Origin of the sequence: Enterobacter sp. R4-368, assembly GCF_000410515.1 — a bacterium.
In the GTDB taxonomy this organism is placed as follows: Bacteria; Pseudomonadota; Gammaproteobacteria; order Enterobacterales; family Enterobacteriaceae; genus Kosakonia.
The window spans coordinates 4,539,082-4,654,424 of sequence record NC_021500.1 but is presented as its reverse complement, the minus strand read 5'-3'; the positions used below and the strand labels follow the sequence as shown (position 1 = coordinate 4,654,424).

Annotated in this window: 105 protein-coding genes, 5 tRNA genes and 1 riboswitch (2 of these 111 only partly in view); of the genes, 56 read left to right on the top strand and 54 right to left on the bottom strand. The window is 55.4% G+C overall.

Features of this window, described 5'->3' with window-relative positions; genetic code table 11:
• Positions 1 to 588: the 3' portion of a hypothetical protein gene (locus H650_RS21705; protein WP_020457160.1), read on the top strand. It extends 273 nt beyond the left edge of the window; 588 of the gene's 861 nt are visible here — the last part of the coding sequence; the start codon falls outside the window, past its left edge; it ends in the stop codon at positions 586 to 588.
• An 87-nt stretch (positions 589 to 675) separates the two neighbouring features.
• Here the strand turns inward: H650_RS21705 and H650_RS21700 are convergent, their stop codons facing one another.
• Positions 676 to 1,635: a bifunctional helix-turn-helix transcriptional regulator/GNAT family N-acetyltransferase gene (locus tag H650_RS21700; RefSeq protein ID WP_020457159.1), complete on the bottom strand. Its 960-nt coding sequence runs from the start codon at positions 1,633 to 1,635 to the stop codon at positions 676 to 678.
• Positions 1,636 to 2,085: 450 nt separating this feature from the next.
• Here H650_RS21700 and rimO point away from each other — a divergent pair, with 450 nt between their 5' ends.
• Positions 2,086 to 3,411: a 30S ribosomal protein S12 methylthiotransferase RimO gene (gene rimO, locus H650_RS21695; protein WP_020457158.1), complete on the top strand. Its 1,326-nt coding sequence runs from the start codon at positions 2,086 to 2,088 to the stop codon at positions 3,409 to 3,411.
• A gap of 37 nt (positions 3,412 to 3,448) precedes the next feature.
• Here the strand turns inward: rimO and gsiD are convergent, their stop codons facing one another.
• From gsiD to iaaA, 5 genes are read right to left on the bottom strand one after another with little or no spacing between them, the layout of a single operon-like run.
• Positions 3,449 to 4,360, bottom strand: a complete 912-nt coding sequence (gene gsiD / locus H650_RS21690; RefSeq protein ID WP_020457157.1) for a glutathione ABC transporter permease GsiD — start codon at positions 4,358 to 4,360, stop codon at positions 3,449 to 3,451.
• A 2-nt stretch (positions 4,361 to 4,362) separates the two neighbouring features.
• Positions 4,363 to 5,283, bottom strand: coding sequence for a glutathione ABC transporter permease GsiC (gene gsiC / locus H650_RS21685; protein WP_020457156.1), 921 nt, complete (start codon positions 5,281 to 5,283; stop codon positions 4,363 to 4,365).
• A 45-nt stretch (positions 5,284 to 5,328) separates the two neighbouring features.
• A complete protein-coding gene (gene gsiB, locus H650_RS21680) occupies positions 5,329 to 6,870 on the bottom strand; it encodes a glutathione ABC transporter substrate-binding protein GsiB (RefSeq protein WP_020457155.1) in 1,542 nt (513 codons plus the stop codon).
• A gap of 33 nt (positions 6,871 to 6,903) precedes the next feature.
• On the bottom strand, positions 6,904 to 8,763 hold the full coding sequence (gsiA, locus tag H650_RS21675) for a glutathione ABC transporter ATP-binding protein GsiA (RefSeq protein WP_170956354.1): 1,860 nt from the start codon (positions 8,761 to 8,763) through the stop codon (positions 6,904 to 6,906).
• Positions 8,764 to 8,782: 19 nt separating this feature from the next.
• Positions 8,783 to 9,724: a beta-aspartyl-peptidase gene (gene iaaA / locus H650_RS21670; protein ID WP_020457153.1), complete on the bottom strand. Its 942-nt coding sequence runs from the start codon at positions 9,722 to 9,724 to the stop codon at positions 8,783 to 8,785.
• Positions 9,725 to 9,887: 163 nt separating this feature from the next.
• Between iaaA and moeA the strand changes: the two genes are divergently transcribed.
• The 6 genes from moeA to H650_RS21640 all read left to right on the top strand — a co-directional run bounded on the left by moeA (position 9,888) and on the right by H650_RS21640 (position 17,841).
• Positions 9,888 to 11,120, top strand: a complete 1,233-nt coding sequence (moeA, locus tag H650_RS21665; protein WP_020457152.1) for a molybdopterin molybdotransferase MoeA — start codon at positions 9,888 to 9,890, stop codon at positions 11,118 to 11,120.
• A gap of 2 nt (positions 11,121 to 11,122) precedes the next feature.
• On the top strand, positions 11,123 to 11,875 hold the full coding sequence (moeB, locus tag H650_RS21660) for a molybdopterin-synthase adenylyltransferase MoeB (protein WP_020457151.1): 753 nt from the start codon (positions 11,123 to 11,125) through the stop codon (positions 11,873 to 11,875).
• A gap of 122 nt (positions 11,876 to 11,997) precedes the next feature.
• Complete coding sequence (locus H650_RS21655) at positions 11,998 to 12,897, top strand: glycyl-radical enzyme activating protein (RefSeq protein WP_020457150.1); 900 nt, start codon at positions 11,998 to 12,000, stop codon at positions 12,895 to 12,897.
• Between the two features lie 4 nt (positions 12,898 to 12,901).
• Positions 12,902 to 15,334, top strand: a complete 2,433-nt coding sequence (locus H650_RS21650; protein WP_020457149.1) for a formate C-acetyltransferase/glycerol dehydratase family glycyl radical enzyme — start codon at positions 12,902 to 12,904, stop codon at positions 15,332 to 15,334.
• Positions 15,335 to 15,612: 278 nt separating this feature from the next.
• Positions 15,613 to 16,428 (top strand): Cof-type HAD-IIB family hydrolase, encoded by an 816-nt coding sequence (locus H650_RS21645; protein ID WP_020457148.1) that lies wholly within the window; start codon positions 15,613 to 15,615, stop codon positions 16,426 to 16,428.
• A gap of 153 nt (positions 16,429 to 16,581) precedes the next feature.
• Positions 16,582 to 17,841, top strand: coding sequence for a DUF1479 domain-containing protein (locus tag H650_RS21640; protein WP_020457147.1), 1,260 nt, complete (start codon positions 16,582 to 16,584; stop codon positions 17,839 to 17,841).
• Here H650_RS21640 and H650_RS21635 read toward each other — a convergent pair.
• A complete protein-coding gene (locus H650_RS21635) occupies positions 17,838 to 18,911 on the bottom strand; it encodes a LacI family DNA-binding transcriptional regulator (protein ID WP_020457146.1) in 1,074 nt (357 codons plus the stop codon). The two genes, H650_RS21640 and H650_RS21635, sit on opposite strands and share 4 nt — an antisense overlap.
• A 298-nt stretch (positions 18,912 to 19,209) precedes the next feature.
• Between H650_RS21635 and H650_RS21630 the strand changes: the two genes are divergently transcribed.
• On the top strand, positions 19,210 to 20,511 hold the full coding sequence (locus H650_RS21630; protein ID WP_020457145.1) for an MFS transporter: 1,302 nt from the start codon (positions 19,210 to 19,212) through the stop codon (positions 20,509 to 20,511).
• A gap of 15 nt (positions 20,512 to 20,526) precedes the next feature.
• A complete protein-coding gene (locus H650_RS21625) occupies positions 20,527 to 22,893 on the top strand; it encodes a glycoside hydrolase family 31 protein (protein ID WP_020457144.1) in 2,367 nt (788 codons plus the stop codon).
• Between the two features lie 287 nt (positions 22,894 to 23,180).
• Here H650_RS21625 and H650_RS21620 read toward each other — a convergent pair whose 3' ends face one another.
• A complete protein-coding gene (locus tag H650_RS21620; RefSeq protein WP_020457143.1) occupies positions 23,181 to 24,773 on the bottom strand; it encodes an ABC-F family ATPase in 1,593 nt (530 codons plus the stop codon).
• Positions 24,774 to 24,981: 208 nt separating this feature from the next.
• Here H650_RS21620 and ldtB point away from each other — a divergent pair, with 208 nt between their 5' ends.
• Entirely contained in the window at positions 24,982 to 25,902 is a 921-nt protein-coding gene (gene ldtB, locus H650_RS21615; RefSeq protein ID WP_017456038.1) for a L,D-transpeptidase, read from the top strand.
• A 46-nt stretch (positions 25,903 to 25,948) separates the two neighbouring features.
• Here ldtB and H650_RS21610 read toward each other — a convergent pair whose 3' ends face one another.
• From H650_RS21610 to mntR, 9 genes are all read right to left on the bottom strand, one after another.
• The gene (locus H650_RS21610) at positions 25,949 to 26,665 is read right to left on the bottom strand and encodes a GntR family transcriptional regulator (protein ID WP_017456037.1); all 717 of its coding nucleotides are present in this window, start codon (positions 26,663 to 26,665) and stop codon (positions 25,949 to 25,951) included.
• A gap of 15 nt (positions 26,666 to 26,680) precedes the next feature.
• On the bottom strand, positions 26,681 to 28,000 hold the full coding sequence (locus tag H650_RS21605; protein WP_020457141.1) for a PTS sugar transporter subunit IIC: 1,320 nt from the start codon (positions 27,998 to 28,000) through the stop codon (positions 26,681 to 26,683).
• A 24-nt stretch (positions 28,001 to 28,024) separates the two neighbouring features.
• Positions 28,025 to 29,401, bottom strand: coding sequence for a glycoside hydrolase family 1 protein (locus tag H650_RS21600; RefSeq protein WP_020457140.1), 1,377 nt, complete (start codon positions 29,399 to 29,401; stop codon positions 28,025 to 28,027).
• Positions 29,402 to 29,554: 153 nt separating this feature from the next.
• Positions 29,555 to 30,601 carry an aldo/keto reductase gene (locus H650_RS21595; RefSeq protein ID WP_020457139.1) on the bottom strand — a complete coding sequence of 349 codons (1,047 nt, stop codon included), beginning with the start codon at positions 30,599 to 30,601 and terminating at the stop codon, positions 29,555 to 29,557.
• Positions 30,602 to 30,702: 101 nt separating this feature from the next.
• Positions 30,703 to 32,226 (bottom strand): efflux transporter outer membrane subunit, encoded by a 1,524-nt coding sequence (locus H650_RS21590; protein WP_020457138.1) that lies wholly within the window; start codon positions 32,224 to 32,226, stop codon positions 30,703 to 30,705.
• 1 nt (position 32,227) lies between these two features.
• Complete coding sequence (locus H650_RS21585; RefSeq protein ID WP_020457137.1) at positions 32,228 to 33,799, bottom strand: DHA2 family efflux MFS transporter permease subunit; 1,572 nt, start codon at positions 33,797 to 33,799, stop codon at positions 32,228 to 32,230.
• Positions 33,796 to 34,893 (bottom strand): HlyD family secretion protein, encoded by a 1,098-nt coding sequence (locus H650_RS21580; RefSeq protein WP_020457136.1) that lies wholly within the window; start codon positions 34,891 to 34,893, stop codon positions 33,796 to 33,798. The genes H650_RS21585 and H650_RS21580 overlap by 4 nt, the downstream gene beginning before the upstream one ends.
• Before the next feature lie 101 nt (positions 34,894 to 34,994).
• Complete coding sequence (locus tag H650_RS21575) at positions 34,995 to 36,104, bottom strand: anion transporter (protein WP_020457135.1); 1,110 nt, start codon at positions 36,102 to 36,104, stop codon at positions 34,995 to 34,997.
• On the bottom strand, positions 36,101 to 36,571 hold the full coding sequence (gene mntR, locus H650_RS21570) for a manganese-binding transcriptional regulator MntR (protein ID WP_020457134.1): 471 nt from the start codon (positions 36,569 to 36,571) through the stop codon (positions 36,101 to 36,103). The genes H650_RS21575 and mntR overlap by 4 nt, the downstream gene beginning before the upstream one ends.
• Positions 36,572 to 36,759: 188 nt before the next feature.
• Between mntR and mntS the strand changes: the two genes are divergently transcribed.
• Together mntS and H650_RS21560 are read left to right on the top strand one after the other, a co-directional pair.
• Positions 36,760 to 36,891 (top strand): manganase accumulation protein MntS, encoded by a 132-nt coding sequence (gene mntS, locus H650_RS21565; protein WP_020457133.1) that lies wholly within the window; start codon positions 36,760 to 36,762, stop codon positions 36,889 to 36,891.
• A gap of 281 nt (positions 36,892 to 37,172) precedes the next feature.
• Positions 37,173 to 38,762: a phosphoethanolamine transferase gene (locus H650_RS21560; RefSeq protein WP_020457132.1), complete on the top strand. Its 1,590-nt coding sequence runs from the start codon at positions 37,173 to 37,175 to the stop codon at positions 38,760 to 38,762.
• A gap of 68 nt (positions 38,763 to 38,830) precedes the next feature.
• On the opposite strand, the gene ompX is transcribed toward H650_RS21560, so the two are convergent.
• Positions 38,831 to 39,343: an outer membrane protein OmpX gene (gene ompX / locus H650_RS21555; RefSeq protein WP_020457131.1), complete on the bottom strand. Its 513-nt coding sequence runs from the start codon at positions 39,341 to 39,343 to the stop codon at positions 38,831 to 38,833.
• A gap of 363 nt (positions 39,344 to 39,706) precedes the next feature.
• Here ompX and rhtA point away from each other — a divergent pair, with 363 nt between their 5' ends.
• The 6 genes from rhtA to ybiO all read left to right on the top strand — a co-directional run bounded on the left by rhtA (position 39,707) and on the right by ybiO (position 46,320).
• A complete protein-coding gene (rhtA, locus tag H650_RS21550) occupies positions 39,707 to 40,594 on the top strand; it encodes a threonine/homoserine exporter RhtA (RefSeq protein WP_020457130.1) in 888 nt (295 codons plus the stop codon).
• Between the two features lie 297 nt (positions 40,595 to 40,891).
• Complete coding sequence (gene dps / locus H650_RS21545) at positions 40,892 to 41,395, top strand: DNA starvation/stationary phase protection protein Dps (protein ID WP_020457129.1); 504 nt, start codon at positions 40,892 to 40,894, stop codon at positions 41,393 to 41,395.
• 361 nt (positions 41,396 to 41,756) lie between these two features.
• The gene (gene glnH, locus H650_RS21540) at positions 41,757 to 42,503 is read left to right on the top strand and encodes a glutamine ABC transporter substrate-binding protein GlnH (protein WP_020457128.1); all 747 of its coding nucleotides are present in this window, start codon (positions 41,757 to 41,759) and stop codon (positions 42,501 to 42,503) included.
• An 85-nt stretch (positions 42,504 to 42,588) separates the two neighbouring features.
• On the top strand, positions 42,589 to 43,248 hold the full coding sequence (glnP, locus tag H650_RS21535; protein WP_017456022.1) for a glutamine ABC transporter permease GlnP: 660 nt from the start codon (positions 42,589 to 42,591) through the stop codon (positions 43,246 to 43,248).
• Entirely contained in the window at positions 43,245 to 43,967 is a 723-nt protein-coding gene (glnQ, locus tag H650_RS21530; RefSeq protein WP_017456021.1) for a glutamine ABC transporter ATP-binding protein GlnQ, read from the top strand. The genes glnP and glnQ overlap by 4 nt, the downstream gene beginning before the upstream one ends.
• Positions 43,968 to 44,082: 115 nt before the next feature.
• Complete coding sequence (gene ybiO, locus H650_RS21525) at positions 44,083 to 46,320, top strand: mechanosensitive channel protein (protein WP_020457127.1); 2,238 nt, start codon at positions 44,083 to 44,085, stop codon at positions 46,318 to 46,320.
• Here ybiO and rlmF read toward each other — a convergent pair.
• The gene (gene rlmF / locus H650_RS21520) at positions 46,310 to 47,245 is read right to left on the bottom strand and encodes a 23S rRNA (adenine(1618)-N(6))-methyltransferase RlmF (protein ID WP_020457126.1); all 936 of its coding nucleotides are present in this window, start codon (positions 47,243 to 47,245) and stop codon (positions 46,310 to 46,312) included. The two genes, ybiO and rlmF, sit on opposite strands and share 11 nt — an antisense overlap.
• Positions 47,246 to 47,343: 98 nt before the next feature.
• Here rlmF and H650_RS21515 point away from each other — a divergent pair, with 98 nt between their 5' ends.
• The 3 genes from H650_RS21515 to ybiJ all read left to right on the top strand — a co-directional run bounded on the left by H650_RS21515 (position 47,344) and on the right by ybiJ (position 48,869).
• Positions 47,344 to 47,958: a flavin reductase family protein gene (locus H650_RS21515; protein WP_020457125.1), complete on the top strand. Its 615-nt coding sequence runs from the start codon at positions 47,344 to 47,346 to the stop codon at positions 47,956 to 47,958.
• A gap of 98 nt (positions 47,959 to 48,056) precedes the next feature.
• Positions 48,057 to 48,323: a DksA/TraR family C4-type zinc finger protein gene (locus H650_RS21510; RefSeq protein WP_020457124.1), complete on the top strand. Its 267-nt coding sequence runs from the start codon at positions 48,057 to 48,059 to the stop codon at positions 48,321 to 48,323.
• Positions 48,324 to 48,608: 285 nt separating this feature from the next.
• A complete protein-coding gene (ybiJ, locus tag H650_RS21505) occupies positions 48,609 to 48,869 on the top strand; it encodes a DUF1471 family protein YbiJ (protein WP_020457123.1) in 261 nt (86 codons plus the stop codon).
• Between the two features lie 113 nt (positions 48,870 to 48,982).
• Here the strand turns inward: ybiJ and ybiB are convergent, their stop codons facing one another.
• Positions 48,983 to 49,945 (bottom strand): DNA-binding protein YbiB, encoded by a 963-nt coding sequence (ybiB, locus tag H650_RS21500; RefSeq protein WP_020457122.1) that lies wholly within the window; start codon positions 49,943 to 49,945, stop codon positions 48,983 to 48,985.
• Between the two features lie 25 nt (positions 49,946 to 49,970).
• Positions 49,971 to 52,124 carry an ATP-dependent DNA helicase DinG gene (dinG, locus tag H650_RS21495; RefSeq protein WP_020457121.1) on the bottom strand — a complete coding sequence of 718 codons (2,154 nt, stop codon included), beginning with the start codon at positions 52,122 to 52,124 and terminating at the stop codon, positions 49,971 to 49,973.
• Between the two features lie 331 nt (positions 52,125 to 52,455).
• Here dinG and licT point away from each other — a divergent pair, with 331 nt between their 5' ends.
• From licT to H650_RS21465, 5 genes are all read left to right on the top strand, one after another.
• Complete coding sequence (licT, locus tag H650_RS21485) at positions 52,456 to 53,295, top strand: BglG family transcription antiterminator LicT (RefSeq protein ID WP_020457119.1); 840 nt, start codon at positions 52,456 to 52,458, stop codon at positions 53,293 to 53,295.
• A gap of 160 nt (positions 53,296 to 53,455) precedes the next feature.
• The gene (locus H650_RS21480; RefSeq protein WP_020457118.1) at positions 53,456 to 55,294 is read left to right on the top strand and encodes a beta-glucoside-specific PTS transporter subunit IIABC; all 1,839 of its coding nucleotides are present in this window, start codon (positions 53,456 to 53,458) and stop codon (positions 55,292 to 55,294) included.
• 11 nt (positions 55,295 to 55,305) lie between these two features.
• The gene (locus H650_RS21475; RefSeq protein WP_020457117.1) at positions 55,306 to 56,778 is read left to right on the top strand and encodes a glycoside hydrolase family 1 protein; all 1,473 of its coding nucleotides are present in this window, start codon (positions 55,306 to 55,308) and stop codon (positions 56,776 to 56,778) included.
• Between the two features lie 9 nt (positions 56,779 to 56,787).
• The gene (locus H650_RS21470) at positions 56,788 to 58,179 is read left to right on the top strand and encodes a glycoside hydrolase family 1 protein (protein ID WP_020457116.1); all 1,392 of its coding nucleotides are present in this window, start codon (positions 56,788 to 56,790) and stop codon (positions 58,177 to 58,179) included.
• Between the two features lie 65 nt (positions 58,180 to 58,244).
• Complete coding sequence (locus tag H650_RS21465) at positions 58,245 to 59,198, top strand: alpha/beta hydrolase (RefSeq protein ID WP_020457115.1); 954 nt, start codon at positions 58,245 to 58,247, stop codon at positions 59,196 to 59,198.
• On the opposite strand, the gene rhlE is transcribed toward H650_RS21465, so the two are convergent.
• Complete coding sequence (gene rhlE / locus H650_RS21460) at positions 59,199 to 60,674, bottom strand: ATP-dependent RNA helicase RhlE (RefSeq protein ID WP_020457114.1); 1,476 nt, start codon at positions 60,672 to 60,674, stop codon at positions 59,199 to 59,201.
• A gap of 235 nt (positions 60,675 to 60,909) precedes the next feature.
• Between rhlE and cecR the strand changes: the two genes are divergently transcribed.
• The 5 genes from cecR to H650_RS21435 are packed head-to-tail and all read left to right on the top strand — an operon-like array spanning position 60,910 to position 66,550.
• On the top strand, positions 60,910 to 61,584 hold the full coding sequence (gene cecR, locus H650_RS21455; RefSeq protein ID WP_020457113.1) for a transcriptional regulator CecR: 675 nt from the start codon (positions 60,910 to 60,912) through the stop codon (positions 61,582 to 61,584).
• Positions 61,584 to 62,579: a secretion protein HlyD gene (gene hlyD, locus H650_RS21450; RefSeq protein ID WP_020457112.1), complete on the top strand. Its 996-nt coding sequence runs from the start codon at positions 61,584 to 61,586 to the stop codon at positions 62,577 to 62,579. The genes cecR and hlyD overlap by 1 nt, the downstream gene beginning before the upstream one ends.
• Complete coding sequence (locus tag H650_RS21445) at positions 62,572 to 64,311, top strand: ATP-binding cassette domain-containing protein (RefSeq protein WP_020457111.1); 1,740 nt, start codon at positions 62,572 to 62,574, stop codon at positions 64,309 to 64,311. Before hlyD ends, H650_RS21445 begins: the two co-directional genes overlap by 8 nt.
• Positions 64,301 to 65,434 (top strand): ABC transporter permease, encoded by a 1,134-nt coding sequence (locus H650_RS21440; protein WP_020457110.1) that lies wholly within the window; start codon positions 64,301 to 64,303, stop codon positions 65,432 to 65,434. The genes H650_RS21445 and H650_RS21440 overlap by 11 nt, the downstream gene beginning before the upstream one ends.
• Before the next feature lie 9 nt (positions 65,435 to 65,443).
• A complete protein-coding gene (locus tag H650_RS21435) occupies positions 65,444 to 66,550 on the top strand; it encodes an ABC transporter permease (protein ID WP_020457109.1) in 1,107 nt (368 codons plus the stop codon).
• A gap of 52 nt (positions 66,551 to 66,602) precedes the next feature.
• Here the strand turns inward: H650_RS21435 and H650_RS21430 are convergent, their stop codons facing one another.
• Positions 66,603 to 67,040 (bottom strand): YbhQ family protein, encoded by a 438-nt coding sequence (locus H650_RS21430; protein ID WP_020457108.1) that lies wholly within the window; start codon positions 67,038 to 67,040, stop codon positions 66,603 to 66,605.
• 132 nt (positions 67,041 to 67,172) lie between these two features.
• Between H650_RS21430 and H650_RS21425 the strand changes: the two genes are divergently transcribed.
• Genes H650_RS21425 through H650_RS21415 form a run of 3 tightly spaced genes read left to right on the top strand, consistent with a single transcriptional unit; the run spans position 67,173 to position 70,140 of the window.
• Positions 67,173 to 67,934 carry an endonuclease/exonuclease/phosphatase family protein gene (locus H650_RS21425; protein ID WP_020457107.1) on the top strand — a complete coding sequence of 254 codons (762 nt, stop codon included), beginning with the start codon at positions 67,173 to 67,175 and terminating at the stop codon, positions 67,932 to 67,934.
• A complete protein-coding gene (clsB, locus tag H650_RS21420) occupies positions 67,931 to 69,175 on the top strand; it encodes a cardiolipin synthase ClsB (RefSeq protein ID WP_020457106.1) in 1,245 nt (414 codons plus the stop codon). Before H650_RS21425 ends, clsB begins: the two co-directional genes overlap by 4 nt.
• A complete protein-coding gene (locus H650_RS21415) occupies positions 69,175 to 70,140 on the top strand; it encodes a lysylphosphatidylglycerol synthase domain-containing protein (protein WP_044489815.1) in 966 nt (321 codons plus the stop codon). The genes clsB and H650_RS21415 overlap by 1 nt, the downstream gene beginning before the upstream one ends.
• Before the next feature lie 4 nt (positions 70,141 to 70,144).
• Here H650_RS21415 and H650_RS21410 read toward each other — a convergent pair whose 3' ends face one another.
• From H650_RS21410 to moaA, 7 genes are all read right to left on the bottom strand, one after another.
• Positions 70,145 to 70,846 (bottom strand): Bax inhibitor-1 family protein, encoded by a 702-nt coding sequence (locus tag H650_RS21410; protein WP_020457104.1) that lies wholly within the window; start codon positions 70,844 to 70,846, stop codon positions 70,145 to 70,147.
• Positions 70,847 to 70,920: 74 nt separating this feature from the next.
• On the bottom strand, positions 70,921 to 71,628 hold the full coding sequence (locus H650_RS21405) for a Bax inhibitor-1/YccA family protein (RefSeq protein ID WP_017455996.1): 708 nt from the start codon (positions 71,626 to 71,628) through the stop codon (positions 70,921 to 70,923).
• A 57-nt stretch (positions 71,629 to 71,685) separates the two neighbouring features.
• Positions 71,686 to 72,138 carry a molybdopterin synthase catalytic subunit MoaE gene (gene moaE / locus H650_RS21400; RefSeq protein WP_020457103.1) on the bottom strand — a complete coding sequence of 151 codons (453 nt, stop codon included), beginning with the start codon at positions 72,136 to 72,138 and terminating at the stop codon, positions 71,686 to 71,688.
• 1 nt (position 72,139) lies between these two features.
• A complete protein-coding gene (gene moaD, locus H650_RS21395; protein WP_020457102.1) occupies positions 72,140 to 72,385 on the bottom strand; it encodes a molybdopterin synthase sulfur carrier subunit in 246 nt (81 codons plus the stop codon).
• Positions 72,378 to 72,863, bottom strand: coding sequence for a cyclic pyranopterin monophosphate synthase MoaC (gene moaC, locus H650_RS21390; RefSeq protein ID WP_017455993.1), 486 nt, complete (start codon positions 72,861 to 72,863; stop codon positions 72,378 to 72,380). Before moaC ends, moaD begins: the two co-directional genes overlap by 8 nt.
• Before the next feature lie 3 nt (positions 72,864 to 72,866).
• Positions 72,867 to 73,379, bottom strand: a complete 513-nt coding sequence (gene moaB, locus H650_RS21385) for a molybdenum cofactor biosynthesis protein B (RefSeq protein WP_020457101.1) — start codon at positions 73,377 to 73,379, stop codon at positions 72,867 to 72,869.
• Between the two features lie 17 nt (positions 73,380 to 73,396).
• Positions 73,397 to 74,386 carry a GTP 3',8-cyclase MoaA gene (moaA, locus tag H650_RS21380; RefSeq protein ID WP_020457100.1) on the bottom strand — a complete coding sequence of 330 codons (990 nt, stop codon included), beginning with the start codon at positions 74,384 to 74,386 and terminating at the stop codon, positions 73,397 to 73,399.
• Positions 74,374 to 74,519: riboswitch (molybdenum cofactor riboswitch) on the bottom strand. (Overlaps the previous gene by 13 nt.)
• A 226-nt stretch (positions 74,520 to 74,745) precedes the next feature.
• Between moaA and yvcK the strand changes: the two genes are divergently transcribed.
• The 4 genes from yvcK (at position 74,746) to pmrB (ending at position 79,164) form a co-directional block, all read left to right on the top strand.
• On the top strand, positions 74,746 to 75,654 hold the full coding sequence (gene yvcK, locus H650_RS21375; protein WP_020457099.1) for a uridine diphosphate-N-acetylglucosamine-binding protein YvcK: 909 nt from the start codon (positions 74,746 to 74,748) through the stop codon (positions 75,652 to 75,654).
• Positions 75,655 to 75,763: 109 nt separating this feature from the next.
• Positions 75,764 to 77,407 carry a phosphoethanolamine transferase EptA gene (eptA, locus tag H650_RS21370; protein WP_020457098.1) on the top strand — a complete coding sequence of 548 codons (1,644 nt, stop codon included), beginning with the start codon at positions 75,764 to 75,766 and terminating at the stop codon, positions 77,405 to 77,407.
• On the top strand, positions 77,404 to 78,075 hold the full coding sequence (gene pmrA, locus H650_RS21365) for a two-component system response regulator PmrA (protein ID WP_020457097.1): 672 nt from the start codon (positions 77,404 to 77,406) through the stop codon (positions 78,073 to 78,075). Before eptA ends, pmrA begins: the two co-directional genes overlap by 4 nt.
• Positions 78,076 to 78,078: 3 nt before the next feature.
• Entirely contained in the window at positions 78,079 to 79,164 is a 1,086-nt protein-coding gene (gene pmrB, locus H650_RS21360; RefSeq protein ID WP_020457096.1) for a two-component system sensor histidine kinase PmrB, read from the top strand.
• Positions 79,165 to 79,377: 213 nt separating this feature from the next.
• Here the strand turns inward: pmrB and uvrB are convergent, their stop codons facing one another.
• Positions 79,378 to 81,399 carry an excinuclease ABC subunit UvrB gene (gene uvrB / locus H650_RS21355; RefSeq protein WP_020457094.1) on the bottom strand — a complete coding sequence of 674 codons (2,022 nt, stop codon included), beginning with the start codon at positions 81,397 to 81,399 and terminating at the stop codon, positions 79,378 to 79,380.
• Between the two features lie 412 nt (positions 81,400 to 81,811).
• On the opposite strand from uvrB, the gene H650_RS25800 reads away from it, so the two are divergent.
• Together H650_RS25800 and H650_RS21350 are read left to right on the top strand one after the other, a co-directional pair.
• Positions 81,812 to 82,189, top strand: coding sequence for a hypothetical protein (locus tag H650_RS25800; protein WP_160270908.1), 378 nt, complete (start codon positions 81,812 to 81,814; stop codon positions 82,187 to 82,189).
• Entirely contained in the window at positions 82,152 to 82,874 is a 723-nt protein-coding gene (locus H650_RS21350; protein WP_044489598.1) for an ABC transporter ATP-binding protein, read from the top strand. The genes H650_RS25800 and H650_RS21350 overlap by 38 nt, the downstream gene beginning before the upstream one ends.
• Here the strand turns inward: H650_RS21350 and bioD are convergent.
• From bioD to bioB, 4 genes are read right to left on the bottom strand one after another with little or no spacing between them, the layout of a single operon-like run.
• Complete coding sequence (gene bioD, locus H650_RS21345; RefSeq protein ID WP_020457092.1) at positions 82,816 to 83,538, bottom strand: dethiobiotin synthase; 723 nt, start codon at positions 83,536 to 83,538, stop codon at positions 82,816 to 82,818. The genes H650_RS21350 and bioD overlap by 59 nt on opposite strands.
• A complete protein-coding gene (bioC, locus tag H650_RS21340) occupies positions 83,531 to 84,280 on the bottom strand; it encodes a malonyl-ACP O-methyltransferase BioC (protein ID WP_020457091.1) in 750 nt (249 codons plus the stop codon). Before bioC ends, bioD begins: the two co-directional genes overlap by 8 nt.
• Positions 84,267 to 85,421: an 8-amino-7-oxononanoate synthase gene (gene bioF / locus H650_RS21335; protein WP_020457090.1), complete on the bottom strand. Its 1,155-nt coding sequence runs from the start codon at positions 85,419 to 85,421 to the stop codon at positions 84,267 to 84,269. Before bioF ends, bioC begins: the two co-directional genes overlap by 14 nt.
• Positions 85,418 to 86,458 carry a biotin synthase BioB gene (gene bioB, locus H650_RS21330; RefSeq protein ID WP_044489597.1) on the bottom strand — a complete coding sequence of 347 codons (1,041 nt, stop codon included), beginning with the start codon at positions 86,456 to 86,458 and terminating at the stop codon, positions 85,418 to 85,420. Before bioB ends, bioF begins: the two co-directional genes overlap by 4 nt.
• Before the next feature lie 86 nt (positions 86,459 to 86,544).
• On the opposite strand from bioB, the gene bioA reads away from it, so the two are divergent.
• The 3 genes from bioA (at position 86,545) to H650_RS21315 (ending at position 89,763) form a co-directional block, all read left to right on the top strand.
• Positions 86,545 to 87,831, top strand: coding sequence for an adenosylmethionine--8-amino-7-oxononanoate transaminase (gene bioA, locus H650_RS21325; protein WP_020457088.1), 1,287 nt, complete (start codon positions 86,545 to 86,547; stop codon positions 87,829 to 87,831).
• Positions 87,832 to 87,889: 58 nt separating this feature from the next.
• Positions 87,890 to 88,366, top strand: coding sequence for a kinase inhibitor (locus tag H650_RS21320; RefSeq protein ID WP_020457087.1), 477 nt, complete (start codon positions 87,890 to 87,892; stop codon positions 88,364 to 88,366).
• A 113-nt stretch (positions 88,367 to 88,479) separates the two neighbouring features.
• Positions 88,480 to 89,763 (top strand): putative acyl-CoA thioester hydrolase, encoded by a 1,284-nt coding sequence (locus H650_RS21315; RefSeq protein ID WP_020457086.1) that lies wholly within the window; start codon positions 88,480 to 88,482, stop codon positions 89,761 to 89,763.
• A gap of 61 nt (positions 89,764 to 89,824) precedes the next feature.
• On the opposite strand, the gene pgl is transcribed toward H650_RS21315, so the two are convergent.
• The gene (gene pgl / locus H650_RS21310) at positions 89,825 to 90,820 is read right to left on the bottom strand and encodes a 6-phosphogluconolactonase (protein ID WP_020457085.1); all 996 of its coding nucleotides are present in this window, start codon (positions 90,818 to 90,820) and stop codon (positions 89,825 to 89,827) included.
• 156 nt (positions 90,821 to 90,976) lie between these two features.
• Here pgl and H650_RS21305 point away from each other — a divergent pair, with 156 nt between their 5' ends.
• Complete coding sequence (locus tag H650_RS21305; protein WP_020457084.1) at positions 90,977 to 91,795, top strand: pyridoxal phosphatase; 819 nt, start codon at positions 90,977 to 90,979, stop codon at positions 91,793 to 91,795.
• Between the two features lie 101 nt (positions 91,796 to 91,896).
• On the opposite strand, the gene modC is transcribed toward H650_RS21305, so the two are convergent.
• The 4 genes from modC to H650_RS24930 all read right to left on the bottom strand — a co-directional run bounded on the left by modC (position 91,897) and on the right by H650_RS24930 (position 94,752).
• A complete protein-coding gene (gene modC, locus H650_RS21300) occupies positions 91,897 to 92,955 on the bottom strand; it encodes a molybdenum ABC transporter ATP-binding protein ModC (protein WP_020457083.1) in 1,059 nt (352 codons plus the stop codon).
• A 3-nt stretch (positions 92,956 to 92,958) separates the two neighbouring features.
• Positions 92,959 to 93,648, bottom strand: coding sequence for a molybdate ABC transporter permease subunit (modB, locus tag H650_RS21295; RefSeq protein WP_020457082.1), 690 nt, complete (start codon positions 93,646 to 93,648; stop codon positions 92,959 to 92,961).
• Positions 93,648 to 94,421: a molybdate ABC transporter substrate-binding protein gene (gene modA, locus H650_RS21290; protein WP_020457081.1), complete on the bottom strand. Its 774-nt coding sequence runs from the start codon at positions 94,419 to 94,421 to the stop codon at positions 93,648 to 93,650. The genes modB and modA overlap by 1 nt, the downstream gene beginning before the upstream one ends.
• Positions 94,422 to 94,602: 181 nt before the next feature.
• Positions 94,603 to 94,752, bottom strand: a complete 150-nt coding sequence (locus tag H650_RS24930; protein ID WP_017455971.1) for an AcrZ family multidrug efflux pump-associated protein — start codon at positions 94,750 to 94,752, stop codon at positions 94,603 to 94,605.
• Positions 94,753 to 94,916: 164 nt separating this feature from the next.
• On the opposite strand from H650_RS24930, the gene modE reads away from it, so the two are divergent.
• The 9 genes from modE to gpmA all read left to right on the top strand — a co-directional run bounded on the left by modE (position 94,917) and on the right by gpmA (position 104,472).
• Positions 94,917 to 95,705: a molybdenum-dependent transcriptional regulator gene (gene modE, locus H650_RS21280; protein ID WP_020457080.1), complete on the top strand. Its 789-nt coding sequence runs from the start codon at positions 94,917 to 94,919 to the stop codon at positions 95,703 to 95,705.
• 67 nt (positions 95,706 to 95,772) lie between these two features.
• Positions 95,773 to 97,242, top strand: coding sequence for a molybdate ABC transporter ATP-binding protein ModF (gene modF / locus H650_RS21275; RefSeq protein WP_020457079.1), 1,470 nt, complete (start codon positions 95,773 to 95,775; stop codon positions 97,240 to 97,242).
• 175 nt (positions 97,243 to 97,417) lie between these two features.
• On the top strand, positions 97,418 to 98,338 hold the full coding sequence (locus H650_RS21270; RefSeq protein ID WP_020457078.1) for a DUF2167 domain-containing protein: 921 nt from the start codon (positions 97,418 to 97,420) through the stop codon (positions 98,336 to 98,338).
• Between the two features lie 3 nt (positions 98,339 to 98,341).
• Positions 98,342 to 99,037 carry a site-2 protease family protein gene (locus H650_RS21265; RefSeq protein ID WP_233500364.1) on the top strand — a complete coding sequence of 232 codons (696 nt, stop codon included), beginning with the start codon at positions 98,342 to 98,344 and terminating at the stop codon, positions 99,035 to 99,037.
• Between the two features lie 217 nt (positions 99,038 to 99,254).
• A complete protein-coding gene (galE, locus tag H650_RS21260; RefSeq protein ID WP_020457076.1) occupies positions 99,255 to 100,271 on the top strand; it encodes a UDP-glucose 4-epimerase GalE in 1,017 nt (338 codons plus the stop codon).
• Positions 100,272 to 100,281: 10 nt separating this feature from the next.
• On the top strand, positions 100,282 to 101,328 hold the full coding sequence (gene galT, locus H650_RS21255; RefSeq protein WP_020457075.1) for a galactose-1-phosphate uridylyltransferase: 1,047 nt from the start codon (positions 100,282 to 100,284) through the stop codon (positions 101,326 to 101,328).
• Positions 101,329 to 101,330: 2 nt separating this feature from the next.
• A complete protein-coding gene (galK, locus tag H650_RS21250; protein ID WP_020457074.1) occupies positions 101,331 to 102,479 on the top strand; it encodes a galactokinase in 1,149 nt (382 codons plus the stop codon).
• Entirely contained in the window at positions 102,473 to 103,513 is a 1,041-nt protein-coding gene (gene galM, locus H650_RS21245) for a galactose-1-epimerase (protein WP_020457073.1), read from the top strand. Before galK ends, galM begins: the two co-directional genes overlap by 7 nt.
• A gap of 206 nt (positions 103,514 to 103,719) precedes the next feature.
• Positions 103,720 to 104,472 carry a 2,3-diphosphoglycerate-dependent phosphoglycerate mutase gene (gene gpmA, locus H650_RS21240; protein ID WP_020457072.1) on the top strand — a complete coding sequence of 251 codons (753 nt, stop codon included), beginning with the start codon at positions 103,720 to 103,722 and terminating at the stop codon, positions 104,470 to 104,472.
• Positions 104,473 to 104,528: 56 nt separating this feature from the next.
• Here gpmA and aroG read toward each other — a convergent pair whose 3' ends face one another.
• Complete coding sequence (gene aroG / locus H650_RS21235; protein WP_020457071.1) at positions 104,529 to 105,581, bottom strand: 3-deoxy-7-phosphoheptulonate synthase AroG; 1,053 nt, start codon at positions 105,579 to 105,581, stop codon at positions 104,529 to 104,531.
• A gap of 318 nt (positions 105,582 to 105,899) precedes the next feature.
• Here aroG and H650_RS21230 point away from each other — a divergent pair, with 318 nt between their 5' ends.
• Both H650_RS21230 and zitB read left to right on the top strand, forming a co-directional pair.
• Complete coding sequence (locus H650_RS21230; RefSeq protein WP_020457070.1) at positions 105,900 to 106,277, top strand: protein YbgS; 378 nt, start codon at positions 105,900 to 105,902, stop codon at positions 106,275 to 106,277.
• Between the two features lie 127 nt (positions 106,278 to 106,404).
• A complete protein-coding gene (gene zitB, locus H650_RS21225) occupies positions 106,405 to 107,337 on the top strand; it encodes a CDF family zinc transporter ZitB (RefSeq protein ID WP_020457069.1) in 933 nt (310 codons plus the stop codon).
• Here the strand turns inward: zitB and pnuC are convergent.
• The 13 genes from pnuC to tolQ all read right to left on the bottom strand — a co-directional run.
• Entirely contained in the window at positions 107,334 to 108,053 is a 720-nt protein-coding gene (pnuC, locus tag H650_RS21220; protein ID WP_020457068.1) for a nicotinamide riboside transporter PnuC, read from the bottom strand. The genes zitB and pnuC overlap by 4 nt on opposite strands.
• A gap of 38 nt (positions 108,054 to 108,091) precedes the next feature.
• Positions 108,092 to 109,135 (bottom strand): quinolinate synthase NadA, encoded by a 1,044-nt coding sequence (gene nadA, locus H650_RS21215; RefSeq protein WP_044489814.1) that lies wholly within the window; start codon positions 109,133 to 109,135, stop codon positions 108,092 to 108,094.
• Positions 109,136 to 109,457: 322 nt separating this feature from the next.
• A tRNA-Lys gene (locus H650_RS21210) sits at positions 109,458 to 109,533 on the bottom strand.
• Positions 109,534 to 109,582: 49 nt separating this feature from the next.
• Positions 109,583 to 109,658, bottom strand: a tRNA-Lys gene (locus H650_RS21205).
• 138 nt (positions 109,659 to 109,796) lie between these two features.
• Positions 109,797 to 109,872: transfer RNA gene (locus H650_RS21200), tRNA-Lys, on the bottom strand.
• Positions 109,873 to 109,875: 3 nt separating this feature from the next.
• Positions 109,876 to 109,951, bottom strand: a tRNA-Val gene (locus H650_RS21195).
• A gap of 26 nt (positions 109,952 to 109,977) precedes the next feature.
• Positions 109,978 to 110,053, bottom strand: a tRNA-Lys gene (locus H650_RS21190).
• Between the two features lie 163 nt (positions 110,054 to 110,216).
• Entirely contained in the window at positions 110,217 to 111,023 is an 807-nt protein-coding gene (cpoB, locus tag H650_RS21185; protein ID WP_020457066.1) for a cell division protein CpoB, read from the bottom strand.
• A 9-nt stretch (positions 111,024 to 111,032) separates the two neighbouring features.
• The gene (gene pal, locus H650_RS21180; protein WP_017455955.1) at positions 111,033 to 111,545 is read right to left on the bottom strand and encodes a peptidoglycan-associated lipoprotein Pal; all 513 of its coding nucleotides are present in this window, start codon (positions 111,543 to 111,545) and stop codon (positions 111,033 to 111,035) included.
• Positions 111,546 to 111,578: 33 nt separating this feature from the next.
• Complete coding sequence (tolB, locus tag H650_RS21175) at positions 111,579 to 112,871, bottom strand: Tol-Pal system beta propeller repeat protein TolB (RefSeq protein ID WP_020457065.1); 1,293 nt, start codon at positions 112,869 to 112,871, stop codon at positions 111,579 to 111,581.
• Positions 112,872 to 113,002: 131 nt separating this feature from the next.
• Complete coding sequence (gene tolA, locus H650_RS21170) at positions 113,003 to 114,265, bottom strand: cell envelope integrity protein TolA (RefSeq protein ID WP_044489596.1); 1,263 nt, start codon at positions 114,263 to 114,265, stop codon at positions 113,003 to 113,005.
• A gap of 39 nt (positions 114,266 to 114,304) precedes the next feature.
• A complete protein-coding gene (gene tolR, locus H650_RS21165; RefSeq protein ID WP_020457063.1) occupies positions 114,305 to 114,733 on the bottom strand; it encodes a colicin uptake protein TolR in 429 nt (142 codons plus the stop codon).
• Positions 114,734 to 114,736: 3 nt separating this feature from the next.
• A protein-coding gene (gene tolQ / locus H650_RS21160) for a Tol-Pal system protein TolQ (RefSeq protein WP_044489595.1) crosses the window boundary here: on the bottom strand, positions 114,737 to 115,343 show its 3' portion. The gene runs 86 nt beyond the window's last position; only the last 607 of its 693 coding nucleotides appear in the window; its start codon lies off the right edge, out of view — the gene reads right to left on this strand; it ends in the stop codon at positions 114,737 to 114,739.

Genomic DNA, 115,343 nt, shown 5'->3' with positions numbered 1-115,343 from the left:
ATGGCGAAGCCCTACCCGTTAAATGCCTATATTTATCCGAGTAGAACCACGCTAATTTCTAACGCGCAATGTTTAACGCTGGTTTATGGTCAGTTCGGCGGCACAGGAAAAAATAATCTGACAACGCCCGGATTACCCTATCAATATTACAATACGCCTCTTCTGGCCGGGCAATTAACCAGCGATCTCGGTTTTGCTATGCAAATTAAAATCCAGCATAGCGAAGAGCGATTATCGTTTGTTCCGTATTCTCTTTTTTACCCCAAACAACTGCGGCCATACGGCATGAATAATCATCACGGATTAACCGTGGCGATAGATTTTGGCGGTAATGATGCCACGATCGAGTTTGATAAAGTATATGTCGGGCGTTATTACAACCAACAAGCAGTGATAACGCACGGCAAAACCATTGAGCTGGCAAAAGTGACGCCGTATACCCTGAAAATTACCGTCACGGAGGGGCCAGACAATGAAACGCTCGCCGGGCTGCTGCAAGCGGTGTCATCAAGTGACGTCGTGGCAGCGCAGCAGCAAATCCTTAAAACGTATATTGATAAAAAAATCGCCGAAAAAACGGCAAAATAAAGCGCGGGTGTAGCGGTTAATAGCCAGCCTTATCGGGACACAAAAGGCTGTAAGCTCTGCTCCAGCCAAGCTCATAGCGCAACGGATCTAACGCTGCGCAATTTCCCCGCAGCGGGTAAATTGCTGCTCCAGCATTGTGCTTCCCCACTGTTCGCCCTGCCACTCTTTGCTCAGGGTGAAACCGAAAGATTCGTAAAGGGCGCGCGCGGCGTTCAGCCCGCTGAATGTCCAGAGCTGCACCGCAGAAAACTGTTGTTCATCGCAAAACTGCATCGCTTTGGCGAGCAGTTGACGTCCCATGCCGGTGCCACGGCATTCATCATCAAGAATAAACCAGCGCAGATGCGCCTCGTTATTGCCTAAATCTTGCCCGTCAATGGCCACCGAGCCGACGATTTTGCCCTTATAAACCGCGAGCCAGATGTTATTACGCGCATTCTCCAGACGTCCGGCGAATTCGGCCAGGCCCGCGGCCAGTTTGCTTTCAAAAAAATAGCCGAAACCATAATGTTGCGAATAGTAGCTGGCGTGCATTTCGCTGATACGGCCAATCATTCCCGGCAGATAACCGGTGACGATTTCTGGCTTTTCACGGCCAGGACGCGGTGCGCCCTGGCGGCAGGCTTCAAGCGCGGTGGCATAGGCCGACAAGCCGCGAGCAACCGCCTCCTGTTCGGCAGCAGTCAGATGTTGCAGCGCCTCGCGCACACGCATCGCACCGTAATTGTTAATGCGCGCGACGCTCGCTTTGCCCTGCGCGGTCAACTGTAGCGTTTTATAGCGCGCATCCGCAGCCGAGGGTACGTCCTGCAATTCACCGGCGGCGATAAGCCGGCTCAGCATACGGCTGACGCTTGATTTCTCCAGCCCCAGGATCTGCACCAGCTGCGCTGCCGTCATCGCCCCCTGTTTTTCCACTTCCAGCAGAGTATGAACGGCGGAAGGAGAATAATCCGTCGCCGCAAGCGTGCTGTTCATAAAGCCCAGCTCACGCACCATCCGCCGTGATGCGGAACGGATATCGTTGATCAGTTGGTCAGCGGCCACGTTGTTACCTCAGAGGGGAGTAGATAGTTGTACAATACAACCATCAACAAACCAGGCTGTCAACATAGCTTTTATAGGGTCAAAAGCGCTATGACCGGACACGCGACACTACGTGTTACTACACGGTTTCAAGAAGGCTAACCCCGACGCCTGATTTTGCAGGCGCAGGGCACATATAAAGCGTAACACTACAAGCGACAAGGGTTTACAGCTAACTTGCTGAATAGATTGATATTACTGGAAGCATGCTCGCAAATCCCGATGCGGTAACACAGGAACCGTTGATGAGGTCTCAGCCCGTATTGCCGCGTCAGCTACACCTTTCCCGCCCAAAAGCCGCATGTTGCTGCTCAGAATTCCCTGCGCTCCCCCTTAATTACCCTATAAATCCAGGCGAGAGCCCTGTACAATCCCTGCCCTAAGATCCTATAACTGATTAATTTTTGAACTATGAGCAATGTGAACCTGCAGCCGAAAATCGGCTTTGTCTCTCTTGGCTGCCCAAAAAACCTGGTGGATTCCGAACGGATTCTCACCGAACTGCGCACCGAAGGTTATGACGTGGTGCCAAGCTATGACAACGCTGACATGGTTATCGTCAATACCTGCGGTTTTATCGACAGCGCGGTGCAAGAGTCGCTGGAAGCCATCGGCGAAGCGCTGAATGAAAACGGCAAAGTCATTGTGACCGGCTGCCTGGGCGCAAAAGAGGATCAGATCCGCGAAGTGCACCCGAAAGTGCTGGAGATCACCGGGCCGCACAGCTATGAGCAGGTACTGGAACATGTTCATCACTATGTGCCGAAACCAAAGCACAATCCGTTCCTGAGCCTCGTGCCGGAACAGGGCGTCAAACTGACGCCGCGCCACTACGCTTACCTGAAAATTTCCGAAGGCTGTAACCACCGCTGCACGTTCTGCATTATTCCGTCGATGCGTGGCGATCTGGTAAGCCGCCCGATTGGCGAGGTGTTAGCCGAAGCCAAACGTCTGGTCGATGCCGGCGTGAAAGAGCTGCTGGTGATCTCGCAGGACACCTCCGCTTACGGCGTGGATGTAAAACACCGCATGGGCTTTCACAACGGCGAGCCAGTGAAAACTAGCATGGTTGGCCTGTGTGAGCAACTGGCGAAACTCGGTGTCTGGACGCGTCTGCACTACGTTTACCCGTATCCGCACGTGGATGATGTCATTCCGCTGATGGCGGAAGGCAAGATCCTGCCGTATCTGGATATCCCGCTGCAGCACGCCAGCCCGCGCATTCTCAAGCTGATGAAGCGCCCCGGCGCGGTCGACAGGCAACTGGCGCGCATTAAGCAGTGGCGTGAAATCTGCCCGGAACTGACGCTGCGTTCCACCTTTATCGTCGGTTTCCCTGGCGAAACTGAAGAAGATTTCCAGATGCTGCTCGATTTCCTCCAGGAAGCGCGTCTGGATCGCGTCGGCTGCTTTAAATACAGCCCGGTAGAAGGAGCAACCGCCAACGAACTGGCCGATCAGGTGCCGGAAGAGGTGAAAGAGGAGCGCTGGAACCGCTTTATGCAACTGCAACAGCAGATCTCCGCCGAGCGCTTGCAGGAAAAAATCGGCCGCGAAATTCTGGTGATCATCGATGAAGTGGACGAAGAAGGCGCGATTGGCCGCAGCATGGCGGACGCTCCGGAAATCGACGGCGCGGTGTACCTGAACGGCGAAACCGGGGTTAAACCGGGCGACGTTGTCCGCGTCAAAGTGGAAAACGCCGACGAATACGATCTGTGGGGCTCCCGCGTTTAAGCCTTCCTTCCCTCTCCTCATACGGAGAGGGAACCTTCTATCCCTTAATCTTCGGGTCCAGCGCGTCGCGCAGGCCATCACCCAGCAGGTTAAACGCCAGCACCGTCAGAAAAATCGCCAGCGAAGGGAACAGCGCCACATGCGGCGCAATCACCATATCCGCACGCGCTTCATTGAGCATCGCGCCCCACTCCGGGGTGGGCGGCTGCGCGCCCAGGCCTAAAAATGACAGGCTGGCGGCTGAGATAATCGACGTGCCGATACGCATGGTGAAATAGACCACAATCGACGATACCGTGCCCGGCAGAATATGGTGAAACAGGATCACCGCATCGCTGGCCCCGATGCTGCGCGCGGATTCGATAAAGGTTTGTTGCTTGAGCACCAGCGTGTTACCGCGCACCAGACGGGCAAACGCCGGCACGGAGAACACCGCCACGGCGATGATCACGTTCGCCATGCCGCTACCCATCACCGCCACCACCGCAATCGCCAGCAGAATGCCGGGAAACGCGAACAGCACATCACAGATGCGCATAATCAGGCGATCCCACCAGCCTTCGTAGTAACCCGCCAGCAATCCCAGCACCGTACCGATGAGCGCGCCAATCAGCACCGCAAAAAGACCGGCGGCAAGCGAAATCTGCGCGCCGACCAGCACGCGGCTTAAAATGTCGCGCCCCAGCGAATCGACGCCGAACCAGTGCACCAGCGACGGCCCTTCATTAAGCCGGTCATAGTCAAAATAGTTTTCCGCATCGAACGGGGCTATCCACGGGGCGACAATCGCCAACAGGATCAGCAGCAGCACAAAAATCCCGGCGGCCATCGCCAGCGGCTGGCGGCAAAAACGCCGCCAGAATTCATGCCACGGCGTGCGCACATGCCCCGGTTTGACTACGGGCATGGCGTTTAGCACCGCCTGTCGACGCCAGTTTAATAATCGCATCCTTACTTGTACCTGATCGTGGGATTAAGGGCGGCGTAGAGCACATCCACCACTAAGTTGATAAGAATAAACTCCAGCGAGAAGAGCAGCACCTCGGCCTGAATCACCGGGTAATCGCGCATCTCCACCGAGTCCACCAGCAAACGGCCCAGCCCAGGCCAGTTGAAGACTTTCTCCACCACAATGGAGCCGCCGAGCAAAAAGCCGAATTGCAGCCCCATCATGGTGACCACCGGGATGAGCGCGTTGCGCAGACCATGTTTGAGAATAACCCAGCGCTCGCTTACGCCTTTGGCACGCGCGGTACGCATGTAGTCCTCGTTGAGCACGTCCACGAACGAGGCGCGGGTAAAACGCGCCATCACCGCCGCCACTGCCGCACCGAGCGTTAATGACGGCAAAATGTAGTGTTGCCAGCTGTCGGCACCCACGGTCGGCAGCCAGCCGAGTTCAACCGAGAAGATCTGCATCAGCAACATACCGAGTGCAAACGCGGGGAATGACATGCCCGTTACCGCCAGCGCCATCCCCAGATGATCCGGCCAGCGGTTGCGCCACACGGCGGCGGCAATTCCCGCGCCGAGCCCAAACAGCATCGCCCAGCACATACTGGTGATAGTCAGCAGCAGCGTCGGCATAAAGCGGCTGGCGATTTCCTCCACCACCGGGCGGCGCGAGGCCATCGAGATACCAAAATCGCCTTGCAGCACATTGCCGATGTAGTGCCAGAACTGCCGCCACAGCGGTTGATCCAGCCCAAGCTGTTGGCGCACCAGCTCAATGACCTGCGCGTCGGCTTCCGGCCCGGCAATCAACCGCGCCGGATCGCCCGGCAGCAAGTGGACAAACAGAAACACCAGCACCGCCACAATCAGTAGCGTCGGGATCAGGCCCAGCAAGCGTTTAATAATATAATTTTGCATTGTGCGTTCCCTCACGCCTCCTTTTGCTCTGCGAGGTGGAGTGAGTTATTTCACCAAATCCGCGTTATCAAAACTGAACCCGGTATCGGGCATAATGTAGAAACCGGTGAGCTTCTTGTTATGTGCTGAAACCAGCTTTTCCACCACCAGCGGCACCCATGGCGACTCCTGCCAGATGAGATCCTGCGCCTGTTTGTACAACTGCTCTTTCTCCGCGGCATCCGTGGTTTTTAACGCCTCGGCCAGGTCTTTATCCACCTGCGGGTTGCTGTAAAACGCGGTGTTGAACTGCGTTGGCGGCCAGTTCCATGAGGCGAACAGCGGCGACAGCGCCCAGTCAGCTTCGCCGGTCGAGGCCGACCAGCCGGTGTAGAACATGCGCACGCCGCTCTGCGCCTGCGCTTTGGCTTCCACTTCCGCTGCGCGCTGCCCGGCGTCCATCGCCGTCACCTGCACTCTAATGCCCACCTGCGCCAGTTGCTGCTGGGTAAACTGTAATACTTTCTGCGCGGTGCTGTGGTTATGCGACGACCACAAAGTGGTGCTGAACCCCTGCGGATAACCGGCTTCTTTTAGCAGTTCGCGGGCTTTTGCCGGATCGTACGGCCAGGGTTGATAGGCCTGGGAATAGGCAATGGTTGGCGGTACAACGCCGGTGGCGGGCGTCGCGAAACCGGCGAACGCCACTTTCACCAGGGCCGGGCGGTTGATAGCGTAGTTGATCGCCTCGCGCACTTTCGGGTTATCGAACGGTTTTTGCGTGACATTCATGCTGATGTAACGCTGCATAATCGACGGGCTGGCGACCAGCTCCAGCTTGCTGTTTCTTTTCAGCACTTCCGCCTGCTCGTAAGGGATGGGGAAGGCAAACTGCGCTTCGCCGGTTTGCAGCATCGCCGCGCGGGTGTTGTTGTCCACCACCGGCCGCCAGGTAATGGAGTCCAGCTTGGGTAAACCTTGCTGCCAGTACCCGGCGAATCTCTTCACTTTCACGTAATCGGTCTGGTTCCACGCTTCCAGTTCATACGGGCCGGTGCCGACCGGGTGAAAACCAATGTCGTTGCCATATTTTTGCAGCGCCGCCGGAGAAATCATGGCCGTTGCCGGGTGGGCGAGGATATTGATAAACGCGGAAAAAGGCTGCTTGAGGGTGATTTTTACCGTGTAGGCATCCACCACATCGGTTCTGGCGATATTTTTATACAGGTTATAGCGCTTCAGGCTGTTGCGCGGATTGCTGGCGCGGTCGAGGTTCGCTTTTACCGCAGCGGCGTCAAAGTCCGTACCATCCTGGAACTTTACCCCGTGGCGCAAGTTGATGGTATAGACCATGCCGTCAGCGGAAACGCTGTAGCTTTCTGCCAGCACGTATTCCAGCTGCATATCTTTATCAAGGCCAAATAGCCCCTGATAGAACGATTTCGCCACCGCCTGCGACAGCGTGTCGTTGGCATCATACGGGTCAAGGGTAGTGAAATTGGATCCCACCGCGACAACCACATCCTTCGCCGCAACGGCCGGGATGGCGGTCAGCGCAAACATCACGCTGGCGAGTCCCCGCCAGTGCCGTGAAATGAATTGTGTCATGTTGCTCTCCTGAAGAACCCTGCCAGTGCTCAGTTAAAAACGGGATTGCGTGCTGCCGGGCGTCGAGCGGGCAACAAAATGCCCCGGCCCCACATTCTGCAACTGCACGCGTTGCATTGACTCGCCGCGTTTGCGGATATTGCTGGGCATGTCATCAGACAACAACACACGCTGCGCGTGATGGTGCGCAGGGTCGGCAACCGGCACCGCCGACATTAACTTACGTGTATACGGATGCTGCGGGTTTTCAAACACCGCCTGCCGTGGGCCGATCTCAACAATTTGCCCAAGGTACATCACCGCGACGCGGTGGCTGATGCGTTCTACCACCGCCATATCATGCGAGATAAACAGAAACGCAATGCCCATCTCACGCTGCAAATCGAGCAGTAAATTGATGATTTGCGCGCGGATCGAAACATCCAGCGCCGAAACGGATTCGTCCGCCACCACCACGCGCGGGTTGAGCGCCAGCGCCCGGGCAATGCAGATGCGCTGACGCTGCCCGCCGGAAAACTCATGCGGGTAGCGCCAGGCATGTTCCGGCTTCAGACCGACGCGCTCCAGCAGCCACTCCACGCGCTGCCGCCCCTCTTCTTCACCCAATAAATTGTGCACCCGCAGCGGTTCGATAATGGAATCGCCAACGGTCTGGCGCGGGTCCAGCGAGGCGTACGGATCCTGAAAAATAAACTGAATATCGCGGCGGATGCGTTTCATTTTGCTATCCGGCAGCGTATCAATGCGCTCGCCGTTAAAGGTGATAGAACCGCTCTGGTGCTCCACCAGGCGCAGCAGCGCGCGCCCGGTGGTGGATTTACCGCTGCCGGATTCGCCCACCAGCGACAGCGTCTCGCCAGGCCAGAGATCAAAACTCACCCCTTCCACAGCGTGCACCTCTTTGGTGACGCGATTAAGAATACCGCTGCGCAGCGGGAAGCGCGCCACCAGATCGCGCACCTGCAAAATCGGCTCGCCCGGCACGACTGTATCCTGTTCAATTTCCGCTTCCTGATGCGCCGGGTTTTTCGGTGAGATCAGCGGAAAACGGCGCGGCAGCGTGCTGCCGTGCATCGCCCCCAGTTTGGGCACCGCCGCCAGCAGCGCTTTGGTATACGGATGCTGCGGATGGTTGAAAATCTGCTCAACGCTGCCGGTTTCTACCGCTTCGCCCTGGTTCATCACCAGTACGCGGTCGGCAACATCAGCGACCACGCCCATATCGTGCGTGATGAAAATCACCCCCATCGACATCTCTTTTTGCAGTACGGCGATGAGTTGCAGGATCTGCGCCTGGATCGTGACATCCAGCGCGGTGGTCGGTTCGTCGGCAATCAGCACCGCCGGGCGACAGGAGAGCGCCATGGCAATCATCACGCGCTGACGCATGCCGCCGGAAAGCTGATGTGGAAAGCTGGATAAAATCGACTGCGATTCCGGGATGCGCACCAGATCGAGCATACGCCGCGCTTCAATCATGGCGTCTTCGCGCCCCAGCTTCTGGTGCAGGCGAATTGACTCGGCGATCTGCTCGCCCACCGGAAACACCGGGTTGAGCGAGGTCATCGGCTCCTGAAAAATCATCGCGATATCCGCGCCGCGCACGCTGCGCATCTGCGATGCGCTCAGCCGGGTAAGCTCCACATTCTGCCGGTTACGCCGGGTCAGACGCATATGATCGCAGCTCACTTCGCCGCCCGCCTGCTCAATCAGGCGCAGCAACGCGAGCGCGGTAACCGATTTACCGGAGCCGGATTCGCCGACAATCGCCAGCGTTTCGCCGCGTTTAAGGGAAAAGGAGAGATGGCGAACCGCCGGGACGAGTTGCTTGTCATGGCTGAAAGCGACGTTCAGATTACTGACATCCAGCACCATGTTCGCGTCGGTTTCCATCCGCGCAACCCCACTCGCATTATTCACGATAAATGCCCACGCTTGGCGCATCGCCCGCGTAACCCCACGCGCGATACATCCCTTCACTGTTGAACGGCAACGCCACGTTACCTTCGCGATCAACCGCAATCAGCCCACCGCTACCGCCCAGCGCCGGCAGTTTTTCCATCACCACGGCATCGCAGGCTTCCTGCAAACTCAAACCGCCGTACTCCATCAGCGCGGCGATGTCGTAAGCCGCCAGCGCGCGGATAAATACTTCGCCGGTGCCGGTGCAGGAGACCGCCACGTTGGCGTTATTGGCATAGCAACCTGCGCCGGGCAGTGGGCTGTCGCCCACGCGACCCGGTAATTTATTGGTCATGCCGCCGGTTGATGTCGCAGCCGCCAGGTTGCCCTGCTTATCCAGCGCCACCGCCCCCACGGTGCCAAATTTTTTGCTCTCATCGAGCGGCGCACCGCCATGATCCAGCACGGTGTTCCCGGCGTCGCGCGCTTCCATCAATTGCGCAAAGCGTTCCGGGGTGGAAAACAGGCTCGGCGATACCGCCTCCATACCGTGGGAAAAGGCAAACTTTTCCGCCCCTTCGCCAATCATGAAAACGTGCGGGCTGTGCTCCATCACCAGACGCGCCGCCAGTACCGGATTGCGCAAGCGGCTGACGCCCGCCACCGCGCCCGCTTGTAGTGTGTTGCCGTCCATCACGCAGGCATCCAGCTCATGGGTTTCATCGCGGGTAAATACCGCGCCGATACCGGCGTTAAATAAGGGACACTCCTCCAGCAGCCGCACCGCTTCCGTTACCACATCCAGCGCGCTTACGCCCGATTCCAGCATGCGCTGTCCGGTTTCGATAATTGACGAAAGTACATGTACGTAACGTTGCTCTTTTTCCGGGCTCATCTGCGCACGGCCGATAGCACCCGCACCGCCGTGTATTGCGATTACCGCTTTAACCATTTGTGCCGCCTGAATTTCTCTGCGCCTGGAGGGATTTCTGAATATAGAAAGTCGTTACAACGATGTAAAGCAATGTCATTACAACGGGGTAGGCGTAAGGCATGTTGAGGCCTTCTCTTTTCTGCCATAATGGCCGCTTCATCGCGTTGACTGGATATTAACTATGGAATCATCAAACGGCCTGATCTCGCTCGATACGGCCCTGTCACAGATGCTGTCACGCATTTCACCGCTGACTGAAAGCGAAACCCTGCCGCTGGTGGCCTGTTTTGGCCGCGTGGTGGCGCAAGATATTATCTCTCCGCTGAACGTACCGGGTTTTGATAACTCGGCGATGGACGGCTACGCCGTGCGGCTGGCGGAGGTACAAAGTGGTAACGCCCTGCCGGTGGCGGGTAAAGCGTTTGCCGGGCAGCCCTTCGACGGCGAGTGGCCTGCCGGCACCTGTATACGCATTATGACCGGTGCGCCGATCCCCGCCGGGTGCGATGCGGTAGTGATGCAGGAACAGACCGAACAGACCGACGCCGGTATTTGTTTTACCGCCGAGGTGCGGGCCAATCAGAATATCCGCCGCGCGGGCGAAGATATTCGACAAGGTGCCAGCGTTTTTACGGCGGGCACAAAACTGACTGCCGCCGAGCTGCCGGTCATTGCCTCGCTGGGCATTGCCGATGTTAGTGTGCTGCGCAAAGTGCGCGTGGCGCTGTTTTCCACCGGCGACGAACTGCAACTGCCAGGCCAGCCGCTGGCTGACGGGCAAATCTACGATACCAACCGCCTATCCGTTCACCTGATGCTGAGCCAGCTCGGTTATGAGGTGATTAACCTTGGCATCGTGCCGGATGACCCGCAGAAGCTGCGCGACACCTTTATTGCTGCCGACAGCCAGGCCGATGTGGTGCTGAGCTCCGGCGGCGTGTCGGTGGGCGAAGCCGATTACACCAAAACTATTCTCGATGAGCTGGGCGAAATCGCATTCTGGAAACTGGCGATCAAGCCGGGTAAACCGTTCGCCTTCGGTAAGCTCAAAAACAGCTGGTTCTGCGGCCTGCCGGGCAACCCGGTTTCCGCGACGCTCACCTTTTATCAGCTGGTACAACCGCTGCTGGCGAAACTTGCCGGTAACACCGCCGATACGCAGCCGCTGCGTTTTCGCGCCCGTGCGGCAGAGCGCCTGAAAAAGTCGCCGGGGCGTCTCGATTTTCAGCGTGGCGTGTTAAGCCGTGGCGACGATGGCACGCTGGAAGTGCGCAGCACCGGGCACCAGGGTTCACATATTTTCAGCTCCTTTAGCCAGGGTAACTGCTTTGTGGTGCTGGAGCGCGAACGTGGCAATGTCGAAGCCGGTGAATGGGTGGATGTCGAGATGTTTAACCATCTCTTCGGAGGCTAAAGATGGCTGAAGCACTCAGCGACACGGAGATGATGCGCTATAACCGGCAGATTATTTTGCGCGGTTTTGATTTCGATGGCCAGGAGCGGTTAAAAGCCGCTCGCGTACTGGTGGTCGGGCTCGGCGGCCTCGGCTGCGCCGCCACACAATATCTGGCCGCGGCAGGCATCGGGCAGATGACGCTGCTCGATTTTGATACCGTGGCGCTCTCCAACCTGCAACGCCAGACGCTGCACAGCGACGCGGATATCGGCGTGGCAAAAGTGGACTCGGCGCGCGAATCGTTACTGCGCATCAACCCCAATGTGCACTACACCGCCATCAACGCCCTGCTTGATGATACGGCGCTGCTCACACAGATTGCCGCACACGACCTGGTGCTGGATTGCACCGATAACGTCGCGATTCGTAACCAGCTCAACGCGGGCTGTTTCCAGCATCGCGTGCCGCTGGTTTCCGGTGCGGCCATTCGCATGGAAGGCCAGATCAGCGTCTTTTCCTGGGGCGAAAACGACCCGTGCTATCGCTGTCTGAGCCGCTTGTTTGGCGATAATGCGCTGACCTGTGTTGAAGCGGGTGTCATGGCGCCGCTGGTCGGGGTGATTGGTTCGTTGCAGGCGATGGAAGCCATCAAAGTGCTGGCGCATTACGGTACGCCGGCGGCGGGAAAAATCGTGATGTACGATGCGATGACCTGCCAGTTCCGTGAAATGAAACTGCTGCGCAATTCTGCCTGCGACGTCTGCGGGCGTTAATCTCCCTTTATTTTCCGGATGGCGCAACGTCATCCGGCATCGCGATAAAAGGTCGACTCTCGTCACGGAAACTTTCATTCGAAAGTAATTTAATCTCCATATGAAATAAATGGAGATAAAAAATGATCTTCAACATCCAGCGCTATTCCACTCATGACGGCCCGGGCATTCGCACTGTCGTGTTCCTGAAAGGCTGCTCGTTAAGCTGCCGCTGGTGCCAGAACCCGGAGAGCCGCAGCCGCACGCGGGATCTGCTCTTTGACAACCGTCTGTGCCTTGCCGGGTGTGATTTATGCCAGCACGCCGCGCCAAAGGTGATCGAACGTGCGGTAAACGGTTTGCTTATCCATCGCGAAAAACTTGATGATAGACAGCTGGATGCGCTCACCGGGTGCTGCCCGACCGAGGCGCTGAGTGTCTGCGGTGAGACGCCAGATGTGGGCGATATTATGGCTACCGTTTTGCGCGATAAACCCTTTTATGACCGCAGCGGCGGCGGCATCACCCTTTCCGGCGGCGAGCCGTTTATGAACCCGCAACTGGCGCAGCAACTGCTCCAGAGCAGCCATCAGCACGGCATTCATACGGCAGTGGAAACCTGCCTGCATGTGCCGTGGCGCTATATCGAACCGTCCCTGCCCTTTGTTGATCTGTTTCTCGCTGATTTAAAACATGTCGATGATGCCACGTTTCGCCAGTGGACCGGCGGCTCGGCAAAACGTGTGCTGGATAACCTGAAACGGCTGGCACAGGCGGGGAAAAAACTCACCATTCGCGTGCCGCTGATCCCCGGTTTTAATGCCGATAAAGACGCCATAAGCGCCATTACCGCCTTCGCCGCCGATGAGCTGAACGTCAGCGACATTCATTTTTTGCCTTACCACACGCTGGGCATGAACAAGTATCACCTGCTCGGCGAACCCTACACCGCCCCAGAGAAGCCGCTCGACGCCCCGCAACTGCTGGCGTTTGCACAGGATTGTGCCCAGCGCAAAGGGCTGACGGCGACATTACGAGGATAGAACCATGACCACGCTGCAACTCAACACCCTGACCGATCGTATAAAAGCCCATAAAACCGCGCTGGTGCATATTGTGAAGCCACCGGTTTGCACCGAGCGCGCCCGACATTACACCCAGGTTTACCAGCAGAACATGGACAAACCGCTGCCGGTACGCCGCGCGCTGGCGCTGGCGCATCACCTGGCCGAACGTACCATCTGGATCAAGCATGACGAGTTGATTATTGGTAACCAGGCAAGCGAAGTGCGCGCTGCGCCGATCTTCCCCGAATACACCGTTTCGTGGATCGAAAAAGAGATCGATGAGCTCGCCGACCGCCCCGGCGCAGGCTTTGCGGTTAGCGAAGAGAACAAACGCGTGCTGCATGAGATCTGCCCGTGGTGGCGCGGTCAGACGGTGCAGGATCGCTGTTACGGTATGTTTACTGACGAACAAAAAGCGCTGCTGGAAACCGGCATTATCAAAGCCGAAGGCAATATGACTTCTGGCGACGCGCACCTGGCGGTGAACTTCCCGCTGCTGCTGGAGCTTGGCCTCGACGGGTTGCGCCACAAAGTGGATGAACGCCGGACGCGCATCAACCTGACTGTGTTCGACGACCTGCATGGCGATCAATTTTTAAAAGCGATTGATATTGTGCTGGAAGCCGTCAGCCTGCATATCGAACGTTTTGCCGGGCTGGCACGCCAGATGGCCGCGGAAGAGACGCGGCAAAACCGCCGCGATGAACTGCTGGCGATAGCGGAAAACTGCCTGATTATCGCCCACGAACCACCGCGCACCTTCTGGCAGGCGTTGCAGCTCTGCTACTTTATCCAGCTGATTTTGCAGATTGAATCCAACGGGCATTCGGTCTCTTTCGGACGCATGGATCAGTATCTGTATCCGTACTATCGCCGCGATGTTGAATTGCAGCAGTCATTGCCGCGCGAACAGGCCATTGAGCTGCTGCACAGTTGCTGGCTGAAACTGCTGGAAGTGAACAAAATTCGCTCCGGCTCGCATTCGAAAGCCTCGGCGGGCAGCCCGCTCTATCAGAACGTCACCATCGGCGGTCAGCAGTGGCATAACGGTGAAGCGCGCGACGCGGTTAACCCGCTCTCTTACGCGATTCTGGAATCCTGCGGACGCCTGCGTTCCACCCAGCCGAACCTGAGCGTGCGTTACCACGCCGGCATGAGCAACGACTTCCTCGACGCCTGCGTGCAGGTTATTCGCTGCGGCTTTGGCATGCCCGCGTTCAATAACGATGAAATTGTCATCCCAGAATTTATCAAACTCGGCGTTGAGACCGCCGACGCCTACGACTATGCGGCCATTGGCTGCATTGAAACCGCCGTTGGCGGCAAATGGGGCTACCGCTGCACCGGCATGAGCTTTATCAACTTCGCCCGCGTGATGCTGGCGGCACTGGAAGGCGGACGCGACGCCACCAGCGGCAAAATCTTTCAGCCGCAGATCCAGGCGCTGTCGGCGGGTAATTTCCACGGCTTCGAGGAGGTGATGCAGGCGTGGGATCGGCAGATCCGTTATTACACCCGTAAATCCATTGAGATTGAGTATGTGGTCGACACCATGCTGGAAGAGAACGTGCCTGATATTCTCTGCTCCGCGCTGGTCGATGACTGCATCGAACGGGCGAAAAGCATTAAACAAGGTGGCGCGAAATATGACTGGGTGTCCGGCTTGCAGGTGGGGATCGCCAACCTGGGTAACAGCCTCGCGGCGGTGAAAAAGCTGGTTTTTGACCAGGGTGTTATCGGGCAACAACAACTGGCGCAGGCACTGGCAGAAGATTTTGACGGCCTGACGCACGAACAGTTGCGCCAGCGGCTGGTCAACAGCGCGCCGAAATACGGCAACGATGATGACAGCGTGGATACGCTGCTGGTACGTGCTTATCAAACCTATATCGATGAGCTGAAGCAGTATCACAACCCGCGTTACGGTCGCGGCCCGATCGGTGGCAATTATTACGCCGGAACCTCGTCCATTTCCGCGAACGTGCCGTTTGGCGCAGCGACGATGGCGACACCGGATGGTCGCAAAGCGCATACGCCGCTGGCGGAGGGCGCAAGCCCGGCGTCCGGCACCGATCATCTGGGGCCGACGGCGGTGATAAGCTCGGTGGGTAAATTGCCGGTGGAGGCGATTCTCGGCGGGGTGTTGCTGAACCAGAAACTGAATCCGTCGACGCTGGAAAACGAGAGCGATAAGCAAAAGCTGATGGTGCTGTTGCGCACCTTCTTTGAGGTGCATAAAGGCTGGCATATTCAGTACAACATCGTGTCGCGCGAAACGCTGCTGGAGGCGAAGAAACACCCGGATCGGTATCGCGATTTGGTGGTGCGCGTCGCCGGTTATTCGGCGTTCTTTACCGCCCTGTCGCCAGATGCGCAGGACGACATTATCGCCCGTACTGAACATACCTTATAAGGTGGCGACCGGATGACCGTTATTCGTTATTAACTAACAGCCGCCTTTTGTCCGTTACTATCTGATGTTTAACCTATGGATTTCGGATTGCAGGAAGGCGGCAAGGCGGTAAGTCCCCGGGAGCTTACACAAGTAAGTGACCGGGGCGCGCCGCCGCAGCCAACACACCTGCAGTTCGAAAGACGACGGTTAAACTTTCGAATGAAATAAAATTTGTGCTTCCCCTCACATTATCTCTAGAATGTTTCTCGTCGCAGTTACATTCAGGAGTTCTATGTATGACCGTCAAAGTTATCGTTACCGATATGGACGGAACCTTCCTTGATGACGCCAAGCAGTACGATCGCACACGATTTATGGCGCAATTCGAGCAGCTTCGTCAGCGGAATATTGAGTTTGTTGTCGCCAGCGGCAACCAGTATTACCAGCTGATCTCCTTCTTCCCGGAGCTGAAAGAGACCATTTCGTTCGTCGCGGAAAACGGCGCGCTGGTGTATGAGCACGGTCAACAGTTGTTCCACGGTGAGCTGACCCGTCACGAAGCGCAGGTGGTGATTGGCGAACTGTTAAAAGACAGCAGCCTCAACTTTGTTGCCTGCGGCCTGGAAAGCGCGTACGTAAGCGAAAACGCTCCGGCAGAGTTCGTCGATCTGATGTCGAAACACTATTACCGCTTAAAGCCGGTACGCGATTTTCAGCACATTGACGATACCCTGTTCAAGTTTTCGTTGAACTTGCCGGACAGCGACATCCCGCAATTGATCGACGCTCTGCATGTCTCGCTTGACGGCATCATGAAGCCGGTCACCAGCGGCTTTGGTTTTGTCGATTTGATAATTCCTGGTCTGCATAAAGCCAACGGCATTACGCGCCTGCTTAAACGCTGGGGCATCTCGCCGCAACAGTGCGTCACCATTGGCGACAGCGGTAACGACGCGGAAATGCTGCGCATGACCGATTTCTCGTTCGCCATGGGCAACGCCAGCGACGCCATCAAAGCCATTGCCCATCATCAGACCGATGACAATAACCACCACGGCGCCCTGAATGTGATTCAGGCCGTGCTTGATAACACCGCGCCATTCAATCGCTGAACCTCTGCCGGAGCGCCCGCTCCGGCCCCTCCTGTGGCTAATTTTCCGCTTTGTGCTCCGCATCAAGTTTTTAAACTTGCATTAACTTCTTTTTAACTTATTTTATCATTTGTAAGTTAAATAACTTTCGAATGAAAGAATGCGAGGTTCAACATGGCTTTTACCAGTGAAACGCTGCCCACCGATCACAAAGCATCGATTCGTCAGATGAAACAGGAACTGCGCGCGCAGATCGGCGATGTACAGCAGGTGTATAACCGCCTGAGCGAACAGATTGCCGCCCGCGTAACCGATATCAATGCCCTTAAAGCACAAGGCAAATCCGTGTGGCCACAAATTGCCTACAGCGACATTGCGCAAGGCAAGGTTAGCGAGGCGCAGCGGGCGCTTATCAAGCAACGCGGTTGTGCGGTCATTAAGGGGCATTTCCCGCGTGAGCAGGCGCTGGGCTGGGATCGCTCAATGCTGGATTACCTCGACCAGAACCATTTTGATGAGGTGTACAAAGGGCCTGGTGACAGCTTCTTTGGCACGCTGGAGGCTTCGCGCCCGGAAATCTACCCTATTTACTGGTCGCAGGCGCAGATGCAGGCGCGCCAGAGCGAGGAAATGGCCGCTGTGCAATCCTTCCTCAACCGCCTGTGGCGCTTCGAAAGTGAAGGCCAGCAATGGTTTGATCCGGATGTGAGCGTCATCTACCCGGATCGCATTCGCCGCCGTCCACCGGGAACCACCTCGAAAGGCCTCGGCGCGCATACGGATTCCGGTGCGCTGGAGCGCTGGCTGCTCCCCGCTTACCAGCGTGTGTTTGCCAGCGTGTTTAGCGGCAAATGTGAGGAATATGACCCGTGGAATGCGGCGCACCGCACCGAGGTGGAAGAGTACACGGTGGATAACACCACCAAATGTTCGGTGTTCCGCACCTTCCAGGGCTGGACAGCGTTGTCGGACATGCTCCCCGGACAAGGGTTGCTGCACGTGGTGCCGATCCCGGAAGCGATGGCGTATATTCTGCTGCGCCCGCTGCTGGATGATGTTCCGGAAGATGAGCTTTGCGGTGTGGCGCCAGGGCGTGTATTACCGGTCTCGGAGAAGTGGCATCCGCTGCTGATGGAAGCCCTGAGCAGCATTCCGGCGCTGGAAGCCGGGGATTCCGTATGGTGGCACTGCGATGTGATCCACTCGGTTGCGCCGGTGGAAAACCAGCAAGGCTGGGGCAATGTGATGTACATTCCCGCCGCGCCGCTGTGTGCGAAAAATCTCGCGTATGCGCGCAAAGTGAAGATCGCGCTGGAACAAGGTGCTTCGCCGGGCGATTTTCCGCGTGAGAACTACGAAAGCGACTGGTCAGGCCGCTTTACGCTGGACGACCTGAATATTCATGGTAAGCGCGCGCTGGGTATGGACGTTTAGACGTCATACAACCCTTCACGCTCCACGGCGGTACGTTGTTGCCCTGGACGTATCCGCCGTACCGATTCGCGCACCGCAAGCGTACCGTTGAGTAACAGCGAACCGGTAGTGGCCTGCGGGCGGATCAACCGCTGTTGCAGCAGGTGTACCGCCTCCACGCCAAGTTCATCACGCGGGACATGCACCGCGGTAAGCGGCACATCCTGAATCGCCGCCAGATTAAAAGCGTCAATGCTCATCACCGAGACATCCTGCGGCACGCGCAGCCCACGCTGCTGGAGCGCATGAACCGTGCCTTCCGCCATAAAATCGCCCCCGACGAGAAAGGCGGTAGGCGGTGATTTATGCGCCGGATCATCAAGCCACTCCCCTACCCGCATCCCCGCTTCTTTGGCACTAAAACTGGGGACGGTGATCAGATCCCGCTTACTTTGGAAACGCAGATTGCGCCGCTGCCAGGCCTCTTTGATGCCCGCCAGGCGCAGATCCATCGTGTAGCGACGCAGGCACATCACATTCACCACCTCGCGGTGGCCCATATCAAACAGATAATTTGCAGCAAACTCGCCGATCGTGCGGTGATCCGGCGCGATGGAAGGCAAACGCATACGCCCGTCACGGCAGTTGATTAACACGCAGGGTTTACCCATATCCGCCGCCAGGTCATGAATATGGGGATCATCAATGCCCAGCAGGATCGCCGCCTGGGTTTCCGCTGCGTTCATGCGCGCGAGAAATTCATTGGCGTCGCTGTCCAGCTCTTCCAGCGCGCAGTAGCGCAGCCGCACTTCATGGGGTGATAACGCTTTGTTAATGCTCTGGATCACACGGTAATAGAAGATATCGGAACGCTCATCAAAGGCCCGCTGCGGTGCGAAAACAATCAGGTTATTCAGCAACAGCCGCCCGGCGGCAATCCCCTCCATCACCCCCAGCTCACGCGCGCAGGCCAACACTGCTGTGCGCGCTTTTTCACTGGTATTGGCTTTGCCTGCCAGCACGCGGGAAACCGTGCTGGTCGACAGATTCGTACGCAGGGCAATTTCGGTGATTTTGAGCTTTTTATCCATTCTGTGATCTTGCTCCGTTTCCGAAATGGGAAAATTTTCATGAATCGAAAAGCCTGATATTCATGGCATCGATACAAGTTTGCCGCATGTCGTCGCTGATTGATGAGAATCCTTGCACAAAATCCACTTTAGCTGCCGATTTTTCTCGCCTAACGTAAACGTGTCATACAACTTCCATACTAGTTGTAGGAACAATAACCAAAAAAATGCAGATAAATCATCATGCAAACCTGTGCGGTATAACAACTCCGCAAGAGTTTGCCCCGACTTCCCTACAAGAAGATATGCGGAGAAAAGAATGAGCCAGGGGATCAACAATGAAATGGCGGCCAGCAAGAGCCGCCGGATAGTCAAAAAATTACGCTGGTGGATGTTGGTGCTGTTCTTATTCGGCGTCACGGTGAACTACATCACCCGAAACTCGCTGGGGATTCTGGCACCGGAATTAAAAACCAGCCTCGGCATCACCACCGAACAATACTCATGGATTGTCGGCGCGTTTCAGCTGGCTTACACCATTTTCCAGCCGCTGTGTGGCTGGCTGATTGACGTGATTGGCCTGAAAGTTGGCTTTATGGTGTGCGCCATCATCTGGGCGCTGGCCTGTATTTTCCACGCTGGCGCAGGCAGTTGGGTACATCTGGCGATTTTGCGTTTCACCATGGGCGCATCGGAAGCGGCGGCTACACCGGCGAACGCCAAAACTATCGGCGAATGGTTCCCGAAATCAGAACGCCCGGTGGCTGCCGGTTGGGCGGGCGTGGGCTTCTCGATTGGTGCCATGCTGGCTCCGCCGATTATCTACTTCGCTCACGCCTCATTTGGCTGGCAGGGCGCGTTTATGTTTACCGGTGTGCTGGCGCTGCTGTGGGTGATTTTGTGGTGGGCGTTTTACCATAACCCGGACAAACACCCGAACCTCAGTAAAGACGAGCTGACCTTTATTCAGCAGGATAATGAACCACCCGCGGTCAAACTGCCCTTCTTTACCGCTCTGAAAACTGTCTCGAAAAACAAACGCTTTTACGGTATCGCCATCCCGGCGTTTATGGCAGAACCGGCCTGGGCGGTGCTGAGCTTCTGGGTGCCGCTCTATCTGGCGAAAGAACACGGTATGGATCTGAAACAGATCGCCATGTTCGCCTGGCTGCCGTTCCTCGCCGCCGATCTCGGTAGCGTCGCCAGCGGTTACCTGACCAAACTCTATACCCGCTGGTTTGGCTGCTCCCGCGTGAACTCGGTGGTTGCCAGCTCGGTGACCGGCGCATTTTTGATGATTTCGCTCGCCATTGTCGCGATTACCCGCGATCCATACATCACCATCGTGCTGATTTCGATTGGCGGTTTTGGCCATCAGATCATCTCCTGCATGTTGAGCGCACTGGTGGTGGAATCCTTCGATAAAGGCCAGATGGCAACAGTAAATGGCATGCGCGGCTCGGCGGCGTGGATCGCCAGCTTCCTCTTCTCACTGCTGATTGGCGTCACCGCCGACAAAATTGGTTTCAACCCGCTGTTTATTGCCATGGGTTTCTTTGACCTGATTGGCGCTTGTTTCCTGGTGGCATTTATTGCTGAACGACGCGCAAAACGCGCCTGATTGTGGATGTCTGATATGAAAACCCTGAAGAACTGGACGTTACAAAACCAGGCCGCTCACCATGTTGAGCTGCTGGTAGACGGGCAACACACCCTGTGTCTGTATGTGCTGGAAGAGAACCTGTTCCGCGTGCTGCTCAAGCGTAAAGGCGAGCTGGCGCTGGACAGAACCTGGAGCATTGCACCGAAAGATGATGTGCCGTGGGAAGGCCGCTCGCGCGACGATCTGTCGGGTTTTAGCCTGCCGCACTGGTCGCTGGCGCAACAGCACGAGACATTAACCATTGAGAGCACAAAACTGCGCGTCACAGTGCACCAGCCGCTGTGGCTGGAGTGGCACTACCGTAACGACGCGGGTGAGTGGCAATGGCTGGCGAGCGATCGCCCGACCAGCGCGTATCTGGTTAACGCCCATGGCGACGGCGTGGCGCACTATCTCAGCCGTAAAAAAGAGGAGCGTTTCTACGGCCTCGGCGAAAAAGCGGGCAACCTGCAACGCAATGGTCAACGCTATGAGATGCGCAACCTTGATGCGATGGGCTATAACGCTGCCAGCACCGACCCGCTGTACAAGCATATTCCGTTTACTCTCACCCGCCGCGACGATATCAGCTACGGACTGTTTTATGACAACCTCAGCAGTTGCTGGCTGGATCTGGGTAACGAGATCGATAACTATCACACCACCTATCGCCGCTGGCAGGCGGAAGCGGGCGATATTGATTACTACATTTTTACCGGCGCGCGTGCGCTGGATGTTACCAAAGCGTTTGTGTGCCTCACCGGGAAAACGCTGTTCGGCCCGAAATGGAGCCTCGGTTATAGCGGCTCAACCATGCATTACACCGATGCGCCGGATGCGCAAAACCAGCTGATGAATTTTATTCGTCTGTGCGAAGAACACGCGATTCCGTGCGATTCGTTCCAGCTCTCATCCGGCTACACCTCGATTAACGGCAAGCGCTATGTCTTTAACTGGAACTACGACAAAGTGCCGCAGCCGAAGGTGATGAGCCAGGCGTTCCACGATGCGGGACTGAAACTGGCGGCGAATATCAAACCCTGTCTGTTGCAGGATCACCCGCGTTATAGCGAAGTGGCGAAGCGCGGTCTGTTTATTCGCGATTCCGAAACCGATGCGCCGGAACGCTCCAGTTTCTGGGATGACGAAGGCTCACACCTCGACTTTACCAACCCGCAGACTGTCACCTGGTGGCAGGAAGGCGTCACCACGCAACTGCTGGAGATGGGCATCGATTCGACCTGGAACGATAACAACGAGTTTGAAGTGTGGGACGGCGAAGCGCGCTGCCACGGTTTTGGCCAGCAAATTGCCATCAAACATATTCGCCCGGTGATGCCGCTGCTGATGATGCGCGCGTCGATGGAAGCGCAGCAGCGTTTTGCTCCGCAAAAGCGCCCGTACCTGATCTCCCGTTCCGGCTGCGCCGGGATGCAGCGTTATGTACAAACCTGGAGCGGTGATAACCGTACCAACTGGGACACGTTGCGCTACAACATCCGCATGGGCGTGGGCATGAGTTTGTCCGGTTTGTATAACGTGGGCCACGATGTCGGCGGTTTTTCCGGCGATAAACCGGATGCGGAGCTGTTTGTGCGTTGGGTGCAAAACGGGGTGATGCACCCGCGTTTCACCATCCATTCGTGGAACGACGATCACACAGTGAACGAACCATGGATGTATCCGGCGATCACACCGTCGATCCGCAGCGCAATTGAGCTGCGCTACCGTCTGCTGCCCTATCTTTATACGCTGCTGTGGCAGGCACATGCTGACGACGAACCGATGCTGCGCCCGACGTTCCTCGATCACGAACATGACGAGCAGACGTTCGAAGAGTGCGACGACTTCCTGCTTGGCCGCGATCTTCTGGTGGCAAGCGTCGTCGAACCCGGCCAGCGCGAGCGCCGCGTCTGGCTGCCAGCCAACAATAGCGGCTGGTACGATTTTTACACCGGTTGCTGGTATGCGCCTGGCCAGTGGGTGACGCTGGATGCGCCGCTGGAAACGCTGCCGCTGCTGGTGCGTGCCGGTGCCGGTCTGCCGCTTAGCGATCGCATCAGGCATGTTGATGCCAAAGCGGATACCACGCGTGAGCTGCACCTGTTCCCGGTGAAGGGTCCCGGGCGTTCACGCGGCCTGCTGTTTGAGGATGATGGTGAGTCCTGGGGCTATAAAGAGGGCAACGCGCTGTGGCTGGAGTGGGAGATGGTTTGCTCGGGCAGCACCATTGATTTGCAGGTACATACGCGCGGCGACTATCGCCCGGCCTGGCAGGCGCTAAAAGTGACGCTGCCTGCGGGTGAAAACCGCCAGTTGTTAATTAATGGCATTGCGGCCAGCGAGTGGACGTTTGCTTAATGTGAAAAGCCCGGAAGCCATGTGCTTACCGGGCTTGCTTCACTTATTTACCTGAGTATTTCACAGCAAATCTGCGTATCTCCGGGGACTTACACAAGTCAGTGACCGGGGGACGAAGGTGCAGCCAACACACCTGTGATGTGGGAAAGGACGGTAAAGTATTTACCTCAGTATTTCGCGCGACAGGAAGGCGGCCAACCTGAGTCTCCCCGGGAGCTTACACAAGTCAGTGACCGGGGGACGAAGGCGCAGCCAACACACCTGTCGCGTGGAAGACGACGGTAAATTTATTCGATACCTTTACTGCGCAAATAATCCTCATAATTCCCGGAGAAATCCACCACGCGCTGCGGCGTAATCTCAATCACGCGGGTTGCCAGCGAACTAACAAACTCACGGTCGTGGGAAACGAAGATCAATGTGCCCTGATACATCTCCAGCGCCATGTTCAGCGATTCGATGGATTCCATATCCAGGTGGTTGGTCGGTTCGTCCATAACGAGGATGTTCGGTTTTTGCATCATCAGCTTGCCGAACAGCATGCGACCTTTTTCACCCCCGGAGAGCACTTTCGCCGGTTTCTTAATATCGTCCTGGCTGAACAGCAGACGACCGAGGATACTGCGCACCGCTTGTTCGTCATCGCCTTCCTGTTTCCACTGGCTCATCCAGTCGAAGACGGTCAGATCGTTATCAAAGTCTTCGGCGTGATCCTGCGCGTAGTAACCGATTTGCGCGTTTTCAGACCACTTAACGGTACCATTATCGGGCTCAAGCTCGCCCACCAGCGTTTTCAGCATGGTGGATTTACCCACGCCGTTCGCACCCAGAATGGCGATTTTCTCACCCACTTCCAGCAGCAGATTGAAGTTTTTAAACAGCGGGCCTTCATCAAAACCTTTGCTAAGTGCTTCCACTTCCAGCGCGTTACGGAACAATTTCTTGTCCTGTTCGAAGCGGATAAACGGGTTCTGACGACTGGAGGCCTTAACCTCTTCCAGTTTGATTTTGTCGATCTGACGTGCGCGGGACGTCGCCTGGCGAGATTTAGAGGCGTTCGCGCTAAAGCGGCTGACGAACGATTGCAGATCGGCGATCTGCGCTTTTTTCTTGGCGTTATCCGCCAGCAGACGTTCACGCGCCTGCGTTGCCGCCGTCATGTATTCGTCGTAGTTGCCGGGGTAAACACGCAGCTCGCCGTAATCGAGATCCGCCATGTGCGTACAGACCATGTTAAGGAAGTGGCGGTCGTGCGAAATGATGATCATGGTGCTGTCGCGTTCGTTCAGCACCTGCTCCAGCCAGCGAATGGTGTCGATGTCCAGGTTGTTGGTCGGTTCATCGAGCAGCAAAATGTCCGGGTTGGCAAATAGCGCCTGCGCCAGTAACACACGCAGTTTCCAGCCGGGAGCGATTTCGCTCATCGGACCGTAATGCTGCTCAACCGGAATACCGACGCCGAGCAGCAGTTCGCCCGCACGCGCTTCCGCCGAGTAGCCGTCCATTTCGCCGTACTGCACTTCGAGGTCGGCCACTTTGTAGCCGTCCTCTTCGCTCATTTCCGCGAGGCCATAAATACGGTCGCGTTCCTGTTTCACTTCCCACAGTTCCGCATGGCCCATGATCACCGTGTCGAGCACGCTGAACTCTTCAAAGGCGAACTGATCCTGGCGCAGCTTACCGATGCGCTCATTCGGATCGAGAGAGACGTTACCCAGCGTCGGCTCTAAATCGCCGCCGAGGATTTTCATAAAGGTGGATTTACCACTCCCGTTAGCCCCGATCAGGCCGTAACGGTTGCCGCCGCCAAATTTGACGGAGATATTTTCGAACAGCGGCTTGCTGCCGAATTGCATGGTGACGTTGCTGGTGACTAACACAGAGGTATCCTGAAATATGTGACAAACACCCTATTATGCCACAATTCCGAATTAGATTCCTGCCTGGTGTCAGACCACTAAACTGCAAGCAAAGGGAAAAAAGTGTGATTTCGTACACATCTGAATTCCCTGGACGGTGGAATGCACATATAATGCGCTTCCTGCATTCTCAACCCAACGGCCAGTGTGGCAATAAGTCTTGCATAAGATGAACATGAAATTAACAACCCTTTTAGCGGCGGCGTTTGCTGTCGTGGGATTTTGCAAAAGCGCGTCTGCTGTTACATATCCGCTGCCGACTGATGGCAGTCGTTTGATCGGTCAGAACCAGGTCGTCACTATTCCGGAAGGCAATAACCAGCCGCTGGAATATTTTGCGGCTGAATATCAAATGGGTCTGTCCAACATGCTGGAAGCAAACCCAGGCATTGATGCCTACCTGCCGAAAGGCGGCACTGTGATGAATGTTCCACAGCAGCTGATCCTGCCGGATACGGTTCACGAAGGGATCGTGATCAACAGTGCGGAAATGCGCCTCTACTACTATCCGAAAGGCACCAACACGGTGATCGTGCTGCCAATCGGTATCGGCCAGTTGGGTAAAGACACCCCGATTGCCTGGACCACCAAAGTAGAACGTAAAAAAGCCGGTCCGACCTGGACGCCGACGGCGAAAATGCACGCGGAATATGCAGCGATGGGTCAACCGCTGCCGCCGGTTGTACCGGCTGGCCCGGATAACCCGATGGGTCTGTACGCGCTCTATATCGGCCGCCTGTACGCCATTCACGGCACCAACGCTAACTTCGGTATCGGCCTGCGCGTGAGCCACGGCTGTGTGCGTCTGCGCAACGACGACATCAAATTCCTGTTCGAAAACGTGCCGGTCGGTACGCGCGTACAGTTTATTGATGAGCCGGTAAAAGCGACCACCGAGCCGGATGGCAGCCGCTACATCGAAGTTCACAACCCGCTGTCCACCACCGAAGCGCAGTTCACCGGTGGTGAGATTGTGCCGATTGCGCTGACCAAAGCGGTGCAGGCAGTGACCAACCAGTCTGATGTTGATTCAAACGTGGTTGATCAGGCAATTCAGAACCGTTCCGGTATGCCGGTTCGTCTGAACTGATTACGGTTGATAGCATAAAAAAGCGGAGCAATGGCTCCGCTTTTTTTTACCCGTGATTCACCACAATAATGCCACCGTGATCGTAACGGTAATGACAATGGGCATATTCCAGCGGCGTGCCATCCTCCAGATAAATCACCTGCTCCACTTCCAGCACCGGATCGGTCTCTTCGCAATTCAGATACTGTTTATCTTCCGCCCAGGGTTTTAAGGCGCGCACAATGCGGTATGACCCCATAATCTTCAGCGCCAGATCGTCCTGCACATAGCGAAACACGGAGCTTTCCAGATGACCGCGGTTTAACCCCGGCACCAGGTTCACCGGCATCAGCGTAAACTCCAGCGACATCGGTTCACCTTCCAGCAACCGCAGGCGAATGAAGTCATACACCGGGTCATCCGGCCCCACCAGCAGCGAGGCCTGCTCCTTTTCCGTGGGGAAACGCAACTCGAAGCGGATGATTTTACTGGTCACTTCACCGACGTTTTCCCAGGTTTTGGTCGCGCCAAAATAGTCGCTACCGGGTAGATCCCAGCGCGACAGTTGCAGGAAATTCTTGCGGATAAACGTGCCCTGGCCCTGACGGGTATAAACCAGCCCTTCAACAATTAGCTGGCGCATCGCCTGCTGAATGGTCATCCGGCTGGTGGCAAACTCCGCCGCCAGCGCGAACTGATCCGGCAATGGTGCGCTGGCGGCGTACTGCTGGCTGAGAATGCGCCGCTTAATTTCCCGCGCGATAGTGATGTATTTTGCCGCCATAGCCTTCCTTCGTTTTTAGTCTATCCCATTGTTTCTTAAGGCCACTCTCTCGGCTATTTTGAGGAAAGGCAGGTAGAAGAATACACCAAAGATGATGATTATCAACTGAACCACCACCGCCCGCCAGTCGCCTGCGGTGGCCAGCCAGGCGCTTAAAATCGGCGGCGTTGTCCACGGGATCATCACCACACAGCGCGACATCCAACCGAGCGTAGTACAAAGCCAGGCAAACCAAATCCCCAGCGCCGGAAGCAGCACAAACGGGATCATTAGCGGCAGGTTAAAGACGATGGGCAGACCGAAAATCACCGGTTCATTAATATTGAATAAGCCAGGCGAGATGGCGAGCCGCGCCACCTGTTTCGCCGACTGCTGCTTCGCGAAGATAAAGATGGCGATCAGCAGCGAAAGGGTGCTGCCGGTGCCGCCAATCATACCGAACGTGGGCACAAAAATACTGTTGATGATATGCGGGATTGGCTGCCCGTTGGCAAAGGCCAGCATGTTCTCGTTGGTGTTAATCAACAGCAGGGGTTCAAGGATCACACCGTTGACCACTGTCTGGTGAATACCGAGCGTAAACAGAAAGTTACCAAAGCTATAGATAAACAGCGTGCCCGGTAAACTGGTATTAATCTGCCGCAACGGTTGCTGGATAAGCGTGGTGATAAGGTGAATCAAATCCGTGTGCAACAGGTTCGCCAGCAGCGCCGCAACAATGGCGAACAGCGAGAGGGTAATGATTGCCGGAATCAGCGAGGAGAAAGATTGCCCCACCGCCGAGGGCACATTTTCCCCGAGCGAAATAGCAAATTTCTTCACGCTGGCGACGCGGATAAACAGCTCCGTTGAGAGCAAACCAATAATTACCCCGGCGAAAATCCCCGTCGTGCCAATGTTGGTGAACGCCAGCATTTGCGTCACGCTTACCGTTGCTTTCCCGCCAGCGGGCACCACATCCAGTTGCATCGGCATCATGATGATGAAACTGGAGATCGCAATGACCACCGCCGACACCGGATTGTCAAAGTTCTTATTGCGCGCCAGCGACCAGGCGGTCATCGGCGAAATTAATAACGCGGCGATATTCAGCGTGCCGTTGATCACCGCCTCGCCCCAGACTTTAAAACGCGCCAGCGTTTCCCCTTCCAGCACCCAGGGGAAAACCACGTTATTAATCAATACCGCCAGCCCGGCGAGGATAAAAATCGGCATCACCGCCGCAAACGCGTCACGCAGCGATCGCAGATGCACCTGGTTTGCCAGCCGGGCGGAGAACTCGACAAATTTATCGACGAATGACTGCATTTTCGGCGTGATGTTGCTGTCAGACATTGCGGCTACCCTCTCAATCGTTACTTACATGTCGCGGCCGTTGCTGCGAATCAGCTGTTGCAGCCAGCGATAGCTCTTTTTCGGTACGCGTTTTAAATCTTTCAGGTCGTGGTTTTCGCGATTGACGTACACCACGCCGTAGCGCTTACGCATATCGCCCTGGGAACTGAGAATGTCGATCAAGCCCCAGCCGAGGTAGCCCAACACCTGTGCGCCGTCCTCAAAGATGGCGTCCTGCATCGCCTGGATATGGTCGCGGTGATAAGCAATGCGGTAATCGTCCTCAATCGGGTTAACGCCGTCCCAGTCTTCAATCACGCCGATGCCGTTTTCAATCGGGAACACCGGCAAGCGCCAGTCGTTGTAATAGCGGGTAATAATGGCGCGAAAACCGAGTGGATCGATTTGCCAGCCCCATTCGGTCGCCTCAAGATAGGGGTTCGCTTTATCGCCCTGTTGCAGGAAATAATTGACCGGGGTTCCCGGCGCAATGGCATCGCTGTCGAGGGTTTTGCTGGCGTAGTAACTAAACGCCATAAAGTCGTTTTTGACCCGCGCGATTTCCGCCAAATCCTCATCACGGTAGATATCGCGAAAACCTTCTCTTTCGACCACCGCCAGCACTTCCGGGCTGTATCCCTGCCCGGCATACACTCGCAGTAAGTTTTGATTGAGGAATTCGTCATATTGCGTGGTGCAAAATACATCGCGCGGTTTGCAGGTCGCCGGATAAACCAGCTGGTGCGCCAGCATGCCGCCCATTAATTTTCCGGGCTGGGTAGCGTGCAGATAATGGGTCAGCAGCACATGCGCCATCATCACATGGTGCTGAATCTGATAAAGCTCACGCAGGGTTTTCTCACCTTGCAGATAGCCACCGACCTGAAACGCGCCTGGCATGTGGTAAATATTCTGCTCGTTAAACGTCAGCCAGTACTTCACCCGGCTGCCAAAGCAGTCGATCATCTTTTTGCCGTAGCGTACAAAAGCGTCCTGCACGCGCCGATCGGCAAAACCGTTGTACTGCTCTGCCAACGACAGCGGCATATCAAAGTGGTAGAGGCAGATCATCGGCTCAATGCCGCGCGCCAGCAGATCGTCGATAAAGCGGTCATAAAAGGCGATACCCTCGTCATTGAACTCGCCATCACCCTGCGGGCAAACGCGGCTCCAGGAAATCTGGAAACGGTAGCAGTTCATGCCCAGATCCTGCATCAGGTCGAAATCCTCCTGATAGCGGTGGTAGGAATCAGTGGCGACTTTCCAGTCGGAGGCAAATTCGCTGGCTTCGCGAATATCGTAGACCGACATCCCTTTCCCGCCCTCGTTCCACGCGCCTTCGGTCTGCATGCTGGATACGGAGTTACCCCATAAAAAGCCGTTCGGTAACGCTTTGCTCATATTGCTTCTCCATGACTAGTCATTTTCAAGATATGACTAGTCATATAGATAACGGCGAAAAAATGGGCAAAAGGGACGATGCGATTTTGTGACGCTATTCGAAAGAAAAGAAAAACGCGACGGGGTGAGCGTCGCGTTTGAGAGGAAGGATAATTACTGTTGTTTTAGCTGGTTACGGCGGTATTCCCCCTGACGCTCAAACATCCAGCCGGGATATTCGCGCGGCAGTGCGCTCACTGCATCCAGTTGTTGCAGTTCGTCATCGCTCAGGTGGATCGCCGTCGCCGCAATGTTATCGTCCAGTTGTTCCGGGCGTTTCGCGCCAATAATCACGCTGCTGACTACCGGCTGATGCAGCAGCCAGGCCAGCGCGATTTGCGCCACGGAAACCCCTTTGCTGTCGGCGATGGTGCGCATAACGTCCACGCAATCAAAAGCGCGGTCTTTATTCACCGGCGGGAAATCAAACGCCAGGCGGCGTCCACCGGCTTGTGCCTGACCGTCGCGGCTATATTTACCGCTCAGCAAGCCGCCCGCCAGCGGGCTCCAGACCATCAGCCCCACGCCTTCGCTCTGCATCATCGGCACCAGTTCACGTTCCAGATCGCGGCCGGCAATAGTGTAATAAGCCTGAAGCGAGGCAAAGCGCGCCAGCCCAAGACGCTCCGAAATCCCCAGCGCTTTGGCGATTTGCCACGCCGCCCAGTTAGAGACGCCGATATAGCGCACATGCCCGTGCTGAACAAGGTTATCCAGCGCGTAAAGCGTCTCCTCGATGGGTGTGGCCGGATCAAAGCCATGTAACTGGTAGAGATCAATATGATCCAGTTGCATACGCTTGAGGCTCTCTTTCACGCTATTCATGATGTGATAGCGCGAACTGCCGCGCGAGTTCACCCCGGCGGTGCCGGTTTCGCCAAACACTTTGGTCGCGACGATAACGTTTTCACGCGGCACTTTCAGGTTTTTCAGCGCCTGGCCGGTGATCTCCTCCGAACGCCCGTCGGAATAGACGTTCGCGGTATCGATAAAGTTAATGCCGGCATCGAGCGCGCTGCCAACCAACTGCTCGGCTTGCGCCTGTTGCAACTGGCCGATTTTGCTCCACATGCTCTCGCTGTCGTCACCGCCAAACGTCATGGTGCCGAGGCACAGTTCAGAAACAAACAGTCCGGTATTACCCAGTTTTTTGTAGCGCATGATGGCGTCTCCTCATCTGTTTAGTTGACGCAGACAGTTATACGCAATCCTCTGCGGCGGCGAATGTGAGGATCCTGCCTGTTTCTTGCCCAATTCTCTGATTATCCGCGCGGCGCTTCACCAAACACTTTGTAATCAGGGAGTTGCACATTCTGATACGGTTCCCAGCCGCCGCCGAGCGCTTTATACAACGCCACCAGATCGAGGCTGCTTTGTACCCGCGCCTGCTCGCGCTGCTGGCTGGCCTGCGCCAGCTGACGCTGAGCATCCAGCACATCGATAAAACTGGCGATCCCCTGACGGTAGCTGTCGGTGGCAAGCGAGAAAGCGTTTTGCAGCGCACTGAGCGTTTTATCCAGTCCCGCTTCACGCTGCTGATCGGCGCGGTAACTGACCAGCGCATTTTCCACATCACCCAGCGCACTGAGCACCGTCTGCCGATAGTTCAGCACCGCCGCGCCCTGCTCAGCACGTGCCAGCTTGACGCTGGACACCAGCCGCCCCCCCTGGAAAATGGGAATCGAAATCTGCGGGCCGAAGCTATAAAAATGGCTGCTCCAGTCGGTCAGCCAGTTGGTTTCGCTGTTGCGCAGACCAAACTGGCCGCTCAATGACAAGCTGGGGAACAACTGCGCAACCGAAACGCCAATCTGTGCCGTCGCCGCATGCAGGCTGGCTTCCGCTTCGCGAACGTCCGGCCGACGGCGCGCCAGCGTCGACGGAATTCCGGTGGGCACAATGTCCGGCAGCGCGGGTAACGGCTGCGCATTACGCAATTCGTTGTCCAGCGCACCAGGCGGTTTACCGAGCAGGATCGCTAACGCGTTCATCGCCTGGCGCTCCTGCGCTTCATATTGCGGGAGTTGCGCTTCCAGGTTGCCAACCTGGGCGCGGGCATTTTCCACATCCAGTTGCGGTGAAAGTCCGCCTTTTTGCCGGTTTTCGGTCAGCGTAAATGTCTGCTGCGCGCTGTCGATTTGTGTTTTCAGCGTACTAATGATGTTCTGCGCACCGCGCAGTTGCAGCCACGCGCGCGCCACTTCGGCTTCCAGCGACACCAGCGCATCGTTACGTTGTTCAATTGCCTGTTGTTGCTGCGCGGACGCCGCTTCTACCTGGCGTCGCACTTTACCCCACAGATCCAGTTCCCACTGGGCATCAAAACTGCCCTGATAGAGATTTACCGGTTGGGTAAGCGCACCAAGCGCCCCGCTGATCGCCGGGTCAGCATCCTGCAACTGGCCCTCCACGTTATGGGATTTCAGCTCACCTTCAATGCCCAGTTGCTGGCGAGTCGCTTTCAGCGACCCGTTAACCGCTGGCAGAAACGCGCCACCCGCCTGGTTAATCTGCTCGCGCGCACCAGCAATGCGCAGGACGGTTTGCTGGAGCGAAAGATTATCTTTAATCGCCCGCTCAATCAGGCTGTTCAACTGCGGCGACTGGAAGGTTGTCCACCAGCGCGGATTCACCGCCTGCGAAGAGGCCTGCGATTTAACCGCTTTGTCACCCGGATCATTCCAGCGCGCAGGCGTTTGCGGCTTGGGCGCCTGGTAATCCGGCCCGACAGCACAACCGGCAAGCCACAGCGACAACAGGGTTACGGGAAAACGACACCACGTCATATTAATGTGCTCCTGCGCTGCCTTCGCTTTTGATCGGCGAAAGCAATAAACAAAAAGGAATCAGCAATAACGCCACCAAACTGAGGATGGTGAACACGTCGATATAGGCAAGAAAACGCGACTGGGCGATCATCGCTTTGTACATCTGCCCGGTAGCGCTGGTCAGCGGATCGCCGACCAGGCTGGTGAAGTTACGGATCGCCTCCGCGGATTCACGTAAAGCCTGCTGAAATTGCTCATTAAAGGGAGAGGTATGCTCTGATAAGTGCGACATATGCGCCTGCGAGCGCTCGGTGATCGCCGCCGTCGAGAGCGAAATACCAACCGATCCCGCCACGTTACGGAACATGGTAAACAGCGCTGCCGCATCGGCATTAAGCTGGCGCGGGATCGAGATAAAGGCGATGGTCGTCAACGGGACGAACAGGAAACCCAGCCCAATCGACTGGGCGCTGCGAAACAGCATCAGCGTTTCAAAGTCGATATCCGGCGCCAGCGTACGCGACCACCAGAATGAGGCGGCCAGGCAGAAAAAGCCGAAGGCGATTATCCAGCGCGTCTGCACCACCGGCATCAGTTTCAACACCAGCGGAATGGTCAGCACAATCAACACTGCGCCGGGCGACAGCACCAGCCCGGACCACGTGGCGGTGTAGCCCAGATCCTGCTGCGCCAGTTGCGGGATCACCACCGAACTGCCATAGAGGATCATCGCCATGCCGGCCATCAGCAAGCTGGAAACCGTAAAGTTCTTGTCCGCCATGCAGCGCAAGTCTACCACCGGCTTTTTGGCATACAGCAGCCAGTAAATAGCCCCGACAATACCAATTGCGGTGAGAACGGCGAAAATACGGGTGAAATCGGAGTTGAACCAGTCTTCATCTTCACCACGATCGAGCATCACCTGCAGACAGCCCAGCCCCAGCGCAATCAGGCCAATGCCCGGCCAGTCGATGGACAATTTCTGCTTCGATTTGCGCTCCCAGGGCGGATCTTCCAGCAGCTGGTAAATCGCCAGAACCGTGATAATGCCCACCGGGATATTGATAAAAAAGACCCAGCGCCAGGAGTAGTTATCGGTTATCCAGCCGCCCAGCGTTGGCCCCAGCACCGGGGCGACAATAATGGCGATAGACGACAAACCAAAGGCTTTGCCGCGATCTTCCGGCTTGAAGTAATCCAGCAACACCGATTGCTGCGTGGGTTGCAAACCGCCGCCAAAAAAGCCCTGCAAAATACGAAACAGGATGATTTGCCACAGTTCGGTGGCAATTCCGCACAGAAACGAACAGACGGTAAACATCACAATGCAGATCAGGAAAAACTGCTTGCGCCCAAAGGTGCGGCTGAGAAAAGCGGAGATCGGCAGGACGATCCCGTTCGCCACCAGGTAGCTGGTCAGCACCCAGGTTGATTCGTCGTAACTGGCGGAGAGCGACCCGGCGACGTGCGGCAGCGCCACGTTGACAATCGTGGTATCGAGGATCTCCATAAACACCGCGAGGGTGACGACCCACGCCACCGCCCACGGGTTACTGGCGGGTTTCCAGTTCTCGTGGCTGTGATCCGTCATTCCAGCGTCACCTTCGGTTCAACGGAAAGGCCTAACGGCAACGGTTTGTTGGGATCCAGGCCTTTATCGATGACGATTTTCACCGGCACGCGCTGAACGATTTTGACAAAGTTGCCGGTCGCATTTTCTGAAGGGAAAGCGGCGAACTTCGACCCGCTGCCCTGCTGGATGCTATCGATATGTCCTTCCAGCTCCAGATCCGGCCACGCATCCACTTTGACGCTGACTTTATTTCCCGGGCGCATCCGCTCCAGCTGCGACTCTTTAAAGTTCGCTACCACCCACACATCCGGTGAGACCAGGGAAAACAACGCGGTGCCCGCCTGCACTAATGTACCGTTTTGCACATTGCGTTTGGTGATAAAGCCATCGAACGGGGCACGAACCTCCGTCCAGGATAAATTCAGATTCGCGGTTTCCAGCTGCGCTTTTGCCTGCGCCACTTGCTGCTGGCGCGCTTCGACATTGGTTTCCTGCTGGCGGATTTGCAACTGCACCTGGTCGGCAACTTCCAGCTGTGCCTGCGCGCTGGCAAGTTGTGCCTGCGCGCTACGCAACTGGGCATTGGCGCTGTCAATATTTTGTTGTGTGGTGGCGCGAGGATCGACACCACGCTGACGGCGATAAGCGGCTTCGGCATTCGCCAGGTCTGCTTTTGCTTTCAGCACCTGTGCGCGCGCTTCGTCACGCTGAGCGGGATACTGCACTTTTGATAAGTCCAGTTGCGCCTGCGCCTGGTGAAGCTGTGCGATTGCCAGCCCCAGTTGCGCTTGCGCCTGATCGCGCTGCGCGGTGGCATCGCGCGGGTCAATCGTGACCAGCAAATCCCCTTTCTTGACGCGCTGGTTATCTTTCACCCGCAACTCGGTGACGTAACCGGCCACTTTCGGCGCGATCGTCACCGCGTCGCCATCGGTAAAGGCGTCGTCTGTGGTCTCTTCATTACGGGTTAAAAACCACCACACCAGCGCAACGATCACCATCACGCCGACAACAATGGCGAGGACAATCAGTGGCTTCTTTCCGGGGCGTTTACGTGGGTTTTGGTTGTTATCGTCCTGAACATCGTCAGGATGCGTTGTGTTTTCTGCCATAGTTTCGCAACAGTCCTGTCAGGTAACGGCGCCAGGGATGCGCCGTTAACTAAAGTTAGGCGGTTGCTATACATTTGCCAGGATAAACTGACAAATCAGCACTATCTGAATAAGAGTAATCCGTATCCCACCAGCGCCGCCCACAGCAGCATCGGCATGGAATAAAGATGAAAGCGCCACCAGATGCGGCGATCGTTTGCCATACGCAGCGCGATAAGATTGGCCAGCGAACCGGGCAGCAAACCAAAGCCGCCAACATTCACCGCCCAGGCCAGCAGCGTATCCGGCGGTACATAATTGAGCAGCAAAATGGTCGCGGGCACATTACTGATAAATTGCGACAGACCAATGGCCGTCAACCACACCCCTGGAGGTGACAACTGGCTGGCACTGTTCAGCACCGCGTGCAGCGCAGGCAACTGAATAAGCAGGTGGACATCAATAAACATGGCGATAAACACCAGCAGCAGCGTCCAGTCCACACTCAGCACTACCCGCCGCGCCAGTAGCAAGAACCCGATGGCGACAATTGCCAGCCCCCACAACTCCTGTTTCAACTCCAGCGCGGTAATAAAGATTAAGTAGAAACCCAGGCAGCTCCACACCAGACGGGGTTGCCAGTCCGGCGTTTGTACGCCGCTATGGTAGTTAAGCGCCTTTTTCGGAAAACAGAACCAGCACAACACCAAGAGCGTAACCATCATTGCCAGCGCCAGCGGCGCCATCTGCCAGATGAACGCCAGGAAAGAGAGGCCAGAGCGTCCCCAGATAAGAATGTTTTGTGGGTTTCCGATAGGCGTTAATAACGACCCGGCATTTACCGCCAGCGCTTCAAAAATGATCAGCCGGTTAACCGGGATTTCGCACAGTTTCTTCAGCGTGATGGTCAGCGGTACCACAATAAACAGCGCCACATCATTGGTGAGAAAGGTGGAGAGGAGCGCTGCAGCCAGCACCATAAACATCGCCAGCCGACGCTGATGATGAAAACGACGCACCATACGCCGCCCAATCACATCAAAATAACCGCTCAGCTCAACCCCTTTGGTCAGCAGCATCAGGCCGCTGAGGGTAATAATGGTGTGCCAGTCGATCGCACCCGGCCAGGTTTTCGGCGCAAACGGGGCAAAAAAGCACAATGCAAAACCAATAAGCAGTAACAGATGCAGGAAACGGTCGCGCGCCAGGGCGCGGAAGAACGGCATACTCATTCAGGAGGTTGCTCATGTTGCAGGGTGAAGCGACGGAAACACTCCAGCGTTTCCTCGCTGACGTGATGTTCCATACCTTCGGCGTCGCGTCGCGCGATTTCAGGACTGACACCCAGTACCAATAAGAAGCTTTCCACAATTTGGTGACGCTCGCGGCTCTCCTGCGCCAGCCTCTCACCTTCCGCAGTCAAAAAAACGCCGCGCCAGGGAATCTGTTCAATCAAGCCCACCGTTGCCAGTCTTTTTAACATTTTCGCAACCGTCGGTTGAGAAACACCAAGGCGGGCGGCCATATCCACCTGGCGGGCTTCGCCTACTTCGCGGATCAAATCCGAAATCAGTTCAACATAGTCATCAATCAGTTCGCGACGATGTGCTTCGCGCACCTGACGAAAGCCTTCAACGTGCTCTTCTACATTTACCAGCGTCACTTTTTTTATTGTTTGCTTACCTGCGCGACGGTTCATTGTGCTTCCTCTGAAGGTGTGACACCTGTGCAGCATCATATAAGAGAAGCGCCATTGTAAACCATCCGTGAATCAGCACAAAAAATTAACGTCTTAGCCATAGCTATAGAACATAGCCTGTGCTATATCTGTATGTAATGCGTTCACCCTTCATGGAACGAAGGGCATGAAAATGGCAGGAGGTAACGATGAATGAGTTCAAGAGGTGTATGCGCGTGTTTAGTCACTCTCCCTTTAAAGTCCGTTTAATGCTGCTGAATATGTTGTCCGATATCATTACCGGCAAACCTCAGCAGGGCTCCGACAAACCTTCTCACTAATGCGGCGTCGCGGTACGCCGCTTCATTTTTCTGTCACAATCCCCCGTCATACTGGCCAATTCGTCTAAAAATCAGCGTATTTTTGCTGGATTTGCAATCATTCTCTCAAAACAACCGCTTAGCCCCTGTTGACCTTCGACGCGCCTCGCTCTATCTTTGCGCTGCCCTGCACAAATTGCGGCTCGCAGATGCGGACCCCCTCCCCTCTTCACACGCACTGTCCGGCAGGTTTTGACCCTTAACGCCAGGGTGAGCACATGGCGTTTTCATGACAGTAATCTATGAGCTTAATCCTTAAAGAATCCGTTGCCTTTCGCAGCCAGACGCTCAACCCGTGGACGGGTTTCTACTTTTTACAATCGATGTTGATTAACTTCGCTCTGGGTTATGAATTTAGCGTGATGTATGCGGTTCTTTTAACCTGCGCGCTACTGATCCTCTGGCGTCATGCGCCTCGCGCGCAGAAAACCGTTATCGGGATTATCTCGCTGGTTGCCGCCTGTTATTTCCCCTTTGGTCGGGCATATGGCGCACCAAACTTCAACACGCTGCTGGCGCTGCTGTCGACCAATATGGAAGAGTCGACGGAAATTCTGACTATCTTCCCGTGGTATCACTACGCTATCGGCGTATTCATTTTTGCGCTGGGCGTTATTTCGCTGCGCCGTCGGATAATCGTGCGATCCACGCCGTGGCTGAAATGGGACACGCTGGGCACGATTGTGTGCATCGCGTCTTATTTTATTGGCCCGGTGCAAAACCATTTCAAAGGTTACGAATTCAGGATCATTGATACCGGTGTTCCGGTGTTGCGTTTCGTGCGCGATGTGGCGTTCAACTACTATGTTGTTAAAGAAGAACAGAAAAATATGGCCGCGCTCGCGAGTGTGAAAGACACCTGGACTGTGCTGGCGGTAAAACCGAAATACCATACTTACGTGGTAGTGATTGGCGAAAGCGCACGTCGTGACGCGCTGGGCGCCTTTGGCGGCCACTGGAATAACACTCCGTTTGCCAGCCAGGTGAACGGCACGCTGTTTACGGATTACATCTCCGCGAGCGGTTCAACACAAAAATCCCTTGGTCTGACGTTAAACCGCGTGGTGGATGACAAACCGCAGTATCAGGATAATTTTGTCACGCTGGCGAACCGTGCCGGTTTCCAGACCTGGTGGTTTTCTAATCAGGGGCAAATTGGCGAGTACGACACCGCCATCGCCAGTATCGCTAAGCGTGCCGATGAAGTGCAGTTTTTGAAACGTGGTGACTTCGAAGCAGATAAAAACACCCGCGACGAAGATCTGTTAAAACTGACCAATCAGGTCCTGAGCACAAAACGTACCCAGCCGCAGCTGATTGTGCTGCATTTGATGGGCTCGCACCCGCAGGCCTGCGATCGCACCGGCGGCAAGTACAATGAGTTTGTGCAGTCAAAAGAGACTTCCTGCTACCTCTATTCCATCACGCAGACCGATGATTTCCTCGGGAAAATGTATTCGCAACTGGTTAATACCGGCGAAAGTTTTTCGATGGTTTACTTCTCGGATCACGGACTGGCGATTAAAGAACGCGGAAAAGAGGTGCAGTACCTGGCGCACGCCGATACTTTTCAGCAGGACTTCCAGGTGCCATTTATGGTGCTTTCCAGCGACGATACCAAACATCGGGTAATTAAAGCGCGCCGTTCAGCGAACGACTTTTTGAGTTTCTTTTCGCAGTGGACGGGGATCAGCGCAGAGCAGATTAAAAATCCTTACCGTTTTATGTCCGAGCAAAAAGCCGGGCCAGCGTACATTACCAACTTTAAGTTACAGAAAGTTGACTATAACCATCTCGGCACGGATCTCTTCGATACGCGCAGTAAGCGGTAATTTCTGAAGCAGATTGCAGATAAAAAAAATCCGCCCAGTGGGCGGATTTTTTATTATCGCCGAAGCGATTAGAAGCGGTAACCAACGCCGGCAATCCAGGTGCCAACGTCTACGTTACGAATGCGGCTCTGCTCGTAGGAGAAGTCCAGAGCAACGTTTTCCATCGGGTTGAACTGCAGACCAGCACCGTAAGAGAAACCGTAGTCGCTGGTATCAGACACTTTAGCGGTGTCTACAGTCTGCTGGAATTTACCGTAACCTACACCCACAACACCGTAGATGCTCGCCCAGTCGTTGATGCGGTAAGCCGGACCTGCGGTGATGCCATAGTATTGCGCTTTGTTATAAACGCTGCTTTCGGTGCGATCTTTTTCAGTGTAAGTAAAGGAACCGATAACACCCAGCGGGTTGTTGTCCTGCTCGTAGCGATATTTCAGGTTGAAACCGTTAGTTTTGTTAGCAATACCCTGAGCGTCGCTCTGAGCGTAACCGCCAGTTACGGTTGAAGTAGCTGCTACTGCGGAACCTGCAGAAACCGCCAGAAGTGCGGCCAGTGCTGAAAGACATGCAATTTTTTTCATAATCCACCTCAAATGTGCTTCAAGTAAATCCTACGTCCTACGCATTTAAATATATCAAAATTAGTTAAGAAACTCTTTGCGGGAATTGGGGTCTAAAGCGCCATTTGATGTAACAGAAAGTTTCCGTTACTGACCAACCCTTTCAAAAAAAAGCACTTTTCCCGCACAACGCACCATTATGCTGCGCATTTAATGGCACATTCATCCAGATAATTCTTAATTGGATAGGTTAATTAACCATCAGAGGGGAGCTATTCTACGGATTTTTCAGTTACTTTTTTTCAACAAACGCTCAACCAGCCGGGGGTAATTCAAGTAGACTGCCTCTTTTACTTTATTTGACAGAAATTGACGGGAGAAAGGATGCCTGCGCAGTCTCGTAAATTACCGGTTTGGTTGCCGGTGCTCATATTGCTTGTGGCGATGATGTCCATTCAGGGAGGCGCGTCGCTGGCGAAATCACTCTTCCCGCTAGTTGGCGCACCGGGCGTCACCGCGCTGCGTCTCGCACTTGGCACTATTATTTTGGTCGTGGTGTTTAAGCCATGGCGTTTACGTTTTACCCGTGAACAACGCCTGCCGCTACTGTTTTACGGCCTGTCGCTCGGCGCCATGAACTATATGTTCTATTTATCAATCCAGACGATACCGCTCGGCGTTGCGGTGGCGCTGGAATTTACCGGCCCGCTGGCGGTGGCGCTTTTTGCCTCACGCCGCCCGGTGGATTTCATCTGGGTGATCCTCGCGGTACTTGGCCTCTGGTATCTGCTGCCACTGGGCGAAAATGTGTCACATGTTGACCTTACTGGCGCGGCGTTCGCCCTTGGTGCCGGCGCTTGCTGGGCAATCTATATTCTTTCCGGTCAGCGCGCCGGGGAAGAGCATGGCCCGGCGACAGTGGCGCTGGGTTCATTAATTGCGGCGGTGATTTTTGTGCCGCTTGGCGCATTCCAGGCGGGTGAAGTGCTGTGGCACTGGTCTGTTCTGCCGTTGGGGATCGCCGTGGCGATTTTATCCACCGCCCTGCCTTACTCGCTGGAAATGATCGCCCTGACGCGCTTACCGACTCGCACATTCGGCACATTGATGAGTATGGAACCGGCGATGGCGGCAATTTCCGGCATGATTTTCCTCGGTGAAACGCTAACATTCCAGCAAGCGCTGGCGCTGGCGGCGATTATTATTGCGTCGATGGGCTCGACACTCACGCTGCGTCGGGAAGCGACAGTCAAAAAAATTGATATCGGCTAAATAACTATTATTTGGCATGAGATCCTTCTTATGCCAAATATCCAATCCCGCCGCAGACATTATTTCTTACTTTTCCCTGCATTCTGCATTAAATAGAATCATTCGCATTTTAGAAATAATAAGTTATTAGAATTATCTTACATTTCATTTAATTAGTTGCGTCATTCTGAAATCCTTTCCTATATTTTATATTCGCTATCGAACTGATAGGTACAGCCAAGACTGTCAGCGAAAATCTGGTGCTATACTTAGTTTCGGTAATTTCCTGGGACACAAACATCAAGAGGATATGAGATTATGAGTACCGCTAAACTGGTTAAAACGAAAGCGTCTAATCTGCTTTATACCCGCAACGATGTATCGGATAGCGATAAAAAAGCGACCATCGAGCTGCTGAATCGCCAGGTGATCCAGTTCATTGACCTGTCTCTGATCACTAAACAGGCCCACTGGAATATGCGCGGTGCTAACTTCATTGCCGTACATGAAATGCTGGATGGCTTCCGTACTGCGCTGGTAACCCACCTTGATACCATGGCAGAACGCGCCGTACAGCTGGGCGGTGTCGCACTGGGCACCACACAGGTGATTAACAGCAAGACCGCGCTGAAAAGCTACCCGCTGGATATCCATAGCGTGCAGGATCACCTCAAAGAACTGGCCGATCGTTACGCAGTAGTTGCCAACGATGTGCGTAACGCCATTGGCGAAGCGAAAGACGAAGATACCGCTGATATCTTCACCGCCGCTTCCCGCGACCTGGATAAATTCTTGTGGTTCATCGAATCCAACATTGAGTAAACCATAAGTTTTGCCTATATGCCCTGCGCCTCACGCGCAGGGTTTTGCACTATTACAGTGCATGTTATTGCCCCTTTACGCCCACAAAGTTATCACTTCGTAATTATCCCATCACAAAACTGTTAATAACTGATTGTTTTCACCCCACGATCTGCGCTAAAAAAAAGCAAAACAGGCCACGCTGCCAGAATGCACCAAAACAGTGACTCAAAATGGTGCACACGGCTATTATTGCTACACTTATTGTGCAACCGGGTAAAGGTTCGCCTTTACAAAACAATAGGTTGTAAACCTGGCATGATTTTTTCATACTGCGTTCATTCTCGCAGGGGTTCGTTCCCCGGATACAAAAGGAAAAACTATGAAGTCTGTATTGAAATTTTCCCTGGCTGCACTCGCTCTCGCTTTTGCCGTCTCTTCTCAGGCTGCTGATAAAAAACTGGTTGTCGCCACCGACACTGCGTTCGTTCCTTTCGAATTCAAACAAGGTAACCAATATGTTGGTTTCGACGTGGATCTGTGGGCAGCGATCGCCAAAGAACTGAAACTGGATTACGAACTGAAACCGATGGACTTCAGCGGCATCATTCCTGCGCTGCAAACCAAAAACATCGATCTGGCGCTGGCGGGTATCACCATTACGGAAGAACGTAAAAAAGCCATCGATTTCTCTGACGGCTACTACAAAAGCGGCCTGCTGGTGATGGTGAAAGCCAACAACAACGACGTGAAAAGCGTGAAAGACCTCGATGGTAAAGTGCTGGCAGTGAAGAGCGGCACCGGTTCCGTTGACTACGCGAAAGCGAACATCAAGACCAAAGACCTGCGTCAGTTCCCGAACATCGATAACGCGTATATGGAACTGGGCACTGGCCGCGCTGACGCTGTACTGCACGACACGCCGAACATCCTGTACTTCATCAAAACTGCTGGCAACGGTCAGTTCAAAGCTGTCGGCGACTCTCTGGAAGCGCAGCAGTACGGTATTGCTTTCCCGAAAGGCAGCGATGAACTGCGCGAGAAAGTGAACGGTGCGCTGAAAACGTTGCACGACAACGGCACTTACAACGAAATCTACAAAAAATGGTTCGGCACCGAACCTAAATAATTATTAAAAAATAAAGTGTTACACCTCGGAGGCGGCTTTCGCCTCCGATGCTTTTTGTTAAAACCACGGTATACAGGAACACATCATGCAGTTTGACTGGAGCGCCATCTGGCCCGCCATTCCGCTTTTGCTTGACGGGGCCAAAATGACCTTATGGATCTCAATCCTTGGTCTGGCTGGCGGTATCGTTATCGGCCTGCTGGCCGGTTTAGCCCGTACCTATGGCGGCTGGATTTCTAACCACATCGCACTGGTATTCATCGAAGTTATTCGCGGTACGCCAATCGTCGTTCAGGTGATGTACATTTACTTCGCCTTGCCAATGGCCTTTCCCGATATTCGTATTGACACCTTCAGCGCCGCGGTGATCACCATCATGATCAACTCCGGGGCTTATATCGCCGAAATCACCCGCGGCTCCGTGCTGTCCATCCATAAAGGGTTCAGCGAAGCGGGCCAGGCGCTGGGGCTTTCCCGCGTTGAAACTATCCGCCATGTGATCATGCCGCTGGCGCTGCGTCGCATGCTGCCGCCGCTGGGTAACCAGTTGATCATCAGCATCAAAGATACGTCGCTGTTTATTGTTATCGGCGCAGCCGAATTAACCCGTCAGGGCCAGGAAATCATTGCCGGTAACTTCCGCGCGCTGGAAATCTGGACCGCCGTTGGGGTGATTTATCTGATCATTACCCAGGCGCTGAACATCGTGCTCCGCCGTCTTGAAAAAAGGATGAAAATCCTGTGATTGAATTTAAAAACGTTTCCAAGCACTTCGGTCAAACCCAGGTGCTGCACAATATCGATCTGAATATTACTCAGGGTGAAGTGGTGGTGATTATCGGGCCGTCGGGCTCCGGGAAATCGACGCTGCTGCGCTGCATTAACAAACTGGAAGAGATCACCAGCGGCGATCTGATTGTCGATGGTCTGAAAGTTAACGATCCAAAAGTGGACGAGCGCCTGATCCGCCAGGAAGCGGGCATGGTGTTCCAGCAGTTTTATCTGTTCCCGCACCTGACCGCGCTGGAAAACGTCATGTTTGGCCCGATTCGTGTACGCGGCGCAAAGAAAGAAGACGCAGAAAAACTGGCGAAAGATCTGCTGGCGAAAGTCGGTCTCGCCGAGCGAGGTCACCACTATCCGTCTGAGCTTTCCGGTGGTCAGCAGCAGCGTGTGGCGATTGCCCGCGCGCTGGCAGTCAAACCGAAAATGATGCTGTTTGATGAGCCAACCTCTGCACTCGACCCGGAACTGCGTCACGAAGTGCTGAAAGTGATGCAGGATCTGGCCGAAGAAGGCATGACTATGGTGATCGTGACCCACGAAATCGGCTTCGCCGAAAAAGTGGCCTCACGCCTGATTTTCATCGATAAAGGCCGCATTGCCGAAGATGGCAACCCTCAGCAGTTGATCGAAAACCCGCCGAGCCAGCGCCTGCAGGAATTCCTGCAACACGTATCCTGATTTACCCCGCCCCTCCTTGCGGAGGGGCACTCCCCCAGATTCTTCTCAATTCATCGCGGCCGCGGTACGGCATCTATACTTATCATTTTGCTGGACTTTCTCACCGGAGGAGCACATGCCGTGGATCCTGCTATTGATTGGGTTGTGGTGCGCGCCGTTACAGGCTGCGACGATACCCGGCATTACCTCTGCGACAACCACGCCTGCGCCTTCCACGCAAACGAGTGAGCCCAATGTCGAGCAGAAAAAGGCCGCTTATGCCGCACTTGCGGACGTGCTGGAAAACGATGAGTCGCGCAAGGAACTGATCGATCAGCTACGCAAAGTTGCCACCGCGCCAGCACAAGAACCCGTGCCGGAACTCACCCCGCCCGAGGTGAAAGAGCAAAAAACGGTGCTGGAAAACGTAACCGAGGTGAGTGAACATTATGGCAATGCACTGGCATCCCGTTTTGCTCAGCTGTATCGCAATATCACCGGTTCGCCCCACAAAGCCTTTAACCCGCAGACCTTCAGCAACGCCGCCAGTCACTTCCTGCTACTGGCCGCGCTGGTTTTTGCTTTCTGGTTTCTTGTTCGTTTAGCGGTATCCCCGCTGTATCGCAAAATGGGCGCCTGGGGACGGCGTAAAAACCGCGACCGCAGTAACTGGTTGCAACTGCCCTCAATGATTATCGGCGCGTTTATTATCGACCTGATGCTGCTGGCGTTAACAATATTTGTCGGTCAGTTGCTTAGCGCGAACCTTAACGCAGGCAACAGCACCATTGCCTTTCAACAAAGCCTGTTCCTGAACGCCTTTGCGCTGATTGAGTTTTTTAAAGCGATTTTGCGGCTGATTTTCTGCCCGCGTATTGCCGATCTGCGCCCATTTCGCATTACCGATGAAACCGCCCGCTACTGGCATATGCGTCTGAGTGCGCTGAGCAGCCTGATTGGCTATGGTTTGCTGGTTGCCGTGCCGATTATTTCCAATCAGGTAAACGTGCAGTTTGGCGCGCTGGCGAATGTGGTGATCATGCTCTGCATTACCGTATGGGCGCTGTACCTTATTTTTCATAATAAGCGGCAAATTCAGCACAACTTAATTGTGCTGGCGGATCACTCGCTGGCCTTTTTTAGCTTGTTTATCCGCGCGTTTGCGTTGATCTGGCACTGGCTCGCCAGCGCTTACTTTATTGTGTTGTTTTTCTTTTCGCTGTTTGATCCCGGTAACAGCCTGAAATTCATGATGGGTGCCACGGTCAATAGCCTGGCGATTCTGAGCATTGCCGCGTTTCTTTCTGGCGTATTGTCGCGCTGGTTGAATAAGACCATCACCCTGTCGCCACAGGTACAGCGCAACTATCCCGAGCTGCAAAAACGGCTCAATGGCTGGCTCTCCGCGTCGTTAAAAGCCGCACGGATTCTGGTGGTTTGCGCAACGATCATGCTGCTGCTGAACGCCTGGGGGCTGTTTGATGTCTGGCACTGGCTGAATTACGGTGCGGGGGAGAAAACCGTCGATATCCTCATCCGTATTGCTTTGATCCTGTTCTTCTCCGCCGTGGGCTGGACCCTGCTTGCCAGTATTATTGAAAACCGGCTGGCGTCGGATATTCACGGTCGCCCGCTGCCAAGCGCGCGCACCCGCACACTGCTGACGCTGTTTCGCAATGCGCTGGCAGTGGTGATAAGTACCATAACGGTGATGATTGTGCTGTCGGAAATTGGCGTCAACATCGCGCCATTGCTGGCCGGGGCCGGGGCGCTCGGGTTGGCTATCTCGTTTGGCTCGCAAACGCTGGTGAAAGATATTATCACCGGCATTTTTATCCAGTTTGAAAACGGCATGAACACCGGGGATTTGGTCACTATCGGCCCGCTGACCGGCACCGTAGAGCGAATGTCGATTCGCTCCGTTGGCGTACGTCAGGATACTGGTGCGTACCACATTATTCCGTGGTCATCGATCACCACTTTCGCCAATTTTGTGCGCGGCATTGGCTCGGTGGTGGCGAATTACGATGTGAATCGCCAGGAGGATACCGATAAAGCGAATCAGGCGTTAAAAGATGCCGTGGCAGAACTGATGGAGCAGGAGGAGATCCGCGGCTTGATTATCGGCGAACCGTCTTTTGCCGGGCTGGTCGGACTAACCAACACGGCATTCACGCTTCGCGTCACCTGCACGACCCTGCCGCTGAAACAGTGGACAGTGCGTTTTGCCCTCGACACGATGGTGAAAAAGCATTTCGACCGTGCGGGCGTGCGCCCGCCGGTGCAGACATATCAGATGTTACCGGCGCCGGAAAGCGCAGCACAGCCAGCGTCACCCGCCAGCCCGCCACCGCCGGCAGAACCTACACTTTGAAACGCGTCTGCGCCCAGCGTTTACGCTGGGCCTCATCGAGAAACGTCCAGGCGATAAAACGGCTCTGCTTCTGGCCCTGCGCCATCTCTTTTTTCATCACTTTCACTGCGCCAGCCTGGGTCAAGGCACGATACAGCTCGGGCAGGTTATCGCCGCGAGACACCAGCGAGGTAAACCACAACACCTGGCGCGCAAACTGTTGGCTTTCAGCAATCATCTTGCTGATAAAAGCCACTTCGCCGCCTTCGCACCACAACTCCTGCTGCTGGCCACCAAAGTTGGCCGCATCGTTAACCGACTGGCCCAGATTGCGACGCTTGCGCTCACTGCCAGCCTGCGCGCTTTGCGCGGAATCATGAAACGGTGGGTTGCAGAGAACCGCATCGTACTGCTCATTTTTATGAATAATACCAGTGAGAACAGACGCCGGATCTTTCTGTCGACGCAACCGTACCGCACGGCTCAACCCAGGGTTGGCATTGATGATCGCCTGTGCGCTGGCAAAGGCCTGATCGTTAACTTCGCTGCCGGTAAAACGCCAGCCGTATTCATGCGCGCCAATCAGCGGATAGATGCAGTTGGCACCAGTGCCAATATCCAGCACGCTGGCCTGCGTCGGCACCTTGCCGTCGTTGCTTTCCGCCAGCACATCCGCCAGATGGTGAACGTAATCCGCACGCCCCGGCACTGGCGGGCAGAGGAAACCGTCCGGAATATCCCATTCGCGCACGCCATAGAATTTTGCCAGCAGCGCTTTGTTCAGGGCTTTAACTGCCTGCGGATCGGCAAAATTGATGGTCGTCTCACCGTTCGGGTTCGTGGTAAGAAACGCGCGCAGTGACGGGTTCACGGCGCACAGCGCGTCGAGATCGTAGCGGCTGTGGTGGCGGTTACGCGGGTGCAGACCCGGCTTCTGGGCATTCATGGCATTCTCCTGTTAGCAGCGGCGTAAGATACCCGTTGACGATGGTCGGGTAAATAAGTGAGGCTGAAGAATCTGTTTTTTAACGACCGGAAAGCGCTATGTATTTTTATGAACCTGCAAAAGGTCATGGTCTACCCCATGATCCCCTGAATGCCATTATTGGCCCGCGCCCCATCGGCTGGATCGCCTCGCTGGATGGGCAAGGCCGACGGAACCTCGCCCCATATAGTTTTTTTAACTGCTTTAATTATCGCCCGCCGATTATCGGCTTCGCCAGCAGCGGCTGGAAAGACAGCGTACGTAATATTACGGAAACCAAAGAATTCGTGTGGAATCTGACAACACGCGCACTGGCCGTACCCATGAATGAAACGTCCGCTTCGTTACCACACGGCGAAGATGAGTTTGCCCGTGCGGGTCTGACGCCCGCAGCCAGCCGGGTCATCAAAACGCCACGCGTGGCGGAAAGCCCGGTCAACTTCGAATGCCGCCTCTCGCAGTGTATTCAACTGACCACCGCAGACGGGACGCCGGTTGATAGCTGGCTGGTGCTCGGTGAAGTGGTTGCCGTGCATATTGATGAGACATTGCTAGAAAACGGCATCTACCAGACGGCAAAAGCAGAGCCGGTGCTGCGTGCGGGTGGCCCTTCAGCCTACTACGGCATTAGCGAAGCGCAGCGTTTCGATTTGACGCGCCCGGATAACCGCTAGCCTCTTCGCCGGGCAACGATTTTACCGTTCGCCCGGCCCGACATCAGCGCCCCCGGGCAGTTTGCTATAATTATGGTTTTAGCCCGGGAGAACACATTATGGCTTCAGGTTGGGCAAATGATGGCGCAGTTCAGCAGCAAATCGACAGCACCATTGATGATGCCGTCGCGCGTGCGCGCAGCGGTTTACCATCCGGCGAAAGTTTAAAGGTTTGCGAAGAGTGCGGTGAGCCAATTCCGGAAGCACGGCGTAAAGCGATTCCCGGGGTACGCTTGTGCATCACCTGTCAGCAGGAGAAAGATTTACATAACTCTACATTTTCAGGATATAATCGCAGAGGTTCGAAAGATAGCCAGCTACGTTGACCTTTCCTGACGTGTGTAACCCGCGCAAGCGGTTGCCTTTACATCCATAAAATCCCGCCCTGAACGTAGCAAAATGTGCCGCCAAAATGGATGCCAGTCCGGGCGGCGGAAAAATGCGTTATTTGCATCCTTAAATCGATTTAAATTCAATAAATTAACCTTTATTCAATTTTTTAGAATAAGGCCGTCAATTCTCTTCGGTTTTATCTCCCGCCAAAAACCGTGATACTCATCACATCGACGGAACATTGTCCCCCAAACAGAATAACCTGCGAGAGATTAACTATGAAAACCATTAAATATGCTGTTGCTGCTATCGCGCTGTCTACCCTCTCTTTCGGTGCTTTCGCGGCACAACCAGTCACCACTGCTCAGGCAGAGAATCTGAATAAAATCGGTGTTGTTTCCGCTGAAGGCGCGACCACGCTGGACGGTCTGGAAGCCAAACTGGCCGAGAAAGCACAAGCCGCTGGCGCCACGGGCTACAGCATCACGTCCGCGACAGGCAATAACAAACTGAGCGGCACCGCGGTTATCTACAAATAACCGAAAACCGTGTTTTACCCCCGGCACATTAACCCTCTGCCTGGGTGCTCCACCCTCATTAACCCTGTTGTTACCCTGTTTTGCCCGTCCAGAAATGTGACGGGCTTTTTTTATCAGAAGTTTTGCGCAACCCGCGCCAGCCCCTCTTCCAGCGTCGCCACTTCACCCGTCGCCACCAGGCAGCAGGCAAGCTGAATTTTGAGCGACTCCGGCACCGCTTCACTTCCCGCAAGGCAGCGCTCCGTCCAGCGCGCAGTGCTTTCCGCATCTTTCGCAGCACCGTCACTTACCGGCGCTACCGCATCATCACGGGCATAAAGCACGCGTTCGCCCTGCGCATCAATCAGGTTGATTTGCGGGCACCGTTGCGGGTTGGCATAAACTTCCCCTTCCGTGCCATGCATCAACAGCCCGCGACCACTAATATCAGCAAAGAATTTCCCCACCCGCGTGATGTATTCCGGGTGCGAAACGCTGGATAAACGCAGCGCAGCGTCTTTTTCAAACGGCGTTGCCAGCTTCGCCAGCGTGTGCGCGCTGTTACGCACGCCCATCCGCCAGCGCATCGCCAGCTGTTTTTCCAGCGGCGGGCAGAGTGCGCTCACTGGAATATAGACCGGGTGATGCCCCTCCAGCTTCGCCTGCGCCTGGCCGGCATGCAGCGTGGCATCGATCCCCAGCAGTTTGAAAATGCTCTCCGTCACCACGCGCGTCGGATCTTCAGTAACGCCATGGACCACCACCGGAAAACCGAGTTTGTTGAGCAAAATTGCCAGCAGCGGCGTCAGGTTCGCCTGCTTGCGCGCGCCGTTATAGCTGGGGATCACAATCGGCATCGGCTTTGCGACCGGCGGCGTCAGTTTCAGGGTGTGCTGCTGCATCGCCTCGTAAAAGCCGAGCATTTCCGCTTCCCCTTCCCCTTTAATACGCAGGGCTATCAAAATGCCGCCCATCTCCAGATCCGGCACTTCACCCTTCAGCAGCTGCGAGTACAGACCACGAGCGGTATCGAAATCCAGATCGCGGGCGTGGTTTTTCCCACGACCAATTTCTTTAATGATTTTGCGGTAATCCATAGCGACTCCTTGCGGGCTCACATCGTTAACGGCGTTTGCGACGCTTCTGTTCTGCTTTTTTCACAGGTTTCTTCACTATAACGTCCGGCATTGCCGGTTGTGAAATAGGAAACACAGGTAGCGCGTCGAGCAGCCGTTTACCGTAGTTTTTAGTCAGCAACCGTTTATCGTAAATCACCACTTCGCCACGACAACTGTGGCTGCGAATAAGCCGCCCCACTTGCTGAATAAGGTTAAACGATGCGCTGGGCAGGCTCTGTACTTCAAAAGGATAGCGATTCAGGCTTTTCAGCCACTCGCCTTCGGTGATCACCACCGGGCTGTCGATAGGTGGGAAAGCGATTTTATGGATGTGGACCTGCGTCAGGTAATCGCCTTTGAGATCCAGCCCTTCAGCGAATGACTGCAAGCCCACCAGCACACTGCGCTCGCCATTATCGATACGTTTACGGTGCAGTTCCACCAGCCGATAGCGCGGCTGATCGCCCTGCACCAGCAGCAATAAACGCAAGTCCGCGACATAGGTTAAAAACAGCTGCATCGCGCGCTGGCTGGCGAACAGCACCAGCATCCCGGGATGCGCTTTACTCTCAACCTGCTCGCGAAACCAGGTCGCCATTTCCGCAATATGCTGCTCTTCGTTTTCCATCAGTGGCTCGTAGCGCATCTGCGGAATAACAATTTTTCCCTGCTCAACATGGTTGAACGGCGAATCAAGCGTGACAAAGCGATCCCCGGCTTTCTCTTTTAAACCACTCATCTCTTGCAGGCGATTAAAACTGTTCAGCGAACGTAACGTCGCCGAGGTCACCACAATGTGCGGTACGCTGCGCCAGAGCAGCTTTTCTAACTGATCGCTTACGCGAATCCCCACGCAATGGAACAGTAGATGCAACTGCCCATCACGCGCCTCGCGGGTAACCCATTTGGTCACCGGCGCACCGGACGCCTGCGCCATTGAGGCCAGCCGCCAGAGTTTACTCTGACTTTCGAACATACCCAGCGCGCGGTTCATCTGCAAAATAACCCGGTGCAAACGCACAATGTCGTGGCTGCCCGTCTTCTCGCTTAAATCATTCAGAAACAGCTCTGCCAGCCCGCGCAGCATCTCCGTCAGTTTTGCCAGCCGCTGGCAAATCTCCATCACTTCATCGGGCAGTTCCCCCATCGCAAAGCGATATTCCGCCTCCTGGCCCGCCGGAAGATAAAGGTTGAGAATGTTGTTAAGCGACGCGATGAGCGCGTAAAGCTCCTCGCAATGGGCGTTGAGCCGCTCCGGTGTCGCCAGCGGCGGCAGCGTTTTCGGGCGAAACTGCTCAAGGCAGGTCGCCACCAGTTTGGTGAACAGATCGAGCTGAAGCTGATACCAGGGGGCGGTGATTTCCGCTGTTATCTCCAGCGCGTCGCGCGCTACGTCAGGCAAATGGTGGCCTTCATCGAGCACCAGCAGCAGGTTTTTTGGCTCCGGTAGCACCGCTTCGCTCTCCATCGCCGCCATCACCAGCGCGTGGTTGGCGACCACCACCTCCGCTTCCTGGATTTCGCGGCGTGCGACAAAAAAGGGGCATTCGCGGTAGTAGTGGCAATTACGGTTCAGGCAGCTGGCTTTATCGGTGCTGAGCCGTCGCCACAAATCATCGCTAATCGCCTTGTCAGTGTGATCGCGCAGGCCATCCCACTTGTAGCTGTCGAGATCCGCTTTCAGCGCCGCGCAACGTTTCTGCTCTTCCTGGTTACCCGGCGTCAGTTCATCGTCCAGAAACGCCAGCAGATCCTGCTGGTTCGGCTCGCTGCTTGCCAGCGCCGCCAGGTTGCGCGGACAAACATAGCGCCCACGGCCAAACGCGGCGGTAAAGCGTAAATCCGGGATGATTTTGCGCAGTAGCGGCAGATCTTTACTGAAGATCTGATCCTGCAACGCCACGTTCGCGGTGCTGACCACCAGCGTTTTTTGCTCTTCACGCGCGATGGCGATGCCCGGAATTAAGTAAGAGAGCGTTTTCCCCACGCCGGTTGGCGCTTCAATCGCCAGATGACGCCCTTCATCCCCCGCCAGCGTTTTCGCCACGTCAGCAATCATCTGCCGCTGCGGCGCGCGGGGAATAAAGTCCGGGATCTGTTGTTGCAACGCCTTATACCAGGCGGCGATCTGCGCTTTTAGCGCGGCGGTAAGGGCCATGAGGAAACCTGAAACACTGTATAAACAGCCACTATTGTGGCATTTTTAGCGCCCGTAGGGTAACCCTTTTTGCCATGCCGGAAGCGCGCCCGCATATCCTGTGCGTCATCATTCTGATACAGAATATTTTTCACAACGCCGATCACAAATTGGCAGATCCAATCACCATTGCCGTTGAGGTCGCGTTGATCATTTATTCAGGCAATGCTAGTTTTTACCTGCATTACGCTTGTTACCGAATATCGGGCAAAACCTAAATGCAGAGAATGAGGGCGACATCCGCTCGCTGCTGTATTTACGTTTTGCCCGTTTTTGTTTGCAGGAGTTGGCGATGCTGGTCAAACAAATATTAAATAATAACGTTGTCAGCGCCATTGATGAGCATGGCCTTGAGGTTATTCTGACCGGGCGCGGCTTAGGGTTTAATACCCAAAGCGGTGCCCGCGTCGATGCGCAAGCCATCGAAAAAATATTCCATTTGCAGGACTCACAAGTCTCCGCACGTTTTAAAGATCTGGTCAGCGAAGTGCCGGTGGAAATAGTGCAACTCACCGCCGATATTGTTGCGCTGGCACGATCTGCGCTTGCGCATAAATTAAGTGAAGGCCTGTACGTTACGCTGGCCGATCACCTGCACTTTGCGCTACAACGCACAGAAAAAAATGAAGTTTTGCCTAATCCGTTAGAGTGGGAAGTGCGCCATTTTTATACCGAAGAGTATGCCATTGGCCGCCAGGCGCTTGGCATGATTGTCGCGCGTACCGGCACACTATTACCCGACAGTGAAGCCTGTAGTATTGCGCTGCATATTGTGAATGCCGGGCTGAACGATACGATGGGTAAAACCACAAAAATTACACGGCTTATTTATCAGTTACAGAATATCGTTAAATACTTTTTCACCCTGCCGCTCGACGAGCACAGTCTGAATTATCAGCGTTTCATTACCCATTTAAAATTTTTCGCCCAACGGGTGATTGATGGTGTGGTGTTAAATAATGACGACGAAGAGTTATTCGCTATGGTGCAGCGTCGTTATCAAACCACCCTGAAATGCGTTGACGCGATTAACGAATTTGTCGGCAAAAATTATCACCACACGATGAGCAATTCGGAAAAACTTTACCTGACCGTGCATATCGAAAATGTGGTACAGCGGACAGAGTCGTAAGGTAACAACGTCGCGCCTGCGACCCGAAGTATGACGTGTATGAATTCTTTCCAGGCTTGTTACTGTTAAATCAGGCAAACCCCAGAAGAACAAAGCGCCGGTGGGTAACCGGTAATTGTTATGGCACCTGCCACGCAGGTGTCAGTCTGGAGGAATGACCATGAACTATCAGGATACCGCGCAGCAGATAATCAACAGGATCGGCGGCAAGGGCAATATTCTGTCACTGTTTCACTGCATCACCCGTTTGCGTTTCTTACTGAAAGATAACGACAAAGCCGATCGCGCCGCGCTGGAAGCGCTGGATGGTGTGATTGGCGTAAACATTTCCGGCGATCAATATCAACTCATCATCGGCAACGATGTCGCACCGCTGTGCGATGCCTTGCTGGCGAAATTACCGGGGGTTTCCGCCACCAGCGCAGCACAATCCGGAAAACGCCGCAACCCAGTGTCGGTGGTGCTGGAGGGGTTATCCAGTATCTTTTCACCGATCATTCCTGCAATTGCCGGGGCCGGTATTCTGAAAGGTGTGCTGGCATTGATGGTGGCAATGCACTGGCTGGAAACCAGCAATCAGACATACCAAATCCTGCTCGCCATCAGCGATGGCGTGTTCTACTTCATGCCGCTGGCGCTGGCCTTCAGCGCGGCGAGTAAATTTGGCGCGAATCCTTACGTGGCGGTTGCGCTGGCTGCCGCCCTCTTCCACCCGGCGATTCAGACACTGTTTAAATCTGGCGCGCCAGTCTATTTTATGAGCCTGCCGGTGCCGACGGTGAATTACGCCTCAACAGTGATCCCTATTCTGCTCGCCGTCTGGCTGCTTAGCCGGGTGGAAAAGCTGATAGATCGCCTGATGCCCGGCGTGCTGAAAACCATGTTCGTGCCGTTGCTCAGCCTGGTTATCGTTACACCCATCACCTTGATTGCCATCGGCCCGTTGGGGATTGTCGCCGGGAACGCACTCTCCAGCGGCATTATCTGGCTGGTGGAAAACGCCGGGATCGTGGCAGGCGTAGTGGTTGGCGGCACGCTGTCGATGATCATCATCACCGGTATGCACTACGTGCTGGTGCCTATCATGATCAACAACATCAGCACCATGGGCTTCGATCCGTTCAAAATTCTTTTTTATGTGGCCAACCTCGGCCAGGCGGGCGCGGCATTTGGCGTGTTCCTGCGCGCCCGCGATAAGAAGCTGAAATCACTGGCGTTAAGTACCAGTTTCAGCGCCGTGATGGGCATTACCGAACCGGCGATGTACGGCATCAACATTCGCTACAAACGCCCGTTTGCCGCAGCGCTTATTGGCGGTGCCTGCGGCGGCGGTTTTGCAATGGCGATGGGCGTCAAAACCTACGCCTTCGCGCTGAGCGGTTTGCCCGGCCTGCCGGCGCTGGTTGGCCCGACGTTTATGTGGGCGCTGGTCAGCATCGCTATCTCTTTTGTCTGCGCGGCAGTTGTTACCGTGGTGCTTGGTTTTGAAGAAACCGTGGTGGCAGGCGTCAGCCCGATGCCGGTTGCGCGCAGCGAAGAGAGACTCTTCGCGCCGGTCAGCGGCGAGTTAAAACCGCTTAATAGCTTAAGCGACCCGGTGTTTGCTGATGAAATTTTCGGTAAAGGGATCGCCATCTATCCCACCAGCGGCGAGCTGCGTTCTCCGGTCAACGGCACGGTGGAATCCCTGTTTGAAACCCATCACGCGCTGGCGCTGCAAAGCGATACCGGGGCGGAGATCCTGATCCATATCGGCATCGATACGGTGAAACTCGGCGGCAAACACTTCACCAGCCATATAGCTGCCGGGCAAAACGTGGAGGTCGGTGATTTGCTGGTGAGCTTCGATCTGGCGGCATTGCAGGCCGCAGGCATCGATCCCAGCGTGATTGTGGTGGTCACTAATAGCGAACAATACGGCGATATCAGCCCGGTAAAAGCCAATGGCGATGTCGCCAGCCGGGACGCATTTCTCACACTGACCGCAAGCGCGGCGTAAGGAGCAGAGGCATGGCATTTTCGAAAGCATTTCCGGAAGGGTTTTTATGGGGTGGCGCAACCGCTGCTAACCAACTGGAAGGCGCGTGGAATGTAGGCGGCAAAGGGCTTTCCGTGTCGGATGTTTACACTTTTGATAGCAACACGCCGCGTGAGCGCTGGCTCGATCAGTGGCTGGGCATGACGCACGCGCAAATACGGGAAGCACAGGATCCGCACAGCAAAAAGTATTATCCGAAGCGCAAGGGCAATGACTTTTACCACCGTTTTAAAGAGGATATCGCGCTGTTCGCCGGCATGGGTTTTAAATGCTTCCGCATGTCGATTGCCTGGACGCGCATCTTCCCGCGCGGCGATGAAACCACGCCCAACGAAGCGGGACTGAAATTTTACGATGAGGTGTTCAACACGCTGCTGGCGCATGGTATCGAGCCGATTGTTTCCCTCTCGCACTATGAAATGCCGCTGGCGCTGGTGACCGATTACGGCGGCTGGCCGAACCGCCAGCTGGTGGATTTCTATGTGCGTTTCGCCACCACGGTATTCACCCGCTATCGCAAGAAAGTGAAGTACTGGATGACCTTTAACGAGATCAACTGCGTGAAACATCACCCGTATGTCAGCGTGGGGGTGATCGAAGAGGACAACCCGCATCTGGAGCAGGATAAATACCAGGGCGCGCATCACCAGTTTGTCGCCAGTGCCCTTGCGACCAAAGCCTGCCACAACATAATTCCCGGCTCGCAGGTCGGCTGCATGATCAGCTACCAGATGCTCTACCCGCACACCTGCCATCCGGATGATTTGCAGGCGTGTGAAGAGATGCAGCGCGTGTCACTGTTCTTTAGCGATGTGCAGGCGCACGGTTATTACCCTGCCTACACCGACCGCATGCTGGCCGAAAAAGGCGTGACGCTGCAAAAAGTGGTCGGCGATGACGAGATCCTGCGCCAGCACCCGGTCGATTTCGTCTCCTTTAGTTACTACATGTCGAGCACCGTCAGCGCACACCCGGAAACGCTGGAAGGCACAGAAGGCAACCTGGTCACCGGCGGCATCCGCAACCCCTATCTGCCCACCAGTCAGTGGGGCTGGCAAATCGATCCGAAAGGGCTGCGCCTGGCGCTCAATCAGCTCTATGACCGTTACCAGAAGCCGCTGTTCATTGCCGAAAACGGCCTTGGCGCGGTGGACACCGTTAACCCGGATGGTTCCATCGATGACGATTACCGCATTGATTATCTGCGCCAGCACGTTGAGCAGATGAAAGAGGCCATCGCCGATGGCGTGGATCTGTTCGGTTACACCTGGTGGGGCCCCATTGATGTGGTCAGCGCGGGCACGGCGCAAATCTCCAAACGCTACGGCTTTATCTATGTCGACCAGGACGATATGGGCAACGGCACGCAGGCGCGTTCGCTGAAGAAAAGCTACCACTGGTATAAAAAACTGATCGCCTCGAACGGCGAAGACTTAGCCGATTAAGGAGTAGATATGTCTGTTTTTCCAAAAGGTTTCTTATGGGGCGGCGCGATTGCCGCCAACCAGGCGGAAGGGGCGTGGAATGAAGACGGCAAAGGGCCGTCCATCGCCGATGTGGTACGCGGCGGTATCGCCTCCGGCAAACACGATGCGGTGATTGACCCCAACCTTTACTATGCCAGCCACGACGCGGTGGACTTTTATCACCGCTACAAAGAGGACGTGGCGCTGTTCGCCGAGATGGGTTTTACGTGCTTTCGCACCTCGATTGCCTGGTCGCGCATTTTCCCGCGCGGCGATGAAACCACACCCAACGAAGCCGGTTTAGCATTTTATGATTCGCTGTTCGATGAGCTGCGAAAGTATGGCATTGAGCCAGTTATCACCCTCTCGCACTACGAAACGCCGCTGGCGCTGTATCAGGAGTATGGCGGCTGGAAAAACCGCCAGTTGATTGGCTTTTTTAGCCGCTACTGCGAAACGGTATTTCGCCGCTACAAAGGCAAGGTCAAATACTGGATGACCTTCAACGAGCTGAACAACATGAACCGCATGCCGTTCGCCACCGGCGCGGTGGATGCCGATGCCGGTGCGCAGGCGATCTGGCAGGCCAATCATCACCAGTTTGTCGCTAACGCGCTGGCCAACAAGTTGTGCCACGAGATCATCCCTGAGGCGAAAATCGGCTGCATGTTGTCGCTGAGCACCGTCTACCCGGCAACCAGCAACCCGCAAGACATCTTCTCGACCATGCAGTTACGTCGCCGTTCGCTGTTCTTCTCGGATGTGATGATGCTCGGGCAATACCCGGCGTATGCGCCGCGTCTGTTCCGCGAACTGGGCGTCAAGCTGGAGATAGCCGATGGCGACCTGCAACTGCTGGCAGAGTACCCTTCAGACTACCTCGGCTTTAGCTACTACCGCAGCGTGCTGCACCAGGCAGGCGGCCAGTTCCGCATTGATACCGGCGGCACGGCCGGGCTGGACAACCCGTATCTGGAGAAAACCGAATGGGGCTGGCCGATTGACCCGCAAGGTTTTCGCATCGTTTGTAACGAGCTGGCGGATCGCTACCGTAAGCCACTGTTCGTTGTTGAAAACGGTTATGGCGGCGTGGATGAACCGGACGCCAGCGGGCAAATTAACGATGACGCCCGCATCGATTATGGCCGTCGCCATATCCAGGCCATGGCGGAAGCGATTGACGATGGCTGCGACATTATGGGCTACACGTGGTGGGGGCCAATCGACATTGTCAGCGCCGGGACGGGTGAGATGAAAAAACGCTACGGCTTTATCTATGTCGACAAGGACAACGACGGTCGCGGTACGCTCACGCGCAGTAAGAAGAAGAGTTTTGCCTGGTATCAACAGGTTATCGCCAGCAATGGCGAAGTGCTGTAAGGTTAAAACCGGGAAGCGCTGCGGCGCTTCTCTTATTTTGGCCTGTTGACGATAAAGGTTTACGCATGAGTACCTGGCATCTGGTTGACCCCGAGCTTCGCCCCGCCCTGCAATCCTGGACACCTTCCACGCTGAACGCCGACGCCCTTCCCGCCATACGCGAGCAGCGCCAGCAAGCCGCGCTGCAGGCCATGCATCTTGATGATGGGCTTTCACTGGCGATGCACGAACAGCACATTGCGGGTGCCCACGGTGAACCCGCCGTGCGTGTACGCGTGATCACGTCAACGACACGTCGCACCAACCGGATGGGGATTTTGCATCTGCACGGCGGCGGTCATCTGTTTGGCAGCCCCGAACAATCTTTGTCGCTCACCCGCCCGACAGCCGCGCGCCATGACTGCGTTGTCGTCTCTGTCGATTACCGCTTGTCGCCGGAGCACCGCTTTCCCGGTTCGCTTAATGACGGCTATGCCGCGCTGGTGTGGATGACGGAAAACGCGGCGCAATTAGGCATCGATGCCAACAATATCGGCCTGATGGGCGACAGCGCCGGCGCGGGTGTTGCCGCCGCTCTGGCGCTGCTGGCGCGCGATCGCAAAGGGCCGCAACTGGCGTTTCAGAACCTGATGTTCCCGATGCTCGATGATCGTACGGTGGTGGAGACGGAACGAAACCCGGTGACGGGCGAATTTATCTGGACGCGGGAAAACAATGCGTTTGGCTGGCGTGCGCTGCTTGGGTGTGAACCCGGGAGTGTTGACGTATCGCCGTATGCCGCTCCGGCGCGCGCCGATGACCTGGCCGGGCTACCGCCGACCTGGATAGGCGTTGGCACGCTGGATCTGTTTCTTGATGAAGATATGGCGTATGCGCAGCGGTTAATACGTGCGGGAGTGGAGGTGGAGTTGAATGTCTGGCCGGGGGCGTATCACGGTTTTAATTCCGACCCGCAGGCGAGCATCGCACAGCGGGCCAGAGAGACGCGCCAGAACTGGCTGGCGCGTTTTAACTGCTAATTACTCGGCGGCAGAAGGCTTACGCGGGCGACGACGGCGAGACGGGTTGCCCGCCGGCGCCGCACCGCCATCAAGACGGCGTCCACCTGCCGGTTTAGCGGCTCCGCCATCCAGACGACGACCACCGGCCGGCTTCGCACCGCCTTCAGCACGGCGTCCCCCCTCCTGCTTCGCAGCGCCACCTTCGGCGCGGCGCGGGGAGCGAGGTTTTTGTCCTTCGCCTTCACTGCGGCGCGGCGCAGACTGACCACGGCCACCGCCGCCCTGCCCGCGTCCACTGCCCTGACGACCGCCGCCCTGGCCGCGACCATTCTGAATCGGCTCGGCTTTGATCGACGGATCCGGCTCATAGCCTGCCAGCGCAATGCGCGGGATCTCTTTTTTCAGCAGGCGTTCGATATCGCGCAGCAATTTATGTTCGTCCACGCATACCAGCGACAGCGCTTCGCCGGTCGCCGCTGCCCGGCCGGTACGGCCAATACGGTGCACGTAATCTTCCGGCACGTTCGGCAGTTCGTAGTTCACCACATGCGGCAACTCTTCAATGTCGAGCCCACGCGCCGCGATGTCGGTCGCCACCAGTACACGAATGTCGCCAGATTTGAAATCCGCCAGCGCACGCGTACGCGCCCCCTGGCTCTTATTGCCGTGGATCGCCGCGCTGGTGATGCCGTCTTTATTAAGCTGCTCTGCCAGGTGGTTAGCGCCGTGTTTCGTGCGGGTGAAGACCAGCACCTGCTGCCAGTTGCCCTCGCCAATCATCTGCGACAGCAGTTCCCGTTTGCGTTTTTTATCGACGAAATGCACATGCTGCGTCACCTGCTCAGAAGCGGTGTTGCGGCGCGCCACTTCGATTTCCAGTGGATTACGCAGCAGCTTTTCCGCCAGCTGTTTGATCTCATCAGAGAAGGTCGCGGAGAACAGCAGGTTCTGACGCTTCGGCGGCAGTTTTGCCAGCACGCGGCGAATATCGTGAATAAAGCCCATATCCAGCATGCGGTCGGCTTCGTCGAGCACCAGAATTTCCACGCTATCGAGTTTCAGCGCGTTCTGGTGTTCCAGATCCAGCAGGCGCCCCGGTGTCGCCACCAGGATGTCAACGCCGCCGCGCAGCTTCATCATCTGCGGGTTAATGCTCACGCCGCCGAATACCACCAGCGAGCGGATATTCAGGTATTTGCTGTACTCCTGAACGTTTTCACCCACCTGCGCCGCCAGTTCACGGGTTGGCGTTAAGATCAGCGCCCGGATCGGGCGACGGCCTTTGGCGTGCGGCTCGTTTTGAATCAGGCGTTGCAACAGCGGCAGCGTAAAACCGGCAGTTTTACCGGTGCCGGTCTGGGCGCTCGCCATCAGATCGCGGCCTTGCAGCACCGCCGGGATAGCCTGCTGCTGAATAGGGGTCGGCTGAAGATAACCCTGCTCGGCAACAGCGCGCAGGATTTCCGGGTTCAGGCCAAGGGCATCAAAAGACATAACAACTCCACACCGCCCCGACCTGTGAACAGGTGTAGTTTTCGAGGAGATAATAATTTGGCTGATGACAAAAACCACAATGTCATGAAGGGGCGGAGTGTATCAGCTTTTGTGATCACACGCATAAAATATCCCTCCGGGTACGGAATGCGTGATATTAACGCACCGCTAGCTGGACAAGTCTAAAATTTAGCCATAAAGTTAATCAATCGATTGATTAACTTTCATCACCGCCATGCATACAACACCGACCACCAGCCGGGGCGAACAGGCCCGAAACCAGCTGATTGCCGCCGCGCTGGCACAGTTTGGTGAATATGGCTTGCATGCCACCACGCGGGATATCGCCGCACAAGCCGGGCAGAACATCGCCGCGATCACTTACTATTTTGGCTCAAAAGAGGATTTATATCTCGCCTGCGCGCAGTGGATCGCCGATTTTATCAGCGACAATTTTCGCCCGCATGTGCAGGCCGCCGAAGAGCTGTTCGCCCAGCCCACCCCGGATAAAGCCGCCATTCGCGAGCTGATCCACCGCGCCTGTAAAAACATGATTGTGCTGCTCACTCATGACGAGACGCTCAACCTGAGCAAATTTATCTCCCGCGAACAGCTCTCGCCGACGCGCGCTTACCAGTTGGTGCATGACCAGGTGATTGCGCCGCTGCACAGCCACTTTACGGCACTGCTCGCCGCCTACACCGGGCGCGACGCCAAAGATACGCAAACCATTATTCATACCCATGCGCTTATCGGCCAGATCCTCGCCTTTCGCCTCGGGCGGGAAACCATTTTGCTGCGCGCCGGATGGACGCAGTTTGATGAAGAGAAAGCGACACAGATTTATCAGGTCATCACCTGTCATATCGATCTTATCTTGCAAGGATTAACGAACAGGAGTTCAACGTGATGAAAAAACCCATCGTCGTGGTAGTGATAGTTGTAGTGGTACTGGCCGCGCTGGGCGGCGGCTGGATGTGGTATCAAAGCAAACAAGACCGCACGCTCACCCTGTACGGGAATGTCGACATCCGCACGGTGAATTTAAGTTTCCGCGTTGGCGGGCGGCTCTCTGCGCTGAACGTGGATGAAGGGGATGCGATAAGCGCCGGGCAAACACTTGGCGAAATAGATAAAGCACCCTATGAAAACGCGCTGTTGCAGGCACAAGCCAATGTCGCAACGGCACAGGCAAAATACTCGCTGGCGACTGCCGGTTACCGTGATGAAGAGATAGCCCAGGCCGTCGCCGCCGTGCGTCAGGCACAAGCGGCATATGATTACGCGCAGAACTTCTTTCAGCGCCAGCAGGGACTGATGAAAAGCCGGGCGATTTCGGCAAACGACCTGGAAAATGCCCGCTCCTCACGGGATCAGGCCCAGGCAACGCTGAAATCGGCACAAGATAAACTGAGCCAGTACCGCGCCGGTAATCGCCCGCAGGAAATCGCCCAGGCAAAAGCCAGCCTGGAACAAGCCGAAGCCGCGCTGGCACAGGCGCAACTGGATCTGCATGACACCACGCTTATCGCGCCGAGTAACGGCACCGTGCTGACGCGCGCTGTCGAACCCGGCAGCATGCTCAGCGCCGGAAGCACTGTATTAACCCTCTCCCTGACCCGCCCGGTATGGGTTCGCGCCTATGTGGGTGAACGCAATTTGCACCAGGCACAGCCGGGGCAAGAGGTTTTGCTGTATACCGATGGCCGCCCGGATAAGCCTTATCACGGCAAAATTGGCTTTGTTTCACCCACCGCCGAATTCACGCCAAAAACCGTCGAAACCCCGGATTTGCGTACCGATCTGGTCTATCGCCTGCGCATTATTGTGACCGATGCCGATGACAGCCTGCGCCAGGGGATGCCTGTTACGCTGCGCTTTAGCGGCGAGGCGCGCCATGAATGACGCGGCTATCCATCTGCGCGGGTTAGTAAAGCGCTTTGCCGGAATGGAAAAACCCGCCGTCGCGCGGCTGGATTGTGAGATCAAAGCGGGATATGTCACCGGCCTTGTCGGGCCGGATGGCGCCGGGAAAACCACGCTGATGCGCATCCTTGCCGGGCTGATGCGCCCGGATGAAGGCAGCGCGCGCGTCATGGGCCTCGACCCCATCGCCAATGACAGCGAACTGCATGCCATGCTCGGCTATATGCCGCAGAAGTTTGGCCTGTATGAAGATTTGACGGTCATGGAAAACCTCAATCTGTATGCCGATTTGCGCAGCGTTACCGGCGAGCAGCGCCGCCAGACATTTGCGCGGCTGCTGGAGTTCACCGCCCTCGCCCCGTTTACCGGGCGGCTGGCCGGGAAACTCTCCGGCGGCATGAAACAGAAGCTGGGGCTGGCCTGTACGCTGGTCGGCGAACCGAAAGTGCTGTTGCTGGATGAGCCGGGTGTCGGTGTCGATCCGATTTCCCGTCGCGAACTGTGGCAGATGGTGCATGAACTGGCCGGCGACGGCATGCTGATCCTCTGGAGCACCTCCTACCTTGATGAAGCCGAGCAGTGCCGCGATGTGTTGTTAATGAACGAAGGCGAACTGCTGTATCAGGGCGAACCGAAAGCACTGACGCAAACCATGGCCGGGCGCAGCTTCCTCGTCACCAGTTCAGAGGAGAACAACCGCCGTCTGCTGCGGCGTATCCTGCGGCAGCCGCAGGTCAGCGACGGCATGATCCAGGGCCGCTCGGTGCGTATGATCCTGAAAAAAGGGGCGCAGCCCGAGGATCTGCGGCAGGCAGAAAAGATGCCCGCTCTGGAGATCGAGGAGACCGCGCCGCGCTTTGAAGATGCTTTTATCGACCTGCTTGGCGGCGCGGGCACTTCCGAATCGCCACTGGGGGCGATTCTGCATACGGTGGAAGGCAGCGCGGAAGAGACGGTAATTGAAGCCAAATCGCTGACCAAAAAGTTTGGCGATTTCGCCGCCACCGATAATGTCAATTTTGCCGTCAAACGCGGGGAGATTTTTGGCCTGCTCGGCCCGAACGGCGCGGGGAAATCGACTACCTTCAAAATGATGTGCGGTTTGCTGGTGCCGACGGATGGCCAGGCGCTGGTGCTGAATATGGATCTGAAAGTCAGCTCCGGCAAAGCGCGCCAGCATCTGGGGTATATGGCGCAGAAGTTCTCCCTGTACGGCAACCTGACGGTCGAACAAAACCTGCGCTTCTTTTCCGGCGTCTACGGCCTGCGCGGGCGGGCGCAGAACGAGAAAATCGACCGCATGAGCGAGGCTTTCGGGCTGAAAAGTATCGCCAGTCATGCCACCGATGAACTGCCGCTCGGCTTTAAGCAGCGGCTGGCACTGGCCTGCTCGCTGATGCATGAGCCGGACATTTTGTTTCTGGATGAGCCCACCTCCGGTGTCGATCCGCTGACGCGGCGCGAGTTCTGGCTGCATATCAACAGCATGGTGGAAAAAGGCGTCACCGTAATGGTGACCACCCACTTTATGGATGAAGCGGAGTATTGCGATCGCATTGGGCTGGTCTATCGCGGGAAGTTAATTGCCAGCGGCACGCCGGATGCGCTGAAGGCACAAACCGCCGATGCGGATCACCCGGACCCGACAATGGAACACGCATTTATTACGCTTATCCATAACTGGGATAAGGAGCACCACGATGAGCGTTAAAGCCCTCTCCTGGCGACGCGTACGCGCGTTATGCGTCAAAGAGACGCGCCAGATTGTGCGTGACCCGAGTAGCTGGCTGATTGCGGTGGTGATCCCGCTGCTGCTGCTGTTTATTTTCGGTTACGGTATTAACCTCGATTCCAGCAAACTGCGCGTAGGCGTACTGCTTGAACAGCACAGCGAAGAGGCGCTCGATTTTACCCATACGCTGACCGGTTCGCCCTATATTGATGCCACCATCAGCGATAATCGCCAGCAGCTGATTCAGATGATGCAGGCCGGGCGCATTCGCGGGCTGGTGGTGATCCCGGTGAACTTCGCCGCGCAGATGGCGCGCCCTGGCGACAGCGCGCCGGTGCAGGTGATAACCGATGGCAGCGAACCGAACACCGCTAACTTTGTGCAGGGGTATGTCGAAGGCATCTGGCAACTCTGGCAGCAGCAACGCGCGGAAGACAACGGGCAGACCTTTAAGCCTTTGATCGATGTGCAAACGCGCTACTGGTTTAACCCGGCGGCTATCAGCCAGCATTTTATTATCCCTGGTGCGGTGACCATTATCATGACGGTGATTGGCGCGATCCTCACCTCGCTGGTGGTGGCGCGCGAGTGGGAGCGTGGCACCATGGAAGCGCTGCTCTCCACCGAAATCACCCGCGCGGAACTGCTGCTGTGCAAACTCATTCCCTATTACTTTCTTGGCATGCTGGCGATGGGGCTGTGCATGCTGGTGTCGGTATTTATTCTCGGCGTGCCGTATCGCGGCTCGCTGCTGATCCTCTTTTTGATTACCAGCCTGTTTTTGCTCAGCACCTTAGGCATGGGGCTGTTGATTTCTACCGTCACACGCAATCAATTTAACGCCGCACAGGTGGCGCTTAACGCCGCGTTTTTACCGTCGATTATGCTGTCCGGTTTTATTTTCCAGATAGACAGCATGCCCGCGATTATCCGCGTGGTGACGTACATCATTCCGGCTCGTTACTTTGTCAGCACCCTGCAAAGCCTGTTTCTGGCGGGCAATATCCCGGTGGTGCTGCTGGTGAACGTGCTGTTTTTAATCGCCTCGGCGGTGATGTTTATTGGCCTGACGTGGCTGAAAACCAAACGCAGACTGGATTAAGGAAAAGCCATGTTTTACCGTTTACTGACGCTTATCCGCAAAGAGTTGCAATCGCTGCTGCGCGAGCCGCAAACCCGCGCCATTTTGATCCTGCCGGTGCTGATTCAGGTGCTACTGTTTCCTTTCGCCGCCACGCTGGAAGTGACCAACGCCACCATCGCCATCTATAACGAAGATAACGGCAAACACGCCGTCGAACTGACCCAGCGTTTTGCCCGCGCGAAAGCCTTTACCCATGTGTTACTGCTGAACAGCCCGCAAGAAATTCGCCCCACTATCGACACGCAAAAAGCGCTGTTGCTGGTGCGCTTCCCGGCGGATTTCTCGCGCAATCTCGACAGCGGCGTTACCGCGCCGATGCAGTTGATTCTGGATGGGCGTAACTCGAACAGCGCGCAAATTGCCGCCAATTATTTGCAGCAGATCGTTAAGGACTATCAACAGGAGCTGCTCAGCGGGCGGGAAAAACAGAACAACAGCGAACTGGTGGTACGCAACTGGTATAACCCGAATCTTGATTACAAATGGTTTGTGGTGCCGTCGCTGATTGCGATGATTACCACCATCGGCGTGATGATTGTTACCTCGCTGTCGGTGGCGCGTGAACGCGAGCAAGGCACGCTCGATCAATTGCTGGTTTCACCGCTGGCGACGTGGCAAATCTTTGTCGGTAAAGCGGTGCCGGCGCTGATTGTCGCCACGTTCCAGGCAACGATTGTGCTTGGCGTGGGCATTCTGGCGTACAAGATCCCCTTCGCCGGTTCGCTGCTGCTGTTCTATTTCACCATGCTGGTGTATGGCTTGTCGCTGGTGGGTTTTGGCTTGCTGATTTCGTCGCTCTGCTCAACACAACAGCAGGCGTTTATCGGCGTATTTGTCTTTATGATGCCGGCGATTTTGCTCTCCGGTTATGTGTCGCCGGTGGAGAATATGCCGGTCTGGTTGCAGGATCTCACCTGGGCGAATCCAATCCGCCACTTTACCGATATTACCAAGCAGATTTACCTGAAGGACGCCAGCTTTACCATTGTCTGGCAGAGTTTGTGGCCGCTGCTGGTGATTGCGGCGACCACCGGTTCAGCGGCGTATGCGCTGTTCAGGCGCAAAATCATGTGACGGGTTTTCAGCTTACGTACGGGCAGGTTTGCTTGCCCGTCTGTTTGACTGCTTAGCGGTGATCGTGAGAGTTGGCTGCGTTACCGCGTTGATGCAGGCCGAAGGATTTAGCAGGCAGTTTTCTCTCTTTGGTCAGCAGCGACACCACCGCCGGTCCCGCGAGGATCGCCAGCCCGACAACCGCCAGCAAATAGTTATTTTGCAATACGCGGGAGAGCAGCCAGATAACAATCAGCGACGCGCCAAAATACCAGGTGGTGGTCAGCTCCTCCAGCACATCGCCGAACTCGCGCCAGCGCGCTTCATGGTGGCGCTGGAGAAACAGCATCAGCAGCACGGAGATGCCATACAGCACACACAGCCCTAAGCCAACACGCACCAGCATGCCGCTCATCCAGCCCATCACCAGCAGCGTTACAATCAGTACGTGCAACATAATCTGCCAGCAACTCAGGCCAGTCGCGACACGAACACGTTGTTGCCACTTCATGGCTTCTCTCCTGAAGGATTTTTATCTGTATGAAGAGTACTCGTATTTACGGAAAATTCCGTAACCCCGCCCTTTTTTGTGACAGGGACTACAATTTATTTTCACGAGGAGAGTGACGCTGGCAGGAGAGTTATGACCCAACACGCGCGAAATTTTTCATTAAAAGTGCTCACCATTAATACCCATAAAGGCTTCACCGCGTTTAATCGCCGCTTTATTTTGCCCGAGCTGCGCGACGCGGTGCGTACCGTTAGCGCCGACATCGTCTGCCTGCAAGAGGTGATGGGCGCGCATGAAGTTCACCCGTTGCATGTGGAAAACTGGCCGGACACCACCCATTACGAATTCCTTGCCGATACCATGTGGAGCGATTACGCCTACGGGCGCAATGCGGTTTACCCGGAAGGACATCATGGCAATGCGGTGCTCTCCCGCTTTCCGATTGAGCATTATGAAAACCGCGACGTCTCCGTTGACGGCAGCGAAAAGCGCGGCCTGCTCTACTGCCGCATTATGCCGCCGGATCTGGGTCATGCGTTGCATGTGATTTGTGTCCACCTCGGGCTGCGGGAAGCGCACCGCCAGGCACAACTGACCATGCTGGCGGAGTGGGTCAATGGGCTGCCGGAAAACGAACCGGTGGTGGTCGCTGGCGACTTTAACGACTGGCGGCAAAAAGCCAATCACCCGTTAAAAACGCAGGCCGGGCTGGAGGAGATCTTCACCCGCGCGCATGGCCGCCCTGCCCGCACGTTTCCGGTGAGCCTGCCGCTGCTGCGCCTCGATCGTATTTATGTGAAAAATGCGAACGCCAGCGCACCGACCGCGTTGCCGCTGCGTAACTGGCGTCATTTGTCCGATCATGCCCCACTGAGCGCGGAGATCCATCTATGAAATGTAGCTGGCGGGAAGGTAATCGCATTCAGTTGCTGGAAAACGGGGATAACTATTACCCCGCGCTGTTTGACGCCATCGATCATGCAAAACAGCGCGTTATTCTGGAAACCTTTATCTGGTTTGAAGACGATGTTGGACGTCAGTTGCAGCAGGTGCTGCTGCGTGCCGCCCAGCGCGGGATCAGCATCGAAGTGCTGCTGGACGGCTATGGTTCGCCGGATCTGAGCGAACCGTTTGTCAGTGCGCTGACCTCGGCGGGGGTAATTTTCCGTTACTACGATCCCGGCCCACGGCTGTTCGGCATGCGCACCAATCTCTTTCGCCGCATGCACCGTAAAATCGTGGTAATTGATAACACGGTGGCGTTTGTTGGCGGCATTAACTACTCGGCAGAGCACGTCACCAGCTACGGCCCGGAAGCGAAGCAGGATTACGCCGTACGGGTTGAAGGCCCGGTGGTGCTGGATATTTTGCAATTTGAACTGGAGAACCTGCCGGATAACGCACCGGTCAAACGCTGGTGGCGCAAACGCCGCCATCGCCCGGAGGAGAACCGCAAACCCGGCGAAGCGCAGGCGCTGTTTGTCTGGCGCGATAATGATGATCACCGCGACGACATTGAACGCCACTACCTGAAAATGCTGGCGAATGCGCGCCGCGAAGTGATCATCGCCAACGCCTACTTCTTCCCCGGCTACCGGTTGTTGCACGCCATGCGCAGCGCCGCCCGGCGTGGTGTCAGCGTAAAACTGATTGTGCAGGGTGAACCAGATATGCCGATTGTGAAAGTCGGTGCGGAGCTGCTTTATAACTATCTGCTGAAAGGTGGTGTCCAGGTGTATGAATATCGCCGCCGCCCGCTGCATGGCAAAGTGGCGCTGATGGACGATCACTGGGCCACTATCGGCTCCAGCAATCTTGATCCGCTGAGCCTGTCGCTCAACCTTGAAGCCAATCTGATTATTCATGACCGCGTGTTTAACCAGACGCTACGCGACAATTTGCAGGGGCTGATTAATAACGACTGCGTGCGGGTAAATGAGTCCATGGCGCCGAAACGAACGTGGTGGAACCTCGGAAAAAGCGTGGTGGTGTTCCACTTTTTACGCCACTTCCCGGCGATGGTCGGCTGGCTACCGGCGCATACGCCAAGGCTGGCCGAGGTGGAGCCGCCCGTTCAGCCCGAAATCGAAACCCAGGATCGGACTGAAGCGCAGCACTCAGGGGTGAAACCATGATATCACGCTCACATCCGCGCTGGCGGCTGGCGAAAAGAGTCCTCACGGTCCTGTTCTTTATTGCTGTTGTGGTACTGCTGGTGCTGTATGCACAAAAAGTGAACTGGGATGATGTCTGGAAAGTCATTCGCGACTATAACCGCACCGCGCTGCTGAGCGCCGTCGCACTGGTGGTAATCAGCTACCTGTTATATGGCTGCTATGATTTGCTCGGCCGTGCTTACTGCGGGCACAAGCTGGCAAAACGCCAGGTGATGCTGGTGTCGTTTATCTGTTATGCCTTTAACCTGACGCTCAGCACATGGGTGGGCGGCATCGGTATGCGCTACCGGCTTTACTCACGTCTTGGCCTGCCGGGGAGCACGATTACCCGCATTTTCTCACTAAGCATTACCACCAACTGGCTGGGCTACATTTTGCTCGGCGGGGTGATTTTTACCTTCGGCGTGGTGCAGATCCCGGCGCACTGGTATATCGACGACACGACGTTGCGCATTGTCGGCGTGGTGTTGCTGCTGGTGATCGCGGTTTACCTGTGGGGCTGCGCATTCGCCAAACGCCGTCATCTGACGATTAAAGGCCACAAGCTGGTGCTGCCATCGTGGAAATTTGCCGTTGCGCAGTTGGCTATTTCCAGCGCCAACTGGATTGCCATGGGGGCGATTATCTGGCTGTTGATGGGCATGCAGGCCGATTTCTTCTTCGTGCTTGGCGTGTTGCTGGTCAGCAGTATCGCGGGTGTGATTGTGCATATTCCGGCGGGGATCGGCGTGCTCGAAGCGGTGTTCATCGCCCTGCTCGCCAGCGAGCACGTTTCACAAGGCATGATTATCGCCGCCCTGCTCGCCTACCGCGTACTTTACTACTTCCTGCCGCTGCTGCTGGCGCTGGTTTGCTACCTGTTACTGGAGAGCCGGGCGAAAAAGCTGCGGGCGAAAAACGAAAAAGCGATGGCGCAGCAGTAAGTTTTTAGCGCGAGCTGGTGCCAGGTAAGAGATACGACAGCAGTTCCAGCGTTCTGAAAAACGCGGTGATGACCCCAAGCCAGATAGCCAGTGCGCCACGGATCGCACTGCTCTGCACGGTGGTAAATTCGCGGGCGTAGAGCTCACGGGCGCTTACGGCGATGGACTTGCTTTTGTATGCGCTCACGGCGCTAAAGAACAGCACCGCCATTATGCTACCGAACCACAGTAACAGACCGCTGTGACGCAGGCTGTTTACGGCTATCGCCAGCAACAAACCTGCCAGCGCCATCAGCCAGTAGTAACCGCTGCCGCGCAGGGATGAACCGGCAAAATGGGCAATCGCTGCGCCAAGCAGATACATGCCACCGGTAATCGCCAGATGGACGATAATCCCGGCGAGCGGAAACAGGCTGGCGAGCAGCAAACCCGAGAGGATACTCATCAGCGCCAGACCGGCTAACGCCAGCCAGGTATTGAAGCGGTCAAAAAGAACGTTGAGCACCAGGGCGGCGACAAACCAGAGGATCAACAGCAGCACAATAATCGCGCTGTGTTCGCTAAACGCGCGGATCGCCATGACATCCAGCACCAGCCAGGCCGTGGCGATACTCAGCGCCATTCCTGCCGCCAGCCATAAGCAAATATTGACCATCAGCTCTGCAGGCGCGACCTGTGCAGGCTGGATCCAGCCAAAGGGTTTCACCGGGTTCCTCCCTGAATAGCGGCTGTCCGCAAGGCAAAAAATCCCGGCAAATGCCGGGATCGTGAAGCGGGATATTAACGGCGGTTGCCGAAAATACGCAACAGCATCAGGAACAGGTTGATGAAGTCGAGGTACAGCGTCAGCGCGCCGAGAATGGAGGATTTACGCAGCTGCGACGCGTCGCGAACATCGATTTGCTGACCGATATTTTTCAGCTTCTGCGTGTCGTAGGCGGTCAGACCAACGAAAATCACCACCCCGATATAAGTTACTGCCCACATCAGCGCTTCACTTTTCAGCCAGAAGTTGACCAGTGAGGCCAGCAGAATACCAATCAGCCCCATAAACAGCATGCTGCCGAGGCCGCTGAGATCGCGTTTGGTGGTGTAACCATACAGGCTCATCGCGCCAAACATCCCGGCGGTGACGACAAAGGTGGCGGCAATAGATTGCGCGGTATAAACCAGCAAAATACTGGAAATCGTTAGCCCTGTTAGCGCCGAATAGAGCATAAACAGCGTGGTTGCCAGCCCGGCGCTCAGCTTATGAATCAGCCCGGAGAGCACAAACACCACCGCCAGTTGCGCAATCACCAGGCCAAAGAAGGTTATCTGGCTGGAAAACACGAACGACATGATGGCTTCGCTGCGCGCGGCGTACCAGGCGACAAACGCCGTCAGCAGCAGGCCGCAGGTCATCCAGCCATATACCTGCGCCATATACGTTTGTAAGCCGGTACGGCTGTGCTGAACAATTGAATCAGAACGAGGGAAACGGTCCATAATCACTCCAGATTGATGGGTTAGCCTTTTAAGGTTAACACATCCCTGCTCAACGGATTACCAACGTTTCGCCGCCTGCTGGTCGCTGTCGCGGGCTTCCACCCAGCGATCGCCTTCCGGCGTCGCCTCTCGTTTCCAGAACGGCGCGCGGGTTTTCAGGTAATCCATAATGAATTGCCCGGCGTCAAACGCACTGCTGCGGTGCGCGCTGGCCACACCAACAAAGACAATTTCGTCGCCCGGCCACAATTCGCCCACACGGTGATATACGGTGACACGCCCGAGCGGCCAACGACTGCGCGCTTCATCAACGATCTCCGCCAGCGATTTTTCCGTCATACCCGGATAGTGCTCCAGCGTTAACGCACTGACGCTGTCACCTAAATTGTGATTGCGCACTTTACCGGTAAACGTCACTACCGCGCCGTCTTCATCGCATGCCGCCAGCCAGGCGTATTCATCGCCGACGCTGAACGTCGCATGATCGACGCAAATTCGCGTTTCGCTCATTTCAGCCCCCGGTGACCGGCGGGAAGAAAGCGACTTCATCGCCGCTTTGCAACGGATGGTCAAAACTGACCAGCGTCTGATTCACCGCCGACAGCAATTTGCCCTCTTCCAGCGCCAGCGCCCAGCGCTCGCCCTGCGCAGCCAGATGCTGGCGCAGCGCTTCCACAGAGCTAAAAGACGTTTCAATGGTGGTGCTGTCGCAGCCGACCAGTTCGCGCACCTGCGCGAAAAAAAGGACTTTAATCATTGCTATCCGCCCTGAAATCACCCGATTTGCCGCCGCTTTTCGCCAGCAGGCGCACCGGGCCAATCACCATATCTTTTTGTACCGCTTTGCACATATCGTAAATAGTTAACGCGGCCACCGAAGCGGCGGTCAGCGCTTCCATCTCCACACCGGTTTTGCCGCTCAGGCGGCATACGGCTTCGATACGTACGCGATTATGTTCCGGCTCGGCCTGCAACAGCACTTCGACTTTGCTCAGCAACAGCGGGTGGCACAAGGGGATCAGCTCCCAGGTGCGTTTCGCCGCCTGGATCCCGGCGATACGCGCAGTGGCAAAGACATCGCCTTTATGGTGGCTACCGTCGACGATCATCGCCAGCGTTTGCGGCAGCATGGTGACAAACGCTTCAGCGCGCGCTTCACGGACTGTTTCCGCTTTGGCGGAGACATCCACCATATGCGCTTCGCCGTCGGCGTTAATATGGGTCAGTTGTGACATAACTTATTTCTTAAGATGGGGATAGAAATTACACGGGCGCGTACGCGCATCCAGCTGCGGCGCAATAATATTTTCCCATGCGGTGCGGCAGGCTTTGGTCGAACCGGGCATGGCAAAAATCAACGTCTTATTCGCTATACCGGCGACAGCGCGGGATTGCAGCGTCGCGGTGCCAATCTCTTCAAACGAGAGCATGCGGAACACTTCGCCAAACCCTTCGACTTCGCGGTCGAACAGCGGCAATAACGCTTCCGGCACCTGGTCGCCTTCCGTCAAACCGGTGCCGCCGGTGATCAACACGACTTGCACATCATCGCTTGCGATCCACGCGGAAACCTGGGCGCGAATGGCGTAACGGTTCTCTTTGACGATGGCTTTATCGACCAGTTGATGACCGGCTTCATGCGCGGCGTCGCGCAGCCAGTGACCGGATGTATCGTCTTCTTCACCGCGACGGCTGGAGACCGTCAAAATAGCTAGCCTGACCGGGATAAACTCAGCGCTGACCTGGCTCATGTCATTCTCCTTGCGGTTTAACCGCCGATGTATGAAAGGTTTTGCGTAATGCCTGTATTGCCCTGATGCAGGAAGTGCGTCTGCTTTTTGTGCGTTAACGCCACCGCAATACGCTGTTCAAGCATCGCCTGCTGCGCATCGTCTTGTAGCAGATCGCGCAGATTCACGCCGCCATCGCCAAACAGGCACAGATGCAGTTTACCGGTCGAGGAGACGCGCAGACGGTTGCAACTGGCGCAGAAATCTTTTTCATACGGCATGATAAGGCCAATTTCCCCCTCGTAATCCGGGTGGCAGAAAACCTGTGCCGGGCCGTCGCTGCGCTGGCGCAACTGGTGGATCCAGCCCCGTTTAAGTAGCTCATCGCGCAGCACCATGCCGGAGATATGGTGGTTGCGAAAAAGCTCGCTGCCCTCGCCGGTTTCCATCAGTTCAATAAAGCGTAGCTGGATAGGACGCGATTTGATCCACGCCAGAAAGGTGTCGAGCTGATGATGGTTCACATCGCGCATCAGCACGGTGTTGACTTTGACTTTGGCAAACCCGGCGCTGAAGGCGGCATCAATACCGTCCATCACCTGGCGGAATTTATCCTGCCCGGTAATGGCGTGAAATTGCCGCGCATCGAGACTGTCGACGCTGACGTTGATGGCGGTAAGCCCCGCCTCGCGCCACTGAGCCGCGTCACGTGCAAGGCGGTAGCCATTGGTAGTGACGGCGATTTGCCGGATAGCGCTGTTTTCACGCACCGCCGCAATGATGTCGGTAAAATCGCGGCGCAGGGAGGGTTCCCCGCCGGTCAGGCGCACTTTCTCCGTGCCCATGGCGCTAAACGCGCGCGTCACCCGGCGAATTTCTTCGACGCTCAGGAAGCCATTATTGTTGACGCCGCTCGGCTTATAGCCGTCGGGCAGACAGTAGGTGCAACGGAAATTGCACACATCGGTGATCGACAAACGCAAGTAATAGAACTTACGCGCGAACGCATCGGTAAGTTGTGAGGCCATGTACACCTTTCCAAGTACGGGAGATGCAGTCATTTCTTTCTGCACCCTGGCAGCAGAACCGTTCGGTTTTGCTACGGCCAAAGCACCATGTCGTGAGAGTTAGGTTGCTTAGGCTTGAGTGTATGTTTTGTCAGTAACGCTAAAATTGCTTAAGCGATAGTAGCGCGAACGTCGGGCTTTCGCTATCACGATCATCGCTATATAAACAGATACATAGCGGCATGATCATGCACTTTCGCTACAGAGTACGCGAAAATCGCCTTTTTGCTTTGATATGTGTCATTTTCCTTCCTGCGCGGCATCGTCTTTTGGTGGTATTTAGGCTAACGTAGCGCGGTAAATTTTCATAAGGAACCATTATGCGTAATCGCACACTTGCAGACCTGGATCGTGTTGTCGCCCTCGGCGGCGGGCATGGCCTCGGGCGTGTGATGTCTTCGCTTGCCTCGTTGGGATCGCGACTTACCGGCATTGTCACCACCACCGATAATGGCGGCTCAACCGGGCGTATTCGCCGCTCTGAAGGCGGAATAGCCTGGGGCGATATGCGTAATTGTTTAAACCAGCTCATCACGGAACCGAGCGTAGCCTCGGCGATGTTTGAGTACCGTTTTAGCGGTAACGGCGAACTTTCCGGGCATAACCTCGGAAATTTAATGTTAAAGGCGCTCGATCACCTGAGTGTGCGGCCTCTGGAAGCGATCAATTTAATTCGCAATTTATTAAAGGTGGACGCGTTTTTGATCCCGATGTCTGAGCAACCTGTCGATTTAATGGCGACAGACAGTGAAGGGCATCAGGTTTATGGCGAGGTCAATATTGACCAGCTTCACGCGCCAATCCAGGAGTTAATGCTGTTTCCGAAGGTGCATGCCACTCGCGAAGCAGTACAGGCAATCGCAGAAGCGGATTTGATTATCATCGGCCCAGGCAGTTTTTACACCAGCCTGCTGCCGCTGCTGCTGCTCGACGATCTGGCGCAGGCGTTACGCCGTACACCCGCGCCGGTCGTTTACATTGGCAACCTTGGTAAAGAACTCAGCCCGGCCGCCGCCAGCCTGACGCTGGCAGACAAACTGGCGATTATGGAGCAGTACGTCGGTAAAAAAATTATCGATGCCGCCATTGTTGGCCCGAAAGTCGACACGCAAGCCGTTAGCGATCGGTTAATTATTCAGGAAGTGCTGGAAGCCAGCGATATTCCCTACCGCCACGACCGGCATCTGCTGCGCGTCGCGCTGGAAAAAGCGGTGCAACATTTGGGTTAAGAGGCGGACGGCGGGAATTTTTTCTCCCGCCAGTGCTTTGCTTAATTTCTTAAGGTTGTCTTAAAAATCGGCTGTCAGCATAGCGCTACTTTCATTGCAGGATCCGAGTATGCGTATGCTTCACCTTCGTCGGCCAACTTTAAGCCGCCTCCATTTTCTTCTGCTCTTCGCCGCTTATATTGCGCTGGGCCTGAATATTGCGTTTTATCACCAGGCATTCACTTTATTGCCGGTGAACTCATTGCATAGCTGGCTGGTTTTCCTCTCCATGCCACTGGTTGCTTTCAGTGTCATTAATATTGTGTTGTCTCTGGCGTCATTTGTGCGTCTTGATCGCCTGGTTATCTCACTCTTTGCGCTGGTGAGTTCGGCGGCGCAGTATTTCATTTCGACGTTTGGCATTATTATCGACCGTTCAATGATCACCAATATTCTTGACACCACGCCGGCGGAAAGTTTCGCCCTGCTGTCGACCAAATTGGTGCTGACGCTGCTGCTGACCGGCATTCTGGCCGTGGTTATCGCCTGGTGGATTAAAATAAAACCCGCCCGATCCGCGTTACGCAGCGTAATGTTGCGCGTTGCCAGCATTATTATTTCTGTGCTGGTTATCGTGGCGGTGGCGCTGCTGTTTTATAAAGATTACGCCTCGCTGTTTCGCAATAATAAAGAGCTGGTGAAAACACTCAGCCCGTCAAACTCCATTACGGCTTCACTGTCGTGGTATTCCCATAACCGCACCGCCAATTTGCCGCTGGTGAGAATTGGCGAAGATGCGCGTCAACGCCCGGAAATGCAGCGCGGTCCGCACAAAAACCTCACTATTCTGGTGCTGGGTGAAACTTCGCGTGCGGCGAACTTTTCACTCGGCGGGTATGAGCGTGAAACCAACCCGTTGTTAAAACAGGATAATGTTATTTACTTTCAGAACACCGCTTCCTGTGGGACGGCGACCGCCGTCTCCGTACCGTGCATGTTCTCCGGTATGACACGCGCCCATTATGACGATCAACTGGCGGCGCATCAGGAAGGGTTGCTGGATATTATCCAACGTGCGGGAATTAACGTGCTGTGGAATGAGAACGACGGTGGCTGTAAAGGCGCATGCGATCGTGTTCCGCATCAGGATATGACGCAATTAAACTTGCCGGATTACTGTATTAAAGGCGAATGCCAGGATGAGATCTTATTCCACGATCTCGCCAGTTATATCGATAAATTGCAGGGTGACGGGGTGATTGTATTACACACCATCGGCAGCCACGGGCCGACGTACTACAACCGCTACCCGGCGCAGTTCCGTAAATTTACGCCGACCTGCGATACCAATGAAATTCAGACCTGCTCACAGCAGCAGCTGATTAATACCTACGACAACACCATTTTGTACGTCGATTATATTGTTGATAAAGCAATAAAATTGCTGCAATCGAAGCAGGATAAATTCACCACCAGCCTGGTTTATCTCTCCGATCACGGTGAGTCGCTTGGCGAAAATGGCGTTTACTTGCACGGCCTGCCGTACTCCATTGCGCCGGAAACACAAAAACATGTTCCGCTGCTGATTTGGCTGTCGCAGGAGTATCAAACGCGTTATGGCGTGAACAGTCAGTGTCTGCAAAAAAATGCGCGGGAGAAGGCAGTTTCACAGGACAACCTCTTCCCGACGATGTTGGGTATACTGGGTGTCAGCACGAAAGAGTACCGTGCTGAAGACGATCTTTTAACCGCGTGCCGGGGGCAGTTGAAATGAAGATTCTGGTGGTTGAAGATGATGCTCTGCTGTTGCAGGGGTTGATTCTGGCGATGCAAAGCGAAGGGTACGCCTGCGATGGCGTCTCTACCGCGCATGAAGCTGCGCTGTGTCTGGCAAACGGCCATTACAGCCTGCTGGTGCTCGATTTGGGTCTGCCGGATGAAGACGGTTTGCATCTGCTCACCCGGCTGCGCCGCGAAAAATATACGTTGCCGGTATTGATCCTCACCGCCCGCGATACGCTTGAAGATCGCGTGGCAGGGCTGGATACCGGTGCAGACGACTACCTGGTCAAACCCTTTGCGCTGGACGAGCTGAACGCCCGCATTCGCGCGCTGTTGCGTCGCCATAATAATCAGGGCGATAACGAAATCAGCCACGGTAATCTGACGCTGAATGTGACCCGCCGCCAGGCGTGGCTGGATAACCAGTTGCTGGAGCTGACGCCAAAAGAGTACGCCCTGCTATCGCGCCTGATGCTGAAAGCCGAAAGCCCGGTACACCGGGAGATCCTCTATAACGATATTTACAACTGGGATAACGAACCGTCGACGAATACGCTGGAAGTGCATATCCATAATTTACGCGACAAAATCGGTAAATCGCGTATCCGTACCGTGCGCGGGTTTGGCTACATGCTGGTACAACCGCAGGAACGGAGCTGATTGATGGCGCTCTTCAATTTCAGGCGCTGGAGCATGCGCCGCCGTTTGTTACTCACCATCGGTGGCATTCTGGTGTTTTGCCAGTTGGTCAGCGTGTTCTGGCTGTGGCATGAAAGCGAAGAGCAAATCCAGCTGCTGGTGCAGGCAGCCATTCATAATCACAACAACCGCAAACATATCGAGCATGAAGTCCGCGAAGCAGTGGCCAGCCTGCTGGTGCCAAGCCTGTTGATCATCGGGCTGGCGTTGCTGCTCTGTATGCAGGCGGTGAAAGCCATTACCCGTCCGCTGCTTGAGCTGCAGGAAGAGCTGAATAAACGCACACCGAACAACCTGCAACCCATCACGCTCAACAACAGCGTCAGCGAAGTGGAAGCGGTTACCTCATCGATTAACGAGCTGGTCTCCCGCCTGACGCTAACCCTCGACAGGGAGCGGCTGTTTACCGCCGACGTTGCCCATGAGCTGCGCACGCCGCTGGCGGGGTTACGTCTGCATCTGGAATTGATGGCGAAAACCAGCGGCATCAACGTCGACCCGCTGGTGCAGCGCCTTGAGCAAATGACGGAAAACATTGCCCAGCTATTACTGCTGGCGCGCGTCGGGCAGTCTTTCTCCGCAGGGAGTTACCAGCAGGTGATGCTGTTGCAGGATGTGGTGCAACCCATGCGCAGTGAACTGGAACAGATGCTGACCGCGCGCGAACAGACGCTGGAAATTGCAGAGCCAGAAAGGGACATTGCGGTTGCCGGTGACGCCACGCTGCTGCGGCTGCTGGTGAGAAACCTGGTGGAAAACGCCCACCGCTATAGCCCGACAGGATCGGCCATTACCGTACGTATCGAAAACGCTGCCGCACCGGTACTGGCGGTGGAAGATGAAGGGCCGGGCATTGATGAAAGTCGCAGCGGAGAGCTCAGTAAAGCCTTCGTGCGTATGGACAGCCGCTATGGCGGCGCGGGCCTGGGATTAAGCATTGTGTCGCGTATCGCGCAACTGCATGACGCGCAGTTCTTTTTACACAACCGGCTGACGCAATCTGGCGTACGGGCGTGGGTAAAATTTCTCCCCGGCGCCCGCCAGGCATAAATCAGTAGGTCAGCACCCACAGACGGGCAAAAACAATCACTAACGCCAGCGTGAAAGCGACAGCGAAAAACTCACGAACCTTAAATTGTTGCATCAGATTGCCCTCCAGAATACCGGTGGGCAGTGTGTCAGGCGTAGGTTAAGCCAACATTAAGAGAGCCCGGACAGGCTCTCTTTTTTGTTATTTTGTGCTGTCATGTCATCGCACGGATTTCAGGATGCGGCAATAAACAGATCGCGTAACTGGTGCAACTGGTCGCGTACTTTCGCCGCTTCTTCGAACTCCAGATTTTGCGCATGCTGCATCATCTGACCTTCCAGTTCGTGGATTTTCTGCTGCAGCGCTTTCGGCGAGAGCGCCAGTTCAGCCGCTTCCACCTGCGCAGGCGTGCGCGTTTTACCACGCCCTTTCGCACGCGTCTTCGCCAGCCCTTCGCCAAGCGCCAGAATATCCACCACTTTCTTGTTCAGCCCCTGTGGCGTAATACCGTGTTCTTCGTTATAGCGCTGCTGTTTCTCACGACGACGCTCGGTTTCGCCAATCGCTTTCGCCATCGACGGTGTGATCTTGTCGCCATACAGAATCGCTTTACCGTTGATGTTACGTGCGGCACGGCCAATCGTCTGGATAAGTGAGCGCTCAGAACGCAGGAAGCCCTCTTTGTCGGCATCCAGAATCGCCACCAGCGAGACTTCCGGCATATCCAGCCCCTCACGCAGCAAGTTGATGCCGACCAGCACATCGAACTCGCCAAGGCGCAAATCGCGGATAATCTCCATACGTTCAACGGTGTCGATATCCGAGTGCAGATAACGCACCCGCTCGCCATGCTCTTCCAGATATTCGGTGAGATCTTCCGCCATGCGTTTGGTCAGCGTCGTCACCAGAACACGTTCGTTAATCGCGGCGCGCTGGCGAATTTCAGAGAGCAAATCGTCCACCTGAGTCGCCACCGGACGCACTTCAATTACCGGATCGAGCAGCCCCGTCGGGCGCACCACCTGATCAATCACTTCGCTGCCCGATTTCTCCAGCTCGTAATTGCCCGGCGTCGCCGAAACATAAATTGACTGCGGTGCCAGCGCTTCAAACTCTTCAAATTTTAACGGTCGGTTATCCAGCGCCGACGGCAGGCGGAAACCGTACTCCACCAGCGTCTCTTTACGCGCGCGGTCGCCGCGATACATCCCGCCGATCTGCGGAATGGTCACGTGGGATTCATCGATTACCAGCAGACCATCGGCTGGCAGGTAGTCGAACAGCGTCGGCGGCGGCTCGCCCGGCCCGCGCCCGGAAAGATAGCGCGAGTAGTTTTCAATCCCCGAGCAGTAGCCCAACTCGTTCATCATCTCCAGATCGAACTGCGTACGCTGGCTGAGCCGCTGCTCTTCCAGCAGTTTATTGTTTTCCAGCAGCGTCTTACGACGTTCCGCCAGTTCAACTTTGATCTCCTCCATCGCCTGCACGATCCGCTCGCGCGGCGTCACATAGTGCGTTTTTGGGTAGATGGTGAAGCGCTGGATGCCCGACTCAATATGGCCGGTCAGCGGATCGAACAGCGACAGGCGCTCAACTTCTTCATCGAATAATTCGATACGCAGCGCCAGATCGTCAGATTCCGCCGGGAAGACATCGATAACTTCGCCGCGCACGCGGAAAGTGCCGCGCTGGAACGCCTGATCGTTGCGGGTATATTGCAGCTCCGCCAGACGACGCAGGATCGCGCGTTGATCGATGATCATGCCCTTAGTCAGATGCAGCATCATTTTCAGGTAGAGATCCGGATCGCCCAGACCGTAGATGGCGGAAACAGAGGCCACCACAATCACATCGCGACGCTCCAGCAGCGCCTTCGTCGCTGACAGACGCATCTGCTCGATATGCTCGTTCACCGAGGCATCTTTTTCGATAAAAGTGTCAGAACTTGGCACATACGCTTCCGGCTGGTAGTAGTCGTAGTAAGAGACGAAATACTCGACCGCGTTCTCCGGGAAGAACTCTTTCATTTCACCATACAGCTGCGCGGCCAGCGTTTTGTTCGGTGCCAACACCATTGTCGGGCGCTGGAGATCGGCAATCACATTGGCGACGGTGAATGTCTTCCCTGAACCCGTCACCCCGAGCAGCGTCTGGTGCGCCAGGCCGTCTTCCAGACCTTCCTTGAGGCGGCGGATAGCTTCAGGCTGATCGCCGGAAGGACGAAAAGCGGAATTCAGTTTGAACGGTTTACTCATGAACGGCTACCTGATGAAGGAATGAGCGGGCAGGTAACACATTTTACTCACCCTGTTCACTTTTGCCAATAAATAACACTGGATGAAAAAACAGTAGCGAAACAGGCAATCTGTACTACTCCCCGTTAGGGCACCGCTTCTCCCCTCAAATTTCAGCGCGGACAAGATAAAACACTAACCCTTTCAGGTTATCCCCAAAATTTTTCCTCTTTTAACATTTGTCAAGCGAGCCTTTGAAAGTTTTGTGGCAGCGGGTGACACTTTTCTTACAGGCATTGCTTTTATATAACCTTTTGATTATTAAAAATAATCTTAAAAAGACGTGTTTAACACCAATTCAGGCGCAACCCGCGTCCTCTCTCGCTTGCCGCATGTTTTCTAACTCTAATACACAAGGTTATCCACAGGAATAGTGGATAACTGCCGCCAGGCCGGATACCTCGCCTTCCCGCCAAATCCCATTTTGTCCCAGGCGGGCGCCGCTAAAAATTTTTTATCTTTTCTTTTTGATAATTATCGGCAAACGAAACGCAGGATCCGCATGAGATCGTTCTCACAGATCCAGCCATTGCTGCACCACAACTCAACACTGCAAGCACTGGCAAAGTGCAGAATTTTTACCTGGCTTCTTCCCTCCTCACGTTTTAAAAGCCACTTTTCTCAGCGGCATCCGAAAAAAAAGCCTTTTTTATGTTCTGGCAAGCCTTTTGCAGAATCATCAAAGTCATCAGAGCCGAAACAAGGAGCGGACAATGTTGAGCTTACGGGCAGTAAACCAGTATTACGGTAATCAGCATACATTGTGGAATGTCGACCTCGATTTATCCCCCGGGGTCTGCACATCAGTTATTGGGTTGCCAGGCATGGGCAAGACGACACTGGTGAATTGCATCACCGGCTATTTACCCATTGAAAGCGGCAGCATGATTTGGCAGGAAGCGGGCGCACCGCCGCGCGACTTGCTCTCTTTGCAAGCCGAACACCGCAGCGCCATCGGCATCAGCTATGTGCCGCAGGACAGGCGGATTTTTTCGCAACTCACCATTGAGGAAAATCTGCATGTCGCGATGCGCGCCGGCAGTGAACCGGGCAGCGCAGTGCGGCGGGATATTTACGATTTGTTCCCTGAACTGTATGAGCTTCGCCAGGTACGTGGCGCGGAGTTGTCAGAAGATAACCAGCAACAACTGGCGATGGCGCGGGCGCTGGTTACGCACCCACGGCTGTTGATCCTGGATGAGCCAACGCGCGGTCTTGGGCAGGCTTTTATTCATAAACTGGGCAATTTGATCGTGCGGCTCAACCAGGAGTTTGGCATGACCATTTTGCTGGCTGAACAGCACTTATCATTTATTCGCCGGGTCGCCGACCGTTTCTGCCTGCTGCACCGCGGGCGCAATGTCGCGCAGGGCGACGTTAAACTGCTTGATGATCCACTGCTCTCAAAGTGGATGACACCGGAGTCAGGACACTGAGATCAAGATAATGACCCGTTTTTTCTTTTTCCGGTGCGTGGGCAAACCAGGGAATTTCGCCAATCAGCGGAGCCTGCATCACGCGCCGAAGCGTTGCCAGATACTCCGGGTGTCGCCTACCCGGCTGCACCACATCGTTAGCAATCCAGCCCGCCAGCCGTAACCCCGCCTGACGCACCGCTTGTGCGGTTAACATGGCATGGTTGATACAGCCAAGTTTTACGCCAACGACCAGAATCACCGGCAACTGCTCCTGCACCACCCAGTCGGCGAAAGTGAGCGTCTCTGAAAGCGGCGTAAACCAGCCTCCCGCCCCTTCCACCAATAGCCACTCCGCCTGTGTTTCCAGCGCGCGCAGCCCGGCGGACATCACCTGCGCATCAATGGGTTCACCCACATCGGCACTCACAATATGCGGTGATGTGGGTTCTGCGAAGGTATACGGATTGACGGTCTTATACGCCATCGGCAGGCTGCTGTGGTGTTGCAGCGCCAGCGCATCGCTGTTGCGTAACCCGTCTGCGGTCATCTCACTCCCGGAAGCCACCGGTTTATAACCCGCGCTGCGTAAACCACGCAGATTTGCCGCCTGCAAAAGCGCGCAGCTGGCGACAGTTTTCCCGACTTCCGTATCCGTACCGGTCACAAAATAGCGTTCAATCACGGGCGATCACTCCCCAAAAAAGATGGTAAGTCAGCGGGCATTTGCCCTGCTGTTGCGGCCAGGCCAGCTGCAAGCGTTGTAGTTTGCCGCGTGTCAGCCCCTGCTGCCTGCCCGCGTGTAAATGTGTTGCGCCAATACCTTTTAGCGAACGCAGCGCCGCAGTGGCATCGTCAAAGTGCAAGGTTATCGTCTCGACGCCACTGCGCAGCCGCCAGCCACGCAAAGCCTGCCCGATGGCTGGCAAGGTTAAAAAACGGTTGGCGTGCGGATGGTCGTCAATCGCGCGCCACGCCTGGTTCAGCTCCGGCAGTGATGCCGCGACCAGTGTCGTAAAAGCAACACAACCGCCGGGTTGAGTCACGCGATACAACTCCCCGACAGCCTGGCGCAAATCATCACACCACTGCACCGCCAGGTTGCTCCAGACCAGTGAAAATTGCGCATCCGCCAGCGGCATGGCTTCAATATCGCCTCTGACATAGCGCTGCGCGCTGTGCTGACGGCGCGCCTCATCGAGCATATTCGCCGAGAGATCCAACGCCGTTACCTCACCGCCCTGCCCGCGCCAGTAGCGGCTCATTGCGCCGGGTCCACAACCGGCGTCCAGCACCTGAGCAGGCGTGACAGCGCCCAACTTAGATAACAGCAGAGCGGCGCTCCGGCGCTGCAATTCGTCGTGCTGAGTGTAACTGTGCGCCGCGCGGCCAAAAGCAGCGGCGACCGCCTGTTTATTCACCGTCATGCAAAGCCTCCAGCAAACGGTCGATATCATCGAACTGGTGCTCTGCTGTCAGCGTCAGGCGTAACCGCGCCGTACCCGGCGGTACGGTGGGCGGGCGAATCGCTGTCACCCAACAGCCGCGCTGACGCAAGCGTTCAGCCAGCCGCAATGCGCGGCGATTTTCACCCACAATCAGTGGCTGGATTGCGCTGGTGGAATCCGTCATCGTGACGGATTCATGTGCCACACTGTGACGAAAATGGGCAATTAGCGCCGCCAGTTTTTCACGCCGCGCATTCCCCTCGTCGCTACGAATAACCTGCAATGCCGCGCCAAGCGCCACCGCCTGTGCGGGGGGCATCGAGGTGCTGTAAATCAGGTGGCGGGCAAATTGCAGCAGGTAATCCGCCACCGTGTCACTGCACAACACCGCCGCACCACTGACGCCAAAGCCTTTGCCGAAGGTCACCACCAGCACGTGCGGCTTGATGCCCTGCAGGTGACAACTGCCGCGCCCCTGCTCGCCCACCACGCCAATGCCGTGGGCATCATCCACCATCAACCAGGCCCGCGCTTCCCGCGTGGCATCAGCAACCGCCACCAGCGGTGCGCTGTCGCCATCCATGCTGAAGACGCCCTCGGTCACCACCAGTTGCTGCCCGGCAAGCGGTTTTGCCAGCAGCGTGGTCAGTTGCCCGATATCGTTATGCGCGAAACGCCGCAGCTGCGCCGGGCTGTGGCTGGCGGCTTCCAGCAGTGATGCGTGGCTTAATTTGTCAGCGACAATCCTGTCCTCTTTGCCCGTCAGCGCAGCAATGACCGCCTGATTAGCGGCAAAACCAGAGATAAACAGCAACGCGCGCGAGTAACCAAGCCAGTCGGCCAGCGCCTCCTCCAGTTCCCGGTGCGCGGTGGTGTAGCCGCTGACATGACCGGAGCCACCGCTACCCACGCCATAACGTTCCGCGCCCTGTTGCCAGGCGCGGATCACGGCAGGATGTTGGCTTAAACCGAGGTAATCATTACTGGAGAAGTTGCAAAAGCGCTGCTCGCCAAGTGTGAGCCAGCGCCCCGCGCCCTGCGAGACGGCACGCCTTGTGCGCAGCGCATCTGCCGCGCGACGCTCATCCAGAGCGGCATCAATACGCTGTTGCCAGCTCATACGGCTGCCGCGTTGTAATACTGGTCGGTATCGGCGTGTAACAACTGTTGCTCAAGCTGCTGCTGTTGCTCGTTGTCGCCGTTCAGCACCGCCGTATGCTGCGGGTTCAGGCCGAGCTTACGGAACAGTTGCAGATCTTTATCCTCTTCCGGGTTCGGCGTGGTAAGCAGTTTGCAGCCGTAGAAAATGGAGTTCGCCCCGGCCATAAAGCACATCGCCTGAGTCTGCTCGTTCATCTGCTCGCGTCCGGCAGAAAGACGCACATGCGAAGTCGGCATCATGATGCGCGCAACCGCAATGGTGCGGATAAAGTCAAAGGCGTCGACATCCTCGTTATCCGCCAGCGGCGTCCCTTTTACTTTGACCAGCATATTGATCGGCACGCTTTCCGGCGGTGTTGGCAGGTTCGCCAGTTGCAATAACAGACCGGCGCGATCGTTGACCGTTTCACCAAGACCAACAATGCCGCCGGAGCAAACTTTGATGCCCGCGTCGCGCACTTTATCCAGCGTATCGAGGCGCTCCTGATAGGTGCGCGTGGTGATGATATTGCCGTAAAACTCCGGCGAGGTATCAAGGTTGTGGTTGTAGTAATCCAGACCCGCTGAAGCCAGGCGTTGCGCCTGATTTTCGTTGAGCGTGCCGAGCGTCATGCAGGCTTCCAGCCCCAGCGCTTTTACCCCTTCGACCATTTTTTCGAGGTAGGGCATATCGCGATCGTGCGGGTTTTTCCACGCCGCGCCCATGCAGAAACGCGTCGATCCCGCGCGTTTCGCCTGGCGGGCGGATTCCAGCACCTGTTCAACTTCCATTAACCGTTCGGACTCCAGCCCGGTTTTATACCGCGCGCTCTGCGGGCAGTATTTGCAATCTTCCGGGCAGGCACCGGTTTTAATCGACAGCAAGGTGCTGACCTGAACCTGGCGCGGATCGAAATGCTGGCGGTGAACCTGCTGCGCTTCAAACAGCAGTTCAAGGAGGGGTTTTTCAAATAGCGCGGTCACTTGCGACATTGTCCAGCGTGCGTGGTGAGCCATCGGGCATCTCCAAAGGGTGTTGTAAAATCGTTATTCGGTGTAGACTCGTAAACCTAAAACTTTTTAATTTGGTTTACAAGTCGATTATGACCCTGGACGATCTCGCCTTTGACACGCGACATATCTGGCACCCTTACACCTCCATGACCTCCCCGCTGCCGGTTTACCCGGTACAGTCTGCACAGGGTTGCGAGCTGATACTCAGCAGCGGCGAACATCTGATTGACGGCATGTCCTCCTGGTGGGCGGCAATTCACGGCTACGGGCACCCGGTAATTAACGCAGCGATGAAAGCGCAAATCGATGCGGTATCCCATGTGATGTTTGGCGGCATCACTCACCCGCCAGCGATTGACCTGTGCCGCAAGCTGGTGGCGATGACGCCGGAAGCGCTGGAGTGCGTCTTTCTGGCCGATTCCGGCTCCGTGGCGGTGGAAGTGGCAATGAAGATGGCGCTGCAATACTGGCAGGCGAAAGGCGAGCCGCGACAGCGTTTTCTCACCTTCCGTAACGGCTATCACGGCGACACGTTTGGCGCGATGTCGGTCTGCGATCCGGATAACTCCATGCACAGCCTGTGGAAAGGCTATTTGCCGGAAAACCTGTTTGCGCCCGCGCCGCAAAGCCGCTTTGACGGCGAATGGGACGAGCGTGACATGGTGGCCTTCGCACGCCTGATGGCGGCGCATCGCCACGAAATAGCAGCAGTGATCCTCGAACCTATTGTTCAGGGCGCGGGCGGCATGCGTATCTATCACCCGGAGTGGCTTAAGCGAGTGCGCAGGATGTGCGACCGGGAAGGCATTCTGTTGATTGCCGATGAAATCGCCACCGGTTTTGGTCGCACCGGCAAGCTGTTTGCCTGCGAACATGCCGGGATCGCCCCGGACATTCTGTGTCTTGGCAAAGCGCTGACCGGCGGCACAATGACGCTTTCGGCAACGCTCACCACGCGCAACGTGGCAGAGACCATCAGCAACGGCGAAGCAGGCTGCTTTATGCACGGGCCAACGTTTATGGGCAACCCGCTGGCCTGCGCGGCAGCCAACGCCAGCCTGACCATATTGCAACAAGGTGCATGGCAAGCTCAGGTGTCGGCGATTGAAGCGCAGTTAAACGCGGAGCTGGCACCCGCGCGCGAAGCGGCCAATGTCGCCGATGTGCGCGTGCTGGGAGCCATCGGCGTGGTGGAAACCCGTTCGCCAGTTAATATGGCGGCGCTACAACGCTTCTTTGTTGAACAAGGCGTGTGGGTACGCCCGTTTGGCCGGCTTATCTACCTGATGCCGCCCTATATCATCACCCCGGAGCAGCTCTCGCGTCTGACCCGCGCCGTCAATGCCGCCGTGCTGCGCGATGACCTTTTTGCCTGAGGTTTTGCCGGGGATCGGCTACACTTCCCGGCACGCATGAAAAGCAGAAGGAGTGCATATGAAGTTGGTCAGCCATGATTTACGCGACGGCGAAAAGCTGCCGCATCGCCAGGTGTTCAACGGTATGGGCTACGACGGCGACAATATCTCCCCGCATCTGGCGTGGGATGAGGTTCCTGCCGGCACCAAAAGTTTTGTTGTGACCTGCTACGATCCGGATGCACCAACCGGCTCCGGCTGGTGGCACTGGGTGGTAGCGAACCTTCCCGCTGATACACGCGTGCTGCCGCAAGGCGCCGGTTCCGGTCTGGCGCCATTACCGGATGGCGCGGTGCAGACACGCACCGATTTTGGCAAAGCCGGTTACGGCGGTGCCGCACCGCCGAAAGGCGAAACGCACCATTATATCTTTACCGTCTATGCCCTGGACGTAGAGCGCATTGAGGTCGATGAAAATGCCAGCGGCGCGATGGTCGGTTTTAACGTCCATTTCCATACGCTTTCCAGCGCCTCAATTACTGCCCTTTTTAGCTAAAAAGAAGGGATTTACAGCCGATTGTACAAATCGGCTTCCCGTTTCGCTCAACTTAGTATAAAAAAGCAGGCTTTGAAGTCCTCTTTCAACTTTTGCATAGTCTGGAGCTCCCCTTGAACACATCATCGGTTTCCCGTCTGGCGCTGGCGCTCGCTTTTGGCGTGACACTGACCGCCTGTAGCTCAACCCCGCCGGCGGAACGTCCGTCTGAACAGAAAGCGCCTGGCACCGCCGCGCGCCCGATCCTCAGCGCAGGTGAAGCGAAAAACTTTGTAGCGGACCGCTATTTTACCGCCATGACGCCGGATAACGCGGCATGGAAACCGGTCGCCATCCGTCTGCCAGAAAAAGCGAACTTCGTGGTCGGCCCGGCCGGTACGCCGGGTGTGACACATACCACCATTCAGGCAGCGGTAGACGCGGCAATCAACAAACACGCCAGCGATCGTCAGTACATCGCGGTGATGCCGGGTGAATATGAAGGTACGGTTTATGTGCCTGCCGCGTCCGGCAGCGTGACCATTTACGGTACCGGCGAGAAAGCGCTGGATGTGAAAATCAAACAGGCTATTGATGCCGAAATGGACCCGAACAGCTGGCGTCGTCTGGTCAATCCGTCGGGCAAATACATGCCGGGCAAACCGGCATGGTATATGTTCGATAACTGCCAGAGCAAACGTACCGCAACTGTCGGCGTAATGTGTTCTGCGGTCTTCTGGTCACAGAATAACGGCCTGCAACTGCAAAACCTGACCATTGAAAATACGCTGGGTGACAGCGTTGATGCGGGTAACCACCAGGCGGTGGCGCTGCGCAGCGATGGCGATAAAGTGCAGATCAACAACGTCAATATTCTGGGTCGCCAGAACACCTTCTTTGTTACCAACAGCGGCGTGGATAACACCCTGCGTACCGATCGCCAGCCCCGTACGCTGGTGACCAACAGCTATCTTGAAGGCGATGTCGATATCGTGGCCGGTCGCGGCGCGGTGGTGTTTGATAACACCGACTTCCGCGTAGTAAACTCGCGCACCCAGCAGGAAGGTTATGTGTTCGCACCAGCCACCCTGTCTAACCTGTATTACGGTTTCCTCGCCGTCAACAGCCGCTTTAACGCCGCCGGTAACGGTGTGGCACAGCTCGGCCGTTCACTGGATGTTGATGGCAACACCAACGGCCAGGTGGTGATCCGCGATAGCGTAATCAACGAAGGCTTTAATGTAGCGAAACCGTGGGCCGATGCCGCTGTTTCCGGCCGTGCTTATGCCGGCAACACCGGAACCGTTGACGATAAAGGCAACGTGCAGCGCGAGCTGAACAACCCGCAGTTCAACCGCATGTGGGAGTTCAACAACCGCGGCGTTGGTAGCCAGGTTGTGGCGATGCCGAAAAAATAAGCCTCTCCTGATAAGAAAAAACCTCGCCGTGGCGAGGTTTTTTTATGCGTGAAATGCAGCATCAGAACGCGTTAACCACCACCCACATTGGCCCCTGACCTACCGCATAGCGGGATTTCTCGGTCAGCAACCCTTGCTCGCCGCTGATCTCGTACACCGCAATGTGGTGCGATTTCTGCCCGGCGGCAATCAGGTATTGACCGCGATTATCAATATTGAAGCCGCGCGGCTGCGTTTCCGTTGGCTGGAAGCCTTCGATCGCCAGCACGCTACCATCTTCCGAAACGCTGAACACGGTGATAATGCTGGCGGTACGGTCGCAGGTATAAAGATGGCGACCATCCGGCGTGATATGAATATCCGCCGCCCAGCGCGTGTCGCTGAAATCCGCAGGCATCATATCCAGCGTCTGCACACACTCTATGTTGCCGTGCGCATCGCTGAGCTGCCAGACATCGACTGAACCGTTGAGTTCATTGACGCAGTAGGCAAAACGCTGGTTCGGATGAAACACCATATGACGCGGGCCAGCGCCCTCAACGGTGGTGACCTCCGCAGGCTCCTGCGCCGTCAGATTGCCGTCATCGGCCAGCGTAAACAGGCAGATGCGATCCTGTTTCAGTGCCGGTGTCCACAGAGTGCGGTTGTCCGGGGAGATATTCGCCGAGTGGCACCCTTCCAGCCCTTCCACCACGTCAACCGTCCCGGTCGGCAGGCCATCGTCCAGACGGACGACGCTCACACTGCCCGCGTTGTAGGACGCGCTGAACAGGAAGCGCCCGCTGCGATCGGTTGAGATATGCGTCGGGCTGCCCGGCAGCGGCGATTCCGCCGCGAAAGTCAGGGCGCCATCATCCGGCGCGATGCGATAGGCGATAACGCGAAATTCAGGGCGAACCCCGACATAGAGGTAACGTTTATCCGGGCTGACGACCATCGGCTGCACCTGGCCGGGCACATCCACCACCTGGACAAGCGTCAGGCTACCTTCAGAGTTCAGGCGCCAGACGTGGATCTGCTGGCTTTCCGGGCTGGCGGTATAAACGGTTTGTTTCATGAACGCTCCTCTCCTCTAATTCTTTTTTGCATTAAGTAACCAGGATAGCTGCTTTTGTTGGTTGATGCTGAATTTTACCCGGAGATTTTGCGCAGCCGGTGACCCGGTGTACCATCCCCGGACATTTGAATTTCAACATCGACCACGGAATACGATATGACTTCGCGCGTGATTGCACTGGATTTAGACGGTACGCTACTGACCCCGAAAAAAACGCTTCTGCCCTCATCCCTTGAAGCGCTGGCTCGCGCAAAAGCCGCCGGTCATCAACTGATTATCGTGACAGGTCGGCATCATGTTGCCATCCACCCTTTTTATCAGGCACTGGCGCTGGATACACCTGCAATTTGTTGTAATGGCACTTATTTGTATGATTATCATGCAAAAAAAGTGTTAAGCGCCGATCCGTTGCCGGTTTTACAGGCGCAGCAGTTGATCACACTGCTTGATGAGCACGCGGTTCACGGTCTGATGTACGTCGACAACGCCATGCTGTATGAAAAGCCAACCGGCCATGTTGAGCGCACCAACACCTGGGCGCAACAGTTGCCGCCAGAGCAGCGCCCGGTCTTTCGGCAAGTGGCTTCCCTGAGCACAGCGGCGCAGGAGGTTGAGGCGATCTGGAAATTTGCGCTCACCGATACCGACACGCAGAAACTGAAAAATTTTGCCCAGCACGTGGAGCAAACGCTGGGGCTGGAGTGCGAATGGTCATGGCATGATCAGGTCGATATCGCCCGCGCGGGCAACAGCAAAGGCAAACGTCTGAGCGAATGGGTGGCGTCACAGGGGCTATCGATGAAGGACGTGGTGGCGTTTGGTGATAACTATAACGATATCAGCATGCTGGAAGCCGCTGGTGTCGGCGTGGCGATGGGCAATGCCGATGACGCGGTAAAAGCCCATGCTAACGTGGTGATTGGCGACAACACCGTCGACAGCATCGCGCAATTTATCTACAACGAACTGCTGTAAACCCCCGTCCGGATTAGCCGGGTGAAAAGCTTATGCCCCTGCGTCAGGGGCTAATACCGGGCGCGGGCTGATGACCGCCCACAATGCATCGCATCCGGCGATCAGGCGGTTATCGACACGCTTTTGATTTGCGCATATAACCACTGACCCGGCTTCACGGCCAGCTCATCTCTGGCCCACGGACTGATGCGCGCCCACAGGGTGCGGCTGCCTACTTCCAGTTGCACTTCCACCTGGCCGTCGATATCAAAACATTGCGCCACTTTCGCACGCAGAATATTACGGATACTGGTATTCATCGGCGGCTGCAGCACCAGCGAAACATCTGTCGCCTGAATACGGATCCGCAGCGCGCTTTGCAGCGGAAGGTCGACCTTGTTAACCCAAATATGCTGATCGCCAAGCGCCAGCGCCGTCATCGCATAGTGCGGATGGTGCTCCAGCACCACCACTTTCAACACGCTACTTTGCTGCTCCGCCGGTAACCACGGGTTCATCACGCGGCTGCCCCAGACATCCTCCAGACTGCCGAAGGCTTTTACTTCTCCCGCCTCCAGCACCATCACTTTATCTGCCAGATGCAGGATTTCATCCAGGGAGTGGCTGACGTACAGCATCGGAATATTGATCTCCCGCGCCAGCCGTTGCAGGTACGGCAGCAGCTCGCGCTTACGAGGAATATCCAGCGACGCCAGCGGTTCATCCAGCAGCAGCAATTCCGGCGCGGTTAACAGCGCACGGCCAATCGCCACACGCTGCTTTTCTCCGCCGGAAAGCCCACCGGGTAAACGATCCAGCAACGGTTCAATACCGAGTAACGCCACCAGTTTGTCGAACTGACCAGCCATGGATTTGGCCATGCCGTAACGCAGATTTCCGCGCACTTTGTAATGCGGAAACAGCCGCGCGTCCTGGAAAACATAGCCGACACGCCGCTTCTCCGGCGGCAGGCAAATCTTGCTTTCGGTATCAAACAGCACGCGATTATTCAGCGCTATCCGCCCTTGCTGTGGGTGTGTCAGGCCGCCAATCGCGTTGATCAACGAGGTTTTCCCGGCGCCCGAAACGCCAAAAATCGCGGTGATGCCGCTGGCAGGCAGCGTTTCAGCAATGTGTAAGCGATGCGTACCCAGTGTCTGGGTGAAGTTGAGTTCCAGCATGACTTACCTCCCTGTCCTTTCGCGGCTAATGCGGGCCAGCCATTCGGAAACCAACAGCGAAACCAGTGCCAGCACTATCGAGATAATACATAACCGCGCCGCCGCGCCTTCACCGCCGGGCGTCTGAATCAGGGTGTACATTGCAGAGGGAATAGTGCGGGTTTCGCCCGGAATATTGGAAACAAAGGTGATCGTCGCTCCAAATTCACCCAGTGAACGGGCAAAGGCCAGCACCGTGCCGACAATAATCCCCGGCAAAGTAAGCGGTAACGTAATGGTGAGAAAAACGCGCCAGCGCCCGGCACCTAACGTGCGGGCTGCCTGCTCCAGTTTGGTATCTACGCCCTCCAGCGCCAGACGGATAGCGCGCACCATCAGCGGGAACGACATCACCGCTGCGGCCAGCACCGCGCCGCGCCAGCTAAAGGCAAAGGTGATACCAAACCAGTCATACAACCACTGACCAATGAAACCGCGCCGCCCCATCGCCACCAGCAATAAATACCCCACCACCACCGGCGGCAGCACCAGCGGCAGGTGCAGCACACTGTCGAGCAGCGCTTTGCCCGGAAACGTGCAGCGCACCAGCAGCCAGGCAAAAAAGATCCCAAACGGCAAACTGAAAACCACTGCCAGGGATGAGACTTTCAGGCTCAGCAATACCGCCTGCCATTCGGGATCCGTCAATATCATTAGTGCGTAGTAAATCCGTAACGTTTAAAGATTTCAGAAGCCTGCGGGCCTTTCAGATAGTCATAAAACGCCGTTACCGTCGCGTTTTTATGGCCGTCGATAATAGCCAGCGGGTACTCAACTTTTTGGTGTGAATCTTCCGGGAAGGTCCCGACCACTTTCACCCCTTTACTGGCAACCGCGTCCGAGCCGTAGACAATGCCAAGCGGCGCTTCGCTGCGCTCCACCAGCGCCAGCGCACCGCGCACATCTTCCGCCGGAGCCAGCTTCGGCGACAGGGTTTCCCATGCGCCCAGTTTGGTCAACGCTTCTTTGGCATAAATCCCCGCCGGAACATGTTCCGGGTCGCCAACGGCCAGACGCCCGCCTTTCAGCAGACTGTTCCAGTCGGTTTTAGCATTAATAACGATATCGCCCTGCGCACTGTTTTTGGGTGCCACAACCACCAGGCTGTTACCGAGCAGTGTTGCGCGGGTTGCGGTATCGATAGCTTTTTTATCTACCGCGTAATCCATCCATTTCTGATCGGCTGAAATGAACAGATCCGCTGGCGCTCCCGCTTCAATCTGACGCGCCAGAGTAGAAGAAGAAGCAAACGAGGAGACCACCTCAACGTTTTTCTCTTTTTTATAGGCCGCCGCAATATCCTGCATTGCGTTAGTCAGTGATGCTGCTGCAAAAACGGTAATTTTACCTTCATCCGCCAGCGCATGCCCGGCAATGGAGAGCGTTAATGTCGCCGCGGCAAAAAAGCGTAACCATGTACGTGCCATCTGGAACTCCTGTGAGTGTCGTTATATACGTAGAAACATAACGATATTACCAGAGTTTCCCGGCGGTTAGGTAATACCCATCAAGAATTAGCAACCTATATAAATATATCGGCAGGAAGTAACGAGATCTTGAATATCTGACAGATAAACGCCCGCGAAAGCGGGCGTTTGCAAGAGAGGATCAGCGTTGCTGACGGCTTTGGTCGCGGCGACCGACGCCGGAAAACACGTTAAACACTTCACCCAGACCATAAATCAGCCCCAGGATAATCGCCATCACGACAGGCACCATGACGACGGCAAACACCAGGCTTTTCAACAACTCAAACATAGTCGTCTCCAGAAATTGTGAACGAGGCATTCTAGCCTGATTCAGGTGATAAACACTCGCCTTTTGTGCGATTGGCCTCGCAGCGTTATGCGCATTCACCGGCATCAGGCTAGGCGTAGTGACGGTTTTCCTTCACAATAGTTCTTTTGCCAGGACATTGCGTAATGCAGGCTGAAATTCTCCTCACACTCAAACTCCAGCAGCGCCTTTTTGCCGATCCGCGCCGTATTTCTCTGCTCAAGCAGATTGTTGAAACCGGATCCATCAGCCAGGGCGCGAAGAACGCCGCTATCAGTTATAAAAGCGCCTGGGATGCCATTAATGAGATGAACCAACTCAGCGAACAGACGCTGGTTGACCGCGCGACCGGCGGCAAAGGCGGTGGCGGCGCGGTGGTGACGCGCTACGGGCAGCGTTTGATTGAGCTTTACGATCTGCTGGCGCAAATCCAGCAAAAAGCGTTTGACGTGCTGAGTGATGATGACGCTCTGCCTTTAAACAGCCTGCTGGCGGCGATTTCGCGTTTCTCGTTGCAGACCAGCGCCCGCAATCAGTGGTTTGGCACCATTACCGCGCGCGACCACGACCACGTGCAGCAACATGTCGACGTGCTGCTGGCAGACGGTGAAACCCGCCTCAAAGTCGCTATTACCGCGCAAAGCGGCGAACGCCTGGGCCTCGACGAAGGCAAAGAGGTGCTGGTGCTGCTGAAAGCGCCGTGGGTGAGCATTACGCAGGATGCTAAACGCGCCGCGCAGGCCGATAACCAGCTTACCGGGCGCATCAGCCATATTGAGCGCGGCGAGCAGCAAAGTGAGGTGCTGATGACGCTGCCTGACGGCCAGTTGCTCTGCGCCACCGTGCCGACGCAAGAGATGGATAATTTGCAGGAACAGAGCGAAGTGACCGCATATTTTAATGCCGATCGCGTGATTATCGCCACGTTATGCTAATCGCATTGACAAGATAGCCCATTGCACGTATCCCTGAGTTTCTACGCTGCAAAAAATGGGATACATAATGTCATCATTGCAAATTTCGCAAGGCACGTTTCGTCTTAGCGACACCCGCACGCTGCACATTGAACACTTGGCGCTACGCGCTGGCGAAAGCTGGGCTTTTGTCGGCGCGAATGGCAGCGGCAAGTCAGCGCTGGCTCGCGCGCTGGCGGGTGAATTGACCTTACTGAAAGGTGAACGCCAGTGCCAGTTTACCCGCCTCACCCGCCTCTCTTTTGAGCAGTTGCAAAAGCTGGTCATCGACGAGTGGCAGCGCAATAACACCGATATGCTCAGCCCCGATGAAGAGGATACCGGGCGTACCACCGCCGAGATTATTCAGGATGAAGTGCAAGACGCGCAGCGCTGCGCACAACTGGCGGCGCAGTTTGGCATCTCGCATCTGCTGGAGAGACGCTTTAAATACCTCTCGACCGGTGAAACCCGGAAAACGCTGCTCTGCCAGGCCCTGATGGCCGAACCGGAGTTACTGATCCTTGACGAGCCTTTCGACGGGCTTGACGTCCATTCACGCCAGCAACTGGCAGAACTGCTCGCGCGCCTCAATGCTGACGGCTTTACGCTGGTGCTGGTGCTGAACCGCTTTGATGAGATCCCGGACTTCGTACAACACGCCGGGGTTCTGGTGGATTGCTCGCTCACAGAGACCGGAGAAAAAGCAGCCCTGCTGCAACAAGCGTTGATCGCCCAGTTAGCCCACAGCGAAAAATTATCCGGTATCACGTTGCCGGAACCGGATGCGCCCCCGGCGCGCGAAACATTGAACGCAGACGCGCCGCTTATCGTGCTGAACGATGGCGTCGTCTCTTATAACGACCGGCCAATCATCGATCACCTTTCATGGACGGTAAAGCCCGGCGAGCACTGGCAGATCGTCGGCCCGAACGGCGCGGGCAAATCGACACTATTAAGCCTGATAACCGGCGATCATCCGCAGGGCTACAGCAACGATTTGACCCTGTTTGGCCGTCGTCGCGGCAGCGGTGAAACCATCTGGGATATCAAAAAGCATATTGGCTATGTCAGCAGCAGCCTGCATCTGGATTACCGCGTCAGCACCAACGTACGCAATGTGATCCTCTCTGGCTATTTCGACTCGATTGGTATTTACCAGGCCGTTTCGGATAAGCAGCACAAACTGGCACAGCGCTGGCTGGATATTTTAGGTTTCGATGCGCGCACCGCCGACGCACCGTTTAATAGCCTCTCCTGGGGTCAGCAGCGGCTGGCGCTGATTGTGCGTGCGCTGGTCAAGCACCCAACGCTGCTCATTCTTGATGAACCGTTACAGGGTCTTGATCCTTTAAACCGCCAGCTTATTCGCCGCTTTGTTGATGTATTAATTAGCGAAGGTGAAACCCAGTTGTTATTTGTTTCGCACCACGCCGGAGACGCGCCCGCTTGTATTACCCACCGGCTTGAATTTGTACCAGAGGGCGACGGATATCGTTATCAACTTACACCACAATAATTAGGGGGATGGTTCCATTTCGCCGGATATGATGTAATAGCCCCGCTTTAAATAAGCAACATAATAACGATCTCTGACTGGTCAGTTGGCAACATAAAATTGTCAGCAGCCAGTTTTTGTTATGGCAAGAAAAAAGCCCGTCGATGGACGCCGGGTAAAAAATTACGGGACTATGATGAATCAATTCCTCCGCATGACCCGCGCCATTTCTCTGGCTGCGGCGCTGTTACTGGGTTTCTGCAGTGCCGCTGTCGCCGATGAGAATGCGCAAACACCCGCCTCCGGTCAGGAAGCACAATTAAAGCAAGCCGTTGAAAATATGCAGCGTGCCAGTATTCACGGCCCGCATAAAATTGATCTCGGTAATCAGGCGATTCTGAACCTGCCTGAAGGTTTCGCTTATATTCCGTCGCAGCAGGCAGCGGTATTTATGCGTGCGCTTGGCAACCATGTTGATAACAACTCTTTTTATGGGCTGGTATTTAGCAATGATATTTCGGGCTTTGTTTCCATTGAATATGCCAATGCCGGTTATATCAAAGATGACGATGCCAAAGACTGGGACGCCGACGAACTGCTGAGTAATTTGCAGGAGGGCACCAAAGCCGGCAATAAAGAGCGTAGTGAAAAAGGCATCCCGCCAATTGAAGTGTTGGGTTGGGTAGAAAAACCCACCTACGAGGCGGCCACGCATCGCCTGATTTGGTCTGCGGCAATCCGCGACATTGGCAGCAATGTGCCGGAAAAAGAACAAGGGGTTAACTACAACACCTATCTGCTGGGTCGTGAAGGTTATCTGTCGTTAAACCTGGTAACCGATCGCGGCACCGTTGAGCAGGAAAAACCGCTCGCCAAAACGTTACTTAACGCCGTGACCTTTAACGACGGCAAAAAATACAGCGACTTTAATGCTTCTACCGACAAGATTGCCGAATATGGCCTGGCGGCGCTGATTGGCGGCCTGGCGGCGAAAAAACTGGGCCTGCTGGCGCTTATCGGCGTGACGCTGCTGAAGTTCTGGAAACTTGGCCTGATCGCCGTGGCAGCATTCGGCATGGGTGTGAAAAAAATGCTGTTTCGCAAAAAAGCCGAGTAAGCCATGAGCATGCTCTTGCTGCTGCTTAAAGGGGCCAGCCTCGGGAAGTTTTTCCTTTCCGGGGCCACCATGCTGCTGTCGATCGCTACCTATGCGCTCGCCTTCGGCTGGCCTTATGCGACAGGGTTTGTGGTGCTGCTGTTTTGCCATGAGCTGGGACACTATCTGGCGGCGCGTCAACGTGGTTTAGCGACGGGATTACCAATGTTTATCCCCTTCGTGGGTGCCTGGATCACGTTGAAAGATGAACTGCCAGATGCGGAAACCGAAGCCTGGGTCGGCATTGCCGGCCCGCTGCTCGGCTCGCTTGCTGCCCTCGGTTGCTACTATCTGGCGGAGTATTTCCACAGTTCGCTATTGATGGCGGTGGCCTATTCAGGTTTTGTGCTTAATCTGTTTAACCTGATCCCCGTGCCGCCGCTGGATGGCGGGCGCATTACCGTCGCCATCTCGCGCAAGATCTGGTATCTGGGCATTCCCGTACTGCTGGGTTTCTTTTATCTTCACCCGAGCCCGCTGTTACTGCTGGTGTGCTTTCTCGCGGCATCACAAATCTGGGCACGGCGCCATGATCAACCGAATCTCGACACGCTGACCCCTGGCAAACGTCTGGAATATACGCTTTTGTACTTCGGGCTGATTGCCTGGCTCTCCCTGATGACTTATAACCTCCACGAGGCGTTATCCGGCTTTCGCTGACGCCGCCTGCGTTGCTGCACCGCAGTGACACCATTTTTAAGACTTTTTACTTGCGTCGGACGAACCCCGCTATTGCGGGGTTTTTCTGGCGTTTACCCCACAAACCGGCTGGCAGAAAATTGAGTGTAAACGATTCCACTAATTTATCCCATGTCACAGTTTTCACCTCTCTGTTATGCTAAGGTTTGTTCATATCAAATGCTTTATGGAGGGAAATATGCGAGTTCTGGTTACAGGTGGTAGCGGTTACATTGGAAGTCATACCTGCGTCCAACTGCTGCAAAACGGCCACGACGTTATCATTCTCGACAATCTCTGTAACAGTAAGCGCAGCGTGCTCAATGAGATTGAGCGCTTTGGCGGAAAAGCCGCGCTGTTCGTTGAAGGCGACATTCGCGATGAAGCGCTGCTCGCAGAGATCCTGCACGATCACGCCATTGAAGCGGTGATTCATTTCGCCGGGCTGAAAGCCGTTGGTGAATCCGTGGCGAAGCCGCTGGAGTATTACGACAACAACGTCAACGGCACGCTGCGCCTGATTAACGCGATGCGCGCCGCAAATGTTAAAAACTTCATTTTCAGCTCCTCCGCCACCGTTTACGGCGACCAGCCGAAAATCCCTTACGTGGAAAGCTTCCCGACCGGCACGCCGCAAAGTCCCTATGGTAAAAGCAAGCTGATGGTGGAACAGATCCTCACCGACCTGCAAAAAGCGCAGCCGGAGTGGAGCATTGCGCTGCTGCGCTACTTCAACCCGGTTGGCGCCCATCCGTCAGGCGATATGGGCGAAGATCCGCAGGGCATCCCGAACAACCTGATGCCGTATATCGCCCAGGTTGCGGTTGGCCGCCGCGATTCGCTGGCAATTTTCGGTAGTGATTACCCGACGCCAGACGGCACCGGCGTGCGGGATTACATCCACGTGATGGATCTGGCGGACGGGCATGTTGCGGCCATGCAACAACTGGCCGGGAAGCCGGGCGTGCATATTTATAACCTTGGCGCGGGCGTCGGCAGCAGCGTGCTGGATGTGGTGAACGCCTTCAGTAAAGCCTGCGGCAAACCGGTGGCCTGGCACTATGCGCCGCGCCGCGAGGGCGATCTCCCGGCTTACTGGGCCGATGCCAGCAAAGCGGATAAAGAGCTGAACTGGCGCGTAACCCGTACGCTTGACGAAATGGCAGAAGATACCTGGCGCTGGCAGTCACGCCACCCGCAGGGCTATCCCGATTAAAGGAATGGTAATGACGCAATTTAATCCGGTCGATCACCCGCATCGCCGTTATAACCCGCTGACCGGCCAGTGGATCCTGGTTTCTCCGCACCGCGCAAAACGCCCCTGGCAAGGGGCGCAAGAGACGCCTGCGAAACAAACCCTGCCGGCGCACGATCCGGACTGTTTCCTCTGCCCGGGCAATACCCGCGTAACCGGGGATAAAAATCCGGATTACATCAGCACTTATGTGTTCACCAACGACTTCGCCGCGTTGATGACCGATACGCCAGATGCGCCGGTAAGCGACGATCCACTGATGCGCAGCCAGAGTGCGCGCGGCACCAGCCGGGTGATTTGTTTCTCGCCGGATCACAGCAAAACGCTGCCGGAACTGAGCGTGGATGCGCTGGAAGCGGTGGTGAAAACCTGGCAACAGCAAACCGCTGAGCTGGGCCAGCAGTACCCGTGGGTACAGGTGTTTGAAAATAAAGGTGCGGCGATGGGTTGTTCCAACCCGCATCCGCACGGGCAAGTCTGGGCCAACAGCTTCCTGCCCAATGAAGTGGATCGTGAAGATCGCCTGCAACGCGACTATTTCGCCCGGTATCACTCCCCGATGTTGCTGGACTACGTAAAGCGCGAGCTGAACGATGGCAGCCGTACCGTGGTGGAAACGGAGCACTGGCTGGCAGTCGTTCCTTACTGGGCGGCGTGGCCGTTTGAAACCTTGCTGCTGCCGAAAGCGCAGGTGCAGCGCATCACTGATTTAAGCGATGAGCAGCGCCGCGATTTAGCGCTGGCATTGAAAAAACTGACCAGCCGTTATGACAACCTGTTCCAGTGCTCGTTCCCCTACTCGATGGGCTGGCACGGCGCGCCATTTAACGGCGAAGAGAATGACCACTGGCAACTGCACGCGCATTTCTACCCGCCGCTGCTGCGCTCCGCCACGGTGCGTAAATTTATGGTCGGCTATGAAATGCTGGCCGAAACCCAGCGTGACCTGACGGCGGAGCAAGCCGCCGAACGTCTGCGCGCGGTCAGTGATATCCATTTTCGCGAATCCGGAGAATAACAATGAGTCTGAAAGAGAACACACAATCCCTGTTTGCTGAAAAATTCGGCTACCCTGCCACCCACACAATTCAGGCACCGGGTCGTGTGAACCTGATTGGCGAACACACCGACTATAACGACGGTTTTGTTCTGCCGTGCGCCATTGATTACCAGACGGTGATCAGCTGCGCACCGCGTACGGACCGCATCGTTCGGGTAATTGCCGCCGATTATGACAACCAGAGCGATGAGTTCTCGCTGGATGCGCCAATTGTGACCCACGACAGCCAGCAGTGGTCGAACTACGTGCGCGGCGTGGTAAAACACCTGCAAAAACGCGATGCCAGTTTTGGCGGCGCGGATCTGGTTATCAGCGGCAATGTGCCACAGGGTGCGGGCCTGAGTTCTTCCGCCTCGCTGGAAGTGGCGGTTGGTACGGTGTTCCAGCAGCTTTATCATCTGCCGCTGGATGGCGCGCAAATTGCCCTCAATGGTCAGGAAGCGGAAAACCAGTTTGTCGGCTGTAACTGCGGCATCATGGATCAGCTTATCTCGGCGCTGGGCAAAAAAGGCAGCGCGCTGCTGATCGATTGCCGTTCGCTTGGCACCAAAGCGGTGTCGATGCCGGAAGGCGTGGCGATCGTCATCATTAACAGTAACTTTAAACGCACCCTGGTTGGCAGCGAGTACAACACGCGCCGCGAGCAGTGCGAAACCGGCGCGCGCTTCTTCCAGCAAAAAGCGCTGCGCGATGTCAGCATCGATCAGTTCAATGCGGTGGCGCATGAGCTGGATCCGCTGGTCGCCAAACGCGTGCGCCACGTGCTGACCGAAAACACCCGTACCGTGGAAGCCGCGGCTGCGCTGGAGAAAGGCGATCTTCAACGCATGGGCGTGCTGATGGCAGAATCCCACGCGTCGATGCGTGATGATTTTGAAATTACCGTCCCGCAGATCGATACGCTGGTTGAGATTGTCAAAGCGACCATTGGTGACCAGGGCGGCGTGCGCATGACCGGCGGCGGTTTCGGCGGTTGCATCGTCGCGCTGATGCCAGAAAACCTCGTACCGGCAGTCAAAAAGGCTGTTGAGAGCCAGTACGAAGCCAAAACCGGTATCAAAGAAACCTTCTATGTTTGCAAACCTTCACAGGGAGCAGGACAGTGCTAAACGAAGCTTCTGCAGCAGCCCCGGACGGGCTGCCCTTTCGCCTGATCACCCTGCGCAATAGCGCCGGGATGGTGGTGACATTGATGGACTGGGGCGCGACGCTGTTATCTGCGCGCGTACCGTTAAAAGATGGTTCCGTGCGTGAAGCGCTGCTGGGCTGCGCCACACCGGAACACTACCTGCAACAGACAGCGTATCTCGGCGCGTCGGTCGGCCGTTACGCCAACCGTATTGCCAAAAGCCGGTTCACGCTGGATGGCCACACCTATACGTTGACGCCCAGCCAGGGTGAAAACCAGCTGCATGGCGGCCCGGAAGGGTTCGATAAACGGCGCTGGTTGATAGAGCGGCAAAATGATAACGAAGTGGTCTTTGTCCTGAATTCAGCGGATGGCGACCAGGGATTCCCGGGTAACGTTCATACCCGGGCGCATTTCCGCCTCGGCGACGATAACCGGCTCGCCATTGAATACCGGGCAACGACTGACAAACCGTGCCCGATCAACCTGACTAACCACGCTTATTTTAACCTTGATGGTGAGCAGTCGGATGTTCGCAACCACACGTTGCAACTGCTCGCGGATGCTTATCTGCCGGTCGATGAGATGGGCATTCCGACAGACGGGTTAAAAGACGTTGAGCGGACCAGTTTTGATTTCCGTACCCCGAAAACCGTGGCGCAGGATTTTCTGGCTGAGGACGATCAGCGCGTGGTGAAAGGTTACGACCATGCGTTTTTGTTACAGGCAAAAGGCGACGTCAGCCAGCCCGCCGCGCAGTTGTGGTCGGCGGACAAACAGCTGCAAATGACGGTGTATACCAGCGCGCCTGCGCTCCAGTTCTATTCCGGTAATTATCTGGAAGGAACGCCTGCGCGCGGCGGCAAAACCTATGACGCGTGGCAGGGCTTGGCGCTGGAGAGCGAGTTTTTGCCCGACAGCCCGAACCGTCCGGATTTCCCGCAGCCGGACTGCTTCTTACTGCCTGGCGACGTTTATGTCAGCCTGACGGAATACCACTTTATTGCGCAGTAATCCCCCGCCCTCCTGCCGGAGGGCTTTTTTTACCCGTTTTGCTGAAATATGCGCCACTTATCGACAAAACCATAACCCCTGATTCACAAGCACCTTACACTCGGCGGCTATTTTCGCTATGGTTATGGGTAACCGTTGCCGGGAGCACCTCCACGGCAATATAATGAGAATTGTTATCATTCAATCAGGCTCACAGGAGTAAGTGTATGGCTGTTACTAAGCTGGTTCTGGTTCGTCATGGCGAAAGCCAGTGGAACAACGAAAACCGCTTCACCGGTTGGTACGATGTTGATCTGTCCGAAAAAGGCGTTGGCGAAGCAAAAGCGGCAGGCAAACTGCTGAAAGAGGAAGGCTACACCTTCGATTTTGCTTATACCTCTGTGCTGAAACGTGCCATCCATACGCTGTGGAACGTGCTGGACGAGCTGGATCAGGCGTGGTTACCGGTAGAGAAAAGCTGGAAACTCAACGAGCGTCATTACGGTGCGTTGCAGGGTCTGAACAAAGCTGAAACCGCTGAAAAATATGGTGACGAGCAAGTTAAACAGTGGCGTCGTGGCTTTGCTGTTACACCGCCGGCGCTGACCAAAGATGACGAACGTTACCCGGGTCACGATCCGCGCTACGCAAAACTGACCGATGCGGAGCTGCCGCAGACCGAAAGCCTGGCGCTGACCATCGATCGCGTGATCCCTTACTGGAACGACACCATTCTGCCGCGCCTGAAAAGCGGTGAGCGCGTGATCATCGCCGCTCACGGTAACTCCCTGCGCGCGCTGGTGAAATACCTCGATAACATGAGCGAAGAAGAGATCCTCGAACTGAACATCCCGACTGGCGTACCGCTGGTTTACGAGTTCGACGAAAACTTCAAACCGTTGAAACACTACTACCTGGGTAACGCAGACGAGATCGCTGCAAAAGCTGCTGCGGTAGCAAACCAGGGTAAAGCGAAGTAAGTTTTCGCCGATAAAAAAAGCGTGGAAAATTCCACGCTTTTTTATTTGTGCAACCGTTAACTGCGGCGCGCTTTCACTGCCGCCGCGAGCTGGCGTAAAATAGTTTCGGTATCGTCCCAGCCGATGCAGGCGTCGGTAACACTTTTACCGTACACCAGCGGTTCACCGCTCTCCAGGCTCTGGTTGCCTTCCACCAGATGGCTTTCAATCATCACACCGATAATGGCTTTTTCACCGCCAGCGATCTGCTGGCACACATCCGCGCCCACTTCCATTTGCTTCTTGAACTGCTTGCTGGAGTTAGCATGACTGAAGTCAATCATCACCTGCGGCTCCAGGCCAGCTTTCTGCAGACCCACTTTTACTTCCGCGACATGTTTCGCGCTGTAGTTTGGCTCTTTACCGCCGCGCAGAATGATGTGGCAATCACCGTTACCGGCGGTGTTTACAATGGCGGAGTGACCCCATTTAGTGACGGACAAGAAGCAGTGCGGCGCACCTGCGGCGTTAATCGCGTCAATGGCGACTTTAATGGTGCCATCGGTGCCGTTTTTGAACCCCACCGGGCATGAGAGGCCGGAAGCCAGCTCGCGATGCACCTGCGATTCCGTTGTACGCGCGCCAATCGCTCCCCAGCTCATCAGATCGGCCATGTATTGCGGGGTGATCATATCGAGGAACTCCCCCGCCGCCGGTAAACCGCTGTCATTAATTTCCAGCAGCAGCTTACGCGCAATACGCAAACCGTCGTTAATCTGGAAACTGTTATCCATGTGCGGATCGTTAATCAGCCCTTTCCAGCCCACTGTGGTACGCGGTTTTTCGAAGTAAACGCGCATAACGATTTCTAAATCGTCTTTTAACGCTTCACGCAAAGCCAGCAGGCGCGAAGCATACTCTTTCGCCGCCGCAGGATCGTGAATGGAGCACGGACCGATAACCACCAGCAGACGATCATCATTTCCACGCAGGATTTTATGAATCGCTTTGCGGGCATGCGAAACCGTATTGGCGGCAGTTTCAGTGGCGGGGAATTTTTCAAGGAGTGCTACAGGAGGTAATAACTCATTGATCTCTTTAATACGTAAATCGTCATTCTGATAATTCATGTTCGTTCCAGTCTGGCCATACTTTTTTTGATGAATGCAATCTTTCCAATCTATCTCGTCGGCGGCGAAGTGTAAACGCGATTTTACACTTCGGCCGGATAATTCCTGGAATGCGGCCAAATCGCGTTAAAAAGTAGCGAGCGGTGATATCAGCGCTACACTTTTTAACTGTTAACACTTCTATTTTTCATTTTATCGCTATTCTATGCTGCCATACCGCGCATGAATGGTATCTTTAACCACTGAGCGTGATAATTCGTTCGCGCTGCTTTTACCAGCCTCAACGGCGGTAAAAACGACCGGAACAGGAGCATCATGATGAAAATGAATAAATTAGCGACACTTTTACTGACGACGACGCTGACTTTCGCAGGTGGCGCAGCCTACGCGGCCGACGCAGCCTCTTCTACCGACAGTAACGGTGATGCCAATGCCGCAGCGGCTGCAGGCCAACCGGCACCGGACGCCAAACAGAATGTTGCGCCAAACAATGTGGATAACAGCCAGATCAACAGCGGTAGCATGAATACCAACTCGACCTCTCAACACAGCGCTAAGCAGCATATGAGCAAAGATCAGGTGCATAAAAACACCATGTGTAAAGATGGCCGCTGCCCGGATGTGAACAAAAAGGTTGAAACCGAAAGCGGTAACAACCATAGCGTCGATAAGAAAACCGACGGCACAACTCAGTAAAATCCGGTGCATTAATCATCAGGGAGAGCTTCGGCTCTCCTTACTTTTTTCTCTCCAGTCTCCCCCGCAAACTGAAAAATCTGTAATGATGTAAGGCGTTAAAATAATTACAAGGAACGACCCGCCCATGGCGCATTCACACTCGCACACTCCCGCTGATGCCAACGCCCGCCGCCTGCTGCTGGCGTTTATCGTTACTGCCGTTTTTATGGTTATCGAAGTGGTCGGCGGCCTGGTTTCCGGATCGCTGGCGCTGCTGGCCGATGCCGGCCATATGCTGACGGACGCCGCCGCGCTGCTTTTTGCGTTATTAGCGGTTTACTTTGCGCGCCAGCCACCCAGCGCTAACCGTACGTTTGGCTGGCTGCGTTTGACTACGCTTGCAGCATTCATCAATGCGCTGGCGCTGGTGCTGATTACCGTGTGGATTGTCTGGGAAGCGATTCAGCGTTTCACCCATCCGCAGCCCGTTGCAGGCTTAACCATGATGGTGATTGCGATTGCCGGGCTTGTGGCCAACGTGCTGGCATTCTGGTTACTGCACCGGGGAAGCGAGGAGAAGAACCTGAATGTCCGTGCTGCCGCACTGCATGTGCTGGGGGACTTACTCGGTTCTGTCGGTGCCATCGCTGCGGCACTGGTGATTTTGTTCACCGGCTGGACGCCGATTGACCCGATACTTTCAGTGCTGGTTTCCGCGCTGGTGTTACGCAGCGCCTGGCGGCTAATGAAAGAGAGCGTTAACGAGTTGCTGGAAGGTGCGCCGGGCTCGATGGATATTGGCGCGCTACAGCGACATCTGCGACGTGCTATTCCGGAGGTGCGTGATGTTCACCACGTGCATGTCTGGCTGGTGGGTGAAAAACCGCTTATGACGCTGCATGTGCAGGTGATCCCACCACGCGACCATGACAAGCTGCTGGGTGAGATCCACCACTTTCTGGCACATCATTATGAGATTGAACATGCGACGGTGCAGATGGAGTACCAGCCCTGTAGCGGGCCAGACTGCCATCTGGGCGAGACGCAGCCTGAGCACCACCATTCACACTCGCATTAATGCGAAAGCGCGTGAGAACCCCGCTCACGCGCGCTGTTAATCCACATTCTGCTGCCGTTAAGAGCGATAAAGGTCAGGATCAAATACTCCAGCGACATCGCCCAGACGCCCTGCAGTGCGAAAATCACCACGCTTATCACGTTAATCACCACCCACAGCAGCCAGTTCTCAACGTATTTGCGCGTCATCAGGATCATCGCCACGATGGAGAACACCATCATGCAGGAGTCCCAGAACGGGAACGCATCGGGCTGCAATTGCGGCATGACCACGTTCAGCCCTAAGGTTTGCATGACGGCCACGGCAATTTTCGTCAGGAATGCAAAGACCGGATCGATAAAGAAGGTCATCAAACCAATCGCCACCACGCATACCGCCAGCCAGCTCATCGCTTTGGATAACGGTAGCCAGCGGATTTGCAATTCAGCTTCATTCTGCGAGGTTTGCCGTGACCAGGCATACCAACCATAAATGTTAGCGGCAAAGAAAAACAGCTGCAGCAGTAAGCTGGCATACAGCTGGATCTGGAAGAAAATAATCGCAAACAGCGTCACGTTGATCAGACCAAACGCGTAATTACTGAGCTTCTCAAGGCTGGCGAGCCAGATACACAATAAACCGGCCAGTGTGCCTGTGGCTTCAATCCATGAAAGATCGTACCCACCGGTGCCAATCGGGATATGCACCAGGATGTTCTGCGTACTAAAAAAATCCATTCTTTCCCCACAGCGTATTGCTACGCATTGATTATTCACTAAGAACGTAGTGTAGCCGCAAAATCGAGCATACGGTTAAGCGGCAACAGCGCGCCTTCACGCAGCGCGGCATCAACGTGGATTTCATGCTCCGCGCCACCATTTTCCAGGCTTTCAGCGATAGCTTTCAGACCGTTCATCGCCATCCATGGGCAATGCGCGCAACTGCGGCACGTCGCCCCCTCACCCGCGGTTGGCGCTTCCAGTAACTCTTTTTCCGGCACGGCCTGCTGCATTTTGTAAAAGATACCGCGATCGGTCGCGACGATAAGTTGCTTATTCGGCAGTGTTTTTGCCGCAGCGATAAGCTGGCTGGTTGAACCGACTGCATCTGCCAGATTCACGACTGACTGCGGCGATTCAGGATGCACGAGGATGGCAGCATCAGGATAGAGCGCTTTCATGCGCGTCAGCGCCTGCGTTTTAAATTCGTCATGCACGATGCACGCACCCTGCCAGCACAGCACATCCGCACCAGTCTGTTTTTGTACATAGTTGCCGAGATGACGATCCGGAGCCCAGATAATTTTCTCGCCAAGGCTGTCGAGATGCTCAATTAACTCTACCGCAATACTTGAGGTTACAACCCAGTCGGCACGCGCTTTCACGGCAGCAGAGGTGTTGGCGTAAACCACCACGGTGCGATCCGGGTGCGCATCGCAAAAGGCGCTGAAATCTTCAACCGGACAGCCGAGATCAAGCGAGCATTCCGCATGCAATGTCGGCATCAGGATGGTTTTTTCAGGGCTGAGGATTTTGGCGGTTTCCCCCATAAAACGTACGCCTGCCACCAGCAGCGTTGAGGCGGAATGTCTGGCACCGAAACGCGCCATCTCCAGTGAATCAGAGATACAACCGCCGGTCTCCTCCGCCAGTTGCTGAATTTCCGGGTCGGTATAGTAGTGTGCAACCATCACCGCATCTCGCTCTTTGAGCAAGCGCTTGATTTTCTCGCGGTAAAACTGCTTCTCATGCAGGTTTAGCGGTGCGGGTTTAGGCGGGAACGGATAGATTGCGGTTTCAGGATCAAACATTACGCTCATCATGCTTACTCGTTTTGCTTGCTTAACTTAATTACCAGAACAACGCAAATGCGTGACGTCATTAGCGCAGCGGTGTTTTATATACTAAACAAGATAGCTGATTGGACAAAAAATGTCGTGGGGAATTTTTGTGGAATAGCAGAAAGCAAAAAAGCGCTGCCGGCGCCATATTTATAGTGGTGGGTGACCGCTTTGCTCGCCCTTCGGGTCGTCGCCGCAAGCGGCGACCTTGTCTCACTACGTTCGACCCGAACCTGCTGCAGGTCCGAATTTTTAACTTGGGCAGATAGCAAAAAAGCGCCTTTAGGGCGCTTTTTTACATTGGTGGGTCGTGCAGGATTCGAACCTGCGACCAATTGATTAAAAGTCAACTGCTCTACCAACTGAGCTAACGACCCCTTTCGGGATTGTTCTTCGAAGTTAACCGGCGCCAATATGATGTTAAATTGGTGGGTCGTGCAGGATTCGAACCTGCGACCAATTGATTAAAAGTCAACTGCTCTACCAACTGAGCTAACGACCCATACGGGTAGCGGCTTCGAAGATAATTTTATCTGTGACCACATTACGTGGCTGATCGTGCAGAATGGCTCGCTTTTAGCCGGACGCTGCTGACGCAACGTTATCCTTCACGTTTAACACCATTGGATGGATGTTAAATTGGTGGGTCGTGCAGGATTCGAACCTGCGACCAATTGATTAAAAGTCAACTGCTCTACCAACTGAGCTAACGACCCGAGTGGTGGGTGATGACGGGATCGAACCGCCGACCCCCTCCTTGTAAGGGAGGTGCTCTCCCAGCTGAGCTAATCACCCGATACTGCGCTGGATACTGCTTTACGTGGTGGGTCGTGCAGGATTCGAACCTGCGACCAATTGATTAAAAGTCAACTGCTCTACCAACTGAGCTAACGACCCACTTTGCGTTGCTTCTGGTCTGTGTGATATCCCTTGGCAACGGCGGCATATATTACTGATTTAAGAATTCAGCGCAACAACAATTTCGATGAATATCACTTAACTGCTTATGATTCATGCGACAAGACCAGAAAAAGCTCGATTTCTGGTCATGTGCTATGCATTACATCGAACCAAGACGTTTTTGCGCTTGTTTAGCACCTTCGGTACCAGGGTATTTACTGACCACCTGCTGGTAGACCGCTTTCGCTTTTGCTGTATCCCCTTTGTCTTGCATAATCACGCCGACCTTGTACATAGCGTCTGGCGCTTTAGGCGACTTCGGGAAATTTTTCACCACTGAAGCGAAGTAATAAGCAGCATCGTCTTTTTTACCCTTGTTGTAATTCAACTGCCCGAGCCAGTAGTTGGCATTCGGTATGTAGGTTGAATCAGGGTATTTTTTGACGAAATTCTGGAATGCAGCGATAGCTTCATCCTGGTGGGATTTATCCTGCACCAGCGCCACCGCAGCATTGTAATCGGTATTGGCATCACCACTTTGTACGGGCGCGCCAGTATTCGCCGCCCCCGTGTTGGCACCAGAATCCGCTGCCGGAGCCTGCGTTGCCGCCCCGCTCTGATCGCCGGATGTCTGCTGCGTCTGCCCCGCCGCACCGCCACTGCTAAGATTGCCTATCTGCTGCAAAATTTGCTGTTGGCGTTCAACCACCTGGTTCAGTTGATATTGATTTTCCTGGATTTGCCCACGAAGCGTATCAATATCGGCCTGATTATCGGAGAGTTGTTGCTGGAGTTGAGTTAAAAGCTGGCTGTGAGCATTGGAAATACGCTCGAGTTGAGTGACGCGGTCTTCGACCGAGCCTGAGCCGACACTACTGATTGGCGCCTGAGCATTAGCGGCCCAGGGGGCCGCTATGCCAACCAGTAACGACAGACTCAACAGATGATGTCTGAAGTTACTGCTCATGCAATTCTCTTAGTAAACCAGTACGGCGCGACGGTTTTTAGCGTAAGCCGCTTCGTCGTGACCCAGTACTGCAGGTTTTTCTTTACCGTAAGAAACGATGGAGATCTGGTCAGCGGAAACGCCTTTACCCTGCAGGTACATTTTAACGGCGTTAGCACGACGTTCGCCCAGGGAGATGTTGTATTCCGGAGTACCACGTTCGTCAGCGTGACCTTCAACGGTAACTTTGTAGGACGGGTTGCTACGCAGGAAGTTAGCGTGAGCATCCAGCATCGCTGCGAAGTCAGAACGGATGTCATACTTGTCCAGATCGAAGTAAACAATGTTGTTCTGCTGCAGCTGTTGCATTTGCAGACGCGCTTGTTCTTCGGAGGACATGTTGCCGCTACCGTTCATGCCAGTGCCAGCACCCATCATGCCTTCGCCGCTCTGGTCGCTTGCATTCTTGTGAGAAGAACATGCAGCGATCGCCATTACAGGCAGAGCCAGCATCAGGCCTTTCAGCACTTTGTTCAGTTGCATTTCTTTGATTCCTTTATAATCAATTATTTATTATTACAGATACGGAGACCAGGCAGGGAATTTAACCTGTCCATCAGTCGCCGGAATACGCGCTTTGAAACGCCCATCTGTAGAAACCAGATTCAGCACGGATCCCATCCCCTGAGAAGAGCTGTAGATTACCATTGTGCCGTTAGGTGCCAGACTTGGCGTTTCATCCAGGAACGTTGACGTCAGAACCTGTACGCCACCCGCTTCCAGATCTTGTTTAGCGATGTGCTGCTGACCACCGTCAGAGCTAACCATCACCATAAATTTGCCGTCGCTGCTGATATCCGCGTCCTGGTTCTGAGAACCCTGCCATGAGATACGCTGCGCTGCGCCGCCATTAAGACCTACTTTATAAACCTGCGGACGCCCAGCCTGGTCAGAAGTGAATGCCAGGGTTTGGCTATCCGGGAACCAGGTCGGCTCCGTATTGTTGCTGCGACCATCGGTCACCTGGCGGATCTGGCCAGAACCAATGTCCATTACGTAAATGTTCAGGCTACCGGTTTTCGACAGTGCGAATGCCAGTTTAGAACCGTCCGGCGAGAACGCCGGTGCGCCGTTGTGACGCGGGAACGAAGCAACCTGACGAACACTGCCGTTAGCCAGTGTCTGGATAACCAGTGCAGAACGACCGCTTTCAAACGTCACGTATGCCAGTTTTGAGCCATCTGGTGACCATGCCGGAGACATCAGCGGCTGCGGAGATTTATGCACCAGGAACTGGTTGTAACCGTCATAGTCGGAAACGCGCAGTTCATACGGGAACTGGCTGTTAGCGGTCTGCACAACATAAGCAATACGGGTACGGAACGCACCTTTAATGCCGGTCAGTTTCTGGAATACTTCGTCACTGGCAGCGTGAGCGGCGTAACGCAGCCACTGTTTGTTCACTTTAAAGGAGTTTTGCGCCAGTACCGTTCCCGGTGCGCCACCGGTATCCACCAGCTGATAAGCGACATTGTAGCTGCCGTCAGGATTCGGGGTCACCTGGCCGACAACCACCGCGTCAATACCCAGTGCTGACCACGCGGCTGGCTGCACTTCCTGAGCGCTGCCAGGCTGCTGCGGCAGACGTGAACGATCGAGTGGATTGAATTTGCCGCTGTTGCGCAGATCCGCAGCAACGATACCACCAGCATCCTCAGGCGCAGCGCCAGGTCCAGCCCACTGGAAAGGCACAACGCCGATCGGGCGTGCCGAGTCCACCCCCTGGGTGATCTCGATACGTACTTCTGCGTGCAGCACAGCTGCCCACAGCATTAGAAAACCAAATGCAACACGTAATGCCTGCTTCATCATATCTCCCTTATCCGGGCGGAAAACCCGCGATAATTTAGCAGAATTTTAACAAACTCAATAGACAAAACTACCTGCGTCAGGACACCCTCAGCACGATCTCCCCCGCAGATTGAGAGGGAAAGTGTACCTTAAGGTTTAAAGTCCAGTGGCGCATTTTTGAACACTTCATATACAGCCTGACTTGGCGGTTTCGGCATTTTTGCCTGTCGCGCTGCAGCAAGCGCAGCCTGGCAAAGGGCCGGATCGCCACCTTCCGACTGAATATCTAACAGCATACCGTCTGGCGCCAGTTTGACACGTAACGTACAGGTTTTCCCCGCATAAGAGGAGGCGTCATAGAAGCGGCTTTCGATAGCCGATTTAATCTGCCCTGCATAGTTATTGATGTCTGCACCGGACGCGCCGTTGTTCTTAGTGTTACCAGAACCGGCGGGAGCTGCATTATTCCCTTTCGCTCCACCACCCGTTTTCGGTGCATTCTTACCGGAGCTTAAATCACCAAACAGATCGTCAACGCCTGCGGCATCTGCTTTCTCGGCGGCGGCTTTCTTGGCGGCTGCGGCCTTCTCTGCAGCCGCTTTTTTATCGGCAGCAGCTTTTGCTGCTGCAGCTTTTTTCTCGGCGGCAGCTTTTTCAGCGGCGGCTTTTTCGGCTGCTGCCTTTTCAGCAGCCGCTTTCTCCGCTGCGGCGGCTTTCTCCGCTGCCGCTTTTTCGGCGGCAGCTTGTTTAGCCGCTTCAGCCTGCGCTTTTTTCGCGGCTTCGGCCTCGGCTTTTTTCTTCGCATCAGCAGCTGCTTTCGCCGCTTCCGCTTCGGCTTTTTTCTGTGCGTCTGCGGCAGCTTTCGCGGCTTCGGCTTCCGCTTTTTTCTTCGCGTCGGCAGCCGCTTTCTTCGCAGCTTCTTCTGCTGCTTTTGCCTGCGCGTCCGCTTTTGCTTTTGCGTCAGCTGCGGCTTTCGCGGCCGCCTCTTCAGCTTGTTTCTGCTGCTGTTGAGCCTGTTTCGCCGCCTCTTCCGCTTTTTTCTGCTGCTCAGCCTGTTCGCGCGCCGCTTCCTGCGCTTGTAAACGCTCCTGCTCCAGCTGTTTTAAATGCTCCTGCTCGGCAGCCTGCTTTTCTCGCAGCTCTTCCGCTTGCTGTTGCGCCTGTTTTTCACGCTGCTCTTTGGCGCGCTGCGCACTGGCTTGCTGCTGCTGCTGGCGGTTGTAATTTTCCACCACAGCGCCCGGATCGACCATCACCGCATCAATCGCAGAGCCACCGCCACCGCCTGAAGAAGCATCAATATGCTCATCAAACGAGCTCCAGATCAGCAGCGCCACAAGAATTACGTGTAGCACAGCCGAAATGATTATTGCTCGCTTAAGCTTGTCGTTTTGTACGGTTGCCTTTGACACTCTCGGTTCCCAAAAACTGTCCGCCTGTTAAGCCGGTGATCAGATAGGCTGCGTCATCAAGCCGACTGATTTCACACCCGCGCTATGTAACAGGTTCAGCGCTTTAATGATTTCATCGTACGGCACATCTTTCGCCCCGCCGATTAAGAACACGGTTTTCGGATTGGATTGCAGGCGACGCTGCGCCTCCGCAATCACCTGCTCCGGCGGCAGTTGATCCATACGATCTTTTTCCACCACCACGCTGTACTGTCCGATACCGGAAACCTCAATAATGACCGGAGGATCGTCATTGGTACTGACGGTTTGCGACTGTGTCGCATCCGGCAGATCAACCTCTACGCTTTGCGTAATGATCGGTGCCGTCGCCATAAAGATCAGCAGCAGCACCAGCAACACGTCCAGCAACGGTACGATGTTGATTTCAGACTTGAGGTCACGACGGCCCCGTCCACGCGATCTGGCCATGGCTTACTCCTTGCTGCTGTCGCTGCTGGCAAATGCCTGGCGATGCAGAATAGCCGTGAACTCTTCCATAAAGTTGTCGTAATTCAGTTCCAGTTTGTTCACACGCTGGTTCAGTCGGTTATAAGCCATAACCGCAGGAATGGCTGCAAACAGACCGATAGCTGTTGCGATCAACGCTTCGGCGATACCAGGCGCAACCATTTGCAGCGTCGCCTGCTTCACCGCGCCCAGCGCGATAAAGGCATGCATGATCCCCCATACCGTACCGAACAGACCGATATACGGGCTGATAGAACCTACGGTACCAAGGAATGGAATATGGTTTTCCAGCGTTTCCAGTTCGCGGTTCATCGAAATACGCATCGCCCTTGATGCCCCTTCAACAATCGCTTCTGGCGCGTGGCTATTTGCGCGGTGCAGACGGGCAAACTCTTTGAAACCACTATAAAAAATTTGTTCCGAACCGCTTAAATTATCACGGCGTCCCTGGCTTTCCTGATACAGACGAGACAGTTCGATGCCGGACCAAAACTTGTCTTCGAAGGCTTCCGCTTCGCGCCCTGCAGCGTTGAGGATGCGCGTTCTCTGGATAATAATGGCCCAGGATGCG

Excerpts from the sequence above, each read along its gene's own strand:
- rimO (WP_020457158.1), top strand. The coding sequence starts at position 2,086 with ATGAGCAATGTGAACCTGCAGCCGAAAATCGGCTTTGTCTCTCTTGGC.
- gsiD (WP_020457157.1), bottom strand. The coding sequence starts at position 4,360 with ATGCGATTATTAAACTGGCGTCGACAGGCGGTGCTAAACGCCATGCCC.
- gsiC (WP_020457156.1), bottom strand. The coding sequence starts at position 5,283 with ATGCAAAATTATATTATTAAACGCTTGCTGGGCCTGATCCCGACGCTA.
- gsiB (WP_020457155.1), bottom strand. The coding sequence starts at position 6,870 with ATGACACAATTCATTTCACGGCACTGGCGGGGACTCGCCAGCGTGATG.
- gsiA (WP_170956354.1), bottom strand. The coding sequence starts at position 8,763 with ATGGAAACCGACGCGAACATGGTGCTGGATGTCAGTAATCTGAACGTC.
- iaaA (WP_020457153.1), bottom strand. The coding sequence starts at position 9,724 with ATGGTTAAAGCGGTAATCGCAATACACGGCGGTGCGGGTGCTATCGGC.
- moeA (WP_020457152.1), top strand. The coding sequence starts at position 9,888 with ATGGAATCATCAAACGGCCTGATCTCGCTCGATACGGCCCTGTCACAG.
- moeB (WP_020457151.1), top strand. The coding sequence starts at position 11,123 with ATGGCTGAAGCACTCAGCGACACGGAGATGATGCGCTATAACCGGCAG.
- H650_RS21655 (WP_020457150.1), top strand. The coding sequence starts at position 11,998 with ATGATCTTCAACATCCAGCGCTATTCCACTCATGACGGCCCGGGCATT.
- H650_RS21650 (WP_020457149.1), top strand. The coding sequence starts at position 12,902 with ATGACCACGCTGCAACTCAACACCCTGACCGATCGTATAAAAGCCCAT.
- H650_RS21645 (WP_020457148.1), top strand. The coding sequence starts at position 15,613 with ATGACCGTCAAAGTTATCGTTACCGATATGGACGGAACCTTCCTTGAT.
- H650_RS21640 (WP_020457147.1), top strand. The coding sequence starts at position 16,582 with ATGGCTTTTACCAGTGAAACGCTGCCCACCGATCACAAAGCATCGATT.
- H650_RS21635 (WP_020457146.1), bottom strand. The coding sequence starts at position 18,911 with ATGGATAAAAAGCTCAAAATCACCGAAATTGCCCTGCGTACGAATCTG.
- H650_RS21630 (WP_020457145.1), top strand. The coding sequence starts at position 19,210 with ATGAGCCAGGGGATCAACAATGAAATGGCGGCCAGCAAGAGCCGCCGG.
- H650_RS21625 (WP_020457144.1), top strand. The coding sequence starts at position 20,527 with ATGAAAACCCTGAAGAACTGGACGTTACAAAACCAGGCCGCTCACCAT.
- ldtB (WP_017456038.1), top strand. The coding sequence starts at position 24,982 with ATGAACATGAAATTAACAACCCTTTTAGCGGCGGCGTTTGCTGTCGTG.
- H650_RS21610 (WP_017456037.1), bottom strand. The coding sequence starts at position 26,665 with ATGGCGGCAAAATACATCACTATCGCGCGGGAAATTAAGCGGCGCATT.
- H650_RS21605 (WP_020457141.1), bottom strand. The coding sequence starts at position 28,000 with ATGTCTGACAGCAACATCACGCCGAAAATGCAGTCATTCGTCGATAAA.
- H650_RS21600 (WP_020457140.1), bottom strand. The coding sequence starts at position 29,401 with ATGAGCAAAGCGTTACCGAACGGCTTTTTATGGGGTAACTCCGTATCC.
- H650_RS21595 (WP_020457139.1), bottom strand. The coding sequence starts at position 30,601 with ATGCGCTACAAAAAACTGGGTAATACCGGACTGTTTGTTTCTGAACTG.
- H650_RS21590 (WP_020457138.1), bottom strand. The coding sequence starts at position 32,226 with ATGACGTGGTGTCGTTTTCCCGTAACCCTGTTGTCGCTGTGGCTTGCC.
- H650_RS21585 (WP_020457137.1), bottom strand. The coding sequence starts at position 33,799 with ATGACGGATCACAGCCACGAGAACTGGAAACCCGCCAGTAACCCGTGG.
- H650_RS21580 (WP_020457136.1), bottom strand. The coding sequence starts at position 34,893 with ATGGCAGAAAACACAACGCATCCTGACGATGTTCAGGACGATAACAAC.
- H650_RS21575 (WP_020457135.1), bottom strand. The coding sequence starts at position 36,104 with ATGAGTATGCCGTTCTTCCGCGCCCTGGCGCGCGACCGTTTCCTGCAT.
- mntR (WP_020457134.1), bottom strand. The coding sequence starts at position 36,571 with ATGAACCGTCGCGCAGGTAAGCAAACAATAAAAAAAGTGACGCTGGTA.
- mntS (WP_020457133.1), top strand. The coding sequence starts at position 36,760 with ATGAATGAGTTCAAGAGGTGTATGCGCGTGTTTAGTCACTCTCCCTTT.
- H650_RS21560 (WP_020457132.1), top strand. The coding sequence starts at position 37,173 with ATGAGCTTAATCCTTAAAGAATCCGTTGCCTTTCGCAGCCAGACGCTC.
- ompX (WP_020457131.1), bottom strand. The coding sequence starts at position 39,343 with ATGAAAAAAATTGCATGTCTTTCAGCACTGGCCGCACTTCTGGCGGTT.
- rhtA (WP_020457130.1), top strand. The coding sequence starts at position 39,707 with ATGCCTGCGCAGTCTCGTAAATTACCGGTTTGGTTGCCGGTGCTCATA.
- dps (WP_020457129.1), top strand. The coding sequence starts at position 40,892 with ATGAGTACCGCTAAACTGGTTAAAACGAAAGCGTCTAATCTGCTTTAT.
- glnH (WP_020457128.1), top strand. The coding sequence starts at position 41,757 with ATGAAGTCTGTATTGAAATTTTCCCTGGCTGCACTCGCTCTCGCTTTT.
- glnP (WP_017456022.1), top strand. The coding sequence starts at position 42,589 with ATGCAGTTTGACTGGAGCGCCATCTGGCCCGCCATTCCGCTTTTGCTT.
- ybiO (WP_020457127.1), top strand. The coding sequence starts at position 44,083 with ATGCCGTGGATCCTGCTATTGATTGGGTTGTGGTGCGCGCCGTTACAG.
- rlmF (WP_020457126.1), bottom strand. The coding sequence starts at position 47,245 with ATGAATGCCCAGAAGCCGGGTCTGCACCCGCGTAACCGCCACCACAGC.
- H650_RS21515 (WP_020457125.1), top strand. The coding sequence starts at position 47,344 with ATGTATTTTTATGAACCTGCAAAAGGTCATGGTCTACCCCATGATCCC.
- H650_RS21510 (WP_020457124.1), top strand. The coding sequence starts at position 48,057 with ATGGCTTCAGGTTGGGCAAATGATGGCGCAGTTCAGCAGCAAATCGAC.
- ybiJ (WP_020457123.1), top strand. The coding sequence starts at position 48,609 with ATGAAAACCATTAAATATGCTGTTGCTGCTATCGCGCTGTCTACCCTC.
- ybiB (WP_020457122.1), bottom strand. The coding sequence starts at position 49,945 with ATGGATTACCGCAAAATCATTAAAGAAATTGGTCGTGGGAAAAACCAC.
- dinG (WP_020457121.1), bottom strand. The coding sequence starts at position 52,124 with ATGGCCCTTACCGCCGCGCTAAAAGCGCAGATCGCCGCCTGGTATAAG.
- licT (WP_020457119.1), top strand. The coding sequence starts at position 52,456 with ATGCTGGTCAAACAAATATTAAATAATAACGTTGTCAGCGCCATTGAT.
- H650_RS21480 (WP_020457118.1), top strand. The coding sequence starts at position 53,456 with ATGAACTATCAGGATACCGCGCAGCAGATAATCAACAGGATCGGCGGC.
- H650_RS21475 (WP_020457117.1), top strand. The coding sequence starts at position 55,306 with ATGGCATTTTCGAAAGCATTTCCGGAAGGGTTTTTATGGGGTGGCGCA.
- H650_RS21470 (WP_020457116.1), top strand. The coding sequence starts at position 56,788 with ATGTCTGTTTTTCCAAAAGGTTTCTTATGGGGCGGCGCGATTGCCGCC.
- H650_RS21465 (WP_020457115.1), top strand. The coding sequence starts at position 58,245 with ATGAGTACCTGGCATCTGGTTGACCCCGAGCTTCGCCCCGCCCTGCAA.
- rhlE (WP_020457114.1), bottom strand. The coding sequence starts at position 60,674 with ATGTCTTTTGATGCCCTTGGCCTGAACCCGGAAATCCTGCGCGCTGTT.
- cecR (WP_020457113.1), top strand. The coding sequence starts at position 60,910 with ATGCATACAACACCGACCACCAGCCGGGGCGAACAGGCCCGAAACCAG.
- hlyD (WP_020457112.1), top strand. The coding sequence starts at position 61,584 with ATGAAAAAACCCATCGTCGTGGTAGTGATAGTTGTAGTGGTACTGGCC.
- H650_RS21445 (WP_020457111.1), top strand. The coding sequence starts at position 62,572 with ATGAATGACGCGGCTATCCATCTGCGCGGGTTAGTAAAGCGCTTTGCC.
- H650_RS21440 (WP_020457110.1), top strand. The coding sequence starts at position 64,301 with ATGAGCGTTAAAGCCCTCTCCTGGCGACGCGTACGCGCGTTATGCGTC.
- H650_RS21435 (WP_020457109.1), top strand. The coding sequence starts at position 65,444 with ATGTTTTACCGTTTACTGACGCTTATCCGCAAAGAGTTGCAATCGCTG.
- H650_RS21430 (WP_020457108.1), bottom strand. The coding sequence starts at position 67,040 with ATGAAGTGGCAACAACGTGTTCGTGTCGCGACTGGCCTGAGTTGCTGG.
- H650_RS21425 (WP_020457107.1), top strand. The coding sequence starts at position 67,173 with ATGACCCAACACGCGCGAAATTTTTCATTAAAAGTGCTCACCATTAAT.
- clsB (WP_020457106.1), top strand. The coding sequence starts at position 67,931 with ATGAAATGTAGCTGGCGGGAAGGTAATCGCATTCAGTTGCTGGAAAAC.
- H650_RS21405 (WP_017455996.1), bottom strand. The coding sequence starts at position 71,628 with ATGGACCGTTTCCCTCGTTCTGATTCAATTGTTCAGCACAGCCGTACC.
- moaE (WP_020457103.1), bottom strand. The coding sequence starts at position 72,138 with ATGAGCGAAACGCGAATTTGCGTCGATCATGCGACGTTCAGCGTCGGC.
- moaD (WP_020457102.1), bottom strand. The coding sequence starts at position 72,385 with ATGATTAAAGTCCTTTTTTTCGCGCAGGTGCGCGAACTGGTCGGCTGC.
- moaC (WP_017455993.1), bottom strand. The coding sequence starts at position 72,863 with ATGTCACAACTGACCCATATTAACGCCGACGGCGAAGCGCATATGGTG.
- moaB (WP_020457101.1), bottom strand. The coding sequence starts at position 73,379 with ATGAGCCAGGTCAGCGCTGAGTTTATCCCGGTCAGGCTAGCTATTTTG.
- moaA (WP_020457100.1), bottom strand. The coding sequence starts at position 74,386 with ATGGCCTCACAACTTACCGATGCGTTCGCGCGTAAGTTCTATTACTTG.
- yvcK (WP_020457099.1), top strand. The coding sequence starts at position 74,746 with ATGCGTAATCGCACACTTGCAGACCTGGATCGTGTTGTCGCCCTCGGC.
- eptA (WP_020457098.1), top strand. The coding sequence starts at position 75,764 with ATGCGTATGCTTCACCTTCGTCGGCCAACTTTAAGCCGCCTCCATTTT.
- pmrA (WP_020457097.1), top strand. The coding sequence starts at position 77,404 with ATGAAGATTCTGGTGGTTGAAGATGATGCTCTGCTGTTGCAGGGGTTG.
- pmrB (WP_020457096.1), top strand. The coding sequence starts at position 78,079 with ATGGCGCTCTTCAATTTCAGGCGCTGGAGCATGCGCCGCCGTTTGTTA.
- uvrB (WP_020457094.1), bottom strand. The coding sequence starts at position 81,399 with ATGAGTAAACCGTTCAAACTGAATTCCGCTTTTCGTCCTTCCGGCGAT.
- H650_RS21350 (WP_044489598.1), top strand. The coding sequence starts at position 82,152 with ATGTTGAGCTTACGGGCAGTAAACCAGTATTACGGTAATCAGCATACA.
- bioC (WP_020457091.1), bottom strand. The coding sequence starts at position 84,280 with ATGACGGTGAATAAACAGGCGGTCGCCGCTGCTTTTGGCCGCGCGGCG.
- bioF (WP_020457090.1), bottom strand. The coding sequence starts at position 85,421 with ATGAGCTGGCAACAGCGTATTGATGCCGCTCTGGATGAGCGTCGCGCG.
- bioB (WP_044489597.1), bottom strand. The coding sequence starts at position 86,458 with ATGGCTCACCACGCACGCTGGACAATGTCGCAAGTGACCGCGCTATTT.
- bioA (WP_020457088.1), top strand. The coding sequence starts at position 86,545 with ATGACCCTGGACGATCTCGCCTTTGACACGCGACATATCTGGCACCCT.
- H650_RS21320 (WP_020457087.1), top strand. The coding sequence starts at position 87,890 with ATGAAGTTGGTCAGCCATGATTTACGCGACGGCGAAAAGCTGCCGCAT.
- pgl (WP_020457085.1), bottom strand. The coding sequence starts at position 90,820 with ATGAAACAAACCGTTTATACCGCCAGCCCGGAAAGCCAGCAGATCCAC.
- H650_RS21305 (WP_020457084.1), top strand. The coding sequence starts at position 90,977 with ATGACTTCGCGCGTGATTGCACTGGATTTAGACGGTACGCTACTGACC.
- modC (WP_020457083.1), bottom strand. The coding sequence starts at position 92,955 with ATGCTGGAACTCAACTTCACCCAGACACTGGGTACGCATCGCTTACAC.
- modB (WP_020457082.1), bottom strand. The coding sequence starts at position 93,648 with ATGATATTGACGGATCCCGAATGGCAGGCGGTATTGCTGAGCCTGAAA.
- modA (WP_020457081.1), bottom strand. The coding sequence starts at position 94,421 with ATGGCACGTACATGGTTACGCTTTTTTGCCGCGGCGACATTAACGCTC.
- H650_RS24930 (WP_017455971.1), bottom strand. The coding sequence starts at position 94,752 with ATGTTTGAGTTGTTGAAAAGCCTGGTGTTTGCCGTCGTCATGGTGCCT.
- modE (WP_020457080.1), top strand. The coding sequence starts at position 94,917 with ATGCAGGCTGAAATTCTCCTCACACTCAAACTCCAGCAGCGCCTTTTT.
- modF (WP_020457079.1), top strand. The coding sequence starts at position 95,773 with ATGTCATCATTGCAAATTTCGCAAGGCACGTTTCGTCTTAGCGACACC.
- H650_RS21270 (WP_020457078.1), top strand. The coding sequence starts at position 97,418 with ATGAATCAATTCCTCCGCATGACCCGCGCCATTTCTCTGGCTGCGGCG.
- H650_RS21265 (WP_233500364.1), top strand. The coding sequence starts at position 98,342 with ATGAGCATGCTCTTGCTGCTGCTTAAAGGGGCCAGCCTCGGGAAGTTT.
- galE (WP_020457076.1), top strand. The coding sequence starts at position 99,255 with ATGCGAGTTCTGGTTACAGGTGGTAGCGGTTACATTGGAAGTCATACC.
- galT (WP_020457075.1), top strand. The coding sequence starts at position 100,282 with ATGACGCAATTTAATCCGGTCGATCACCCGCATCGCCGTTATAACCCG.
- galK (WP_020457074.1), top strand. The coding sequence starts at position 101,331 with ATGAGTCTGAAAGAGAACACACAATCCCTGTTTGCTGAAAAATTCGGC.
- gpmA (WP_020457072.1), top strand. The coding sequence starts at position 103,720 with ATGGCTGTTACTAAGCTGGTTCTGGTTCGTCATGGCGAAAGCCAGTGG.
- aroG (WP_020457071.1), bottom strand. The coding sequence starts at position 105,581 with ATGAATTATCAGAATGACGATTTACGTATTAAAGAGATCAATGAGTTA.
- H650_RS21230 (WP_020457070.1), top strand. The coding sequence starts at position 105,900 with ATGAAAATGAATAAATTAGCGACACTTTTACTGACGACGACGCTGACT.
- zitB (WP_020457069.1), top strand. The coding sequence starts at position 106,405 with ATGGCGCATTCACACTCGCACACTCCCGCTGATGCCAACGCCCGCCGC.
- pnuC (WP_020457068.1), bottom strand. The coding sequence starts at position 108,053 with ATGGATTTTTTTAGTACGCAGAACATCCTGGTGCATATCCCGATTGGC.
- nadA (WP_044489814.1), bottom strand. The coding sequence starts at position 109,135 with ATGAGCGTAATGTTTGATCCTGAAACCGCAATCTATCCGTTCCCGCCT.
- cpoB (WP_020457066.1), bottom strand. The coding sequence starts at position 111,023 with ATGAGCAGTAACTTCAGACATCATCTGTTGAGTCTGTCGTTACTGGTT.
- pal (WP_017455955.1), bottom strand. The coding sequence starts at position 111,545 with ATGCAACTGAACAAAGTGCTGAAAGGCCTGATGCTGGCTCTGCCTGTA.
- tolB (WP_020457065.1), bottom strand. The coding sequence starts at position 112,871 with ATGAAGCAGGCATTACGTGTTGCATTTGGTTTTCTAATGCTGTGGGCA.
- tolR (WP_020457063.1), bottom strand. The coding sequence starts at position 114,733 with ATGGCCAGATCGCGTGGACGGGGCCGTCGTGACCTCAAGTCTGAAATC.